Annotated in this window: 112 protein-coding genes and 2 pseudogenes (1 of these 114 running past the window's edge); 40 read left to right on the top strand and 74 right to left on the bottom strand. The window is 41.2% G+C overall.

Annotation, left to right across the window (positions count from 1 at the left end):
- Positions 1-730 carry the 3' portion of a DUF3086 domain-containing protein gene (locus V7K46_RS14455; protein WP_335114173.1) on the top strand. The gene continues 545 nt to the left of window position 1, outside the view, so 730 of the gene's 1,275 nt are visible here — the last part of the coding sequence; the start codon falls outside the window, past its left edge; the stop codon is at positions 728-730.
- 77 nt (positions 731-807) lie between these two features.
- The gene (gene plsY, locus V7K46_RS14450) at positions 808-1,485 is read left to right on the top strand and encodes a glycerol-3-phosphate 1-O-acyltransferase PlsY (protein ID WP_335114171.1); all 678 of its coding nucleotides are present in this window, start codon (positions 808-810) and stop codon (positions 1,483-1,485) included.
- 54 nt (positions 1,486-1,539) lie between these two features.
- Here the strand turns inward: plsY and V7K46_RS14445 are convergent, their stop codons facing one another.
- The 12 genes from V7K46_RS14445 to V7K46_RS14390 form a co-directional block, all read right to left on the bottom strand.
- Positions 1,540-1,797, bottom strand: coding sequence for a hypothetical protein (locus V7K46_RS14445; RefSeq protein ID WP_335114168.1), 258 nt, complete (start codon positions 1,795-1,797; stop codon positions 1,540-1,542).
- 63 nt (positions 1,798-1,860) lie between these two features.
- Entirely contained in the window at positions 1,861-2,100 is a 240-nt protein-coding gene (locus V7K46_RS14440; protein ID WP_335114166.1) for a hypothetical protein, read from the bottom strand.
- A 351-nt stretch (positions 2,101-2,451) separates the two neighbouring features.
- Positions 2,452-3,024 (bottom strand): hypothetical protein, encoded by a 573-nt coding sequence (locus tag V7K46_RS14435; protein ID WP_335114164.1) that lies wholly within the window; start codon positions 3,022-3,024, stop codon positions 2,452-2,454.
- Between the two features lie 119 nt (positions 3,025-3,143).
- Entirely contained in the window at positions 3,144-4,769 is a 1,626-nt protein-coding gene (locus V7K46_RS14430; protein ID WP_335114162.1) for a hypothetical protein, read from the bottom strand.
- A complete protein-coding gene (locus V7K46_RS14425; protein ID WP_335114160.1) occupies positions 4,766-5,470 on the bottom strand; it encodes a hypothetical protein in 705 nt (234 codons plus the stop codon). The genes V7K46_RS14430 and V7K46_RS14425 overlap by 4 nt, the downstream gene beginning before the upstream one ends.
- Before the next feature lie 134 nt (positions 5,471-5,604).
- Complete coding sequence (locus V7K46_RS14420) at positions 5,605-6,429, bottom strand: hypothetical protein (RefSeq protein ID WP_335114158.1); 825 nt, start codon at positions 6,427-6,429, stop codon at positions 5,605-5,607.
- 113 nt (positions 6,430-6,542) lie between these two features.
- Positions 6,543-7,592 carry a hypothetical protein gene (locus tag V7K46_RS14415; RefSeq protein ID WP_335114156.1) on the bottom strand — a complete coding sequence of 350 codons (1,050 nt, stop codon included), beginning with the start codon at positions 7,590-7,592 and terminating at the stop codon, positions 6,543-6,545.
- Between the two features lie 195 nt (positions 7,593-7,787).
- Positions 7,788-8,612, bottom strand: coding sequence for a hypothetical protein (locus V7K46_RS14410; RefSeq protein ID WP_335114154.1), 825 nt, complete (start codon positions 8,610-8,612; stop codon positions 7,788-7,790).
- A 109-nt stretch (positions 8,613-8,721) separates the two neighbouring features.
- The gene (locus V7K46_RS14405; RefSeq protein WP_335114152.1) at positions 8,722-11,469 is read right to left on the bottom strand and encodes a hypothetical protein; all 2,748 of its coding nucleotides are present in this window, start codon (positions 11,467-11,469) and stop codon (positions 8,722-8,724) included.
- Entirely contained in the window at positions 11,423-11,794 is a 372-nt protein-coding gene (locus tag V7K46_RS14400; protein ID WP_335039203.1) for a hypothetical protein, read from the bottom strand. The genes V7K46_RS14405 and V7K46_RS14400 overlap by 47 nt, the downstream gene beginning before the upstream one ends.
- A 21-nt stretch (positions 11,795-11,815) precedes the next feature.
- A complete protein-coding gene (locus tag V7K46_RS14395; protein WP_335114150.1) occupies positions 11,816-12,433 on the bottom strand; it encodes a hypothetical protein in 618 nt (205 codons plus the stop codon).
- A gap of 916 nt (positions 12,434-13,349) precedes the next feature.
- Positions 13,350-14,579, bottom strand: coding sequence for a choice-of-anchor tandem repeat GloVer-containing protein (locus V7K46_RS14390; protein ID WP_335114148.1), 1,230 nt, complete (start codon positions 14,577-14,579; stop codon positions 13,350-13,352).
- Positions 14,580-15,794: 1,215 nt separating this feature from the next.
- On the opposite strand from V7K46_RS14390, the gene V7K46_RS14385 reads away from it, so the two are divergent.
- The 5 genes from V7K46_RS14385 to V7K46_RS14365 all read left to right on the top strand — a co-directional run bounded on the left by V7K46_RS14385 (position 15,795) and on the right by V7K46_RS14365 (position 21,570).
- Positions 15,795-16,844 (top strand): substrate-binding domain-containing protein, encoded by a 1,050-nt coding sequence (locus V7K46_RS14385; protein ID WP_335114146.1) that lies wholly within the window; start codon positions 15,795-15,797, stop codon positions 16,842-16,844.
- Between the two features lie 1,279 nt (positions 16,845-18,123).
- Positions 18,124-19,446, top strand: coding sequence for a substrate-binding domain-containing protein (locus V7K46_RS14380; RefSeq protein ID WP_335114144.1), 1,323 nt, complete (start codon positions 18,124-18,126; stop codon positions 19,444-19,446).
- Positions 19,447-19,661: 215 nt separating this feature from the next.
- On the top strand, positions 19,662-20,009 hold the full coding sequence (locus tag V7K46_RS14375) for a DUF4114 domain-containing protein (RefSeq protein ID WP_442939840.1): 348 nt from the start codon (positions 19,662-19,664) through the stop codon (positions 20,007-20,009).
- A gap of 697 nt (positions 20,010-20,706) precedes the next feature.
- Positions 20,707-21,135 carry a hypothetical protein gene (locus V7K46_RS14370; RefSeq protein WP_273766245.1) on the top strand — a complete coding sequence of 143 codons (429 nt, stop codon included), beginning with the start codon at positions 20,707-20,709 and terminating at the stop codon, positions 21,133-21,135.
- Between the two features lie 201 nt (positions 21,136-21,336).
- Complete coding sequence (locus V7K46_RS14365; RefSeq protein ID WP_179074150.1) at positions 21,337-21,570, top strand: DUF3134 domain-containing protein; 234 nt, start codon at positions 21,337-21,339, stop codon at positions 21,568-21,570.
- Positions 21,571-21,711: 141 nt separating this feature from the next.
- On the opposite strand, the gene mltA is transcribed toward V7K46_RS14365, so the two are convergent.
- Positions 21,712-23,025, bottom strand: a complete 1,314-nt coding sequence (gene mltA / locus V7K46_RS14360; protein WP_335114142.1) for a murein transglycosylase A — start codon at positions 23,023-23,025, stop codon at positions 21,712-21,714.
- A 381-nt stretch (positions 23,026-23,406) separates the two neighbouring features.
- Positions 23,407-24,750, bottom strand: a complete 1,344-nt coding sequence (locus tag V7K46_RS14355) for a proton extrusion protein PcxA (protein WP_442939839.1) — start codon at positions 24,748-24,750, stop codon at positions 23,407-23,409.
- 87 nt (positions 24,751-24,837) lie between these two features.
- On the opposite strand from V7K46_RS14355, the gene V7K46_RS14350 reads away from it, so the two are divergent.
- Positions 24,838-27,087, top strand: a complete 2,250-nt coding sequence (locus V7K46_RS14350; RefSeq protein WP_335114138.1) for a recombinase family protein — start codon at positions 24,838-24,840, stop codon at positions 27,085-27,087.
- A gap of 668 nt (positions 27,088-27,755) precedes the next feature.
- Here the strand turns inward: V7K46_RS14350 and V7K46_RS14345 are convergent.
- Positions 27,756-28,655: a beta-1,6-N-acetylglucosaminyltransferase gene (locus tag V7K46_RS14345; protein ID WP_335114136.1), complete on the bottom strand. Its 900-nt coding sequence runs from the start codon at positions 28,653-28,655 to the stop codon at positions 27,756-27,758.
- Between the two features lie 454 nt (positions 28,656-29,109).
- Positions 29,110-29,544, bottom strand: a pseudogene (locus V7K46_RS14340) (YidH family protein); the annotation flags it as partial.
- A 168-nt stretch (positions 29,545-29,712) separates the two neighbouring features.
- On the opposite strand from V7K46_RS14340, the gene msrA reads away from it, so the two are divergent.
- Entirely contained in the window at positions 29,713-30,378 is a 666-nt protein-coding gene (gene msrA / locus V7K46_RS14335; protein ID WP_335114134.1) for a peptide-methionine (S)-S-oxide reductase MsrA, read from the top strand.
- Between the two features lie 203 nt (positions 30,379-30,581).
- Here msrA and V7K46_RS14330 read toward each other — a convergent pair whose 3' ends face one another.
- On the bottom strand, positions 30,582-31,775 hold the full coding sequence (locus V7K46_RS14330) for a serine/threonine protein kinase (protein WP_335114132.1): 1,194 nt from the start codon (positions 31,773-31,775) through the stop codon (positions 30,582-30,584).
- Between the two features lie 351 nt (positions 31,776-32,126).
- Between V7K46_RS14330 and V7K46_RS14325 the strand changes: the two genes are divergently transcribed.
- Complete coding sequence (locus V7K46_RS14325; RefSeq protein WP_335114130.1) at positions 32,127-32,393, top strand: HigA family addiction module antitoxin; 267 nt, start codon at positions 32,127-32,129, stop codon at positions 32,391-32,393.
- Between the two features lie 98 nt (positions 32,394-32,491).
- Positions 32,492-33,133 (top strand): hypothetical protein, encoded by a 642-nt coding sequence (locus V7K46_RS14320; protein ID WP_335114128.1) that lies wholly within the window; start codon positions 32,492-32,494, stop codon positions 33,131-33,133.
- Positions 33,134-33,474: 341 nt separating this feature from the next.
- On the opposite strand, the gene rfbB is transcribed toward V7K46_RS14320, so the two are convergent.
- From rfbB to V7K46_RS14300, 4 genes are all read right to left on the bottom strand, one after another.
- Positions 33,475-34,536, bottom strand: a complete 1,062-nt coding sequence (gene rfbB, locus V7K46_RS14315; protein WP_335114126.1) for a dTDP-glucose 4,6-dehydratase — start codon at positions 34,534-34,536, stop codon at positions 33,475-33,477.
- 164 nt (positions 34,537-34,700) lie between these two features.
- Positions 34,701-35,699, bottom strand: coding sequence for a glycosyltransferase (locus tag V7K46_RS14310; protein WP_335114124.1), 999 nt, complete (start codon positions 35,697-35,699; stop codon positions 34,701-34,703).
- A gap of 203 nt (positions 35,700-35,902) precedes the next feature.
- Positions 35,903-36,604 (bottom strand): DUF6391 domain-containing protein, encoded by a 702-nt coding sequence (locus V7K46_RS14305; protein ID WP_335114122.1) that lies wholly within the window; start codon positions 36,602-36,604, stop codon positions 35,903-35,905.
- Positions 36,605-37,063: 459 nt separating this feature from the next.
- A complete protein-coding gene (locus tag V7K46_RS14300; protein WP_335114120.1) occupies positions 37,064-37,327 on the bottom strand; it encodes a helix-turn-helix domain-containing protein in 264 nt (87 codons plus the stop codon).
- A 363-nt stretch (positions 37,328-37,690) separates the two neighbouring features.
- Here V7K46_RS14300 and V7K46_RS14295 point away from each other — a divergent pair, with 363 nt between their 5' ends.
- Positions 37,691-38,662 carry a carbohydrate kinase family protein gene (locus V7K46_RS14295; RefSeq protein WP_335114118.1) on the top strand — a complete coding sequence of 324 codons (972 nt, stop codon included), beginning with the start codon at positions 37,691-37,693 and terminating at the stop codon, positions 38,660-38,662.
- Here the strand turns inward: V7K46_RS14295 and V7K46_RS14290 are convergent.
- The 4 genes from V7K46_RS14290 to V7K46_RS14275 form a co-directional block, all read right to left on the bottom strand.
- Positions 38,659-39,429: an HIRAN domain-containing protein gene (locus V7K46_RS14290; protein ID WP_335114116.1), complete on the bottom strand. Its 771-nt coding sequence runs from the start codon at positions 39,427-39,429 to the stop codon at positions 38,659-38,661. The genes V7K46_RS14295 and V7K46_RS14290 overlap by 4 nt on opposite strands.
- Complete coding sequence (locus tag V7K46_RS14285; protein WP_335114114.1) at positions 39,426-40,337, bottom strand: HipA domain-containing protein; 912 nt, start codon at positions 40,335-40,337, stop codon at positions 39,426-39,428. The genes V7K46_RS14290 and V7K46_RS14285 overlap by 4 nt, the downstream gene beginning before the upstream one ends.
- A 65-nt stretch (positions 40,338-40,402) precedes the next feature.
- On the bottom strand, positions 40,403-41,083 hold the full coding sequence (locus tag V7K46_RS14280; protein ID WP_335114195.1) for a polysaccharide deacetylase family protein: 681 nt from the start codon (positions 41,081-41,083) through the stop codon (positions 40,403-40,405).
- Positions 41,084-41,206: 123 nt separating this feature from the next.
- Complete coding sequence (locus V7K46_RS14275) at positions 41,207-41,668, bottom strand: hypothetical protein (protein ID WP_335114112.1); 462 nt, start codon at positions 41,666-41,668, stop codon at positions 41,207-41,209.
- Between the two features lie 161 nt (positions 41,669-41,829).
- Between V7K46_RS14275 and V7K46_RS14270 the strand changes: the two genes are divergently transcribed.
- The 8 genes from V7K46_RS14270 (at position 41,830) to V7K46_RS14235 (ending at position 52,757) form a co-directional block, all read left to right on the top strand.
- Positions 41,830-42,672: an RnfABCDGE type electron transport complex subunit D gene (locus tag V7K46_RS14270; RefSeq protein WP_335114110.1), complete on the top strand. Its 843-nt coding sequence runs from the start codon at positions 41,830-41,832 to the stop codon at positions 42,670-42,672.
- 153 nt (positions 42,673-42,825) lie between these two features.
- A complete protein-coding gene (locus tag V7K46_RS14265) occupies positions 42,826-44,205 on the top strand; it encodes a DUF2330 domain-containing protein (RefSeq protein ID WP_335114108.1) in 1,380 nt (459 codons plus the stop codon).
- A gap of 101 nt (positions 44,206-44,306) precedes the next feature.
- A complete protein-coding gene (locus tag V7K46_RS14260) occupies positions 44,307-44,957 on the top strand; it encodes a sigma-70 family RNA polymerase sigma factor (protein WP_335114106.1) in 651 nt (216 codons plus the stop codon).
- A 658-nt stretch (positions 44,958-45,615) separates the two neighbouring features.
- Positions 45,616-46,233 carry a cytochrome C gene (locus V7K46_RS14255; RefSeq protein ID WP_335114104.1) on the top strand — a complete coding sequence of 206 codons (618 nt, stop codon included), beginning with the start codon at positions 45,616-45,618 and terminating at the stop codon, positions 46,231-46,233.
- Positions 46,234-46,940: 707 nt separating this feature from the next.
- Positions 46,941-49,733: a preprotein translocase subunit SecA gene (secA, locus tag V7K46_RS14250; RefSeq protein ID WP_335114102.1), complete on the top strand. Its 2,793-nt coding sequence runs from the start codon at positions 46,941-46,943 to the stop codon at positions 49,731-49,733.
- A 250-nt stretch (positions 49,734-49,983) separates the two neighbouring features.
- The gene (locus tag V7K46_RS14245; RefSeq protein ID WP_335114100.1) at positions 49,984-51,129 is read left to right on the top strand and encodes an AAA family ATPase; all 1,146 of its coding nucleotides are present in this window, start codon (positions 49,984-49,986) and stop codon (positions 51,127-51,129) included.
- Positions 51,130-51,134: 5 nt separating this feature from the next.
- Positions 51,135-51,767 (top strand): DUF3226 domain-containing protein, encoded by a 633-nt coding sequence (locus V7K46_RS14240; protein WP_335114098.1) that lies wholly within the window; start codon positions 51,135-51,137, stop codon positions 51,765-51,767.
- Between the two features lie 306 nt (positions 51,768-52,073).
- A complete protein-coding gene (locus tag V7K46_RS14235) occupies positions 52,074-52,757 on the top strand; it encodes a class I SAM-dependent methyltransferase (RefSeq protein WP_335114096.1) in 684 nt (227 codons plus the stop codon).
- Positions 52,758-53,011: 254 nt separating this feature from the next.
- Here V7K46_RS14235 and V7K46_RS14230 read toward each other — a convergent pair whose 3' ends face one another.
- The 3 genes from V7K46_RS14230 to glpK form a co-directional block, all read right to left on the bottom strand.
- Positions 53,012-53,548 (bottom strand): anthrone oxygenase family protein, encoded by a 537-nt coding sequence (locus V7K46_RS14230; protein ID WP_335114094.1) that lies wholly within the window; start codon positions 53,546-53,548, stop codon positions 53,012-53,014.
- Positions 53,549-53,788: 240 nt separating this feature from the next.
- Positions 53,789-54,778: an N-acetyl-gamma-glutamyl-phosphate reductase gene (gene argC / locus V7K46_RS14225; RefSeq protein WP_335114193.1), complete on the bottom strand. Its 990-nt coding sequence runs from the start codon at positions 54,776-54,778 to the stop codon at positions 53,789-53,791.
- 468 nt (positions 54,779-55,246) lie between these two features.
- Positions 55,247-56,761: a glycerol kinase GlpK gene (gene glpK, locus V7K46_RS14220; protein ID WP_335114092.1), complete on the bottom strand. Its 1,515-nt coding sequence runs from the start codon at positions 56,759-56,761 to the stop codon at positions 55,247-55,249.
- Positions 56,762-57,747: 986 nt separating this feature from the next.
- Between glpK and V7K46_RS14215 the strand changes: the two genes are divergently transcribed.
- Positions 57,748-58,062, top strand: coding sequence for a hypothetical protein (locus tag V7K46_RS14215; RefSeq protein ID WP_335114090.1), 315 nt, complete (start codon positions 57,748-57,750; stop codon positions 58,060-58,062).
- A 266-nt stretch (positions 58,063-58,328) separates the two neighbouring features.
- Here the strand turns inward: V7K46_RS14215 and egtD are convergent, their stop codons facing one another.
- The 7 genes from egtD to bchM form a co-directional block, all read right to left on the bottom strand.
- Positions 58,329-59,363, bottom strand: coding sequence for an L-histidine N(alpha)-methyltransferase (gene egtD, locus V7K46_RS14210; protein WP_335114088.1), 1,035 nt, complete (start codon positions 59,361-59,363; stop codon positions 58,329-58,331).
- A gap of 666 nt (positions 59,364-60,029) precedes the next feature.
- Positions 60,030-60,350 carry a hypothetical protein gene (locus V7K46_RS14205; protein WP_335114086.1) on the bottom strand — a complete coding sequence of 107 codons (321 nt, stop codon included), beginning with the start codon at positions 60,348-60,350 and terminating at the stop codon, positions 60,030-60,032.
- Positions 60,351-60,432: 82 nt separating this feature from the next.
- Positions 60,433-60,642, bottom strand: a complete 210-nt coding sequence (locus V7K46_RS14200) for a hypothetical protein (RefSeq protein WP_335114084.1) — start codon at positions 60,640-60,642, stop codon at positions 60,433-60,435.
- Positions 60,643-60,872: 230 nt separating this feature from the next.
- Complete coding sequence (egtC, locus tag V7K46_RS14195) at positions 60,873-61,661, bottom strand: ergothioneine biosynthesis protein EgtC (protein ID WP_335114082.1); 789 nt, start codon at positions 61,659-61,661, stop codon at positions 60,873-60,875.
- A gap of 663 nt (positions 61,662-62,324) precedes the next feature.
- Positions 62,325-62,705, bottom strand: a complete 381-nt coding sequence (locus V7K46_RS14190; protein WP_335114080.1) for a DUF423 domain-containing protein — start codon at positions 62,703-62,705, stop codon at positions 62,325-62,327.
- Positions 62,706-62,755: 50 nt separating this feature from the next.
- Entirely contained in the window at positions 62,756-63,235 is a 480-nt protein-coding gene (locus V7K46_RS14185; RefSeq protein ID WP_335114078.1) for a hypothetical protein, read from the bottom strand.
- A gap of 455 nt (positions 63,236-63,690) precedes the next feature.
- Complete coding sequence (gene bchM, locus V7K46_RS14180; RefSeq protein ID WP_335114076.1) at positions 63,691-64,377, bottom strand: magnesium protoporphyrin IX methyltransferase; 687 nt, start codon at positions 64,375-64,377, stop codon at positions 63,691-63,693.
- A 66-nt stretch (positions 64,378-64,443) separates the two neighbouring features.
- On the opposite strand from bchM, the gene V7K46_RS14175 reads away from it, so the two are divergent.
- Complete coding sequence (locus tag V7K46_RS14175) at positions 64,444-64,617, top strand: hypothetical protein (protein ID WP_335114074.1); 174 nt, start codon at positions 64,444-64,446, stop codon at positions 64,615-64,617.
- Positions 64,618-64,623: 6 nt separating this feature from the next.
- Here V7K46_RS14175 and V7K46_RS14170 read toward each other — a convergent pair whose 3' ends face one another.
- The 9 genes from V7K46_RS14170 to V7K46_RS14130 form a co-directional block, all read right to left on the bottom strand.
- Complete coding sequence (locus V7K46_RS14170) at positions 64,624-64,989, bottom strand: DUF4288 domain-containing protein (protein WP_335114072.1); 366 nt, start codon at positions 64,987-64,989, stop codon at positions 64,624-64,626.
- Between the two features lie 150 nt (positions 64,990-65,139).
- Positions 65,140-65,346, bottom strand: a complete 207-nt coding sequence (locus V7K46_RS14165; protein WP_335114070.1) for a DUF5615 family PIN-like protein — start codon at positions 65,344-65,346, stop codon at positions 65,140-65,142.
- Positions 65,347-65,349: 3 nt separating this feature from the next.
- Positions 65,350-65,670 (bottom strand): DUF433 domain-containing protein, encoded by a 321-nt coding sequence (locus V7K46_RS14160; RefSeq protein WP_335114068.1) that lies wholly within the window; start codon positions 65,668-65,670, stop codon positions 65,350-65,352.
- Positions 65,671-65,703: 33 nt separating this feature from the next.
- Positions 65,704-65,862 carry a hypothetical protein gene (locus V7K46_RS14155; RefSeq protein ID WP_335114066.1) on the bottom strand — a complete coding sequence of 53 codons (159 nt, stop codon included), beginning with the start codon at positions 65,860-65,862 and terminating at the stop codon, positions 65,704-65,706.
- Between the two features lie 48 nt (positions 65,863-65,910).
- Positions 65,911-66,327 carry a putative toxin-antitoxin system toxin component, PIN family gene (locus V7K46_RS14150; protein ID WP_335114064.1) on the bottom strand — a complete coding sequence of 139 codons (417 nt, stop codon included), beginning with the start codon at positions 66,325-66,327 and terminating at the stop codon, positions 65,911-65,913.
- A complete protein-coding gene (gene vap15, locus V7K46_RS14145; RefSeq protein ID WP_335114062.1) occupies positions 66,293-66,541 on the bottom strand; it encodes a type II toxin-antitoxin system VapB15 family antitoxin in 249 nt (82 codons plus the stop codon). Before vap15 ends, V7K46_RS14150 begins: the two co-directional genes overlap by 35 nt.
- A 57-nt stretch (positions 66,542-66,598) precedes the next feature.
- A complete protein-coding gene (locus tag V7K46_RS14140; protein ID WP_335114060.1) occupies positions 66,599-69,601 on the bottom strand; it encodes a tetratricopeptide repeat protein in 3,003 nt (1,000 codons plus the stop codon).
- Positions 69,576-69,731, bottom strand: coding sequence for a hypothetical protein (locus V7K46_RS14135; RefSeq protein WP_335114058.1), 156 nt, complete (start codon positions 69,729-69,731; stop codon positions 69,576-69,578). Before V7K46_RS14135 ends, V7K46_RS14140 begins: the two co-directional genes overlap by 26 nt.
- Before the next feature lie 178 nt (positions 69,732-69,909).
- Positions 69,910-70,317: a hypothetical protein gene (locus V7K46_RS14130; RefSeq protein WP_335114056.1), complete on the bottom strand. Its 408-nt coding sequence runs from the start codon at positions 70,315-70,317 to the stop codon at positions 69,910-69,912.
- A gap of 723 nt (positions 70,318-71,040) precedes the next feature.
- Between V7K46_RS14130 and V7K46_RS14125 the strand changes: the two genes are divergently transcribed.
- Positions 71,041-74,067, top strand: coding sequence for an SMC family ATPase (locus V7K46_RS14125; RefSeq protein WP_335114054.1), 3,027 nt, complete (start codon positions 71,041-71,043; stop codon positions 74,065-74,067).
- Here the strand turns inward: V7K46_RS14125 and V7K46_RS14120 are convergent.
- Positions 74,064-75,488 carry a peptidoglycan-binding protein gene (locus tag V7K46_RS14120; protein WP_335114052.1) on the bottom strand — a complete coding sequence of 475 codons (1,425 nt, stop codon included), beginning with the start codon at positions 75,486-75,488 and terminating at the stop codon, positions 74,064-74,066. The genes V7K46_RS14125 and V7K46_RS14120 overlap by 4 nt on opposite strands.
- Before the next feature lie 268 nt (positions 75,489-75,756).
- Here V7K46_RS14120 and V7K46_RS14115 point away from each other — a divergent pair, with 268 nt between their 5' ends.
- Positions 75,757-77,523 carry an MHYT domain-containing protein gene (locus tag V7K46_RS14115; protein WP_335114050.1) on the top strand — a complete coding sequence of 589 codons (1,767 nt, stop codon included), beginning with the start codon at positions 75,757-75,759 and terminating at the stop codon, positions 77,521-77,523.
- Between the two features lie 18 nt (positions 77,524-77,541).
- On the opposite strand, the gene V7K46_RS14110 is transcribed toward V7K46_RS14115, so the two are convergent.
- Genes V7K46_RS14110 through V7K46_RS14100 form a run of 3 tightly spaced genes read right to left on the bottom strand, consistent with a single transcriptional unit; the run spans position 77,542 to position 79,818 of the window.
- Positions 77,542-78,045 (bottom strand): SH3 domain-containing protein, encoded by a 504-nt coding sequence (locus V7K46_RS14110; protein WP_335114048.1) that lies wholly within the window; start codon positions 78,043-78,045, stop codon positions 77,542-77,544.
- A gap of 24 nt (positions 78,046-78,069) precedes the next feature.
- On the bottom strand, positions 78,070-78,249 hold the full coding sequence (locus tag V7K46_RS14105; protein ID WP_335114046.1) for a hypothetical protein: 180 nt from the start codon (positions 78,247-78,249) through the stop codon (positions 78,070-78,072).
- A 57-nt stretch (positions 78,250-78,306) separates the two neighbouring features.
- A complete protein-coding gene (locus tag V7K46_RS14100) occupies positions 78,307-79,818 on the bottom strand; it encodes an AAA family ATPase (RefSeq protein ID WP_335114044.1) in 1,512 nt (503 codons plus the stop codon).
- On the opposite strand from V7K46_RS14100, the gene V7K46_RS14095 reads away from it, so the two are divergent.
- On the top strand, positions 79,819-79,983 hold the full coding sequence (locus tag V7K46_RS14095) for a hypothetical protein (RefSeq protein WP_335114042.1): 165 nt from the start codon (positions 79,819-79,821) through the stop codon (positions 79,981-79,983). It abuts the gene before it with no gap.
- 528 nt (positions 79,984-80,511) lie between these two features.
- Here V7K46_RS14095 and V7K46_RS14090 read toward each other — a convergent pair.
- The 7 genes from V7K46_RS14090 to V7K46_RS14060 all read right to left on the bottom strand — a co-directional run bounded on the left by V7K46_RS14090 (position 80,512) and on the right by V7K46_RS14060 (position 84,745).
- Complete coding sequence (locus V7K46_RS14090; RefSeq protein WP_335114040.1) at positions 80,512-81,027, bottom strand: YceD family protein; 516 nt, start codon at positions 81,025-81,027, stop codon at positions 80,512-80,514.
- A 172-nt stretch (positions 81,028-81,199) separates the two neighbouring features.
- Positions 81,200-81,727 (bottom strand): Jag family protein, encoded by a 528-nt coding sequence (locus tag V7K46_RS14085; RefSeq protein ID WP_335114038.1) that lies wholly within the window; start codon positions 81,725-81,727, stop codon positions 81,200-81,202.
- Positions 81,724-82,875 carry a membrane protein insertase YidC gene (gene yidC / locus V7K46_RS14080; RefSeq protein ID WP_335114037.1) on the bottom strand — a complete coding sequence of 384 codons (1,152 nt, stop codon included), beginning with the start codon at positions 82,873-82,875 and terminating at the stop codon, positions 81,724-81,726. Before yidC ends, V7K46_RS14085 begins: the two co-directional genes overlap by 4 nt.
- A 175-nt stretch (positions 82,876-83,050) precedes the next feature.
- Positions 83,051-83,443 (bottom strand): PH domain-containing protein, encoded by a 393-nt coding sequence (locus tag V7K46_RS14075; protein ID WP_273766163.1) that lies wholly within the window; start codon positions 83,441-83,443, stop codon positions 83,051-83,053.
- Positions 83,430-83,852: a ribonuclease P protein component gene (rnpA, locus tag V7K46_RS14070; protein WP_334976143.1), complete on the bottom strand. Its 423-nt coding sequence runs from the start codon at positions 83,850-83,852 to the stop codon at positions 83,430-83,432. The genes V7K46_RS14075 and rnpA overlap by 14 nt, the downstream gene beginning before the upstream one ends.
- A gap of 25 nt (positions 83,853-83,877) precedes the next feature.
- A complete protein-coding gene (gene rpmH / locus V7K46_RS14065) occupies positions 83,878-84,012 on the bottom strand; it encodes a 50S ribosomal protein L34 (protein WP_094327629.1) in 135 nt (44 codons plus the stop codon).
- A 220-nt stretch (positions 84,013-84,232) separates the two neighbouring features.
- Entirely contained in the window at positions 84,233-84,745 is a 513-nt protein-coding gene (locus V7K46_RS14060) for a DUF2808 domain-containing protein (protein WP_335114034.1), read from the bottom strand.
- A gap of 761 nt (positions 84,746-85,506) precedes the next feature.
- Between V7K46_RS14060 and V7K46_RS14055 the strand changes: the two genes are divergently transcribed.
- Genes V7K46_RS14055 through V7K46_RS14045 form a run of 3 tightly spaced genes read left to right on the top strand, consistent with a single transcriptional unit; the run spans position 85,507 to position 88,402 of the window.
- A complete protein-coding gene (locus tag V7K46_RS14055; protein ID WP_335114032.1) occupies positions 85,507-86,673 on the top strand; it encodes a Re/Si-specific NAD(P)(+) transhydrogenase subunit alpha in 1,167 nt (388 codons plus the stop codon).
- A 32-nt stretch (positions 86,674-86,705) separates the two neighbouring features.
- The gene (locus tag V7K46_RS14050) at positions 86,706-86,999 is read left to right on the top strand and encodes an NAD(P) transhydrogenase subunit alpha (RefSeq protein WP_273766159.1); all 294 of its coding nucleotides are present in this window, start codon (positions 86,706-86,708) and stop codon (positions 86,997-86,999) included.
- A complete protein-coding gene (locus tag V7K46_RS14045) occupies positions 86,996-88,402 on the top strand; it encodes an NAD(P)(+) transhydrogenase (Re/Si-specific) subunit beta (RefSeq protein ID WP_335114030.1) in 1,407 nt (468 codons plus the stop codon). The genes V7K46_RS14050 and V7K46_RS14045 overlap by 4 nt, the downstream gene beginning before the upstream one ends.
- Before the next feature lie 203 nt (positions 88,403-88,605).
- Here the strand turns inward: V7K46_RS14045 and V7K46_RS14040 are convergent, their stop codons facing one another.
- Positions 88,606-89,631 (bottom strand): HNH endonuclease, encoded by a 1,026-nt coding sequence (locus V7K46_RS14040; RefSeq protein ID WP_335114028.1) that lies wholly within the window; start codon positions 89,629-89,631, stop codon positions 88,606-88,608.
- A 107-nt stretch (positions 89,632-89,738) separates the two neighbouring features.
- Here V7K46_RS14040 and V7K46_RS14035 point away from each other — a divergent pair, with 107 nt between their 5' ends.
- Positions 89,739-89,969 carry a hypothetical protein gene (locus V7K46_RS14035; RefSeq protein WP_335114026.1) on the top strand — a complete coding sequence of 77 codons (231 nt, stop codon included), beginning with the start codon at positions 89,739-89,741 and terminating at the stop codon, positions 89,967-89,969.
- 2 nt (positions 89,970-89,971) lie between these two features.
- Here the strand turns inward: V7K46_RS14035 and V7K46_RS14030 are convergent, their stop codons facing one another.
- Both V7K46_RS14030 and V7K46_RS14025 read right to left on the bottom strand, forming a co-directional pair.
- Positions 89,972-90,415 (bottom strand): type II toxin-antitoxin system VapC family toxin, encoded by a 444-nt coding sequence (locus tag V7K46_RS14030; protein WP_335114024.1) that lies wholly within the window; start codon positions 90,413-90,415, stop codon positions 89,972-89,974.
- Entirely contained in the window at positions 90,412-90,690 is a 279-nt protein-coding gene (locus V7K46_RS14025) for a hypothetical protein (protein ID WP_334918045.1), read from the bottom strand. The genes V7K46_RS14030 and V7K46_RS14025 overlap by 4 nt, the downstream gene beginning before the upstream one ends.
- 140 nt (positions 90,691-90,830) lie before the next feature.
- On the opposite strand from V7K46_RS14025, the gene V7K46_RS14020 reads away from it, so the two are divergent.
- Positions 90,831-90,956 carry a hypothetical protein gene (locus V7K46_RS14020; RefSeq protein ID WP_335114022.1) on the top strand — a complete coding sequence of 42 codons (126 nt, stop codon included), beginning with the start codon at positions 90,831-90,833 and terminating at the stop codon, positions 90,954-90,956.
- Between the two features lie 301 nt (positions 90,957-91,257).
- On the opposite strand, the gene V7K46_RS14015 is transcribed toward V7K46_RS14020, so the two are convergent.
- The 5 genes from V7K46_RS14015 to petN all read right to left on the bottom strand — a co-directional run bounded on the left by V7K46_RS14015 (position 91,258) and on the right by petN (position 97,039).
- A complete protein-coding gene (locus V7K46_RS14015) occupies positions 91,258-92,067 on the bottom strand; it encodes a DUF3800 domain-containing protein (protein WP_335114020.1) in 810 nt (269 codons plus the stop codon).
- A gap of 323 nt (positions 92,068-92,390) precedes the next feature.
- Complete coding sequence (locus V7K46_RS14010; protein WP_335114018.1) at positions 92,391-93,146, bottom strand: hypothetical protein; 756 nt, start codon at positions 93,144-93,146, stop codon at positions 92,391-92,393.
- A gap of 339 nt (positions 93,147-93,485) precedes the next feature.
- The gene (locus V7K46_RS14005; protein WP_335114016.1) at positions 93,486-96,626 is read right to left on the bottom strand and encodes a GAF domain-containing protein; all 3,141 of its coding nucleotides are present in this window, start codon (positions 96,624-96,626) and stop codon (positions 93,486-93,488) included.
- A 154-nt stretch (positions 96,627-96,780) separates the two neighbouring features.
- Positions 96,781-96,945: a hypothetical protein gene (locus V7K46_RS14000; protein WP_298909391.1), complete on the bottom strand. Its 165-nt coding sequence runs from the start codon at positions 96,943-96,945 to the stop codon at positions 96,781-96,783.
- 4 nt (positions 96,946-96,949) lie between these two features.
- Positions 96,950-97,039 carry a cytochrome b6-f complex subunit PetN gene (petN, locus tag V7K46_RS13995; RefSeq protein ID WP_012408302.1) on the bottom strand — a complete coding sequence of 30 codons (90 nt, stop codon included), beginning with the start codon at positions 97,037-97,039 and terminating at the stop codon, positions 96,950-96,952.
- Between the two features lie 278 nt (positions 97,040-97,317).
- On the opposite strand from petN, the gene V7K46_RS13990 reads away from it, so the two are divergent.
- From V7K46_RS13990 to V7K46_RS13970, 5 genes are all read left to right on the top strand, one after another.
- Positions 97,318-99,204 carry an ATP-binding protein gene (locus V7K46_RS13990; protein WP_335114014.1) on the top strand — a complete coding sequence of 629 codons (1,887 nt, stop codon included), beginning with the start codon at positions 97,318-97,320 and terminating at the stop codon, positions 99,202-99,204.
- A 30-nt stretch (positions 99,205-99,234) separates the two neighbouring features.
- Complete coding sequence (locus tag V7K46_RS13985) at positions 99,235-100,497, top strand: sensor histidine kinase (protein ID WP_335114012.1); 1,263 nt, start codon at positions 99,235-99,237, stop codon at positions 100,495-100,497.
- A 97-nt stretch (positions 100,498-100,594) separates the two neighbouring features.
- Complete coding sequence (locus V7K46_RS13980) at positions 100,595-101,056, top strand: hypothetical protein (RefSeq protein ID WP_335114010.1); 462 nt, start codon at positions 100,595-100,597, stop codon at positions 101,054-101,056.
- A 251-nt stretch (positions 101,057-101,307) separates the two neighbouring features.
- On the top strand, positions 101,308-101,871 hold the full coding sequence (locus V7K46_RS13975; protein WP_335114008.1) for a 3'-5' exonuclease: 564 nt from the start codon (positions 101,308-101,310) through the stop codon (positions 101,869-101,871).
- 412 nt (positions 101,872-102,283) lie between these two features.
- Complete coding sequence (locus V7K46_RS13970) at positions 102,284-103,084, top strand: superoxide dismutase (RefSeq protein WP_335114006.1); 801 nt, start codon at positions 102,284-102,286, stop codon at positions 103,082-103,084.
- 142 nt (positions 103,085-103,226) lie between these two features.
- Here the strand turns inward: V7K46_RS13970 and V7K46_RS13965 are convergent, their stop codons facing one another.
- Together V7K46_RS13965 and V7K46_RS13960 are read right to left on the bottom strand one after the other, a co-directional pair.
- Positions 103,227-104,543: a hypothetical protein gene (locus tag V7K46_RS13965; protein ID WP_335114004.1), complete on the bottom strand. Its 1,317-nt coding sequence runs from the start codon at positions 104,541-104,543 to the stop codon at positions 103,227-103,229.
- A 236-nt stretch (positions 104,544-104,779) separates the two neighbouring features.
- On the bottom strand, positions 104,780-105,421 hold the full coding sequence (locus V7K46_RS13960; protein WP_335114002.1) for a hypothetical protein: 642 nt from the start codon (positions 105,419-105,421) through the stop codon (positions 104,780-104,782).
- An 805-nt stretch (positions 105,422-106,226) separates the two neighbouring features.
- On the opposite strand from V7K46_RS13960, the pseudogene V7K46_RS13955 reads away from it, so the two are divergent.
- From V7K46_RS13955 to V7K46_RS13945, 3 genes and pseudogenes are all read left to right on the top strand, one after another.
- Positions 106,227-106,847, top strand: a pseudogene (locus V7K46_RS13955) (glycoside hydrolase 100 family protein); the annotation flags it as partial.
- 338 nt (positions 106,848-107,185) lie between these two features.
- Positions 107,186-107,488, top strand: a complete 303-nt coding sequence (locus V7K46_RS13950; RefSeq protein ID WP_298909207.1) for a hypothetical protein — start codon at positions 107,186-107,188, stop codon at positions 107,486-107,488.
- Between the two features lie 104 nt (positions 107,489-107,592).
- Positions 107,593-108,066, top strand: a complete 474-nt coding sequence (locus V7K46_RS13945) for a hypothetical protein (protein ID WP_335114000.1) — start codon at positions 107,593-107,595, stop codon at positions 108,064-108,066.
- 57 nt (positions 108,067-108,123) lie between these two features.
- On the opposite strand, the gene V7K46_RS13940 is transcribed toward V7K46_RS13945, so the two are convergent.
- Positions 108,124-108,303: a hypothetical protein gene (locus V7K46_RS13940; protein WP_335114191.1), complete on the bottom strand. Its 180-nt coding sequence runs from the start codon at positions 108,301-108,303 to the stop codon at positions 108,124-108,126.
- Between the two features lie 142 nt (positions 108,304-108,445).
- Positions 108,446-108,586, bottom strand: a complete 141-nt coding sequence (locus V7K46_RS13935) for a DUF4351 domain-containing protein (protein WP_335113998.1) — start codon at positions 108,584-108,586, stop codon at positions 108,446-108,448.
- A gap of 42 nt (positions 108,587-108,628) precedes the next feature.
- Between V7K46_RS13935 and V7K46_RS13930 the strand changes: the two genes are divergently transcribed.
- A complete protein-coding gene (locus V7K46_RS13930) occupies positions 108,629-108,934 on the top strand; it encodes a DUF2887 domain-containing protein (RefSeq protein ID WP_335113996.1) in 306 nt (101 codons plus the stop codon).
- Positions 108,935-108,937: 3 nt separating this feature from the next.
- Positions 108,938-109,039: a DUF4351 domain-containing protein gene (locus V7K46_RS13925; RefSeq protein ID WP_335114189.1), complete on the top strand. Its 102-nt coding sequence runs from the start codon at positions 108,938-108,940 to the stop codon at positions 109,037-109,039.
- A 352-nt stretch (positions 109,040-109,391) separates the two neighbouring features.
- Here V7K46_RS13925 and V7K46_RS13920 read toward each other — a convergent pair whose 3' ends face one another.
- The 7 genes from V7K46_RS13920 to V7K46_RS13890 form a co-directional block, all read right to left on the bottom strand.
- Complete coding sequence (locus tag V7K46_RS13920; RefSeq protein WP_335113994.1) at positions 109,392-109,772, bottom strand: hypothetical protein; 381 nt, start codon at positions 109,770-109,772, stop codon at positions 109,392-109,394.
- 130 nt (positions 109,773-109,902) lie between these two features.
- Positions 109,903-110,289, bottom strand: a complete 387-nt coding sequence (locus V7K46_RS13915) for a hypothetical protein (RefSeq protein WP_335113992.1) — start codon at positions 110,287-110,289, stop codon at positions 109,903-109,905.
- Between the two features lie 202 nt (positions 110,290-110,491).
- The gene (locus tag V7K46_RS13910; protein WP_335113990.1) at positions 110,492-113,506 is read right to left on the bottom strand and encodes a UPF0182 family protein; all 3,015 of its coding nucleotides are present in this window, start codon (positions 113,504-113,506) and stop codon (positions 110,492-110,494) included.
- Between the two features lie 199 nt (positions 113,507-113,705).
- The gene (locus tag V7K46_RS13905) at positions 113,706-113,945 is read right to left on the bottom strand and encodes a hypothetical protein (RefSeq protein WP_335113988.1); all 240 of its coding nucleotides are present in this window, start codon (positions 113,943-113,945) and stop codon (positions 113,706-113,708) included.
- A 104-nt stretch (positions 113,946-114,049) separates the two neighbouring features.
- Positions 114,050-114,304, bottom strand: a complete 255-nt coding sequence (locus V7K46_RS13900; RefSeq protein WP_335113986.1) for a type II toxin-antitoxin system RelE family toxin — start codon at positions 114,302-114,304, stop codon at positions 114,050-114,052.
- An 11-nt stretch (positions 114,305-114,315) separates the two neighbouring features.
- Entirely contained in the window at positions 114,316-114,519 is a 204-nt protein-coding gene (locus V7K46_RS13895; RefSeq protein ID WP_335113984.1) for a hypothetical protein, read from the bottom strand.
- 228 nt (positions 114,520-114,747) lie between these two features.
- The coding region (locus V7K46_RS13890; RefSeq protein ID WP_335113982.1) for a WD40 repeat domain-containing protein at positions 114,748-115,343 on the bottom strand (596 nt) is incomplete at its 5' end.

Below are 115,343 nucleotides of genomic sequence, written 5' to 3'. Positions count from 1 at the left end.
CGGAGCATCCCAAGACTTAGCAATTCGAGTGCAGGGTTTTAAAGACTATCTCACAGGTAGCTTACAGGATTTGGCCGCAGCCGCTGAACAGTTGCAACTGACACCAAGTGTGGTGGAACGAGAAAAACCATCTGTAAAAGAGGCAAAACCAGTTGAACCCCAATCTGGAATACCCCAATTTGCCCAACAGCAATTTCAAGATACTACAAAGCAAATTCGCCGCCTAATTGACCAATACCGCAACAAACCAGATTACTACGGACCAGCGTGGCAACTACGCCGTACCTTTGAACCAATCCATGCAGAACGAGTCTCCAACTGGTTTTTTACCCAAGGGGGACGGGGTGGTTTGCGGACAATGGGTAGCCGCTTACAGAATATCCTAATTGCCTCAGCCGCAATTTCGATATTACACAAGTTGTATGGCGATCGCGTCCGTACTTTAGTTTTAGCTAATACGCCGGAGCGATTAGGTGAATGGCGGCGCGGCTTGCAAGACTGTCTGGGAATTGGTCGTCCAGATTTTGGCCCAGACCGAGGTGTGGTATTATTTGAGGCATCTGATGCTCTGGCTCAGAAAGCAGACCGATTGACGAAGGCCAATCAACTGCCCTTAATTATAATTGACGATTCAGAGGAGCAAATCAGTTTGTCATTACTGCAATTTCCTCTGTGGTTAGCCTTTGCCCCTGACCCCAAAACCGTGAGAAACTATGATGATGACTTTTAATTAGTCAATAGTCCAGAGTTAAAAGCTATTTCTCTGGACTTTTTTGAATTTTGAATGAGTGAATTTTAAATTTTATTATGGCTATTTGGTTAACCGGATGTGGGGCAATTGTGGTCATAGCCTACCTGCTGGGTTCTTTTCCCACTGGGTACATTGCTGTGAAGCAGTTAAAAGGTATTGATATTCGGGAAGTTGGTTCAGGTTCCACTGGTGCAACTAATGTACTAAGAACTTTGGGGAAAGGGCCAGGAGCATTGGTTTTAGTACTTGATTCCTTAAAGGGAGTATTAGCGATCGCTCTGGTTTATTGGTTGTTCAATTTTGCATCCAGTCAAAATTTTATCCCCTCAACGGTAGATGCACAAGTGTGGCAACCCTGGTTGATAACTTTAGTTGGGTTAGCTGCCATCCTGGGACATAGTAAATCGATTTTTTTGGGCTTTACGGGTGGTAAATCTGTTGCTATCAGCTTGGGAATTTTGTTGGCAATGAGTTGGCAAGTAGGTTTAGCAACAGCGGGTGTGTTTGCCGTCGTTGTGGCGATATCGCGGCTTGTCTCTTTGAGTTCAATTGCAGGTGCGATCGCTGTTTCCATTTTCATGATATTTTTGCATCAACCGTTACCCTATGTTCTATTCGGGATTGCCGGTGGATTGTATGTGATTTTACGCCATCGCACTAATATTGAACGACTGCTTGCGGGAACGGAGCCAAAAATTGGGCAAAATGTAGCGACACCAGAACAAACTGGATAATTAACCAACCGCAAATAGATATATTTTTTGCCCCATGCTTCAGCCGGGTTAGGCTTATGAATGAACGTTCCCTTTAATTAAACGATGGAAAAGACGGCAAGGCCACATAAAAGCTCCACAGATACTTACTGAGGCGATGGCGGCCACAACTCGCCAACTCGAACTTGGCCCAGTGGCAGAATCTGAAGGATGAGCTTGTGTACTTTTAGCTAGTTCTGGCACTGAATGAGATAACTGACTGGCTGTACTCACCCCTTCAATCGCTGCTCCAATTAGATAAGCTACTAGGGCAATTATTAGCCAGTGATTCATAATATTCCACTGTTTTAACTATGAGCGTATGCTTGGCAGTGAGCAATCATTTGATTTTCCGTGCTAATCATTACCGCCTTGCCCGAAGGATAATCGACCTTCGGCTGTATCGCGAATCAGGGGCAATTTAGATTGTATATAAGTATTGAGGGTGCTATCTGCCTGGGCATCAATTTCCTGCTTAACTTTTAACTGCTGGAGGAGCAATTGTACTAAAGCAGCATCGTCAAACTGGAGCAGGGTGCTGACCTGGGTAGATTCGATTACAGCCCAGAGCTGTTGCATCATTTTAGCAGTCACCATGAGTCTGTATCCTCTTAAGCTTTTCTTTATATTTGCACGGATTTAGAATTTGTAGTTAGTTTTTATCTAAAGATTTATAAAGATGTAGGCTGAAAACGCCTAAGTCAGTTAAGAGGGTTAAGTTATGGCATTTTTTAATTGATTAAACTACACCACTCTCTATTGTCTATCTTAAACCGTACTCTATAAAGAAAAAAACTGCTAAAAGACTTAGATTCTCCCTAATCCTCCCTTCTAAGGAGGGAATTAGAGCAAGGCTTTTGAAAAGCCACAATGCAGATATACGTAAGCATCAGCGCTTTTTGTGCAGGTAAACTTCAGTCGTTGTCGTCTGGTACTTTTGCTAGAAGTTTATTGTGAAACTCTCGCACAAGCTCCTTCCTGACCAGAAGGATCGGAAAAAATTGCTAAAGTGTGATATTCAGGGTTATCTGTTCCATATAACACTCGAAAAGTATACAACTTATTTTTACCTTGCGCTTCGGTAACAACTGTTAAAAGTGTATTGCTAGTAGGAGGAAGTCCAGGAATGTCCAGTTTTTTAATTCGTCTGAGTTGAATGACATTCGCTGCTGAGTTTTTACAATCTCCTCCACTAGTATTAGGATCTTGACCAAACTGCATACATACCGGGCCATCAAAATCCATAGTTACCTGTGATGGATCGTTTAACCAAACTTTTTTAATTACTTCTCCAGCCGGAATAAAGCTTAAGTTTGTTCCTTGTTGATACCAAACCTTGATAGTAGGTATTAGTCCCCCTAAACCCTGTGCTTGGCAAGAAAATACGGAACGTAAAACAGCATTATTAGCTACTGCACGACCTACTAACAATAACATAGCAACCGAGAAAATTAAGGAAGCTATAGGTAGGAAATAATAATTATTTGAGGTATTTCCTGACAAGTTAGTATTATTTTTCATGATTGCAAATGGGGTAGATTGCTAGATAGAATAAGGGGAGATGGGAAAGATGGAAGGAAAACTAATTACCAATTACCATTACCCAATCCAAAATCTAAAATTAGTATAAATCCTACCTCCTAAAACTGGGTTGCTTGATTAACGTATATTTCAATATTTGTACCGGCTGGCAAATACCAAACATTAGTTTGTTGTGACATTTGGGCGATCGCCTGTTGATTACGTTGGGCAATTTGGGGAACTACAGAGTTCATACCACCTTCCAGAACCGCAGCGGCAAGATTGCGTCTGTTCTCAGTAACAGTAGCATAACCATTGATGACACCGGGGTTGCTGCTGTTAGCACCGTTGCTGTTTTCGTTTGGAGTACCGTCACTATTGAGGACGCTGTTGCTATACAAAGGCAGAAGTTTGGTATCAGGGCGATTTACTAACTCTGCCGCTTTACCAATACCTCCCAAAACGAATAGTCCTGCATCCATTGATGCTATGGATGAACTTGAACTGGGAAATTTATTTGCAATTAAAGGTTTACCTTGGGTACCGCGAAGAATAATTGTATTGTTGGGTAAGCTTCGTTCTGTAAGGTTGCCATCATTATGCGAGATAATTTTGACTACATTCATGGACAAAAGACCTTGTTCGGAAAGGGAACCAATTTCAGCGAGGAATTCGGTGTTTGCAGGTAGAGCGATCGAACCATCGGTAGATTTTAGTGGTTCTTTCAATCGGATCACAAATACGTTTTTCTGTTCACCTGTTTCATCACCACCGCCTGATTTAGTATTAGTTTCCCCAAATATCGCTGTTGCTAACACAGCTTTAGCACTACTTCCTACTGCTACGGATTTCTCTCCCTTCTCTTGCGCTTGGCTCACCACTGGAGCAGGAGTTTCCGGTTGTGGTGTCTGTTCCTGCGGCTGCGTATTGTTTGCAGGTTCAGGAGCAGCTGCGATGTTATTAGGTTGATCAGTGACACTTACTTGACCGTAGCTACCTAACTTTGCTAACCTTGCCCACTCTTGTAATGGGGTTGGTGGAGATGGTGGAGTTATACTGACTACGGGTTGAGTGTTTGGCTTCACAACTGGTATCTGAGGTGATGGCAAAGGTTGAGAAGCAGGTACTTTAACGATGCGCTCAACTGTCACTGTCCGAGGTGGGTAAACTGTTGGTGGAGGTGTTGGGATCAGTCTCTCTCTACCTCTGGAAGAAACTGACGGTTCTGCTTTTAAGGCTACTGTCGGCGTTGATTTGGCAATTCTGAGCTGTTGTTGGGCAGCTTTCACCATTTGTGCTTGTTCAGTCAGGGCTAATTTCGTTTTGAGAGTATCTACTTCGCCTTCTAGCTGTTGAGAGCTAGATTCATTATTTGGCTGCGATGATACTTGTGGGGAAACAATATTTTTTGGCTTTGAATTGCTGCTACTCATCAACTGGGACAAAAACACACCACCCACCAAAACTATCGCTAAGGTAGCAGCGCCTACCAAGCCTAACTTTGCAAAAGGATTAGATGAGAGGGCTTGCTTAGTCTGAACTTCTTGTGGTTGAGAAAGCGACTCTTGCGGCGTTGCAGAGTCTTCTGAACCTTGGGTATCGGTAGAAGATTCTTCTTCAAAGCCGACCAACCTTGACATCCGCGATTCCCAATCAAAAGATTCTACATCTTGTTGGTGAGCATCGGTGGTTAAAGTAAATTTATTTTGAGGAGGTGTTTCCGCAGGAATTGAGTATTTAGTCATGGTAAAGCTTGGTTGGGATTTCCAGAACAATTTTTATCTTTGATATTACATACATTATAAATTTCTAGTCTGGCTTCACCAAGACGGTAAGCTGCGAACTGCAAGGGTAGTGCTGCATTTGGTAGAGAAGTTGCGGGTTCATCTATTGCTCTAACTAAAATTTGTTTATTAAATGAAGTTGATTTTCCCAACCTATCATAACCGCTAAAAACTAGTTGATTAGCAAACATCTCCACTTTCCACTGTCCTTCACCTATTTTTGTAGGTTGAGATATTTTTTGAATTACTAATACATTTTCTGATCCTCTATTAACATTTTCAAATTGGCTATCTGGATTTAAATTAGTAATTTCTGACTTAAGTTTTTGTTTAAAATTATCAGCTACCAGTTGGGAGGTAATTTCCCAGACTTGCGTTGGCAGCTGTTGATCTGACCAAGTAAGCATTAAGCTCATAGTTTCACCCGCAAACCGCCGAATCGCCTCTGGCTGCCGCTCTAAATTTGGTTCGGGGTCTACGGTTATAGTGCGACCATCAACAAGCTGCACTAAACTTTGAGGTGTGAGTTGACGACCTAGTTGCTGTAACATAGACCCGTTAAATAGTAGTAAAAGCAGGGTGAATACATTTAACCCAAATGTTCCTACTGCTAACAGTGGCAATGGGTTATTTTTCCTATTTTCTGGTTTGAGTATTTGCATTTATATTTATATAAAATTAGTGAATTAGAAATCTATAAGTCTTATTTGATTTTTTAAAAACTCTGTACAACTCGAAAAGACTGATTCCCTACTTCCCAGTACAGACGCGATTAATCGCGTCTCTCCCTACCTACTCATCTGATAAAGCTATCAGATGTTTGTCCAGCGCCACATTGTGTAAATTTATCATTGTTAAGGCCGTTGTTGCCATCTAGCAAACATAAGTTCCGAATTTCATAAATTTCTAATCTATCAGCGCGGACACTATAAATTGCTTTTTGCAAGTCTGTGCCATTGTCGCCTTGGGGATTACCAAAATAATCTGCTGCACGTACAAGTAAATCTTTGTTAAAAGGAGTTATGAGTCTTGCACCACCAACTCGGTTTTTTTGAATTAAGTCGGCTACCATACCCACTCGCCACTTTCCTGGTGCAATTTGTTTTGGCGGATAAACCCGCTTAATAACTAATTGTGATGTCATAGTTAGGCTGGGATTTTCAGAGAAAACTTCTGGCGGTGTCATTTCTGCAACTGTGCTTAAGAAACCTTTGCGAAAGTCTTCGGACAAGGCAAAACTAGCTATCCAACTGCTGGTACTAACTTTTTGGCTACTCGCTTGAGCTGTTTGAATAAGAACTCCTAAATCTGGTTTGGGGCTTGCAACTTCTTCGATATTTTGTGGTGGCAAGGTTCCAGACCAGCTAAACATTGATATCATCGTTTTGCTGATGAATTGGCGAATTGCTTCTGGATCTCTTGCTAAATCATCAATATTAGCTACTGGTTTACCGTCTATTAATTGTACAAAGTTGGGAGGTTTTCTCAGACTGAGTTGGCGAATATTTAGCCCTTGTAATAAGAATAAAAATAAAACTAATATATGTAAACTGAAGGTTGCGATCGCAAAAAGTGTCAAAACACTTGCTATTGATTGTCTTTTTTCCAGTAAACGCACCATTTACTCACCTCTTCTGCAAAAAACTTCAGCTATTCTATATAAATTATCATTTGCATATAATTCAGCAATTACGACACTTGCCAAAATTTTATTCATTTATAATTTGGAATTTCCTATATCCTCTCCTTTACTAAAGAAGCCGTATTACTGATAGCACTGAAGACTGCAAAACCGCCAGCAGCAGCCACAAGTAATGATAAAATTGGTGCTAAAATTCCCAGAAAAATTATGAACCACATTAAGTCTGGATCAGCATTAGCATTTTGGCCTGGGCCATTTACAATAACTGCGGCAGTCAGCACAGCAATAATATTGAATGAAATTTTGGCGATTCCAATAGATAAAAATCCCGTCACCCATGCGAAAATTGGTTTACCAGCTACAGGCAGTAAAGACCCACCTACGGCTATTGGCCCTAAAACCGCTATCAGCAACATAGTAGCTTCTATCAAATTCTGGAAGGCATATTGTAAGGAAACTAAAAAGTTTTTAATGCTTGTTTGGACTGTAGAACCTAACAAAGAATTAAATGAGGTTTCTGATACAAACCCAGGGCCAGAACTAATATTATTTACCTTATTTTGTAGTCTAAATATCCAGTTTTTATCTCCGTATGTAGATCTATACCTCTTTAAGAGAATATTAATTTTATCAGCAGCTTGCTTAAAGCATTCACTTTGTTGCTGGCCAGTTAGCGATTGGCAAGGACGCAGAAAAGAACCAGTTACTTCTTCAGCAACACTCATATTCAGTGCTTGTTGGTACATTTCACCCGCATCTGCTGATACCACTACTTGCTGATTCACAGTGTTTAAAAAATTCCGCACTCCCAGTGTTAGATTAGAAAGTATACTTCCATTGCCTGAATTACTTAAAAGGATCACCACAATAAAAGGCCAAATTAAAGCTGATATGGGACGGGTATATTCGTAGGATATTAAGTCTTTGAGGAATTGTATCATAAAAAATAACAGGGTTCCTACTGCAAAAAAAATACCCAGATTGGTCAGCGCTCCATACAAGTTATTAGTGGTGTTATTCTGTAATAAATCCAGCCATTGTTTGTCCCAACCTTCGGCAATACTTTGGGAAGTTGCGGCACCATTATCGAGAATCTCATCAATGCCTACTTGGGCAAAAATTAGTTGAATAGCAAGTTGCATTTTGAGTTAATGGGCTGTTTTTTTAGATTTCGTAGGGTGTGTTACGTTCCTAACGCACCATCCCGGATGCTTTCGGTGCGTTCCGCTGCCGCTAACGCACCTTACAAAACTGTTTTTTAGATTTATTGTTGGTTTGTAATAAGTTTAAGTATTTTAAAAGTTGGATGAAAAATTAGAGTTTTTTATCCTAAAATCTTACTTCTTAACTTGTCTGCCAAACAAATCTAATTGAGAAGTAGCTCGTAAAAGTCGCGCCGCTTCTGTAGATGTTTCTACTCTCCGAGCGCGATTCGCCTCTTCTGCCTGTTGAGAAATATTTGCCAAATTTAAGTTGGAATATTGCAAAGACTGATTATTTTGTAATGACTGAGCAAATGTTTCAGCTACAATTTTTACTTGCTCCTGTTGAATTTTTAGAATTTGCACTTGACTAGCACCTAGCAATTCCGCCAAGCCAGAAATAGCATTTGCTGTTGGATCAGGTGTCTTAACTGCACTAATACTGGTCTTAATCTGATTGAGGAATGTATTATTGCTACCCTCTGTTTCCTGTGCCAATCCTGCAATATCATCTAGACTTTTCTCTGTATTTTCTAACTTTGCTTTTGTCCTAATTTGTCCATTTTCACCGAGAACACCTACCGCTACTCCACGGGTAATTACACGGTTGAGTTCATTACTAACTAAATTTCCCTGCACTGCTGAATTATTCTCAAAGCGGTTTGCTCTAGAGTCGGAATTATAAGAGTGAAGAATCAAATTCTCACGAACCTTTTGTCCAGCAAGAATAGGGTTAGGTATATTCAATTTTCCTTTGGCACCACTAAGAGCATCTTGACTCTGTACTTCTACAGGTTTTAAATTTTCGCTTAGATTATATTGAAGGTAATTTTGCAAATCTGTGGAATATGATTGAAAATCAGTCCAAACCTGGCCTAATGCGTCCGTCTGAACTTGTGCCATTACTGGTAATATTGCCAGGGATAGCAACGTAATAGTAAAAATGGTAGTTTTTCGCATACATTTGTGCCTGAAAAAGTAGATGAAATTAAGTAGTAAGTCAGAAATTTAGCTTTTTAACTATAATTTATAACTTTTTTAAACACTGTTAACTGCTTACAGAACCCAATTAACTACTACGTAGAGTAGCCACTAACTGACGTGCAAATGCAGAAATTGCTTCATATTTATTGCTGTGAAGTTGCATCATTTTACTGCGTGCAGTTTGTTCAGAGGGGTTATTAGCAACTGCTGCCAATTGTTCGTAACCTGGATAGTAACGACAGAATGTATAAATACCGTTATCATCTAGCAGCCATTGGCTATAAACGCCTTCTTTGCGGGGAAAAAAGCTTTCCGACGCATTACGAGAAATAATTTGGCGGGGATACTTTAAGATGTCTGCAAAACTATCCACTGCAACCGGCTGAATGCGTCCAATCAATCGTGTTGTCAGGTTTTGCAAAATTTTAGATGCAGCTTTAGATTTGGCAATTGTATCAGGATCTTGTCCTGATAAGATGACTCTGATACCGGCTTTAGCACCGTTCGCACAAATTCTGCCAACTAAGTCAGAAATTTGCTCGAATTCAAATAAAATTGGTGCTTCATCAATGAAGAATATAGAAGCTGGACTACCTAATGCGCGTCGTAATGCTGCTGAATAGGCACTCAAAGATAGTACGGCTGCATCTTCACTATCTGATAGATTTCTGAGAGCAAAAACTAAAAGTTGTGCATCGGTAGGAAAGCTGGATGGTGCAGAAATAGCTTGTCCCACGCGGCTAGAAAGCCAAAACCGCAAGCGCAGCTGAATTTGACTGAGGGCGTCTTCTACTCTGCCAGTTAAAGAACTTAGCTGCAAGTGTTCTGATGAACAGAAAAACAGAAAATCTTTTAAGGTAGGAGTTTTCAGCCAAGCCTGAGTGCCAAACCCCCCTGCCATCGCCTGTATATATCGCTCTTTTATGCCCTGATCAGCAAAGAAGGCTTCTAATGCTAAGTTGAGCAGCGATCGCACGGTTTGCGATAAAATTTGACTTTCAGTCGATGATCCTAAAACCATTGTCATTAAAGCTGATTCTAGGAAGGCAGTATAATCGTTAAAGCGATCGCGCTGTTGTTCTGGTTCTAGCGATCGTAAGTCTGGCTGTTCAAATAAGTTATTCGATTGTTTGGAGATATCAAAATAGGCTCCATTTCCCTCCATAAACTCTGTATAGTCAGTGAAAGTAGATGTACCATCGGGTTTAGGGAAATCTAACGCCACAACCGGAATACCATGCGCCAAAGCCTGAGTTAAAATCCCTGATACCAACACTGATTTACCAGCACGAGTTGTAGCAAACAAAGCTAAATTTTTGTGTTGGTTAAATAAATCTAAATGTACCGGTGTTCCGCCTTCTTCAGCAATCAACTCAAAGCCTTGTCTATCACCTTTTTTAGTTAAAACTAAAGGCATTAATCCGGGAACTTCACTTGTTAAATATAGCTGGCGACGATTGAAAGGTGTAGCTAACAAACCTTCCCAAACTATTGGTAGAGTTTGCAGCCAAATTTTCCAGGCATATTCATTTTCCCTAATTACTCTGGCTGGACGTTGAAAACAGTTTTCAATATATCTTGTTGCCTCATCTAATTTCTCGACAGTTGGACGATGTACCAAAATAACGATACTCGTATAAATCGGGACTGCACCTTCAAATAATTGTTCTTGTGCTGCTACCGATTTCTTCAACTTTAATTGCGCGTTGACATCAATAGTTTTACTTTTTTCTTGAGCCATAATTGTCGTCATGTTTGACTGCTTCAAGACTCGTTGCAAAGTAGTTTTCACCAATGCCGGATTTGCCGCAGTCAACTCACAAAAAATCTCTGTATCTACTACTGTTTCTCTGGCCAATAGTTCCCATAAATATCGCAGTTGAGTAGATTTATTTGCCCAACCTCCGGGTTTTTCCAGAAATGACAGGACGCCAATATAACGATTGTTAACATTAACCCATCGGCGATCGGCGCAAGGTACGCTAGACTCCATCAGCAAAGTTGTGCCGTGGATATTGTCTAGCAGCAATTTAGTACTAGCTAAATCTGAATTAACTTGTTCGTGCAGTCCTTGTTCATCTAAAGTCATCAACTGGGGAATCACTATTGGCTGGGTATCATTAAACCTTTTCCAGATGCCCTCCCAGAGTTCATCAGCTTTCAAAGGTTTGACATCCAATCCCATTTGGTTAGATAAAATTTGTTCCCAGCGGAGAAAACCCTGTTTATAAGCATTTGTGATCAAGGTTTCAATGCGTTGGTTTTCTACTTCTGAAAGATCCCCTTTGAATTTCAACCACCATGATTCAGCTTTTACTAAAAGTTTCTCTATCCAATCGTCTGCATGTTGCGAGTTAGATTCAATCGTGTAAGTGACGTAAATTCGTAAAAACTTCGGCTTCCGAACACCAGAAATAGTAAGTTCTTTGACTCTAGCTCTTTCCGCCATCAACAAATATTTTATATCTCGTGATGGCGCATTCTTAATTAATGTTGCTAATTCTTTTTGGCGCTCTTTATCGGAACTAAAAGATCCCAAATGCAGTGTCATTCTTTCACCGCTAGGGATATCTTTCAATCCTGCTTCAATATTATTAAAAAGTGTATCTATTTGTTCAGGTCTTAAAGTGGTATGAATTCCCTTACAGTCAAAACCAAAAACAAAGCAAAACCGATCTCTTTGAGTGCCTTTTGTCAAAAGATAAGCGCCAATATCACGTCCATTCATTGCTACACGTAGCATTGTCGCCAAGTGTAAGGCATCTTCAAATGGTGTTAATCTACTTTCATTTCCGGCGATGCCGACGCTTTGTTTTCCGATTTTTTGCTTCATGGTTAACTTCCAATAAGCTTTGATAACGAGCAAAGCCTCTTGTCCAAGCGGGAACGCCAATAAATTTACTTAAAAAACTCCAACTCCTACCACCAGTTAAAATCCACCAAGTTCCTATTCCCCAACCAGTCATTAGTATTGTCCACAACCACTTTTGAAACTCTTCTTGGAAAATACCACCAAAAATTCCATTGATAATAAAGTAGGAGGCTAGGGCAATTACCGTCCAAGGAAGAATTTGATCGGCAGGGATTGGCCCTAACGAAGGTTGACTTCCTAGAACCTGATTGACTGGACGAAAATCTTGTTCCCGCTCTTGAGACATTTGAAATATTTGAATTATTTACTATCCTTGTGGGCCAATTACAAAGCGTGTGAGTACATCAGCAACGGTAACAGCAACAACGACTAATAGGGGAGTTCTGGCAATACTTTGCCAATCCTCATCTTTACGCACTGCGTTAATCACACCAACCAAAGAAATTGCAATATAGAGTAAGTATATCGCCCGCAACACACTAAATATCAGAGTTATTGGGACGTTAGCATCACTATTTCCTGTTGAACTACTTACACTTAACCTATTTTTGAAAAACTTTTCAGCTTCTCCAAAAAACTGTGCTTGTGCGGGGGCTGCAAACCAGTCTAACCAATACAAACTCAGAATGATTGCTGCTGCTAAAATTTGTAATAATATTAGCGATCGCCTTGGTAAATTCACCTGCTGCCCAATTTGCTGGGTAATGACTGCAATTAAACTACCAACTAGTAAACAAAAAAGCAGGATAGGACTTTTTAGGCTGATAACGCTTATAAATACAGCACAAGCAATCAAAAAAGGTATAGATTCAACCAGAATAATCAAGCTGGATTCCAGTCCCAGGCTTAACTTCTGAGATCCTTTGACAGCGCTACCAGTTAAAGCTTTGAAAAAGTTTCTCTTGTGAGAACTTTGTCTAGACATTTGCTAATTTTCCTATAATGTACTTGAGTGTTGGTTGTCTAAAATTTTACAATTGTTTCCAATTTTACATGATTGAATACTCATTTTTCCTCAACTTATAAAGTTTAGCAAAGTTCTATACTATACATAAATTCATATGAAGTTAAGTTAAGAAAGCATTAATATTTATTTAATAAGTATGAATATACGAGCGTCATCCGTAAAGCTTGCCGCCAGGCATCGCTAATTCCCTGACAAATCTGACTTCATCGTTTAAGCTCGTTTAAACTCGTTATTATCTCACCAGAGTCTACAATAGCGATAGTTATAGGTTTTATAGAAAAACCTTCTATTCCTCCAAGCAACCGTTTTGTAAGATATTATCCTCATAGGATGTACTACTAACCCAGGTTGCCAGTTATTGATTCAGGCGATCGCAACGAGATCATTTAAGGAATAAAATCCCCTCCAGAGAAAAATTAGAAGAGATTTATGTTGAATTAAATTATTACCATCTATGCTATCACTGATCACCTCTTAAAGCCGATTGGGCATTATTAGGCATTTCATATGATGTCTGGCAAATTACTTGTGATTCGTGCGTGACCTCTCAAGAACAGCCCTTCCCCTAGTAGGTAAACTCGGTGTCCCTACGAAGTGGGGATTAGAGGCAGGGAGCCTGTAGCTTTAGCTATAGGCGGGATGAGGTTCTCTTAATTAAGGGCAATTAAACGGAGATGATCTCAGATAAATTATGTATAAATTATTATAACGGCATTGATTGCAGCAATTTTCTTTCCATTTTAGGAAATTTAGTTTCTCCGACTGTCTATAATTACTTTCAGATAGCCACGCTTCCTGACTATCTGAAAGTTATAAATCAACATTTTTCAAATCTACGTTTTACTATTTATTTTACACGCAGATTATCTTCAGGCTATGGTGTAAATTTAAATACAGTTCCTTTACCAGAAGTGCCACCAGCAGAGGCAGTACCGTAATAATCAGTACCGACCGGAATTAGCGTGGACTCTGGCGTTGCCCCATTAGTGGTATTAAAACTAATCAACTGGGTGATAGTTGAAGTAGTTCCAACATTCAATCGATAGACAACTCCTTTGTTATTTGCCCCGCCAGTAGAAGCTGTGCCATAGAAGATACCACTGCTTGCTCCTGGTGTAAGCGCAGCCTTTGGGTTGGCCCCATTAGCGCCACTAAAACTGGCAACTAAAACGGGTGCACCAATAGGATTGGTGGCTGTTCCAATTGGAACTTTGAATATAGCACCTACATTGCTGGCTCCACCTAACCTAGTAGTGCCGTAGAGGAATCCGCTAGATACAATTAATCCAGCCTCTGGACTTGCCCCATTAGCGCCAGTAAAGCTAGAAAAACTATATCTAGTAGCAATAGGATTAGCAGGAGTGTACTTGAATACAACTCCCTTATTACTTGCTCCACCTAAAGAGGCAGTGCCATAGTAACTTCCATTGGTAGTCACCAGTTGCAATCTTGCTAATGGGGTTGCTCCATTAGTACCGGTGAAGCTGATTAAAGTGGTGACTGGACTGCCACTGAGCGGAACATTAAATATAGTTCCTTTATTACTGGCCCCACCTGCCGAGGTTGTCCCCCACAAAACCTTGCCAGTGCTATCCGCAATCAGTCGGCCTGCTGGGTTAGCTCCATTACTGATGCCAGTAAAATTCACAAGAGTTGTCAGACCTGTAAAAGCTGGTGATCCCAAGCTAAACAATGTACCGAGGTTACTTGCGCCACCCGTAAAGGTCGCCCCATATAAATTGCCATTGCTTGCCTGGAATAATCTAGCTATTGGATTAGTCCCTCTGTTGGGTAAGGCTGTTCCCGTAAAGTTGATCAGTGTGGTCAGAGTACTGAAACCGACACCACTCAACTTGAATGCACTTCCGTTGTTAGATGAGCCACCAGCAGAAGTGGTTCCATAAAGATTGAGATCCTTACCCTGAAATACACCAGCTCTTGGCGCAGATCCATTAGCACCGTTGAAATTTGCAACAGTAGTCAATGATGCAGCAACAGCTTGATGCAAAGGCAATACCAATGGAGAAGCCAAAACAGCCAGGGAAGTTAAAATTGATACCCTGCTTTTATTTTGACGTTGTTTGTACAGATTAGTCTTGTTCATTTAAAACCTAGAAAAAATTTGATGAGACTGGATATAGCGCTTAAGTCAATAAGGTAAAATTGACCTCGTTGATGACTTCGTTTAGTAGCATAGATAACTATTTTTTTTTTAGATGTCGTGATAAACACAAAAAATGGGAAAAAACCCTAAATTTCGACAAAATAAAGCTTTTTTATGACTTTGGTGAGAGGATAATCTCAAATGCTTTTAAAACAATACTTTTACGAAAGATATTTAATGATTACTCCAATTGGTATAATAGCCAAGCGATCGCTTGGCTATTAAATTAACCCCTCGTCAAATTAAAGGTGTCCAAGACAGACATCCAACCCATCCAGCCCCAATACGCTTGGGTTGGGCTACGCCTATGCAACTAATAAAAGGATGATTGATAAAATGCTAAAACAACGTATTTTTGTTAATACACGCGCTGATTAATTTGTCAACTGCGTAAACTCTATTAAATACTTATTAACACCTTTAAAAAAAGCTTAATTAAGAAAAACCATATATAAGCGAAAGTTTCATATTTTACTCTGCTCAGAGAATAAAAAACTGCGACAAAAACCACTTTTCAAACACCTCTAAATTCCAGAAATATATTTAAGTTTTTTAATCATTCCATAATGCAATCATTACTTGAACTTTACCTTGAGATTATACTGTTGATTTCGTTGGCAAATTTTAACAGCTATTAGCTACCTAAAAGATTTGTGAAATACTGACTTTCTTTACTTAGTACCTTAGCGGTAGCTTGTGTCAAACTGCTGGGCATGTACATTTAAAGACAGTGATTTTCATAATTTTAAGATGAAATTGCCATCCCAAATAAGTAAGTAGGTAGAATTAAACATGGCTTTTTAAAAGGGAATAAGAGACTGAGAATGGGAATTAAGATATGACTCATAGTACTTAGTAACCACACTCCCTGATAATAAAGCCCCTCAAGATTTATTTCTAGAAACTTACTTATAACTGGAGAGTTTTTAAGTAGCAAAGAATAATGTGATAGGGTCAATTAGCAATAGCTAAATGCCCTATACATCTTTGAAAACTTTACCTTGAGTTTACTCTACATTCTTTAGAGCTTTGTGAAAACTTTTGATTTACTGATAACCTTTTTCATGCCTATTGATTGTGCTTATAGAAGGTTATTTATAATCGCCAGTTTGACACTTGATTTTGATTTGAGATGGTGTTGAACCGGAAATTAATTTGAAGGAGCAAGACATGGCTTTTTATCGCGATCGTCCATTGACCTACTTGGCAAGTTCAATTTCTGTACTTGCTATAGCAACTGGTTTAGTAGTAGCTCAATCTGCTACTCTGATATCTCTAGCTGCGCCCAATATAGGTAATGGTGTAGGTGCAAGTACTGTAAGTGCTTTATTTACAGCTCTAAAATCGAAGTTCGCATTCACATATACTGCAAATGGTAGTGGCGCAGGGTTAAAAGCTTTTTTCAGTCAAACCCCACCAGATGGTACTCCTCGCCCACTCACTTTTGCAGCTAGTGACGACCCTGTAGCAGGAACAGAAAAAGTTACTGGCGGTCGTGCTTACGTCCAAGTGCCTCTGGTAGGTGTCGGAATCACATTAGCTTTTAACACTAATGGTCTTACTATACCACCAAGTGGACTTAAGCTTTCACGAGCTAGTTACTGTGGTATTTTGAACGGTAGCATCAAAAATTGGAGCGATAAGAGCATCAGTGCAGATAACGGTAGCCAAATAGCACTCAATGTACCCATCAAAGTTGTACATCGTGCTGACTCAAGTGGTAGCACTTTTATTTTAAGCAGTCATCTCAATACTGTATGTAAAACTCCAGGTGTTCCAGCAGCTGATGTATGGAATAGAGGAGTAGGTACAACTATTAGTTGGCCAGGCGCTTTCATTGGTGCTACTGGTGGCGGAGGTGTAGCCAGTGCGATCACAAGTAATAAAGGTGCAATTGGTTATGTGGATAATGCTACCCGTTTAACTAAAAAGCTACCTGCGGCACTCTTACTTAACAAGGCAGGTAAGTATATTGCTGTCTCACCAGCTTCAATTACAGCGGCTATTAAAGATGGGACTGTTGTAACATACGGTACTAATAAGAAGCTGACTAGAATTGATAATTTGACCGATCCCAAAAGTGCAGGTGCTTATCCCATTTCCGGAACAACTTATTTCTTGTATTACTCAGACTTAGACTTTAAAGGGTTCATTACATCTGCAAAAGATTTAGCTCCATCTCTCGGATATGGTTCTGTTCCCTAGGTTTATAAATTAACCTAGCAGACTACCAGAAAATAGCTGTTAATTCTGTTGAGAGACTTTAACAGCTATTAGCTATAGCAGTCCTAAAAGATTCGTGAAATTCTGACTTTTCACGGTAAGTCCTCAAGCTCCAAAAAGCGTGGCTTTTTCCACAATCTAATTATCAATAGTTTTGAGTTAATGAAAATAGCTAACGCAAAAATAAAGGCTTGGGAAACCTTAAAAATGACCTTTTCCATATCTCGTGAAAAGTCAGGATGATGCCCCGGGATTATATTTACAATCCTGGGGATTTATTTAGGTAATTATTTATGTCAATAACTCGTAAAGATGCTCTTAATTTTTAGAAAATATAAGGTAAAAAATAAACTAGTACAAATTAAATACCAGATGGTTTGTGATTGCGATCGCTTTTAGGCGTTTTAATATTTTTGTTTACTCCTTTTTTGCGTTCTTGCGAATATGAGTTGATGCACATGGGTACTACATAGCGATCGCTCTAATTCATACTTCAATTATGCGAAACCACTATTTTGTTATTCTGTCAATGCGTAAGTCCTATATTTAAATGAAAGGTGTTTATTTTTCTCTATAAAAAGAATAAGATTTGCCATAAAAACCACCTTTCAAACACCTCTAAATTACCAAAATATATATTTAAGCTTGTTAATCATTCTATAATCTAATTATAATTTAAACTTAATCTTTTCTTAATTTTATCATTATACTGTTGATTTCATTGGCAAAATTTAACTAGCTATTAACCATAGCAGTCCTAAAAGATTTGTGAAATTCTGACTTTCTTTACTTCGCACTTAGCGGTAGTTTGTGGCAAACTGCTGCATATCTACATTAAAGAAAGTAATTTTCAGAATTCCAATTAAATTGCCATGCCAAATAAGTAAGTAGGTAAAATTAAACATGGCTTTTTAAAAAGGAATGAGAGACGAAAAATGGTAATTTAGGCATGATTAATAGTAGCTATTAACCATTTCTTTCTACTAAAGCCGCTGAATGTTTATTTATACAAACTTACATTGAATGTAGAGTTTTGAACTAGCAAATAATTATGTTAGAGGGTAAATTAGCAATAGTTTAATACCCTCTACATCTTTAAAGATTTGCTTTGAATTTGCTCTACATTCTGAAGAGTTTTGTGCAAACCTTTGTTTAATAAATACCTTTTTTATGCAAGTTTACCGTGCTTATAAAAGGTTATTTTTGAGCGCCAGTTTGACACTTGATTTGGATTTGATATGGTGTTGAACCGGAAATTAATTTGAAGGAGCAAGACATGGCTTTTTATCGCGATCGTCAATTGACCCATTTGGCAAGTTCAATTTCTGTATTTGCCATCACAATTGGTTTAGTAGTAGGTCAATCCGCTACTCATAAATCTCTAGCTCAGACTTCCACCACTCCTGCCCCAGCTGGAGTAACCTCCATAAATGGTTCAGGTGGAGGCTCTGTGAATACTTTGTTGGTGGGTACAGGAACTACCTCTCCTTATGCCCCACAAGGCTCATGGTTTAACACTTACGGTGTTGGAAATCCTAAAACCCTTAATCCTCCAGGAGCAGTCAATCCGCTCGTAACATTCAGATATGCTGCGATTAATAGTAGTGTAGGCGTAACAGCTTTTTTCACTCAAACCCCACCACCACTAACAGCTACTAATACTGCTACCATCTTACGTCCAGTCTCTTTTGCAGATACTGATGACCCCATAACAGGAACAGAAAAACTTAGTGCAGGTCCCAATACTGGTATCCCCATCCAAGTGCCTGTGATCACCTACGGAGTTTCGTTAGCTTACAACCCCACTGGTCTAAATGTACCAGCAGGTGGAATTAAACTTTCACGAGCTACTTTCCTTGGTATTTTTAACGGCACCATCACAAATTGGAATGATGCCAAAATTAAAGCAGATAATGGCGGCAGAGTAATTTCAGCAGTAAGTAAACCCATCGTTGTAGTACGTCGTAGTGACAATAGTGCTAACACTTTTACTTTAAGCAGTAATCTCAAGGCGGCATTTGGTGCTACATGGAACAGAGGAGTTGGTGAAAAAAGTATTGCTCAAGCTGGTGGTATACCCAATCCACTACCAGCCAATACAGTTGTTTGGCCAGCCAATTTCCAATTTGCCTCAGGAAGTAAAGGTGTAGCCACTAAGATCAAAACTACTGCTGGTGCAATTGGTTATGTGGATAATTCTACGCGGTTAGCTAATGGTTTGCAAGCTGCTGTCTTACAGAACAAGGCAGGTACTTACAACCCCATCTCACCAACTTCAATTGGAAATGCTTTTGTCGGTGCGACTGACCAAGATGCAAGTCCTCGGCGGATTAAAATCGTAGTTACTGATCCAACACCTGCAAATGCTTACCCCCTTGTTAGCGCATCTTACCTGCTATTTTATGACAAATACGCAGACGTGAAGGTAGCAAATGGGATTAAAGGATTCATCGGCTGGGCTTTAGGAACTACCGCTGCGGACAATATAGCTACAGCTCGTGGCTATGCTCCTCTTCCAGCTGCGATTAAAACTCTGTCTAAAGGTGTTGTCAATACTTACGTGAATGATGCCTTGAATCCATAATTTCGTGAATACCGTTTTTGGTTTTAACCGCCCTTGCCTCCTTTAGATTTATAAATATCTTAAACAGGATATGAAGATGATGCCCCAGGATTATATTTACAATCCCGGGGATTTATTTAGGCAATTATTTATGTCAATAACTCGTAAAGATGCTCTTAATTTTTAGAAAATATAAGGCAATAAATAAATGGGTATAAATAAATATTAGAGAGTTTGTGATTACGATCTCATATCGTAAAAACACAGCTGGTTATGCCCAAGCCGCAGTGCGTCAGTGCGTTGCAGAAATTGACCTATCGGTGAACAACCAAGATACGGCAACTTCTACTGGCACTTTCGAGCCTGGTTCCATCTTCGCACCATTTATTATCATTAATGGCATCTGGTCTGCTATTAATGATAGCAATCTTAATAATGATCCAGCAGTTTACTCCTCATTCTTGGGTGCTAATGCTGATCAGGTAGATCATATTTGTCTATTAGGGAATAGCACCTTTGGCTTTGAGGATTTAGCAAGTGGTGGTGACAAAGATTTTAACGATAAATATTATTGTGCAAGCTAATTTGAGTGCTGTCTAGTAATTTTAGGAGTTTATAACCACCAAAAAAGGTGAACAAGGCAGTCTTGGGATAACAGAATGGATGAATCTCCCAACTGGCGTGGGTTTGCACTCCTTTGAAGAACCCGCATGGTAATCTGGGCTTGGACACTGACTACAATCTAAAAATAAGGATTTGAGCAAACCGAAAACAGTGCCTAGTTTACTTTATGAGATAAGGCAATTGTACTAAGTATTTATTCTTAATCTTAAGATAATTTAGTATTAATTAGAACTAATAATACACGTATTTTGTTATCTAAAAGTCGGAATTGAATACAACCTTACTGTTGTTGGTGGCCTAATATCTATGGGTCAGAGTAGTTGAAAAAAGTTCAACCACCAACTATGTTATAATGTCATAATTAGATGGTTGAGAAATATTTTTGGTCATGTAACTGACTATAATAGACGCCTCTGCGAATCTAAATCTCTACACCCTTAGATTGTGGAGGTGTTTTATGTCAGTTGATATTGGCAATCTATCCTTTTAGAGATGAGAGTCTTCAGCATTGTAAAAATTAAAATTTTTAGTTAGCCAAACTGTATTGGAATACCTCGTGTAAAACTGGTATATCTCACTGTCCAAAAATGTGCTAAGAAAAACGGACAAGTTTAATGTGTCACAAGCCCAAATAATATACGGTTAGTACTTGAACTTATGGCAACGGATATAATTACCCGTCCTGAATCCCTGACAGAAGATTGTTTCTTTACTTACGCCCTTGGCACTGATTTACACGATGCTAATTCGACAGCCCAATATTTACGTAGAATCAGGAAAGAAGATAAACCGTATATTGACATAGCTGTTTCTCCCAGACCTGGCTATCGGTTTGAGGTTTGCCTTATCCCTGTTGAAGGGTTCGCTAAAGAAACAATATTGACAAAAGATGGGTTCGCCAAAGCTTTAGCGATTATTTGTGCTGTATCTAACAAAGCTAGGAAGCGATTCCCCTCAGGAAATGGACAAGAGATTGTCCGGTGTCAATTTAGCAACTTAGCTGATGCAGTCGCTGTCGCGAACAGATTGTCTGCATTACCCTCTAATATGTATGAAACTCTCGCCAAGCTGCCAAATGCCTTGTGATATCGCGTCCGCTTGAATATTTATTATTTAGGACTGACACAAAGAGATTTTAATGGTAGATAACTAGACGGACTAGAGATAAAAAACTCAAAAGTTCATATTTCATCTATTCGGAAAAGTCTTGTATAACAAGCCTTTTAACCCTAATGTACAATTTTCCTGTTTTTGTACAGTCACCCATAATTCAAAGTGAGTTTTTTTATGCCTATAAGTCCTTTACGTGAAGAACCTCGTAATCAGCGAGCGCCTGTAATTCGTACAAGTAATGAGTTTATTCTCTTGGAATGGCTAAAGTCAACTGGTCGTCTCATCGAGCGCGAACATCAAGAGTCTGAGTATCTAAATGAAGTAGAAGAAATTTCAGAAATGATCGACCTTGACGATATCCCTTACGATCATGACGATGATGATGCTGATATGGATATTGAAGCCTAGCCCTGGCGAATGAAATTCGTGGCTATACAAACGAGAGCTACACCGACCTGGGCTAATGGAAAATTAAGAGTTTGAAACCCGCGCAGGCGGGTTTTGACTGTGTAGATGCGGTTAGAAATCGCCGATTTCAGGTTAAGTTAACTACTTGAGTAATAGATAAAATAATTGTCCATTGCTAACTGTGACACCAGCGCGATCGCCTGCTAATTTCCCAGTACCTAAAAAATAATCTACCCTACCTGCGCCTTTAATTGCACCTCCGGTATCTTGGTCAAGAACATACCGACTAACGATGCGCTCCTCCATTTTTCCAGTAGGATTAACAAAGGGAATAGAAGTGTGAATCAACGCTAAAGCACCAGGAGGCATAAGGGATTTATCTGTAGCGATAGAACGCTCTGCTGTTAGTGGTACGTTGATAAAACCTTGGGCTGGCTCACCGTGGTTTTCTTGAAAAAAAACAAAACTGCGATCGCGCGGAATATAAATATTTAATTCTTGGGGATGCTTTTGAAAATAGTTGAGAATAATTGGCATAGTTATACCTTCTAGTGGTAATTTGCCGTCATTCACTAATTCTCGCCCAATGCTTTTGTAGTTATAAGCGTTATTACCAGCATAGCCGATTGTTGTTTGAGTCCCATCAGGAAGCTGAAGTCTGGCTGAACCTTCAATTTGAGCTAGATATGGTTCGAGGCGATCGCGAAACCAAAATAACTCTAATCCTCGCAATTTCCCTTTTGCACCTTGTAAACCATCTATTCCTTCTAATTCCTTGCGTGTAGGATGAGGCTTATACCAGGAGTTTAAATCAGGAGGTAATCGATAAACAGGATAACGATATTCTGCTGTAGGGACGCGACTGGCTGCGTAAAGCGGTTCATAATAGGCGGTGAATAAAACGGAACCTTTAGTGTCTTTACCGACTGACTGGTAAAGAACAAATTCCCGCTCGATGGCTTGCTGTAATTCTGTTGCAGAATTAGTTTTTAATAGGAGTTCGCGGAATCTTTTCAAGCTTTTGATGACGCGAGTCCGAAGGGGCAAGCCGCCGAAGGCGGCATCGCGTTTAATCTCAGCCACCTGATAGTTTTGATAAGCAGCCACAGCATTAACTGTTTGCAGATATTGGAGACTGCGAGCGATCGCACTCACTAGCGCTTTTTTGTCTGGTATTTCTCCATATAGAACTTCATCTAAACAAGAGGTATCACCCTGACAACAAGTAACTGGTAATCTCTGAATTAATACTGCTTTTTGCTTTTGTATAAATACATTTTGATTTTCAGCAGTCAAGGAAACTGGTATATCCCACTTTTTCACACGACATTCTGGCGGACTGAGTTCTCGATGCGCCAAAGATTGCATCCGCACCAGCAAAATCGACAAAACCACAGGTAAGCTGATGCAGATAACTTTGTTAAACTTTCTTAACCTAGCAAGTGTATTTTTCATCAAAATTCAAAATTTTTGCCTTCCCATACTCCACCAAATTGTGGTTTATGTCATTAGTGTTGATGGGTTGTGAAAGTTCGCACTCAGCAGATATAGCCTTTGAAATTGAGCGATTTATCACTCATTATGAACCTGTGAAAATTAATCACACAGATTAGTAGTATAGCTGGCGCTTAAATCCAGCTCTTATCTCAATTAACCAGACTTAACAAGGGGTTTTCCCCTTGTTAAAGGTAGGCAAACTATTGCCACAGTCTACTTGGTAGACGGCAATCAAGCAAAACATAATCAAAGTTGTTTGTTGCTTGTTTTTGACGCCAGTTGCTACAAGCAAGAGAAACTCTTAAGCCACTAGCTCAACAATTTTCAATTCCCAATACCTTATTCATTCATATTACGGTAAGTAGCAACTGCTGAAGGCGATATCCGGTTCAAATATCGGAATATCCAGTATTTGAAAATGGTATCTAAAATCACTGGAAATGTAGCAATAAATAAGAAGATAAAATCTCGATTTGCTGGTAATCCCCAATGACGCGATACACCTTCTAGAAGTACTTCCCACCCATGAGGAGAGTGGAATCCTACAAATATATCAGTAAACAAAATGATGATAAATGCCTTGGCACTATCACTAAGTCCATAGACAATATTATCAAAGAAATCTTTGAGTACAGCAATAGAAGACTTGCTGACAACCAAAAGCCAGATAAAAGCGCCCACTGAGAAAATATCTGCAAAAACATTTTTGATAGCATTAGAGCTTTCGTGACGAAATTCTTCAGCAAGCTCTACAGCCTTATGTGTCATTTCAATTTCCATCTGTTCAGACGACAGTGGAGGGGCATTTCTAATGAAATTTTCAAACTTGAGCTTTTCTTCAAATCTTTGTAATTCTGCAAGTGCTTCCTCTTCCATTTCGGAATTTAGAAATATCTGCATTTGCTCACTGCTTCTAAACCGCTCAACAGATGGGCCGACTACGAAAGTTTTTGCTATTTGATGCGTCAAAAGTGGTACGATAATTAATAGTAAAATAAATCTAATAGATATTATTGTTCTTCTTTGACCCTGACGAAAACTCTGAATTACTTCTTTTTCAGAATTAGGATCTAATTCAACTTGCAGACGAGTGATAGTACTTAAAATAGAGCGCGGTAAAACGCCTGTTGTATCGACTTTACGCAGTTGTGGTTTTTTAGGCGAATCTTGAGTTGGTATTTTGGGTGGTAACGTTGGAGTATTAACGAGCAACGACTTGTTGTCCGATATTACAGAGTTAACTGGTAGATTTGCAGGTTTGACTAATAAAGCTTTAGAAGTTATTTGATCAGAATTTGTTGTGTATTTGGATACAACTTGATCGATAAAGTTTAGCTTTTCCAAAATCAAAGAAGGACTTGGATGCTCTATACCTGCTTTCTGAGCAGCTTTTTGATTTTCTTCATTTAGAAACCAACGGCTTGCTCTAAACTCCGTCAGCCGCATTCTGACAATTTTTAATAGCTTCTTGAGGTCTGACTCAAAATAATCCATCACACTGTTACTGTACATGGCTGAGTCAGTGTCTATTTTATTACCAGTGAAATGCTTATTTTCTATTTCCTGAATCTTTAATGCTGCATCGTAAGCTTCATGTAAAGAACGTTCAGGAGTTTGTAAGTACCGTCGATAAGCAGCAAGTAAGAAGGAATAGATTTTTTGGCTAAAAACAGAGTTTTTCATTGCAGACAATCATCCAGCATTATTTGGTGATTCTTAACCTTAAGTTAACGCACGAGGTATACTAGCAAATCTACAAGGAGAAAGTTTGTGGTTTCTCATTCGGTTTGGATTGTTGGCACTAGCCGCAGTGGTAAGACGGCTCGCTTGGTAGAGCAATTTTGTAGTTGGGTACAACCTGAAAAACAGTTTACTGAATCATTTTATACTAAAAAGCCAGAACGAAAAAAAGGCGATGGCTTCTCTACGAGAGGCTTCTCTACGAGAGGCTTCTCTACGAGAGGCTTCGCCAACGCCAACGCCAACGCCAAGGGCGAACGCATACCGGAATTTTTATATCTTAAACAAACAGAGCCAGGAGTTTTAGTCTTAGCTGCCAATGATGATAATCGTCGAGAATTGGGAGATATAATTGTTACATCTACCTTGGGAAAATATCCGGTTCGTGCCAAGACACCGCTAGGTTTTTTCCAGGATGAAGTTATTTTATTTTGGCCGTTGCTAATTAACTCCTTGAGCCTAAAGGCACAGTTTCCGGTAAGATTGCGACCAGAAACGGAACAAGAGTTAGCAACCAAACTCTGGCGTCCCCAATTAGACGAAGAAATTTTACGGATTGCGGGAGTGAATGAGTCTCGATTGGTGCGTCGCATTCTAGACTTATTGCAATTAGCAGCTTACAGTGGTGTACGTTGCGAAGATATTGCCCAGATTTTGGCAAGGGGTCTGGGGGATAATACTACAACTTTAGAGCCGGAATTTCTAGCCTCTTTGCTCCTAGATTGGCGTAACTGGTGTTTAGAGAGGGGATTACTAAGTTATGGGATTATTACCGAACTTTATAGTCAATATTTGTTAAGCGATCGCAATTACCAGCAGCACCTAACTAAACGCTATCAGGCGGTACTGGCGGATGATGTAGATGATTATCCTAGCGTAGCGCGTCTTTTGTTTGAGTTGTTGTTGGATCAAGGTGCAGTCGGGGCGTTTAGCTACAATCCCGATGGCGCAGTGCGATTGGGATTGGGAGCAGATCCCAACTATCTAGAAGGGTTAGCAGAGCGTTGTCGAGTAGAAATCTTAACCGGGCCGCCTTCAGAGTCCCTTGGTGAGGAACTTACTAAACAGATGGTGGAATTAGTCACAGAACCGATGGTACTGTTGAGTTTACCAAAAATGGTGCATTCAATTCAAACCACCTCCCGCGCCCAATTATTGCGGCAAACAGCAGAGGTAATTGCTAATACCATCCAATCACAGCAAGTGCAAGCAGAACAAGTGGCGATTATTGCACCAGGTTTAGATGCGATCGCTCGTTATACTCTAGTAGAAATCCTGATCAAGCAAAACATCCAAGTAGAGTCGCTGAATGACCAACGTCCCTTAGTTAGTTCACCCGTCATTCGCGCCTTACTCACCATGCTGGCACTAGTTTATCCCGGCTTGGGACGCCTGGTAGATCGGGATGCTGTGGCAGAAATGCTGGTTGTATTGAGCAGGAAACAACAAGCACCAGAAAACTCTACAGACGCGATTAATCGCGTTTCTACTGATATTGACCCGGTACGGGCTGGTTTAATTGCAGATTACTGCTTTGTACCACATCCTGATCGCCCCAACTTGCTGCCAGTGTCAACCTTCGAGCGCTGGGATAGAATCGGCTATGCGGCTACTACAGCTTATAATGAGATATTACAGTGGTTAGAACAGCAGCGATCGCAACAAGAACTGCGTTTAATTCCCAGTCCCATTTCCCTCTTAGACAGGGCAATTCAGCGCTTTTTGTGGAATGGTAGCAATCTCCCCTACGAACAACTAGCAGCATTACGGGAATTATTAGAAACCGCCCAACACTACTGGGAAATTGACACCAGGTTACGACAAATTGCCCCAGATGAAACAACGCCTCACACAACTATTATCGAATTTATTCAATTACTGCGACGTGGTACAATTACCGCCAACCCTTACCCTGTACGCCCCATCGGTGGAGCCAGAAGGGCTGTCACCTTAGCAACTATATTTCAATATCGATCTAGTAGGCGATCGCACCGCTGGCATTTTTGGCTTGATGCTGGTTCACCGCTGTGGGCCAAAGGTGGGGCGGCGACTTTGTTTGGTGCGCCGTTTTTCCTGCGAGACAGATTAGGCGAACCTTGGACAGCAGAAGACGAGAAATTGGCAGAAGAACAACGACTGCGAAAGATTTTGACCGATTTACTATCTCGTGTATCCGAGAGAGTTTATTTGTGTCACAGCGATTTAGCAGTGAATGGACAAGAGCAACTAGGGCCGCTGTTACCTTTAGTGAATGCTTGTGTAACGCATTCCGTTATCTAAAGCTTATCCAAAGTTCTCTAAATTCGCATAATAATTCATCCGCTATTTTAGCAGTTTCGTCTCAATTATTATAAGTAATATCACTATTATTTGAGGTTGTCCAATTCTTGAATAATAATGATAATAAAAAATGAGGAGAGAGGGCGAACGACTCTCGCCCTCTCTCCTCCAAAGTAGCGATTATCATTTTTACTATCAATTTTTTTAGTATTTCAAATGATTGATAAAACCCACTTTATCTTCCAATACGCTTGGGTTAAGGCTAAAACTCTTTGTCAAAGTCAGTTTTTTTAACGTAGACGCGGAGCGGCTTCCCGCAGGGTACCGCAGAGGCGCAGAGAAGCCAGTGCGTTGGGCGGGTTCCCCGACTTGTTCGCGCAGCGTCTCCCAAGGGGAGAAGCAACTGGCGCGACACAGAGAGAAGAAAAAAATGCTTAACTGAACTGTATTGCTTTATCTTCACCTTTCACGGATGCTGGTGGACTGTCCGTTCGCCGAGGAATGGCGGCTGGCTCAACGTCAACCTTGAGCAATCATCTGAGTGTTCTTTAGATAACGTTTAGTTCGCGGATATTTTACGCGACCCACTCTTTTTTGTCCAAAGTTCAATAGTCGAGAACATTTATTATTTCTTCTCTACGACCAAAATTCAAAATTTATTTGCTTTTTTAAGATTGACTCAATATCATTTTATCAATCATATCTAATATATCCGGGTCTATAGTCATATCAAACTTCCTGGCAAATAATTTTTCTGAGTCTCTAATTTTATCAAAATCATTTTTTTCTAAAATTTTGGGATGAAAGGTATTAATCTTAGGCCACTCTAGATATGTCAAGCGAGTGTTAATAATGTTTTCCTTAAAAGGTGAATTTGCAATTAGGATTTTATAAAACAATTCATCTGGACAATAAGTGTAATTAAAACGATTAACAAACTTAGGGTTTTGCTTAACAAAATCATTTATCCATTTTATGGATTCTCCTGTTAAGCACCAAAAAGCTGAACCTCCATAAAGAGCAAAGCCTTTAGGAAATTTACGTCTTTTCGGTATTAGCAAAATCAACAATGAATATAAGAAAGAGTTAATACGAGATTTAAACTTATATTCTCCAAAAATACGAAAACCTCTATTTTTCCCAGGAAAATACCAACATTCTAATCTTGTTAAGCTATAGCCAGGATTAGGTATTAGGGAACACTGTATAAATTCTTTACCTTTATTCTCTTGAAAAAACTTCTTAATCTGTTCATTTGACTTGATTGAATAGTGTTGACCCGATAAGTGTATAACATAATCGAAGTAAGTACCTGTTTCAACTATTGATTTTATTCCTTCAAGACTAGCTTTGACAATATTAAAACTTCCCCATGCTGAACTGTGTCTCTTTATGAAAGAGACATTCGGAAAATCCTTGAGTTGAATCAGTACCTGATGATAAAATTTATCATCAGCTTTTTTATCTATATGTATAAAAAATGAAACATGTTCTGTATTTAGTTGCTCAATAAGACGTACTAATTGTTCCAGATATTTATGGACTAAAATTACATCCGCTATTCTCATAAAAATTGCTTTTTTAGATAAATCAACTTTATGGATATAGCAATCCTAAATGAGTTTTTAAAATGAAAGAATCGCCTTCGCGTTGGCGCAGCCTCCCGTAGAGAAGAGCGCCAAAAAAAGAAAAAGAAGTTTTCACATATGATTTAGGACTGCTATATATCATCTTACCTAATAGTTTTATTATTTTTATCAATACTAAAACTTACGCTAATCTTCCCAGGAACGCTCCTATAATGATCCCAATCCAGAAGTTAGAGCAGCAGCTTAGGTGAATCCTAAACTTGATTTGATGCTTAGAGAACAATTAGCAAGCTTGGAAAATCCAAATTTATTTTCACTAGATTTACTATAATTTGCTAATAGGGAGCATAATGACCTATTTAAAAAACAAAAATATTTGTTTGTATATAGTAGTAATTGTCCCCTTTTTAACATTGAGGTTTGGGGTTGATCTTTGCAACTTTCGGGACTGTGGTTGAATTGGAACAGGAGAATGAGAAGGGACTTGATCACGCCTTAAGAGCAAAGGAATACTGAGAAACCCCAAAATAATTACTACTCCAGTCATTATCCAAACCATTAACCTATTTGGTCTATAATCTGCTCGCTCAATTTGCCAGAAAACTTGATTATATCGCCACGCAGCTAACGCAATAATCAAAATTCCAAAAATTACCAAAGCCAGACCCAAATTTTCCGAGTTGGATAATGGATTTACCGGAGGTTCTTGTTGAGTAAGAGCAATATTCAACTGGCGCAAAAATATGCCAAATCGCGCAATAGCAAAACCAAAGCCAATCAATGCAATAGAAGTGCGTAGCCAAGCCAGAAAAGTCCGTTCGTTCGCTTGATGCTCCCTTTGACGGTCAATTTTCGGTATTTTATCCATCTTGTGACGCCAAATTCCCTTTGATATAGCATTAACTAGTGAAACAAACACCCAGACGCATCTCTAAGGGTCAACACAATCCAGTGAGGACTTTCAGAAAACCCCAAGCGATCGCTAGAATCTTTACAATAGTAAATAAGGTAAAGATGTATATCAGAGTCAAAATCAATGGCGTTATTTGGATTTGGCAAAAAGCAAGTTATGCCCACGTCTGAGGAAGCTTTGTCAGGAAGGGCACAGTCTATGTCAGTACCCGCTGCTCATTATGTCAACAAGAATCCCCTGAAACCTCCTTATCCTGATGGATTAGAGAAAGCAATCTTTGGCTTGGGTTGTTTTTGGGGTGCAGAACGTAAATTCTGGCAACTTAAAGGAGTTTACACCACCGCCGTGGGTTACGCTGCTGGGTTAACACCCAACCCCACCTATGAAGAGGTATGTAGTGGGCGAACTGGTCACAATGAAGTGGTGTTGGTTGTGTTTGATCCCAAAGTGATTAGTTATTCTGAACTGCTCAAAGTATTCTGGGAAAGCCACAATCCTACCCAAGGGATGCGCCAAGGTAATGATGCTGGCACTCAGTATCGCTCAGGAATTTATGTATATTCTGAAAGTCAAAAGCAGCTAGCAGAAGCATCGCGGGAAGCTTATCAACAAGCTCTCAACGGTGCAGGTTACGGCAAGATTACTACAGAAATCCTGGATGCACCTGAATTCTACTACGCAGAAGCTTACCATCAGCAATACCTTGCTAAAAATCCCAACGGGTATTGTGGTTTAGGAGGGACAAATGTATCTTGTCCCGTGGGCGTAGTTGAATCGCAAGTGAGTTGATAGGAGCGCACAGCTATCATTGGGATCAACTTAAGCGAAAATCCCTTTGAAACCTCGTTTCCAGGTTCGACCTGGAAATGTTCTTTCATTGCAGTGCCGCGAGTCAGGCAGGCAAAGCCTGGACTCAGGCATTCCCAGTCAGAGACTGGGAACGAGGCAAAAGGCGGCAGGGGGAGAATAAGTACTTTCTCCTGACTCCTGAATTACAGTGCAGCTTTGAGCAAAGCGATCGCTGTGACCCACAATACAATACTAATAGGCGCTCCAATTAAAATACCAGCGATCGCCCAGCCTCTTTGATGGGCTTTGAATTGTTCAATACTGTGCCAGCGTCTACTTTTCCAAGCCCATTCATTGCCTTTAGCACCGAGGGCGATCGCCATGAACCCCGAAATCTGGGGTATAAAACAGAATAGCCCATACCATACTTGATTCGGCCACATCCACAACCAAGGCATGAGAAACGCGCCCCAGTTCCAACCAAGAATTTCCTCTGGGACTGTTTCATTGTGATTATTTATCCCGCACCCAGAATTGTTGATTATTTCTTTTAGCGGTAAAAGCTGATTCTTATTTGCAGATTTGACAGCTAAACCAGATTTGAGAGTACTTAGGGCTTGGCTGGCACTAGTAAATCGTTGTTCTGGAGCGGGTTCTATCAACTTTTGCAGCCAACTAACAAAACTAGGACTGAGGTTAACTCGGTCTGTAAATTGCAGTCGTAAATCCTGCTGAGGTAAATCAGAGGGGGAAGTCCCAGTTAACAAATGAATTAAAGTTGCACCCAGTGCATAGAGGTCTGAAGCTGGAACCGCCCGACCACCAAATTGTTCCATTGGGGCATAACCATAAGTACCTACAACGGTAAAAGTAACGCCCTCTCTTGCCGCTTTATCCTGAACTGCGCCAAAATCAACTAAATAAATCCGATTATCTTCACCCCAGATTAAATTACTCGGTTTAATATCTCTATGTAACACCCCTGGATTCAACTCATGTAGATACATGAGAATATTTAAAATCTCATCGGCGATTTTTCTAGCTCGCTTTTCAGTAAACCTTTTGCCAAGAGCAAGTTTTTCCTTAAGCGACTCACCAGGAATATATTCTTGGATTAAGCCAAACCAGAGTGTGCGATCGTCGATACAAAAATAATCTATATATCGAGGAATGCGGGGATGATTTAGCTGTTTAAGAATTTGTGCTTCCCTCTCAAAAAGTTTCAGGTCATCCCACTGTACAGTACCGCCAAAGGCCAAAAGTTTGACCACAACTGTCGAATTTTCGCCATCAGAGGCTTGTAAATCCAATGCTAGCCAAGTTTGACGAATTCCATTGTTGCCGAGTTGGCGCTGGATTTGATAACGATCTTGTAATATCTGTTCTGGTTGCAGCATCTGACACCTGCTGGCAATTTACGCTGATCTGATTTCCTTATTATTTAAGGATAGTCATTATCTAAGAAAACTGTGTGAGCCAGATAATTTATTGAAAAAGGAGTACCTAAGCCGTGAGAAAATTTAGAACACTCAATGAATTTAAAGAAGAGTATTTCCGCAAGCACCTGGAATAAATCGACGATTATTTGACCGAAATTTTTCAGGAATATTCAGAAAACAACGATTCTGTCCATTGTTGGCATCTTTGCGCGTTCTTGTCCGTGTATAGCAGATTGATTAGGTAGCATAGCAAACAGGTATGGCGACACAAAGGGGATTGTAAAAAGTATCAGCAGAGGAGACAGCAATATGAGCCAGAAGCTAGTACCAGCAAGAATACCAACACCAGGAAAAATTTTAAGTCGAGAAATAGAAGCCCGTGGCTGGACACAGAAAGATTTAGCAGAAATTATGGGGCATCCAGTTCAAACCATCAATGAAATTATTCGGGGAAGCAAGCAAATTACACCTGAAACAGCTATCGAACTCTCCCAAGCCTTGAGTACTTCTTTTGAGTTTTGGACAAACCTTGAAGCAAAGTATCAAGTTCATCTAGTGGTTTCCCAAAAAACTTGATTTGATAGGCATTACAGTCTTTTACTTTTAATCTCTTGCTTTACTAAAACTAGTATGATACTATACATCTGTTTTATATCAAGCTAAGGAGATACTTTATGCTTAGTAATTGGTCTTGGGGTAAAGTCTTAAAAACTTTTGGTGGTTTGGCTGTTGGCATTGCAAGTATTAGTGCAGTTAACTACTTAAACAGTGACCATTTAGCTTTAGCGACATCAAATTCTTCTCAACTCCAGAATAGCAAAGGCAAAAGTAGCTCAGAAAATCTACTAATTGCTCAGGTTCCTTCTATTACTCGAACAATTAATGGTGCAGTAGTTACGGCATACCCACTTTACCGTTACTATAATTCATCAATTGTTGACCATTTTTATACGGTTGATTTTGGTGAACTAGGAAATGGTAAGAGTGGATATATCTCAGAAGGAATTGCCGCCTACATTTCTAAATCAAAATACGCTGGAACTGTTCCTCTATATCGATATTACAGCTCCGCAGCTACAGACCACTTCTACACTACTAATTTTAGTGAGCTGGGTAATGGTAAGAATGGGTATGTGTCTGAAGGTATTGTAGGTTATGTTTATCCTAGACCTATTACAGATACTCTTCCTGTATATCGATATTACAGCTCCGCAGCTACAGACCACTTCTACACTACTAATTTTAGTGAGCTGGGTGGTGGTAAGAATGGGTATGTGTTTGAAGGTATTGCAGGTTACGTTATCCCCCCTAAATAAGAGGTCATCATGCCTAATATCGAATACGACTGTGTAAGGCACTGGCTTTGAAAAAAGCAAGTAGCACTGTCTCAAATGTTGAATTAAAATTTTGGCATAAAAATTTTAATTCAACATTTTTAGTAGACCAAAAAGTTCTGCGATCGCACAAACTCCATCCATAATGCCTGTTAATCAATCAGTAGTAAAAAAGCCTTTTCTCAGAAAGCGATTCAATAATTTGCTCAAAATTAAAATAGACATCCAAGCATAATTCTTGGTCACTTAACATTATGATGAATTAGTTCACTATGAAAATTTGAGGACGTTACTCGTTAGAGTTAGCCCAATTTTAGATTATTCTATAGATAATTTTTGCGATAGTAGGCTTGATATTCCGCAGATAGCAGAGGTTCCCACCAATTACGATGATTGAGATACCATTCAACAGTTAAACGTAAACCCTCAACAATCGTTACTGAAGGTGTCCAACCAAGCTGAGTTTGAATTTTGTTGGCATTAATTGCATATCTTCTGTCATGTCCCTGTCTATCTTTGACAAAAGTAATCAATTGCTCTGCTGGACGTACTGGTAAATCAGGTGCTAATTCATCCATCATCTGACACAAAAGTTGCACGAGGTTAATATTTTCTACCTCATTATTGCCACCAATATTATATGTTTCCCCTGGTTTACCATGATTAATTACCGCATCCAGAGCCAGACAATGATCGCCCACATAAAGCCAATCCCGCACATTTTTACCATCACCATAAACAGGTAATTGTTTCCCGATCAAAGTATTGATGCACATCAGGGGAATTAGTTTTTCGGGAAACTGATAAGGACCGTAATTATTAGAGCAATTTGTGATAATGGTTGGAAATTTATAAGTATGATAATAAGCACGCACTAAATGGTCACTACCAGCTTTCGAGGCTGAATAGGGACTATTGGGAGCGTAGGGTGTAGTTTCACAAAAAGCCGCATCATCTGCGCCCAGACTACCGTAGACTTCATCTGTAGAAACGTGCAGGAAACGATAATCAGATGGCTGTGCTTTTGCCTCCCAATGTTGCCGAAAAGCTTCCAGTAGCGTGAAAGTTCCCACCACATTAGTTTGCACAAAAGCTGCTGGCCCAAGAATTGAACGATCAACATGAGATTCAGCGGCAAAATGGGCGATGGTATCTATATTTTCAGATACTAGTAACTGATCTACAATGGTGCGATCGCAAATATCCCCCTGCACAAATCGAAAATTCTCTCTTCCCTCAACCAGCGTCAAATTCAAACGATTCCCCGCATAGGTAAGAGCATCCAACACCACCACCCGGTCATCTGGATAAACTCGACGCCAGTGATGCACAAAATTTGCCCCAATAAACCCCGCACCCCCCGTAACTAATAACCGCCGACTCATCCAATTTCCTCTTTTCTCTCTGTGTTCTCAGCGCGGCAGTTGCTTCTCCTAAGGGAGACGCTGCGCGTAGCAAGATCCCCGTAGGGGTACAAGTCGGGGAACCGCAAGGGCGCACTGCCTTGCCTCTGCGGTAGACTGCGGCTTGCCGCTACGAGTTTACGTTTTTATTGCTTAAAGTATTTCTTCTCCAGCTTTCCATATATCCTCTGAGCGAGTAATTTTGCCACACGTATTCCGGTCAAACTCTTAATATTAGATGGCTGCTGCATAGTGTGATCAAAGAATTCATTTAACTCATTTAGAATAACTCGAAAACGATTAATAATATTTTCAGTTCGATGCTCAACCAAAAACTCTTCAGACAAACTAAAACCTACTGAAGTATCAATCACCTTTAGAATCCGCTGGACATCATATTCTTGTGAATATCCAGCAATTTTATAGCAATTAAATCCAGGATCTAAGTAATCTGCCAGTCCACCATTGACACTAGAAAATACTTGACAACCACAGGCAAGAGCTTCCATTGGTTGCAGACCAAATCCTTCACTAACACGCTGTTGTGCCCAGTACTCAGCCGAATCATAGAGGTAAACCTTAGCTCGGTTGAATAGTCCAGGTAAATCCTCTACATAAGAGTCAACAACCAATACTTTACAACGTTTTTGCAAAGCTGGAATTAATTCTTTAATTAAATACTCAGAAGATTTCCGAGCCTGAACTAAAACATCAATATCCCGTTCAAGACCTAAATTTTGAAACTCATCAGAAATTTGATTGGGCAAATAATAAATAAGAGAATTGGGTGATTTTTCTCCCCAATATCCCATTGTATAGCGGCTAACAGTAATGACCGGAATACTCGCAGGCAGTCTAAATGGATAACCTGCACTATGTGCATGGTAAACGACATTGTATTGCTTAAGTTTAGCCACGAGTTGAGCTATATCAAATCCCCAACTGATGACAAAAATTACATCATTTAAATTTTTCTCTTTTAGCAAATCATCAATAAAAAGCTTACCTTTTTCCCGTTGACGGTAAGTTACAACATCAGCACTACAGAATTGCTGAACTAGATTAAGTGCTTTTAACTCAGCCCAAAGGCCACCACAAGCAAATTTGCCATCTGTACCGGGGAGTAAGAAGTAAAGTTTTCTCATAATTTTATTAGGGGAGTGGGTACTTGTACTGAGCAGTTCAACAGGCTCACTGTGAGACGTTGCCGTAAAGCCTACGGCATAGCTACGCCCTAAGCGCCAGCCTCTGGTAGAGTTGTATTGGGCATTGGGCAAGGGGAAAAAGATAAAATTACTTCTTTCCCCTCTGCTCCCAGCAAGAACTGCCCCTCTGCCTCTTGCTCTCTTCAGTCTTGCCAGCCCACTTTAACAAAATGTGCCTCACGCCCCCAAACGTCGCGTGTACGGGTAATATTTTCAATTGCTAGATTAAAAGGAATGGCAGTTGTTAGGTAACGCTGTGCCATAGAACCTAAATCAGGTGCGAGTTCAGCGGCTGTCGTCGCTGCTAACCCCAAACCTATAATTTGCTCGATTGGTCGAAATGGTAGTAACAGATGTACACCGACAGCTAGTCCAGCTGTTAAGAGCATTGCTACTGATAAATTTGTGCCGCAACGGGGATGTACAGCCAAATCCCATTCTCCACTGGTGAGGCGATGTCGAGCAATTGTAACCGCACGGCGCAAATCACTAATATTTACTTCACCATATAAATAGAATCCCTGCTCAGTAGACAAACCGCCTAATAGTTCATTATCTAGTTGAACGTTACTAGGTTCTCTTTTGGCAGAATAGGCACTTTTTGATTCGCTAAGAACCCAAACAGTAGCGTGTTCTAAGGCGTGAACCTGCCGGATAATCAAAATTTCTTTCAACCCTGGAATAAACGATAGCTGCCTAAGTAAATCGGCATCTTGTGTGGGTTGTGGAAAGTCTAAGGGTCGGTATTCTGGGGTCGAAACTTTCTCAGATACAGGTGTCGTAAGATCAAACTTAAAAAATTTAAAGGGAGACGAGCCACTCTGAAAATAAGCAGAAGTATTCATTGGAACACTGCTCTCCAAGCCGATGGAGCAACATAGATTTCTTTCAAATGTAACGCTTGCACTACTGAATTGTTGCTAATTTTTGTGGATGATTGTTGAGTTTGGGCATTGATACGCATGAGCAATACTGTGCCCCTACGACAGATGTAATTTTCAAATCATTCATATTTGGTCTTTCCTGTCAATGCCTAAGTCCTATAATTATTCTCCTGTGCCCCTCTGCGTAAGTTCTAAATCTGTTCTGCTGAATTTGGAAAGGAATTCTGATCTTTATAGTTTCCGAGTCCGAGGGTCAGCTGGCTCCACTAACATAAACTCCGGCTGAGTGAAGGACTCGGAACTTTTGGTAGAGTGTTCACACTGAAAATTTAGGCGTGAGGAGGGGAAAATCAGTAAACCTGAAAATTGGCTTGTCAGTATACCAGACCAGAGCAATTACGTTGCTACTAAAGAAATTGTTTATTCAATCTGGCTAGGTAGAAGACAGCAATTAACATCATTCAAACAGACTTTTCCCCACTGTAAAGCCCAGCGGACAAGAGCTACTCGATTTTCTGTCTGGGTCTTAGTGAGAATATTACTGATATGGTTATCAACTGTACGCTTGCTAATCTCCAGTTTTCCTGCAATCTCTTGGTTAGTTAAGCCAGTGGCCACTAAGTCGATAATTTGCAGTTCTCTGTCTGACAGACTAACGGGGGTCTCAGACTTGCCACCAGCCATGACTATTTCTATCCTCGCTTGGTATATGTACTTAATCGCTCTTTCTAATTCTAGAAGATTCTTTTGTTGGTAGGGGTTTCAAGTGTTAGCAGTAATACCATTGTCAATATTTTCTTTGGATTTCAAGTTGGCAAGAATATAAATCATGACAACAAATAAGTATTATATAACACTTATTTATTTTTAAAAATTAGTGAAAATATTTAGATAATTTAGTCGATGTTCAGAAGCATATAGATGTTATGTAGTAGTAAAAATTGCTATTTAATTCTATGAAGGACTGGCGACAGATTAGCAAAAATTATTGTAGATTTTATACTGTAAATTCCTAATCCCAAATCGAAATCTAAAATTAAAAATGAGATGAGCAATCCCCGTGTTTTGTGCCTTGGTGAAATTTTGTTTGATTGTTTAGCCGATCAATTGGGGCTAAAGCTGGAAGAAGTGAAATCTTGGACTCCCTACCCAGGAGGGGCACCAGCTAACGTAGCCTGTGCTTTAGTCAAGCTGGGGACATCAGCCGGCTTTATCGGAGCCGTTGGTGAAGATGAACCAGGGAATGCACTAGTCAAGCTATTACAAGATGTAGGTGTAGAGACGACGGGGGTACAACGCCATCCTACAGCACCAACGCGGCAAGTTTATGTTACACGGGATCTGGCTGGCGATCGCACCTTCGCCGGATTTGGTCAGTATGATACCGCAGAATTTGCTGATACTTGTCTGCAAGCTAAACAATTACCCAATTCGTTGTTTCAAGAGGCAGATTTTCTGGTTTTGGGTACTTTGGAATTAGCCTATCCTGAAAGTGAACAGGCAATTTACCGCGCCCTAGAGTTAGCAGAACATTACGACCTGAAGATTGTGCTAGATGTCAACTGGCGTCCTGTATTTTGGGACGAGCCAAACATCGCTCATCAAAAAATTCCAGAATTATTTAAGCGAGTCGATTTCCTCAAACTCTCCAAAGAAGAAGCTGAATGGCTATTTGAAAGCGCAGATCCCGGAGCCATCACTTACCGTCTGGGTTCAATTGAAGGAGTATTAGTGACAGATGGTGAAAACGGTTGCACCTACTGTTTGGGTGAAAACGAAGGCAAATTACCTGCGTTTTCCATCCCCGTAGTTGATACAACTGGTGCAGGTGATAGCTTTTTGGCAGGATTCATCCACCAACTGAGTCAGCACGGCATCCACAGCTTGCGAGATGCAGAAACAGCAAAACGCATTGTCACATATGCCAGTGCTGTTGGAGCGCTGACTACCATTAAAGCAGGTGCGATCGCTTCTCAACCGACTGCTGCTGAAGTCGAAGCTTTTCTAGCCCCACATTAACTTTCGGAACTAGCATAAGTTATCGGGATATCAGCTACCAAAGGCTGATACTCCCGACTAGAAAATGGACGAAAATCCTCATGCCATTCTGCGGTCATATTGCACAATAAACGTAGTTGGAGAGCTGTCGGTACTGGGTTAACGCGCTCAACATGTACTTTTACAAGTTCAGGATTTTTGTTCTTGAGTTTAAAAACATCATCGACAATATATCGGGGGCAATAACCTACGATGTAATGATCCTCAGTACATAAAAGCAATGCACGTGGGTCGTAGGGATTTTGAAATTCGTTAGCTAAATATAATACTTCACCCGTTTGTAATTGATTAATTCGTTCAGTTGCACAAGTAGGAAGGTGTCGTAATCCATGTGCAAAAAAATGGATATGGTATAAACCATTTTCATCTGGTTCTGGACAGGGGAAAACCTCAAAATAATCTGTTACCTTACGTCCACCACTCCGAGAAAGAATGCTAATTGAATTGTCTTCTCCTTCGGAAATATTTAGCGATTCAATATAATTTTTGTAGTCGGGGCGAGAGCGTCGCATTAATCGATTAGAAAACAAGGGAAATAGTTCAACTGATGCATATTCTTTGTTCAAGTCTGGGAAGGAATACAATAGCTGAAAATTATGTTCGGCTTGAGCTTTAACAGCACCTTGCGTATATACAAACTGATATTTTTTTCCGTCAAATGTTAAGCGACCAATGGGAAACCAAGCGCGACTTTTTGGATCTTGCCAAGCTAAAAAAAGTGTTTTCATCGTAGGGTGTTTAGCAGCTTACTTTGATTTAACTCCAATATCTTTTGTGCAAATTCAATTGCTGTTTGCGATATGCGATTAGATGGAATACGCTCAAAAAGCTCTAACGTATCATTGCTTGACACCCTTGCTAGATTTTTTAACCATACCCTGGCTGCATCTGGATACCGTTGTTGCGCTTCACAAAATGCATTAAAAGTCTTGAGGGTTCTTTTATCATCAACTCTATCATACAACGCAGAATTGCATCTTTCTACATACGCTTGGACAGAGAAGCCAGCGTCTTTTGTGGTTAGCCTGCTTTTCCTATTAGAATCAGACTCGTTCCTACCGAGACAGGAGGCATGGTCATAAGTTGGTGCTAGATAAATCTTCTCTTGTAAACTGATAAATGCCCAATTTTTATGGTGTCGATCACTATTCCCAATCCAAGTATCCAAGAGTAAATACCCAACAAAAGTTTCTGTCGGATGACTAATTCCCTCTGGTGGTGTCCAGTTGATGGGCAAATTTAGCGAAGCATCTCCGATAGCATTGAATACATTGTGTATTGTGTGTTGGGATAGGTCTTTAGAATCTTGTGGATAATTGGATACTATTCGAGCCAGAATTTCATTACCAAGGGTGAGAATTGCACCTTCTTGAGGCGGCAAAAATGAGGGTGAAACAATGCCATTCTCGCCATTGAACATTGCCAATTGATAATCAGCATGGGGTAAACCTAGCAACTCGGACAACTGGGCTGCAATCTTTTCTGCCCAATCTTCTCCTGTGTTTGGTCTAGCTTTCTTGAATAGGCAACGACCTAGATCCTGATGACGAAACCAGAACTTTGGTTTTGTTCCCAAATCTTCATCGGCCTCCGAGGCATCTAGGGGAACCTCAATGATAGGAAACTGCTCTGGCATAATTAATGGGAAAGCCTGATTTAAAACAAATTATTAACTTCACCTATTTTTAAAATATGTAACAGTCAATGGTTAGCCTTAGCTTGCTGCCACAGAGTATCAACAGTCACAAACTCATAGCCTTGTTGTAGCAGTTGCGGAATGAGGATTTTAATTGTGGCAGCAACATCTTCTCCACCGCAAACACCATCATGCAAGACAATCAGCGAACCATTTTTCACCTGCTGCATAATTCGCTCTACCACGGTGGTGACACCTGGTCGCACCCAGTCTTCTGGTACAACACTCCACATAACTGGGCGGTAATTCCACTGAAAAAATGATTTTAAAGTAGCAGGTGTAAATAAACCATTTGGGGGGCGGACATCCCGCACTTGTTCAGGTTGCAGGTTGCAGGCATTGTAGATGGCAGCTTGGGTTTTTTCTAAACTGTCCTTCAGATCATTTGGGGAAAGCATGGCAAAAGAGCGATGATCGTAGCCATGCAATCCGATCCAGTGTCCGCGATCGCTCACGGCTTTAGCAATGGCTGGTGAACGGTTGACGCAAACACCCAACCAAAAAAAACTGGCAGTAATGTTGTAACGGTCTAATACTGCCAAGACTTCGGGTGTGTATTGAGGATGGGGCCCATCATCGAATGTGAGGGCGATCGCTTTAGAATGGGGATTTCCAGCCCAAAGGCAGTTGGGAAAACTCGGCTGGAGAATGCGGTAGAAAATGGGGAACAGGGGAGCTAGCTGCATTTTGCGTTTACCTGCTGCTGACAACTTTTTGTAGATGTTGCTTGCGAAACTGCGATGTCTGCGACGGGCTGTTCGGTGATGCTTCTGGCAATAAAGCATATTTAAAGCACCGCATACAATGCCTCAATATTCTACCCAAATTGGATGTCTTGGCAGACGTTTGCCACAGGAAGGGCAAGGAAACACAGGATATCTTTCAGCAGCTTTCATCAGAGTGAAATGATCTTGATTGATCCCATCTCCACAATATGGATCGATAAGCATAGGATTGGCTGTTTTTCCTCGCCAATTACAAGAATTACAGGTTAACGTTTCCAAGTGGACTCTTTGGAAGTTTGATTCTATTTCAAGAAAAATATATGGCATCCATTTATTCTCGCTTATCGATATTTTTCCAAGCCCCAAGTGAATTTCAGGGTACTTTTGAGTAAACTCAAGCGCTGACCAAAGCAAATCTAAAATAGCCAGTGGTAGATCATCAATGAAGGCGTTTAATCGCAAAGTTTCCCAGTCTTCTTGGCTGGTAAATAATATTTCTTGACCGTCAATACAAGTGTGTTTGATGCTGGGCTGATTTGAGTTCATGAGCTTGTGACATACTTCTACACCAAACCTCTCTCCGTTTTACCAAGAAGACGCAAAGAGTGGGGACGCTTTGTAACAAAATCTGTAACAGAAATACTATTTGAGTTAGCACTCGTCTAGATTGATGAAAAATCTACGGGGAATCCCTGAATGAAAGGGTAATGTTGCTCAAAGATATACGAGATTATCAAATTCTATTTCTGGGCTTGTTCCTAGTCGTGGGAATCGGTACACGAGATTGGACGCTGCGACCAGAGTTGATTGGAGTAGCGATCGCCACAAGTCTTGCAACCCAATGGATATTGTCATTAGTTACTGGCAAAGAACAAATGACGAATCTTCGGAGTGCTTTAATTACCTCACTGGGACTGTCCCTGCTGTTGCGGGCTGACCACTGGACAACAATGGCAATAGCCGCAGCAATTGCGATCGCCAGCAAATTTATCTTCCAAGTCGGTGATAAGCATTTCTTTAATCCCGCCAATTTTGGGATCATTTCTGCCTTGATTCTGACCCCCGATGCTTGGGTTTCGCCGGGACAATGGGGTGAAGAGTGGTGGTATGGGCTATTATTTACCGGAACTGGTGGCATGATTTTGCAGCGCGTTGGTCGCTGGGACACCACAGCAGCTTTTTTGGGTAGCTACTCCTTGCTGGAGGCGATTCGCAATCTCTGGCTGGGCTGGACTTGGGATGTTTACTGGCACCGATTGATGAGCGGGTCTTTGCTGCTGTTCGCCCTATTTATGATTACAGATCCGCGATCGATCCCCAATTCTCGAATTGGGCGTGTAGTTTGGGCAGTTTGCATCGCCGGATTAACTTTTATCCTGCGGAATTATTTCTTTGTTTCCACAGCAGTTTTCTGGGCGCTGTTTGCCCTTGCACCATTGACCATTCTGCTAGATGTTCTCTGGGTAGCTCCACGGTTTGCTTGGCAAGAAGGAGATGAGGGAGCAGGGGGGAGAACTTCTTACTCACCCCTGCTGTACAGACGCGATTAATCGCGTCTCTCCTCACTCCTGTACAGACGCGATTAATCGTGTCTCTCCTCACTCCTGTACAGACGCGATTAATCGTGTCTCTACTCCTAACTCCTGTACAGACGCGATTAATCGCGTCTCTCTAACTCAGCACTAAAAAAGTAGAGGTATAAAATGAAGTTTTTTCGATTCTTAACGCCATTATTGTTGACAATTGTAGCTTTTTTATGCTTTGCACCCGCAGCTTGGGCATTTTGTGGATTTTATGTAGCCAAGGCTGATACAAAACTGTATAACAAAGCTTCTCAGGTAGTGATAGCACGGGATGAGGATCGCACTGTCCTAACAATGGCAAACGACTTTCAAGGCGAAGTCAAAGATTTTGCAATAGTAGTACCTGTGCCAACGGTGCTGCAAAAAGAGCAAGTTCGCGTAACAGAACCGAAAATTATCGAGCGCTTGGATGCTTTTAGTGCGCCGCGATTGGTAGAATATTTTGACTCAGATCCTTGTGCTGTTACTGATTCGGTAAATCTACCTGCTGCGGCACCTAGATCACGCGCAAGCAATGAGTCAGACAGTGGGAGACGCGGTGATGCTAGTTTGGGTGTAACAGTCGAAGCACGTTTCAACGTCGGCGAATACGACATCGTGATCCTTAGTGCCAAAGAATCTGGGGGACTAGAAACTTGGCTCAAAGGCAATGGCTACAAAATTCCCAGAGGTGCGAAACAGTTACTAAAGCCCTACATCCGCTCCTCAATGAAATTCTTTGTTGCCAAAGTCAACTTGGATAAATTCGAGAAATCTGGCTACCAGTTCCTTCGTCCGCTACAAATTTCCTACCAGTCAGCCAAATTCATGCTGCCAATTCGTTTAGGCATGATCAATGCTACGACAGAACAGGATTTGATTGTCTACATCCTCTCGCCCCAAGGACAGGCAGAAATCACTAACTACCGGACGGTGAAAATCCCTTCCAACAGGAACATTCCTTTGTTTGTCAAAGATGAATTTGGTGAATTCTACAAATCCATGTTTCAAACTGTTTACACCAAAGAAGACAGGAAAGTTGGTTTTTTGGAATATGCTTGGGACATGAGTAGTTGCGATCCCTGTTCTGCTGATCCCCTAACCCAAGAGGAACTAAAGCAAGCAGGTGTATTTTGGCTAGATGATAATTCTGGAAGTAATCTGCCAGCATCCCCCAGCTTTCGTCGTCCCTCTCCTAAAAGTAACGTCTTCATCTCCCGGCTGCATGTCCGCTACACCCGCGACAAATTCCCTGAAGACCTGATATTCCAACAAACTGCTAACAGTGAATCTTTCCAAGGGCGTTATGTTTTGCAACATCCCTTCCAAGGGGAACTCAAATGTCAGGCAGGTAGAGAATATAAGCAGTCTTTGCCCAAGCGTTTTGAACAAGAGGCGCAAACTCTAGCTAAACTAACCAACTGGAATATCCAAGACATTCGCAACAAAATGAAGCTGAGTATTGGTAATCTGACATATTCCTGGTGGGAAAATTTATTGTCCTGGGTAAGATTATATTGAGAGGATTTGAAAAAAAATACCGCATCTTGACCAAAGGTAATTTTTTAGGGGGTTGTTATAGGCAATACTAAGATATTCTTGCTTTCTGCCCCAAGATTGTCATGGTTCAATTCGATGAACAGCTACGCTGCTTAGTTAGCGAAGCCTGTGGACACCCACCTGGAAGCCCTCAGCGTCAGAAGCTGCTCACGCAAATTATTCGCTTGACAGCAAGTAGACTCTGGAGGGAAAGTACTCCCTACTATCAAGATGCACTACAACAAACTTGGTTGTATTTCTGCCGCAATGTTTGTGAAGGTTTGACAGGTCAAATCTATGACTCCACCTATGGCACTGTCATCACTTGGCTGAATGCTTACCTAAAACGGAGACTACAAGACTTTTACACTAACCAGAACCGAGAACAAGCTATAACAGTCCCTCTTTGGGTTCGTCAGTCTACATCAGGTGGAATCAGGGAAACCATTGATCCTGTAGATAACCTCCCAGCTACCCCCCAAGCACCTCCCATTCTGGAAGACTTGGAGATATGGGCTAAGACAGATTCCGAAGGAGAACTGCGCCGTACTTACATTAAAGGGCGTCCAGATGTGAATTGTCAGGTGTTAATTCTCAAACGCCTACCCCCGGAAGTTAGCTGGAGAGAATTATCTGAGGAATTTGGGCTGTCAATTCCGACATTAAGCAGTTTTTATCAGCGCCAATGTCTACCACGTTTGCGTAAATTCGCACAATTGGAGGGATTGTTATAAACCTAACTTTTCACGGTAAGTCCTCAAGCCCCGAAAAAGCGTGGCTTTTTCCACAGTTTAATTCTCAATAGCTTTTAGTTAATGAAAATAGCTAACGGAAAAATCAGGGCTTGGGAAACCCTCAAAATAACCTTTTCTACATATCGTGAAAAGTCAGCCCGATTGCTCGGTTTCAACTGAACGTAATCGCACACAATGGCGGCGTTTAAATCCCTATCTATAACTACTACAGTTGTAAGTTATTGGTGAGGATTATATTATTTACAAGGTGAGAAACAGTGGCATCCAAAAAAGTAAAAGTGCTGGATACCGATTGATTTATTAAGTTGAGCCACCTACAAGTATTTTGTTACTAACGATTTATTCTAAGTCTGATCGAGAAAATATTGGTGTAAATGAAATCTGAGGTATTTTAGCTGATTTTTCTAGTGAGTCAGGTTAAAACTGTCAGAATATTTTTCCTTGTATAGTCAGTAGTGCGCTGAATAGACATTTATATTACTGTTATGCATGGAGAGAGGCGTAGACGCAGAGCGGCTTGCCAATAAGCATCGCCACATTACTAAAAGTACTTACGCAAAATGTGAAACACTGCCAAGACTGCGTAAGTCCTATGATTAGCACAAGCGCTACTTCTAAATATCTGGGAATGTGAGGAATGTCAATTTTTGTTAAGCGCAAAACCCACAATGGCGAAAAACGCCTGCCTAACAGCGATGGGCTACGTCCCGCCCGAAGCGATCGCCAAGTGCTACAGCAAAGCGCCGAACGCCAATTTAAGCGCCAATTTTTCGGTTTACTTTTGGTAATTGTAACGTGGAGCCTAGCTATGGGCTGGCTTCTAGCCTTGGCAACTAATGCCCACAGTGCTACTCCCCCTGCCGAAATTGGCACAGTTGACGTAGTTCCTGCACAGTACCAACTAGGGCAAGAACTCTATTTGGAAAACTGCTCCACATGCCACATCGCCTTACCACCAGCCGTTTTACCCACCCAAACTTGGAAAAATCTCCTGCAAGACTCGCAGCACTACGGCGCACAACTAAAGCCTTTAGTCGATCCGCCACGCATCTTGGTGTGGAAATATCTTTCGACTTTCTCCCGTGTGCAGCTAGACGATGAAGAAACACCCTATCGCCTAAACAACTCGCGTTATTTCAAAGCTCTACATCCAGGAGTTAAGTTACCACGTGCTGTCCAGCTTGGCAGTTGTGTCAGCTGTCATCCCAGTGCTGATGATTACAATTTCCGCCGCCTGACACCAGAGTGGAAGTGAAGAGTTAAGAATTATAGCATTTCACGCAAACCCTGATACATATAGATTTCTCGTAGGGGCACGGCATTGCCCATTGGTGTCATACTTAAGCGCAAACCCCTTTAAAACCTCGTTTCCAGCCTCTGGCTGGAAATGCTCTTCAATTGCGGCTCTGCCGCCGCTAGTTTTGACGCAAAGCCTCCCATTAGGCATTCCCAGTCAAAGACTCTTGACGAGACAATCTCTAAAAGGTTTTTCTAGTCAAGCTTTTACCTTAAGTTGACACCAATGGGCATTGCCGTGCCCCTAATAACGTACTTGTATCATTATTAGGACTTACGCAAAAATCGCCCAAAAGCTTAATTTATCGAATCGCCAACGCGCAACGTCTGGTAGAGAATAATTCGTGGAGTGTGCGTAAGTCCTAATTATTAAAGTGAAACGGTATTAGGAGTTGAAAAATTCATAACTCATATCTTATAACTCTATTCCCCCACTCCCTCTCTGGCCCTATCTGGGGGCAAAATGATACTATGAAGAAAGACTAAATATAAGATAAGAGTTAAAACCAATCAGTTTACTAAATGATTGGCTAGTTTTTCTCCTGTTTTTGAGTTAATTCTCGGTTACACCCATCCACGACCAAGACGGTTGGGTTGGGTTAAATGTTTATAATCAATACCGAACCTTTAATCCCCATCCCCCTTGATTCAGTTCTATAACCTGCCATGTTAAAACTTTTGTTGGGCGACCCCAACGCTCGTAAGCTTAAAAAATACCAACCTTCTGTTACTGAAATTAACCTTTTAGAGGAAGAAATTAAGGTTCTTTCCGATGAGGAGTTAAAAGGTAAAACCGCTGAATTTAAACAACGGCTTGCCAAAGGCGAAACTCTGGATGACATTTTGCCAGAAGCTTACGCTGTTGTCCGGGAAGCAGGACGGCGAGTCTTAGGCTTGCGGCACTTTGATGTCCAACTCCTTGGCGGGATCATTTTGCATATAGGGCAAATTGCCGAAATGAAAACCGGTGAGGGTAAAACATTGGTCGCCACCTTGCCGAGTTATTTGAATGCCCTGACTGGTAAAGGTGTACACGTGATCACGGTGAACGATTACCTGGCTCGTCGGGATGCGGAATGGATGGGACAGGTGCATCGATTCTTGGGGCTGAGTGTGGGGCTAATCCAGTCAAGCATGACTCCCAGCGAACGCCAGAAAAATTACGATTGCGATATTACCTATGTCACCAACAGCGAGATAGGATTTGACTACTTGCGGGATAACATGGCGACATCAATGGCAGATGTGGTGCAACGCCCGTTCAATTATTGCGTGATTGACGAGGTAGACTCGATTTTAGTTGATGAGGCGCGGACACCACTGATTATTTCTGGGCAGGTGGAAAGACCTACAGAAAAGTATCTGCAAGCTGCTGAAATTGCATTCACACTTAAGAAAGACGAGCATTACGATGTGGATGAAAAAGCTCGTAACGTGCTATTGACAGATGAAGGCTTTGCTGAAGCCGAAAATCTTTTGGGAGTTACAGATTTATTTGACCCAGAAGATCCTTGGGCGCACTTTGTTTTCAATGCGATTAAAGCCAAAGAACTTTTTCTCAAGGACGTAAATTACATCGTCCGCAATGGGGAAGTGGTAATTGTGGATGAATTTACCGGTCGGGTGTTACCCGGACGGCGTTGGAGTGATGGACTACACCAGGCTATTGAAGCCAAAGAACACGAAGAAATTCAGCCAGAAACTCAAACTCTAGCGACAATTACTTATCAAAATATGTTTTTGCTGTATCCAAAACTGGGTGGAATGACCGGAACGGCAAAAACGGAAGAACCAGAATTTGAAAAAATTTACAAACTGGAAGTCGCGGTAATTCCCACCAATCAAGCCAGAAGACGGGAAGACTTGTCTGATATGGTCTTTAAGACAGAAGCAGGCAAGTGGGGTGCGATCGCTAGAGAATGTGCCGAAATGCACGAACTCGGCAGACCTGTATTAGTAGGAACCACTAGTGTGGAAAAATCCGAACTTCTCAGCCGACTGCTGAAGCAACTGGAGATTCCCCACGAATTACTCAATGCCCGACCGGAAAACGTCGAGCGTGAGGCGGAAATCGTCGCCCAAGCCGGACGCAAAGGTGCTGTAACGATTGCTACTAATATGGCTGGTAGAGGTACAGACATCATCCTCGGTGGTAACTCTGAATATATGGCACGTTTGAAGCTGCGGGAATACTTCATGCCCCGGATCGTCATGCCAGAAGATGAAGACACCTTTGGCGTTCAAAGGCCAGCCGGATTGCCTACAGGGCACGGCGGTGGTCAAGGCTTTGTCCCTGGCAAAAAAGTCAAAACTTGGCGGGCTTCACCAGAAATTTTCCCCACCCAATTGACAAAAGAAACAGAAAAACTGCTTAAAGAAGCAGTAGAAATTGCAGTGCGTGAGTATGGTGATCGCAGTTTACCGGAATTGGAAGCTGAAGACAAGGTAGCAGTAGCCGCAGAAAAAGCTCCCATCGACGACCCCGTGATTCAGAAATTGCGGGAAGCATATAACCGCATTAAGCAGGAATACGAACAATTTACTACCCGCGAACATAATGAGGTAGTGGAAATCGGCGGTTTGCACGTAATTGGTACAGAACGCCATGAATCGCGGCGGATTGACAACCAGTTGCGCGGACGTGCAGGAAGACAGGGTGACCCAGGAACCACAAGATTCTTCCTCAGTTTAGAGGATAACCTACTGCGGATTTTTGGTGGCGATCGCGTTGCTGGGTTAATGAATGCCTTCCAAGTGGAAGAAGATATGCCCATCGAATCTGGGATGCTAACCCGCAGTTTAGAAGGCGCACAGAAAAAAGTTGAAACCTACTACTACGACATTCGGAAGCAGGTATTTGAGTATGACGAGGTGATGAACAATCAACGTCGTGCTATTTACGCTGAACGCCGTCGGGTGTTAGAAGGTCAAGATTTGAAAGAACAGGTAATCAAGTACGCTGAAAAAACGATGGATGACATCGTTGACTACTATATCAACGTAGACTTACCCTCGGAAGAGTGGGAGTTAGAAAAGTTGGTTGAGAAAGTCAAAGAATTCGTCTATCTGTTAGCGGATTTGCAGCCAAGTCAATTAGAGGATATGTCAGTCAGCGAGATTAAAGCCTTCCTCCATGAACAGGTGCGAATTGCTTACGATCTCAAAGAAGCGCAGATTGACCAAGTTCAGCCCGGACTGATGCGCCAAGCTGAACGCTTCTTTATCTTGCAACGCATTGATACCTTGTGGCGGGAACACCTGCAACAAATGGATGCCTTACGCGAATCAGTGGGATTACGTGGTTATGGTCAAAAAGACCCACTGATTGAATATAAGAGCGAGGGTTACGAACTCTTCTTGGATATGATGGTTAACATTCGCCGAGATGTGGTGTACTCGTTGTTCATGTTCCAGCCGCAGCCTCAGCAGATGATGCAGGCAGAATCAGAGATGGTGTAAGTAGGGAATATCTTATGCAGAGACGCAAAGGCGCAGAGGCGTTTTTGCGTCTTTGTTTTATGCTAGTAGTGCATTCATTTGGCAGGAGAATCAGTTGAGTATTGTTGCTGAAAGAGCAAATCCCTTATTTTTGATCAAGGAAAAAGCATTTCTTTTCCAGTTTGTTCACCAGTAATCAGCGTTCTTGATTGAGGATGCTGTATAGTCCAGTATCTTATAAGCTAATGAAAAAGGATGAGGTCGAGCCTATATGCTAGAGTCCTTCCAAATACATAATTTCAGACTTTTTCATCATCTTGAGGTTAAAAGATTAGGTAATGTTAACCTTATTGTGGGCAGGAATAATGCTGGTAAAAGTACATTTCTCGAAGCAATAGAACTTTATGCCAGCAATGCCTCACCTATGAGTCTCCTTGAGCTTGTAGATTCAAGACAAGAATCTTGGTTTAGTGAAGCACAACTACATACTCAAACTTTTCTTGGTAATCCCATACGCCATCTATTTTTTGATCATAAATTACCCGATATAGGAGAAGAAGGCATCATTCTGGGAGAAGTTTCCTCAAGCGCAAAGATTCATATTGGTGTTGCTGCATATCAGATTAAATCCGATGACGAAGGCAGCAAGAAAAGAATCCGCATCACTGATAAGCAGTTGTATGAGGATTTATTAGATATTGAAGTTGTTCTCGTAGCAGAAGAAAGTGAAAGAGTTCGGAGACTCTTCAGATTAAATCGTGATTTTAGAGATATGAGGCTTACAGCTAGAGTTGCTTACGAACGGCTAGATGCTGAATTTAAATACACATGGCAATTTGTTTCAACAGAAAATATGCCTAATCGTAAATTAGCCGCTCTTTGGGATTTGACAAGTTTAACTAATTTGGAATTAGAGGTTATTTCAGCCCTTAAACTTATTGAACCTAAAGTATCTGGAGTTGCTTTTGTAGAGGATATTAGCAAAGGACGTGGAGGCAATAATCGGGGACAGGAAGGTGATAATCGTATTCCATTAGTAAAAATTGAAGGTATAGATGAGCCATTACCTCTAAAAAGTATGGGTGATGGAATGACTCGTTTATTACATATAATTGTAGCTCTCGTAAACGCTCGAAATGGCATCCTTTTAATTGATGAATTTGAAAATGGATTGCATTGGACAGTACAGCCTAAAATTTGGGATATAGTTTTTAATTTATCAGAAAGGTTGAATGTTCAAGTATTTGCAACAACACATAGTCGAGATTGTGTAAAAGGTTTTGACAGCGCATGGAATAAGTATCCTTCACTTGGTGCTTTCTTCAGACTTGAAGCTAAAGATAATCTTATTAAGGTAACAGAATACACTTCCGAGACGCTTACTGATTCTCTTGAAACGGACGTAGAAATACGCTGAATAATATGAGTGATATCTGTAAGCAAAATACCGATAAAATATTACTTGTTGAAGGGATAGATGATTGCCATGTCGTAATGGCTTTGTGTGCTGCCTATCAAGTTCCTGAAACTTTTGGAATATATGAGTGTAGTGGAGATATAAAAGTTTTAAAACGTCTGAATGCTTTGATTGTACGTCCTGAGCATCCTCAAGTCATAGGAATAATGCTTGATGCTGATACTTCTGTCGAAGGCAGATGGGCAAGCATCAAAGGCAAATTAAGTCATTATAGCTATAAATTACCAGATATTTCTGATATTGATGGAACAATAGTTGAGAGTGTTCCAGATAAACCTAAACTTGGATTTTGGCTGATGCCAAATAATCAAAATTCTGGTAAGTTGGAAGATTTCTGTGCCGAACTAGCAGAACCAACAGCTTTAGTATTTGCAAGAGAATGTATTGCAGAAGCACAAGTAAAGAACTTAACAACTTTCAAACCATTAGATATTAGTAAAGCAGTCATTCACACATATCTTGCTTGGCAAGATGAACCTGGTCGTCCTATGGGGCAAGCGATTACTAAGCAGGCTCTGCGCCCCAATACAGAGATTGCTGTAAGGTTTACTAATTGGTTAATACGTCTTTTTACGTAAAACTATTTTTTTATTTTCTAGCCGATGAATTCTGAGCAAACTTATCTGAGTGTATTGTAGGCGATCGCTTTTGCCGTAGTTTTGGAGTTGTCTGTGAGGCGATCGCAATCGTTGAATAATTTGAATACTTGTCTATAAAGCAATCTCATCTCACAGACATAAAAACAAGCTATCAAAAAATTTTCAGCCATTTATTAAAGATAAAAAATTATTTGTTTAGATATACCAGATGAATATGAGTATATGGGAACCAGCTTTAATTGAGTTGTTAAAACAGAAAGTTCTACCGCTATTAAAAATGAAAAAATGAATATTAAAGAAGCTTTTGATTCTGCCGCAGTAGATTATGATAACTTACGTCGTATTCTAATTCCCTGTTTTGATGACTTTTACAAAACAGCCGTTGAAATCATACCAGGCGATCGCACTGCGCCGTTGAAGATTCTAGATTTGGGTGCTGGTACTGGACTTTACTCAGGTATGGTTCAGTCCGTCTTCCCCAATGCAGAGTTCACCTTGCTGGACTTAGCCCCTGAGATGTTAGAGAAAGCTAAGTTTAGATTTAGCAAAATGGGTAAATCTCCCAAAATCTTAGTTGGTGATTACATTGAGACTGATTTAGGTGGTTCATATAACCTGATAATTTCTGCCTTATCAATTCATCATCTGTCGGATGTTGACAAAGAACTTCTTTATCAACGGATTTATGATGTCCTCAATCCTGGAGGGATATTTGTCAACGCCGATCAAGTTCTCGGCAAAACCCCTGATTTAGAAAAACTTTACCGTCAACACTGGCTAGATTCTGTCTGCGCTAAGAATATCTCAGAGGAGGATCTCAAACCTGCACAAAAACGCATGGAATACGATCGCATGGCAACTCTTGATATTCAACTTCACTGGCTAGAAGCGGCTGGGTTTCAAAATGTGGATTGCTGGTACAAAAATTTTAGCTTTGCTGTTTTTGGTGGTTATCGACCGACTATTTAACTAAGTAAGTAGGCACAAATAATTATAAGATGTTTTCGTAACGCACCGAAAATTAAAGTACTTAGTCTTCAGTAATCAATATAGCGCTCTCAAATGAGTCAGAAGCCAGAGGTCAGTATATTCTTATTTCTAGCTTCTAACTTTCCAAGCCAGAGCCTATTGCATACAATCAAAAACCTATTGCTCAAGGTAAGGTGAGATGAGCGATCGCACCATTCAACGTCAGAAATCAGCCGCATCAAGTCTTACTTTCTTTAACTAACCGTATTATCAAGTCCCCCTACGATTCTTGAACCCAAACAAAGCGCAATGGTGAGCGATGTTGCTGCTGCTAGCGCCGCTGCCGCCCGAACGTGATTCCAGATTGTCCAGTTGGCAAGGTAGCTAGACCATAGGCTCGCAGCGTCAGTGCTATCCGACTCGACTCTCGCCAGGGCTTCGTTAAGCGGCACATTGAACACGATTGTCACGCCTAATGTACCAACAAGGTAGAGCAAGCTGCCGAGGAGCAAGTAGGCGGCACCAGGTTGATGCCACCTTAATAGCGAGGAGATTAAAAGAAAGATACAAGCCGCAGCCGTTCCCAAAAACGCTGCCATAAACAAGGGATTTATCACCGTGATATTAATGGATTGCATGGCAGCAATACCCTGCGTCGGCTTCAGCCGAGCAAGGGCGTTCATCACAAAGGTCGAGAAGGCAAAGAAGACTCCAGCTATCAGCCCGCAGCCCAGTGCCGAGAAAAGCTTCAATGCGAAATAATGTTGTTGAGTTATCAGATGTTGCAGCATCGCCTTACCTTCCCACTAGTACGCCACGGCGTAAATAGAGCAACCATTTAAAATCCCTAAAAAGCCCATTCCATAATACTTTTGACTTTTACTTTTTTACGAGAGGCTGCGCCAACGGCTACGCTCAGTACAAATGACTTTTGACCCCTCAACTTCTCGTAGAGAAGTCGAACCGTTGACTTTTGACTTCCGCCTTGCGGTACTAGTATCTTCCAAGAAGTCGGGAATCTGAGCCTTTGACTACAATCCCAACTCTTCTGGAAAGCCCAGCATGATGTTTAAGTTTTGGATTGCGGCTCCCGATGCGCCTTTGCCCAAGTTGTCGAGACGAGCAACTAGCAACACTTCTTTGCTAGCGTCATTGGCGAATACAAAAACCTGAACAATATTGGTGCCGTTGATTGCGTAGGCGTAGCCCGTCGTAGACATCACATCCAGGAATATTCCGTCTCGCAGCAAAGTAGAATCTTGGAATGCAGCAACCTGCACAAATTTTTCACTTTGGTAGTAGTGAGCAATTGCTTGATGAATAACTTCACCTGATGGTGGATTATCCAAAGTCCCCAGCGGCAAAGGCACCTGCACGAGCATTCCTTGCTCAAAATCCCCTACTGCCGGTACGAACAGCGGCGGCGATGCTAACCCTGAGTAATGATGCATTTCCTTAACGTGCTTATGCCCAAACTGCAAACCGTAGATGCCATAAGGGTAGAGTGACTCTGCCTCGGCTTGCTGTTCATGGAAGGTATGGTATTGTTTGATCAGATTCTTTCCGCCACCAGAGTAACCTGACACTGCATTAACGGTGATGGGAAAGCTATTCTTCAAAAGTCCCTTAGCAATCAACGGACGGATACAGGCTAAAAATCCTGTGGGATAACAGCCTGGATTGCTAACAAACTGGGCGCTGGCGATTTTCTCTCGCTGTCCTGGATTTAGTTCAGGGAAGCCATATACCCAGCCTTTAGCTGTGCGATGGGCACTACTAGCATCCAGGATCTTAACCGTAGTACTACTAACCAAGCTAACAGCTTCGCGGGCTGCATCATCCGGTAGGCAGAGAATAACAACATCGACGCCATTGATTAGTTTGGCTCGCTCAGTTGCATCCTTACGTTTAGATGCCTCAATGCTAACTAACTCGATATCATCCCGTTGATTGAGGCGTGAGTAAATTTGTAAGCCTGTGGTTCCCGATTCCCCATCAATAAAAATCTTAGGTTTAGTAATCATGCGTCCAGCATCCTTATATATGAGTGGTATTTTGACCGATTAATCGAGTTATCATATCAAGTCTGATAAATCAACCTCTCCCCGCTTATGGCTTACGCCAAAGCTCCCCTCTCCTATTAGGAGCTACTGTGTACACACAAGTCGAGTTGGTAATCAAATCGACGGAAAAGAACGGAAAATTATTTTTAAAATCCTTGATTTTCTGTTATATCTATCAATAAGCTGACACTATTGATAATCACTTGGATCAACTCAAAACCTTGCTAATATACGGCTTGTATCTTACCAGATAAGGATTTTAAAACTTGTGTGTACGCCGTCGCCTACTAGGGGAGAGGTCTTGCAAGAATTAACACTAATTTACCGGACATAATATCAATTTTTTATTGCACTGTTATGAAAAGTCGGTAATCCTATTATTTAATAATAATTGAGCAATTTTTAATTAAATTTTTGACCCCTTAACTACTCCACCCAAGCCAGAGTGCGTTTCACTGCCTTTTGCCAAGTAGCAAAATTGGACAATGGGCCATTGCTTCCCGGCTCAAACACGCACTCAATCTGCCGTTGCTGCACCAGTGCTTCATAGCTCTCCCAAAATCCTACAGCTAAACCTGCTGCAAATGCTGCACCCTGAACGGTTGTATCGCGCATTATCGGACGTTCAACTGGAATACCTAATATATCAGCCTGGAACTGCATCAGGAAATTATTTTCGCAAGCACCACCATCTACGCTTAATCGCCCAACTGGAGTACTGCTAGATGCATTTATCGCCTGCACTACCTCCAGAACTTGGTAAGCGATCGCTTCCAACACAGCGCGGACCAGATGCTCTGGTTGTACACTGGCGGTAATGCCGAAAAAGGCTCCCCTAGCGCTCATATCCCAATAGGGTGCGCCCAGTCCACTAAATGCAGGCACAAAGTAGACTCCACCATTATCTTTTACCTGATTTGCCATCGCTTCAGTTTCAGCAGCAGTTTTAATCAGCTTCAGGCGATCGCGTAACCACTGAATACAAGCTCCACTAGTAAACATACTGCCTTCAAGAGCATAGCCTACATTTAAAGTCTCCCTTGGATTTGCTTGTGTCCATGCCACTGTCGAAATGATTTGATGATGCGATCGCACAATTTCAGAGCCAGTGTGAGCCACTAAAAAGCTACCAGTCCCGTAAGTGCATTTCATTAAGCCGGGGCGATCGCAGCCATGACCAAATAGAGCAGCGTGTTGATCTCCCAAAATGGCAGTAATGGGAATTTCAGTGCCCAACAAAGTAGTATCAGTAACTCCAAATATTCCTAAACTAGGCTGAATTTTGGGCAAAATATGAGCCGGAATTTGAAACAGATCCAGTAAATTCTCATCCCATTCACAGGTTTTGAGATTCATCAACATTGTCCGGCTGGCATTGCTGTGGTCAGTAGCATGGACTTTTCCACCTGTCAGGTTCCACAGCAGCCAGGTATCAATAGTGCCTGCTAAGACATTGTTCAAGTCAACATCTTTAAACTTGTCTAATAGCCACCTGAGTTTAGTAGCAGAAAAATAGGCATCAATAATTAATCCAGTGCGATCATAAATGTCTTGAGCATAGCCTTGCTCTTGTAACTGGTGACAAAGGGGAGCAGTGCGGCGATCTTGCCAGACGATCGCTCTTTGGAGTGGTTTACCAGTAATTTTATCCCAAATCAAACAGGTTTCACGCTGTACAGTCAGTCCTAGCGCTGCGATCGCTGATGGAACAATCTGGGCATTCCCAATTGCGGTTTGCATCACCCAACAGGTATCATGCCAGATTTGTTGAGGGTCATGTTCTAACCATCCGGGCTGAGGATAATACTGAGTTAGTTCTTTGTATGCCTGTCCAACAATCTTGCCGTCTGCGTTAAACACAAAGGCGCGGTTGCCTGTTGTACCTAAGTCCAATGCTAATATGTAGCCCAATGATGGAGTTGTGTTGCCAAGTATGTGCATAGCCGCTTTAACATCCTGGGTAGGTGTAGCCCGCCATAGGCATCGCGATTGTAGCAATTCACGTCAAATCAGATATAGATTATTTATTGTACATTTAAGTCACATTTTCTCACCGGATACCCATAAGTAATAAATGGAAATCTCTCAAGCTCGACTTTATCCATTTTTCCCTGAGGGTGATCACAAAGGTACGCGATCACTAAAAAATGCGGATTTTGCTGCATACATAACATTTAAATATAGTCTTGGTGAATACTACTATTTGAAATCGTCAAGAAGCTTGGGTTAGCGCCAAAAACCTTTCAGGACTTACGCAAAAACTCTCTGAAACTCTTATTCCTTTGTGACGGCAGTCGCTACAACGGCGTGATCCATCAAGGGCGCACTGCTTCTTTTTTTGCGCCCTTTGCAGTTCATTTTTTATTAAATTTGCGTAAGTTCTCTCCAAAACCTAAGCATATTGCTTCATAAAACTCACGTTTTATAAAAACTTCATATATTTTATATTTTGCTTTATTAAATATCCAATTTAATAGCTTATTTACTGAAAAATAGCTTGCTCAATAAGTTCAGTATTATTCCTCTTTTAATAATAACTTAAGTCAAACTAAATTATTAATAGTTGTGCAGGGTTAGTTGATGACAAAACGTCAATTATTCCAGGTGTATCTATTTGCATACTCTCTATAAGACTGATTCAATATTCCTAAAATCACCGTTCTCCTTTTATTAGAGAGGAGTTTAGCTTCCCCTTACCTCATATCAAAGGTTATTGGAGGGTTAGGTTTTTGTTAATGAATCGATGTACTAAGCTGCGTTCAAAGATGAAGCAGAGGTTAGTAGTATATTCATTTGGAAATTGCTGTAATCAAATTTTCTTTAACAGCGAAATAATTTATTTTGGCAATTACGGTCTTATTTACAACTGAGAAAAAACACAAGTTATTCAAGCTTTAAACATTTTTTAACCAATTTAAAAAATCCCCATGCGACAATATACTTCTTATTTGCTCATACTGGTATTAGGAACAAGCTCGACTTTCATCGTTACTCCATCTCAAGCTCAAACTCCGGTAAAACCCAACAGTCAAAATACTAATAATATTAGTTCCCTATCTTCAAATTCACCTTTCGCTATCCAATTGAGTGATTTTGCCAGTTCTACTAACAGCAAACCACCTATCCTCTCTGAGGCAGCTAAGAACTCTTCTGTTTCTGATGCCAATATAACTGCAACTAAGCCGAAGCCACGGGTTCCTATCTTCAGCAGAATTTTTCCCACACCTTCGATGCAGCAATAATTAGCGGCTAAATGTTGGGGAAATGTATAAATCCATTATATACATGATGTACAACTGTACTTAGTGAAAATACCACTCCAGCAAAAGAGCTTCTAATTGTTCTCTCTCACTGGGGTGGGAGGAATATCAACTATAGCCCTTCTCGTTTGTATGCAATATATGACCTTTTTTTAAACCAATGCTATAAGAATTAAGGCTGTTTTTATTAGGTCTATATTGGACTCAACTGAGAACCGCTATATATGTGAAGTATACTCTGATTTGCTTTATGCTTGCAGCTGAGTGAGCAGTAAACCAAACCATTGATTTGGATCTGTCCACACATGAATAGGTAATAAACCCTGTGCAGTCAGTTGCTGCTTGATATTATTGAGGTCAAATTTACGCGAAATTTCGGTGAGGATAGTCTCACCTAGTGCAAAATTAACCTTGAGGTTAAGAGCGCGTAATTCTACAATTTGCGATCGCAGGCTGCGTAAATGCATTTCTATTTGATACTCACTTTCATTGTAAAAGGCCCAGTGTTCAAACTGCGTAGTGTCGAAATTCCCCTCAAACCGCTGATTTAAATGTTCCAGCATATTCAGGTTAAATGCTGCTGTCACTCCTTGGTTGTCGTTATAAGCTGGTTCTAAAATCTGTTTTGCCTTTCGTAAATCTATCCCCAACAAGAAATACTCACCTACTTGTAGGGCTTCTGTAATTTGAGAGAAGAACACATCACACTCACTAGGTGTAAGATTACCTAAACTGCTACCAATAAAACAAATCATCCTGCTGGGTAATTGCGTCGGTAAGAGTTGTGCAAGGGCTAATTCATAAGTTCCCGCTAGTGCATGAACTTGCAGTAAAGGATAATCACTTAATAACTGCTTGGCGCTACTTTCCAAAATACCTGTAGATACATCAATTGGTAGATAGTGCAGGGGATAGCCTAGCTGCTGGTAGGCATCTAGTAAAATGCGGGTTTTGCTAGAACTGCCACTGCCAAGTTCTACCAATTCACAAGCGCCAGTTATCTTGGCAATTTCGCCAGCATACTGTTGTAAAATCGTTGTTTCTGTGCGTGTAAGATAATATTCTGGTAAATCACAGATTTGTTCAAATAGCTCAGAACCACGGTCATCATAAAAGTAACAGGGAGGTAAAGATTTAGGTGTTTGAGTTAATCCCTTCACTACATCACTCCCAGCACTAGGTGCAACTATTTTAGTTGCGCCTAGCAAACGCTGTATCTGCAAGCGTTCTTCGATATTTTCTAGAGAAGTAATCTTGCTGGTAACAGCTTTAGATATTGACATTGATCCTCGTGTTAAAGTATGTGGGGTTCTATGTAGAAAGTCTACTTTCCAAAGAGCATTATGAGCGCATTTTATGGCGTTTATTGGAAAATTCATTATCCAAAACGCCCTCAATCAAATGGGATACCAGGTGATTGAGCTATTCTATTTATAAAAAAATATTGTAAGTATTGCAATCATTGCCCAATTCAAGGATAACCATCGCCATTTAGCAAAATTCCTTCTGGCAAGTCTTTTTTGAAGTTGAACAGACCAAACAACGCTACGACCCTTTAGGCGAATTTGCCATTCTTTCTTCAGTACCCCACAGTTAAAACATTTAGTCAGACAGCCAATACAAGAAAGATATATCCGTTGTGGGGCGATCGCATTTCGTGAAGGAGCGATCGCCTCTCAAATTCTGGAAGTGAGGAACCAATACGGTTCGGATAACAAGAGTGAAGGTGAAGATAAGGGGGATGAGGAGAGAAGTCTGAGCGCTGGCTTCTGGCGACACCGATAGCGACGCAAAAAGCGAGTCTTATCTACAGCAGGCTGGCGCGAATGAGCGTCACAGCCCGCCGCAGGCATCAGAACTTCAGAAAGATAAGGAGGATTTTGCTCCCTTATCTTCCCCTACTCTCCCCTATACCCAATCTCGCCTCAACAAATAACTTTCCTTCGCTGCTACACAGGCTTGAAATATATGGCTTTTAACATTGCTCGACCGTCTGTCGTTATTTCTGCATTTTTACAGGTCGCCAGAAGGATTGATGAGCCTGATTCTGGATTGGCTTTGTTGCTTTCAATCTCACCAATGAAGTATCCAGACTCCTTAAGACGATTTAGTAACTCGAGCAATTCTTCTCGCTTAACCTGTTTCCCCTCGAAGTCCTCAGCAAAAAAGCTAACATCTCGCTGTCCTTGTTCATCGTGTTTAATCTTATTCAGCAGGACATAGACGATTTCATCCGGCAGGTTATCTGTCGGTGTCAGATCAAGTGACATAAAATACTCCTAAAAATCGTTAAATATTATTGTAGACTATTAAGAATAAATATCAATAACCAATTTTTTATTAGCTGAGAATCTAGGCAGCATCTACCTCAGAAACTAATTTGTGATTGAAGAATATTCTCAACAAACACTGAAACGTTGAATTGAGCCTGCCAACCGGAAGCAGCCAATACCAACTTTGTCCCTTTGCAAGTAGGGATTGAGCGATGGCTGAGATGAAAAAAGCGATCGCCTTACTGGAAGAGGGCGATCGCTTTTGAAATTCCGTCCTGTGAACTAGCACATAGGATATATTTCTCCATTTATTGGTGATTTTTTGCAACAAACAATACTAGCGATTAGCACCTGTGACCACCAGCGATAATTTTGGTGGCCTCCCGCCTCTATGAATGCACGATACTATCCACAAGTCACAGGGTAATAGTCAATCCAGTAGGTATCTAAATACACTGAAATATTGCAAAAGTTTTTGGGCAACATTCATCGAAGGCTTGAGAAATAGTCTCTTTCACACTAGATTTGCTCAATTTGGATCTCACAGTCTGCTCCCACACTAATGATGCTATTTTCTGGGCAAGCAATCCAATTACCTATAAATAGAGGTTCGGACGCAATAATTACAGATTTGGGAAAAGTCGGATCATCTCGTATCCAGTAAAGAGATGGAGGCGGTGAAGTGGTAGCAACACGAGAAGCTATCAGGCGATGTCCGTCACTAAAGATTACATTGAGAGAGGCTTCTACTTGATAGCGCTTTGCCATCTCTAAAAGGGTTAATAATGTACTACGTAAAGCAGATTCTGGAGGTCGATGTTTGTTAATTTGACTTTGTGAAAGTAACAATGCAAAAATGTGTTCGGAGTCAGTACTGCCATTAATTTTTTCGTAAAAATCTTGGGTTAAAGTGCTGCGGATTTTTCTGTGTAATGTTTTCCGAAAATTTTCAATTCGTCCATTGTGAATAAATAGCTGTTCTTGATGGTTAAAGGGCTGACAATTAGCAAAATCTACGGCTTGGGCTGGTGTAGCACTACGGACATAAGCAAGTACACACTTGGATTCAACATAACGGCTGAGACTGGGTAGGTTGATATCATTCCAAATAGGTAGGGTATTTTTGTAAATAAAAGGGTCAGTATCTTTTTGAATATCATACCAACCCACACCAAAGCCATCTGCATTTACTACCCCAGAGGTCATTTCGCGGGGTTGATAACTCTGGACTATCAGCGAGTGTTCTGGTTTATACAGAAGATGATCTAAAGAAATAGGCGAACCGAGATAAGCAAGTAAACGGCACATTATGAATTTTCCACCTTCTATTAGCACAATTATTGGGCAACAGCCTTACCCGCTTTTATTCACCATCATCACTGGTTCGTAATATTGCTAACACAATTTAAGAAAAGATTGATGGTGTCCAAGCAAATAGATTTGTGGTTAATTTAAATGTACTCAAGTCACAACAGAAATGTTACAACAGCAAATCGCTGATTCCCCAATATCTGGGTTAGCAGAAATCATTACAATAGAGAACCGTAGCATAAATTTCCTTTCATAATATGTCTATTAATTATTAGTTATAAATTTTGGCTTCCTCTGATCCAAAACAAATAATGGATTTAATTTATTACAAATTAAATATTCAGAAGTTTGATGAAAAAACATTTTATATCTTGGCTTAATTGGGCATAGATTAAAGTAAAAAAAGAATTAAAAAGATATTACTGAAGAAGCATTTGACTTCCGTCCAACTGCTTATATTTCATTTTTTCCTATTTATTATAGTGATGAATATGTCTAAGAAATAAACTTAATCATTAAAGTGTCTATGGTGTTATTAAGTTATGAATCTGTGGATGCAGTTCTGACTAGATAAAATTGTAAAAAGCAGGGAATTGAGCCTCCAATAAATGGAGTTAGAGTTAAAAGTTAAGACCTTTTAACTCCCCATTTATAACTTTTTTACAACTTCAAAGTCCACGCAGCAAAAGCTAAAGCACCCCAACCAGCAAGAAAGGCTGTGCCGCCTAGTGGTGCGATCGCTCCTAAAGATTTAACACCGGTTAAACTAAGGGCGTACAAGCTACCTGAGAAAATAGCAATGCCAATCATAAACAGCCATCCACTGGCGATGAGAGTGGGTTGAGGAGACTCGGTACGACTAATTAGTATTGCTACTAAAAAAAGTGCTAGAGCATGATACATTTGGTAACGAGCGGCAGTCTCAAAAATTTCTAGCGATCGCTCACTAATTTTTTCCCGTAAAGCATGGGAAGCAAAGGCACCAGCAGCAACTGACAAACCGCCTAAAATGGCAGCTATACTCAAAAAAATCTGCGTCATTAGACCTAGCCGTAAGTTGGTGTGGAATTTAACGAACCATTAGATATCAATTAGACATCAAAATGATATGATATAGCCCCTTCTTCGTTCACCTTAAAGTTTGCATTGAATTCTTTAGCTTTTTCATCTAAATATTGTCTGGCATTGGCTGCGGGTAGTTGTGACTGCATTGCAAAGCCTAAAAGAGTTACGCGTCCATGATTTTCTTGTAGCATCTCATAAAAAATAGATTGTAAGCGATCGCTAACTTGTTGATTAAGCGCTTTTTTATCCTGTCGGCTTTGACGGTACAATCCCAATGCTAACCATCCCCCCAATGTTAAGCTAGGGACACCAAAAATTAGACCACCTACAGCAGTATTATTATCTTCATAAGTAGCATTTGGTGCGGTAAAAGTATCCCCATCTTGCACTGGTATGTACACCTCACGTGCAGCAAATTTTTCCAATGTCGCTGTTGCTGATAGCGTTAAAAACATGAATCCGAGTGTCAATAGCCAGCCAGCAGCCAATTTTTCAGCAGTTTTCATAGTTCCACTTCAGATTTACACTTTGCTAGCGATTTTAACCTGACTTTTGCAAAGGTTCTAGTATATCAATCTACTCCTGACAATAGTTTTGTAAACGCTTCTTCTATGTTATTCGGCGTTTTCTCGATACCATCCAGGCGCTTACGGTTCGGTTCTCCTACTTTTTACTCTACACTCCGTACCTTCAACTGTCACAGTCGTAGTAAGCAAAGGTTTACGCAAGCATTAAATGTCAAAAATATAGTATAACTTTTTCTACCATTACAGAAATAAGGCTGTGCGATCGCGATGATAGTTATTCATCCTCCCAATTAGAGCGATGTCTAAGGGCGGGCTACGCCTACGCCAAGATAAAAAGCATAACTGGATGTCAAGTGCAATACTTACCAGTGTTAAACTTTGAGATTGTCAAATCGCAGCAAAGGTATAGGATTCATCTTGCTGCGATTTTAACTTCATTTACGTGTAGCTTCAAGTAGGCGAGAAAAATAGAAGCGAGTCTTCGTCATCGCCTTTCGTTGCAAAGAAAAGCCATTACTTTCCAAAATTCTTACCACATCAGCCTCACGATGCAAATATGCACGAGTCGCTTTACTTGGCCCAGGAAAGAAACTGCCAATTTTCTTGAGTATAGTCAGGGCGCAGGTCTTCGGCGCAAAACTGAGAATTATCCGCGACTGTGCCAAAGAACAGAGGTGAGATATCATCTCATCCGCTTTTTCTTGGGGGTAGTGGATAAGAACATCCAAGCAAATAACAGTATGGTAACTACCACTCAACGATTCCAAATCCTGCACGGCAAAAGTGGGATTTTCGGTATTTTGCAAAGTTTGCTTGGCTCTATGCTTGCCTTCTTCCACCATTTTTTCCGAAATATCGGCGGCATAGACTTTCGCACCATCTACCGCCAGAGGGATGCTGAGACTACCGACACCACAGCCTGCATCGCAGATTGATAAATCTGGTAAATTGTTATCAGCCTTTAGCCAGCCGAGAACTGTATCCACGGTTTGCTGATGTCCATTGCGGATATCTAATTGGATTTTGTTGACTTCGCCATCGCCGTAGATTCGCCTCCAACGGTCAAACCCTGTGGAATTGAAATAGTCGCGAACAATGATTTTCTCGTCGGCTGCGTTCATAAACTTTGATTTTTAAGGGTTCCCAATGCTTAAAATTATCATTGATGGGAACCCATAAGAGCGGTCTTGCAGATTTTTCCAGATATAGTTTGCGGCTATGGGCTTGGAGCAAGTTTTTTCTTTAGCATCAAACACTCTATTTTCAGTTTCTCGCCGCATTGGTCAATTGCGATCGCTGTTGGGTCAGGTGATGAGTGTATTATTAGATGGGAATCGACAAGAGCGATCGCATGGTTTTAATAACTATCATTCAAATTGCTCTTTAGATAATAATGGCTCAAATGATTGGTAAGCCTCATAATTACGAAAATGTCGAGTATATAAATCAACAATATCCTCAGATGAATCAAAGTCATCATCCAAAACTGAATTTATGTCTACTACTTGCTGTAAAGACCAAGTAATAGTTTCTTCATTCTCATTTGTATAGCTGACGCTTTCATTTTTACTATGATTCAAAGCCTTTGCTTTTGCTGATTCTAAAGAAGCGGCTTTAATCAAAACAAAGCTTTCTTGGTACAAAGGTTGATAACTAGGTACATCTGAAGCTGATTTGTAGAGAATTATAGCAATATAGAAGGATTCTGCTTTATTTGCACTTTTAGTTTCCATCTTATATTCTCCACAAGTCTTACAAAGGTAAGTATTGAACACGATTACTTAATTCTTCAAGATAGGCTGTTTTAGCAATAATTTCTAAATCACGAACACAATCGCCAACAGTAACTCTGAGTTTATGAGCATAAATAACACCAGCAAAATTTATTTGTCTTGACGATGGTTGGCTTCAGCTAGAAAATCGTCATGTTGGGAAAACAAAACACGCTCAAGTTCTGTCGCACGGTCAAGTATGAGAGGATCAGGAAAGCTAGTCCGCCCATCTTCTTGTACTGTTAATACATCTACACCCCGAATCCGTAATCCATCTGTAATTCCTCGATGGACATTCTCATCAATATTAAAGAGCAACGCTCATTTAATTAATCCTTTTGCACGGAGTCTTTTTGCTAATGGAGATTCTCCTGTTTCTAAACGTAATCTTTCCGCATACTCAAAACGTTGCTGCATATCAGCATCAATTTCTTCTTGATGTTCCCAATAATAAGCTAAAGCCGAATAAATCTGGCTCATGCTCAAATGTGGATATTGAAAATGTAATTCTTCTGGACTCCAACCATAAGCGTGAATGGAAGTAATTAATTCTATAACTTTCATAGATGTTCCTTTAATAAAAGGAATATTGTCTTCATTAACTAAAATATGTTTATACTCAGTAGTTGTTGCTTGAATCATAATTTTTGTTTATTTATCTAAGTTACATGATTTTTATAAAATTATAGCAATGTATAATGATTCTGCTTTATCTGCACTTTCAGTTTTCATCCTATGTTCTCTACAGCTACTTTTTCTATCTACATCAAAACCCACGAAAAGAGAATTAGCAATGTAGAATGATTTTACTTGTTCTGCACTTTCAGTTTTCATACCATGTTTTCCACAGCTACTTTTGGAATCTACTATCATCCAATAACTTTATAATTTTAGTAAGAATTCTTGGTAGGTAACAATTTCAGTCTTTTCAAATTTTGCAATATATAATAAATCTTTATCTCCTGTGAGTAAAAAATTAGCATCACTATCTTTTGCTAGTGCTAAAAGATAATTATCTTTTGCATCCCGACAAAGAGAAACTTCAGATATTATTTTTATAAATAAACTAATAGTTCGCAAAATTTGAATTAATTCATTGACTTTGTTATGCGGAAAATATTTTTGTAACTTAGGACGTTGAGTAACCAAGATAATTTCTTCTAATATCTCTTCAGAAACTACTATTTGAATTGTTTCTTCAAGTAAAAGGTTTTGTAGTTGTTTTAATTCCTTGCCAATCAGAAAGCTAATCCAAAGATTAGTATCAATGATTATCTTGATTGTTTTGTTTTCTGGCATAAATTTGAGAACGGACGATTTCTACTTCCTCTGTAATTTCCTCTATAGATAATTCATCAGTTTGAAAAACTTCTAGTAACTGGGTTAACTTTTTATTCAAGGTTTCTTTTTCTAGCTCTTTGCTAAGTAACAACTTTTCTGATTCAGAAAGTTGTTTAACTAGGGTAAGAATTTGTTCAAATGTCAAGGGGAGTTGATAGGTATTTTGTAACATAGTGTCAAATATTATCCTGTCTTAAATTTATGTTCATCACTATTCCTACACCTTATTTTACCGCCGAAACCAACTGCGTACCCAACGCCACAACCGACGCAACCACACCCAAAACCCACGATGATAAACTACAGGCGTTTTTGGTTGAGAAAGACGCTCAATTGCATTGTTGCAAATTTGCACGTTATCATCAATTACCATCGCCTGAAATAGTTCACGGGCATTACGATAAGCACCCAGTGCGTCTGATTCTCGATTAACGTTTTCTAATGCCTCACCTAAGTTAAACCAGGCATTTGCTTCCCCTCGAATATCGCCTATCTCCCTAGATATTTCCAAAGACTGCTGGAAGAACTCAATCGCCCGTTGGTACTGTCCCAGGGAGTTGTAAGCATTGCCCAAATTGTTTAAGGAAGCACCTTCGCCATTGCGATCGCCTATCTCCTTAGATATTTCCAAAGACTGCTGGTAGAACTCAATCGCCTGTTGGTACTGTCCCAGGGAGTTGTAAGCATTGCCCAAATTGCCCAAGGAATTACCTTCTCCATTGCGATCGCCTATCTCCCTAGATATTTCCAAAGACTGCTGGTAGAAGTCTATCGCCCGTTGGTACTGTTCCAGGGAGTTGTAAGCATTGCCTAAACCGATTAAGGAAATACCTTCGCCATTGCGATCGCCTATCTCCCTAGCTATTTCCAAAGACTGCTGCAAGAACTCAATCGCCTGTTGGTACTGTCCCAGGGAGTCGTAAGCATTGCCCAAATTGATTAAGGATTTACCTTCGCCATTGCGATCGCCTATCTCCCTAAATATTTCCAAAGACTGCTGCAAGAACTCAATCGCCCGTTGGTACTGTCCCAGCAAGTTGTAAGCACTGCCCAAATTGTTTAAGGAATTACCTTCGCCATTGCGATAGCCTATCTCCCTAGAGATATCCAAAGACTGCTGATAGAACTCAATCGCCCGTTGGTACTGTCCCAGGGACTTGTAAGCATTGCCCAAATTGTTGAAGGATGTACCTTCGCCATTGCGATCGCCTATCTCCCTAGCTATTTCCAAAGACTGCTGCAAGAACTCAATCGCCTGTTGGTACTGTCCCAGGGAGTCGTAAGCATTGCCCAAATTGATTAAGGATTTACCTTCGCCATTGCGATCGCCTATCTCCTTAGATATTTCCAAAGACTGCTGGTAGAACTCAATCGCCTGTTGGTACTGTCCCAGGGAGTTGTAAGCATTGCCCAAATTGTTTAAGGAAGCACCTTCGCCATTGCGATCGCCTATCTCCCTTTTGATTTCCAAAGACTGCTGCAAGAACTCAATCGCCCGTTGGTACTGTCCCAGGAAGTTGTAAGCATTGCCCAAATTGCCCAAGGAATTACCTTCACCATTGTGATCGCCTATCTCCCTAGATATTTCCAAAGACTGCTGGTGGAACTCAATCGCCTGTTGGTACTGTCCCAGGAAGTTGTAAGCATTGCCCAAATTGTTTAAGGAAATACCTTCGCCATTGCGATCGCCTATCTCCTTAGATATTTCTAAAGACTGCTGGTAGAACTCAATCGCCCGTTGGTACTGTCCCAGAGAATCGTAAGCATTGCCTAATAAAATGAGAGCAGCCTGATAATTCCAGTTTTCTCTAGTGCCAATTTCTTCCCATTTACTTACCAATTGCCCATATAATTCTACTTGGTCTGCATAATAACCCCGCAAGGTTAAAAAATCATTGCAAATCCAAATACTATCAAAGGCAGAGTTGTAATCTTGCAACTGATAAAAGTGATCAAAGATTTCCAAGTATTCTTTAACATCATTTTTTGTTTTCCAAGGCGGTTGTTTAGCAATTGAGCGATAATAATCTATAGCTTTTTGATGCGCCTCACTCTGATCGCCAGCCTGATACCGCACATACTCCAAAATCAGGGGCTGAAAATCAAATCGCCGCTTACCATTGAGTTTGTCTACCAACAAAGAACGCTTAACCAGATTCCTCAGTTCTTCCTCAATCTCTGGTGCTGAACTTCCCGGCAACATAGCCACTGCTGCTGCACTGTCAACCGCACCACGATAAACACTAATATTCAGTAATAACGCCTTTTGTAACTCATTCAACCGATTAAAACTGGCATCTAACACCAACACCATCCCCACATTTTTCCGGTGATGGATACCTACCACTTGGGAATCTGTCAAGAATTGCCGTAAATTCCCTAAGCCTAAATCTGCTAACCTACTTAAGTCCGGGTCTTGTGAATATTCTGCCTTTAATAAGTCTGCTACCAATCTCAACAGTAGAGGATGCCCATCTACTAATTCCACAAACTGCGTTAAATCTCCCCGAATGGCTAATGCAGTTAACAGTGCTACCCCTTCATCTACTTGCAAACCTTTCAGGGGTAGCCACTCAAAGCCTTTTAATTCTGGTCTTTCCCTGGTAGTGACTATTACCTTACTATTACCGCCATGTTCCACCCATGCTTGGAAAAAGTCGCCGTAAAATAGACTTACCCACTGTCTATCAGGTTGTAATAAACTCTCCAGGTTGTCAATGATGAGTAAAAATTGCCCAGAACGTAAACACCTAACTAGCGCCTCTACTAACTGCGCTTCTTCTTCTGGAACGGGAAAGCCAAATTCACTGAGGAATTGGCGAGCTAAATCGCTAAAACCTGCCCCATTACTGACATCAGCCCAAAATCGCTTGGGGAAACCGGCAATTTCATCATAAATTTTAGCTGCTAGCATCGATTTACCTGTGCCACCGATGCCATCTATGCCAATTAGGAAAGTATTTTTATCAGTTAACCATTGCTGTATCTGAGCAATTTCTGTTTTACGTCCCTGCCAGTAAGCCAAACTTTTGTTAGGGTTGCCTGCTTTGAGAACCCCTGGCAATTCTGGTTTATTAATGCTTTCTAGCTGAACAATAATTTGCAACTGTTGAGTGGTTAAATTAAAATTCTTTGCTTCAATAGAACCAACTTGAGTTAGTTTGCTCTCATCTTTAGCAGTTCCCTCCATCTTGATGATTTTTTGACTACTGGGGTTTGGTTCTTCCGCCATAGTTAATCAGCACAGGTAAAATTTTTGCTGCGTGTTGTCGTTGTGAACTCGGCAGTTGGTGTTCGGAACTCGGAAGTTTGTGTTCGGAACTCGGAACATCAAAATTTTTAGAATGGGCAGTATTCTGCATAGGTGTCAATTTAAACTAAAACTCTGTCAAAACCTCGTTTACAGCCTCTGGCTGGAAATGCTGATCATTGCGGCTCTGCCGCAAGTCAGAAGGCGGAGCCTTCCATAGGCATTCCCAGTCAGAGACTGGGAACGAGACAACCAGACGAACCACCTTTTTAAATGTCTACTCTATTTAATTAAAAACTTACTTGGTTTGCGTCAATCTTCCCAACTTGCTTGACCGTACTTTGGTCATAAGCATTAGCACTCACCTGAATATTGTCTCCGGGTTTGTCAGTCGATGTTTCCCAAATCTTAGCTATCTCCTCTGCAAGTGCTGTATCCGCTTCCAAAATCTTCTTGAGTTGTACCCGCAAACTTGCTTGTAAATCATCATCCTCTGGCTTTTGTGCCACATCCGTTGCTGCTTCTTTCGCTGCTTCTTTCGCCTCTACCTTGGGATGTAACTTAGCCCAAATCGCTTTGGCTTTATTCCAAACATCCTCACCTACTTTTTTAGATGCCTCTTCTACAGCTTTATTACCCACATTTAACAAAAATGGCAGACAGGGAGCGAGAAATTTAACGAGTAGAGCTATATCCATTGGTTTATGATGTCTATCTCAGAAATATACATACATTTTTACTAAGTATATTAACGCTTTTTCCTTTATCACCTTGATTCTTTTACCTTGAGGCGAAATTTAGCCCAATCATCTCAATACTGCGTAAGTTTTGAAGATTTGTAGCGACTGTTTTAAAAGTCAAGCGTAGGCGTAGCCCGCACCTGTGTACTTGATTGCGGTGCGATAAAGTTTGAAGTACCTCAAAACGACTTTGGAGTACCTCAAAACGACTTTGGAGTACCTCAAAACGACTTTGGAGTACCTCAAAACGACTTTGGAGTACCTCAAAACGACTTTCAAGTACCTCAAAACGACTTTGGAGTACCTCAAAACGACTTTCAAGTACCTCAAAACGACTTTGAAGTACCTCAAAACGACTTTGAAGTACCTCAACACGACTTTGGAGTACCTCAAAACGACTTTAGAGTACCTCAACACGATTTTCAAAGTATTGCCACTCTTCTATGAATGTTTTTCTCTCAGATAAGAGGCAGAAATAACAAGAAACCTCCACATAAGTTTTATTTTTCTCCAAAGACAGCAAAACTTTTTCATGCAACAAGAAAAATTTACTGATTTTATTGTTAAATTTTGTAAAATTGATGTCTTCAAGACTAGAAACCTGATATCCAGATAGCTAAACTAACAAACAGTGCATCTGTACTGTTATTTATTAAAAGTAGATGTGGCGCTATAGCGTGAATGATCCCAGTACAACTTATCCTCAAAAACTTTCTTAGTTACCGTGATGCAACTTTAGATTTTGGCGGTTTGCATACGGCTTGTATTTCGGGTTCCAATGGTGCGGGTAAATCTTCACTTTTGGAAGCAATCACTTGGGCAATTTGGGGTGAAAGCCGTGCCACTGTTGAAGATGATGTCATCTATTCTGGCGCGAAAGAAGTTCGGGTTGATTTTACTTTCCAAAGTAACCAGCAAAAATATCGGGTGATTCGTACCCGAATTCGGGGAGGTACTAGCGTTCTTGAATTTCAAATAGAAATACCATCTGGGTTTCGCTCACTCACCGGCAAAGGGGTAAGAGCAACACAGGATTTGATTTTAGAACACATCAAGCTGGATTACGATACATTTATTAATTCTGCCTACTTACGTCAAGGTCGTGCAGATGAATTCATGCTCAAGCGCCCCACAGAACGCAAAGAAATTTTAGCAGAGTTGTTGAAACTCAATCAGTACGATGATTTGGAAGAACGGGCAAAGGAATCTTCTCGTCAGTTCAAAGCACAGGCATTAGAACTAGAGCGTTCTTTGGACTCGATAAAAATTCAGCTGCAACAACGCGAGACAACCCAAGCCCAAAGAGTCGAGTTAGAAGCCGAACTTAACCAGCTGCAACAGGTGCAAGCCTTTGATAATATTCAATTACAAAGTTTGCAAGTTGTCCAGCACCAGCGCCAAAATTGGGAACAACAACTCAGCTTTGTGAAGCAGCAATACCAAAATCTTACCCAAGACTGCGATCGCCTGCAACAAGAACAATCATCTATTGGCTCTCAGCTATCAGATTTAGAAAAAATATTACACCAAGAAGCTGAAATTAAAGCTGGATACGCTCAATATCAAAGTCTACAATCTCAAGAAGAAGCCTTTGCTACCAAATTTGAAGAGTACACCCGCGCTGGGCAGACTCGCCAACAAAAGCAACAACAGCTTACCAAACAAATTCACGAAATCGAACGGCAACTACAACAAGCCCAAGCCCAAATCGAAGCTTTACAGCAACAAGAGCGAGAAATTCAGCAAACTCTGACTAAATCAGGTGAAGTAGAAGCTGCTTTGTCACAACTAGCCGCAGCTCGTCACCATGTTGCTCGTCTAGATCAGCTGCAAATGCAAGTTACTCCCCTGTTACAACAACGAGCAACTTTACAAAGCCAACTCGATCGCACTCATGCAGGTTTAGTAGCGCGACTCGAACAACTCCAAAGTACTGAGAACCAATTACAACGCCAGCACCGCCGCCAACCGCAACTGCAACAAGCGGTGATGGATGTGGCAATCCAAATTGAGGAACTGGAGAAAAAGCGGGTTTATTTGCAACGAGTGCAGGAAAAAGGGCAAGAGAGGCGTCACTTTATCGAACGTCTGCAAGCTCACCAACGAGACTATGAAAAACTGGTGGGAGAATTAGAGCAGAAATTGCAAATGCTCCAAAATCCTGAAGCTCTTTGTCCATTGTGCGAACGTCCTTTAGATGAACATCATTGGAGTCGGGTGGTGGAAAAAACCCAAAGTGAGTTAGAGGATACTCAAGGGCAGTTTTGGGTAGTCCGGGAACAAATGGCTGTGTCTGACAGAGAAATTCAGGTACTTAGGCAGGAATATCGGGAAATTTTCCAACAATTGGCGATTTACGATGGGTTACGTGAACAACGGGGACAGTTGGCAGCACAGTTAGAAGCTACAACTGATGTCCAACAACAGTTACAACAAATTACTGGCGAAAAACAGCATTTAGAGCGATCGCTCCAAGCAGGTGATTACGCTCCTGATAAACAAGCCGAACTCCGGCAGCTAAACCAATATCTGCAACAAGTTAATTATAATGAACAAGACCACGCCCTCGCCCGGAGCGAAGTTGAGCGGTGGCGATGGGCAGAAATTAAACAAGGACAAATTAAAGACGCTACTAAGCGACAAGCGCAACTATTAGCCCGAAAACCAGAACTTCAGTCCCAAATCGCTCAATTACAAACCAGAATCCAACAGGATCAGACTGATTCTGAATGTGCTAAACAAATCGCGGCTCTTGAACGTCACATTACCGAAATTGGCTACAGTTCCGAGCAGCACAACAATCTGCGTCTAGCTGTACGCCAAGCTCAATCTTGGCATTTGCGCTATCAACAACTGCTATCAGCCCAGCAGCAGTATCCCCAACTCCAAACGAGATTGCAAGAGTTAGAGGAATCCAGAAGCGCCAGAGTAACGGAGCGGCAAAAACTCGGCGGACAAATCGAAAGCATTATCCAGCAACTACAAGCAACAGCTAACCCATCTGCCCAAATTCCAGTTCTAGAACAACAGTTAGCAATCCGCAGACGGCAACTTGATGAGCAAATAGCCAAGTTGGGGCGTTTGGAACAGTTGGCGCATCAATTAGAAACACTGCAAATTCAGTATGAACAACAGCAGCAGCAACTACAATCTTGCAAGCAAGAATATCGTGTTTATCAGGAATTAGCGCAAGCTTTTGGTAAAAATGGCATCCAAACACTGATGATTGAAAATGTGTTACCGCAACTGGAAGCCGAAACAAATCAACTACTTTCGCGGCTGAGTGGTAATCAGTTTCATGTACAATTTATTACTCAAAAAGCTGGACGTAGTGCTAAATCAACAAAGAAAAATGCCAAGCTGATAGACACCTTAGATATCTTAATCGCCGATTCTAGAGGAACGCGAGCTTATGAAACTTACTCTGGTGGAGAAGCCTTTAGAATTAACTTTGCCATCCGTTTAGCCTTGGCGAAATTATTAGCGCAACGGGCGGGGGCGGCGTTGCAATTGTTGATTATAGATGAAGGCTTTGGTACACAGGATGCTGAAGGATGCGATCGCTTGATTGCAGCGATTAATGCGATCGCCTCTGATTTTGCTTGCATCCTCACTGTTACCCATATGCCCCACCTCAAAGAAGCTTTCCAAGCCAGGATTGAAGTGAATAAAACTCAGGAAGGTTCGCAGTTGAGTTTGTCAATTTAATTAAATTTTACCCGTGCATCCAGACCATAGGAGCGGAGCTTTTTTGATAGCGTTTCTGCTTGGGCGCGATCGCTAAATGCCCCAGCATTTACATAATCTCCTAGATTGGATTGCTCCGCGACAGCATTGGGTATATATTGTTGTACTTTACTCAGAGTATCATTATTGGAAATTGGCACTATTACTCTGTAAGGATTATTAGCAACTAATGTGTTGCCATTAGTCTCAGGTACTACATAGCCATTAGTAGGAGGTAATGCATAGCGATTAGTATCAGCTAACACATAACCATTAGTCTCAGCAGAATTGCCCACATTTGAGCTATTCAACCCTAATGCTTGCCAAGTTTGCCAATCTACATTTCCAGTAGAATTAAGTCGAGAAGATTGCTGGAATGCAATCACAGATTCTCTGGTGTAATCGTTGAAAATGCCATCAGGATTGGTATTAGAGAAACCCCGCTGCAACAAACGCTCTTGAACTAATCTGACATTATCTCCCTGATCGCCTACAGTCAGATAATTTCTGGCTGGTTGTTGAGTAGTATATCCACCTGTGGAGGTTCTACGCACTGACTCCAAAACTTGGGCATTGGCAATGCCATTAACAGGTAGGCGATAATTTCGCTGGTATTGAATAACAGCTTTTCTAGTAATTGGGCCAATATTCCCAGTGGGATTAGTCTTAAAATAACCTAGCTGCCGCAAACGCACTTGCAGTTCTCTCACTTGTTGAGTAGAAAGACTTGATCTGCCTGGAGTCGGAGAGGAACCCAGTAGTGTGTTCCAAGTTTGTCGATTTACAATCCCGTTAGCAGCTATGCGATAATTTCGCTGGAATCTAATTACAGCATTTCTGGTCATTGGGCCAAAATTCCCATTGGGATTAGCATTCAAATAGCCTAACTGTCGCAAACGCTGTTGCAACCTTGTCACGGCTGCACCTGTTTTACCTTGAGACAGAACAGGATATTGACCACTTGGCCGCAATGCGCGACTAGTATTCCTACTAGAAGTTCTACTTTGACAGGCTCGTTGCAAGGCTCGTTGAGTATTACCACCCACAACTCCATCAGCAGATATTCTATTGGCTTGCTGGAATTTGATCACAGCATTCTGAGTCAAGCTAGCAAACTTGCCACTCACCGGGCCGTTAAAGTAGCCTAACTTTTTTAAACACCTCTGGCTACTGCTAACTTCAGCGCCATTACTTCCTATTTTCTGAAGTGCTAAAGCTTGCCCAGCTATACTCAGAAGCCCCATAGTCAGTGCCACAGACAAAAGACGCATCCCCGCACCGCTAGATAAATTTTTCCAATTCAAAAATTTGAAATTAGCTACGGTAGGAACAACCTTGATGCTTTCGGATGCCTCGTAGACTGAGGCAAGCTTGGTTAAATAGCTATCTACCCCTGTTTTCACTTGCTTATTTCAAGTTACGGCTATGCAGGATTGTACCACTTTGTCTGTATTGTATTTTTTTTAGTATGATTCTTTACAAACAATTTCCCACGCTAATATGATAAACAAGCTTCTGTAGGGGGAATAATAAGCAATGTAAAGCTTTGGAGGCTTGTTTTCTATTTGCTTGACAAAATTTTTGCTATACCCATTTAGGTTTCATAGCATGAGCAACGCAGACAAATAGTGGGTTTAGTCTTCCATTGAATCGCGGATAATATTCAACATAATGCTCCACGGTATCTACGATATTCGTTTAACTTTATTCTCCGTTGCCATTGCCATACTTACGGCTTACACCACACTTGATCTAGCTATAAGAGTCACAGACGCTAAATCGCAGTCAAGGTGGCGGTGGCTGCTAGGGGGAGCGATCGCTATGGGAATCGGCATTTGGGCAATGCATTTTATTGCTATGCTGGCGTTCAGTCTGCCCATTCCGATTAACTATGACTGGTTAATAGTTTTGATTTCGGTGCTACCTGCAATTTTCGCCTCTGGATTAGCCCTGTACTTAGTTAGCCAGCCAGAATTTGGTATTTTGCGGTTGTTGAGTGGTAGCATCCTGATGGGCACAGGCATCAGTGCAATGCACTACATCGGTATGGCTGCTATTCGTTTACCAGCCAAAATGTCTTATGACTTGAGTGTGGTTGCACTCTCGATTGCGATCGCTATTCTCATCTCACTAGTTGCCCTCTGGCTGGGGTTTAACCTCAGAGCTAATAGTACAGTAACAGGACGCATTTTGAGGATTTGCAGTGCAATTCTCATGGGTGCTGCCATTCCCTCAATGCACTACACAGGGATGATGGCTACCCATTTTTCAGTCGTCGAATTGGTCGATTTTTCAGCAGTTGATAGCGCTGCAACCTATCGGATGGCTGCGATTATTGGCTTATTCACATTACTGCTTCTAGGATGGACGCTGATCACATCTTTTTTCAACCAACAATTGAGTGTTCAACTAGTCAAAACAGCTGATCTTAAAGAAAATGAAGAACGTCTCAAACAAGCCTTACAAAACCAAGAAGCGCTAGCTGCTCTAGCTGAGTCTCGGTCTGAAGAATTAGAGACAGCTATGTTGGCACTTCAGAAAGCTCAATTGCAATTTCTTCAAGCAGAAAAAATGTCATCTTTGGGACAAATAGTAGCCGGAGTTGCTCATGAGATTAACAATCCTGCTAACTTCATTTATGGAAACCTGTTTCATACGCAAATTTATCTGCGACAACTTTTAGAATTAATCAATACCTATCAGCAATATTATCCGAAACCAGAGCTTGTGGTTAAAGCGAAATTAGAGTCTATTGATTTACCATTCTTGCTAGAAGATTTACCTAAACTGCTCAACTCAATGCAAGCCGGAGCAGAACGTATTAAGCATATTGTGGAATCCCTGCGTAGCTTCTCTCGTCTAGACGAGGCACAATTGAAAGCTGTGGACATCCACGAAGGGCTTAATTCGACACTGCTCATTCTTCAGAACCGTATTACTTATGCGCCGAACAATCGCCCAGAAATTATTGTAATTAAAGAATATGGTAATTTACCCTTAGTAAATTGCTATCCAGGACAGTTGAATCAAGTATTTTTCAATATACTAACAAATGCCATTGATGGGTTACAAGAAAAGCTTACTAATATAAAATTGCAGTCCACTTTTACACCTTTAATTCGGATTAAAACAACCGTTCATAAAGTTGGTTGGGTCAACATTCATATTTTCGACAATGGTTCTGGCATTAGTGAAGACGTACAAAATAAAATCTATGATCCCTTTTTCACAACTAAACCAGTTGGACAAGGAACTGGATTAGGATTATCAATTAGCTATCAGATTGTCGTTGAAACACATGGTGGTAGGCTCAACTGCATTTCTGCCAAGGGGCAAGGAACTACTTTTCAAATTGAACTTCCAATTGATACATTGATACGTACTTCCTGTTTTCTGGGAAAGCAATCTCAATTAGATCCAGATGAAGTTATTAAGTAGACACATCTGATTTTTAAGCTATTGTTCATTAACTTTTTCAGTATTACCTGCTTTTACCCAACCTTCTTGTTCGCTACCTTCCAAACGGATCTTTTGCCAGGATTTGTCCTCGCTTTCTGACAAAACAATAATTTTTTGATTAAAAGTAACACCACCAATTTTTTCAGCTTCTTGATTTGGTTGCGATCGCAAACTCAAGCCTTCAGCCCAACTAACACGCCCTCGGTAAGCTCCCGATGGCAATGGTTTTGGTGATGGGGTAGCCTTTGGTGATTCTGTGGAAGTGGAGGTTGGAGACGATTGAGCTTGATTCCCAGGTTTAAGGCTGGGTTTACCTCTTCCAGGCTCAGTTGCTTTTGGAGCTTGGGCTTTCACGGAGGGGCTATCATTAGAAAAAACGGGTTTGGCAGGGGGTATGCCGGTGCGATTGACGAAATATAATGCAATTGCAACACCGCCACCTACTAGCACAGCGATCGCTAAGAAAAACCCAAGTAGAAATTTTGTTACGCTAGACAACATAGTTAAAACCCTGATTATTAAGAGTCAAGTGGCGTTCAAGGGAAGCCAGCCATGTGCGTATTTCCCCCGTTGAGGAGCCACCCCTGTGGGCAGGAGGTTTGCTCCATTCAGGGGAGTGGCGTTGAACTGGCTTTCAAGGGTTACGAGTAGAGAAGCAATGTAACCTATCCATACAAGAATCAATAGTCCATAATAATTGATCATTAACTATTGACTATGATCTTTTGACTAACTCATTATTGTAGCTACTGCTGAATGCGTTCACGTAGTGCGCCGGAGGCGTTCGCTCAAAGGACTGTGTTTAGATGCTAAACGCGCTCTCCCAGCAGCAGCCCATTCTTGGAGTTGCTGAATTTGCTCTACGGCAGTTCGCGCCAAGGGTATGATCTGACTAGCTGCTTCTAAAATGTCATCAGTAGCAAAGTCGCGATTTTGGCTAAATCCAATATGCATCGCTTCAATTAAAGTTTGCTCAATCTCTGCCCCAGAAAAATCGGGCGTTTCGTATGCTAACCTGTCGATGTCATAACTTTTTAAGTTATGGGGGCGCAATCGGGATAAATGAACATCATAAATTGCTTTTCTCTCTTCTTGGGTGGGCAATCCCACAAAGAAAATTTCATCAAATCGCCCCTTACGGAGCATTTCCGGCGGTAAAGCTTGGATGTCGTTGGCGGTGGCGACAACAAAAACGGGTGAGGTTTTTTCGGCTAGCCAGGTGATAAAAGTCCCAAACACACGGCTGGCAGTTCCTGCATCACCTTTGCTACCAAGTCCGGCAAAGGCTTTATCTATTTCATCAATCCACAAAATACAGGGAGCTAGGGCTTCAGCTACTTGGATCATTTGCCGAGTCCGAGATTCTGATTCACCTACCAAACCACCAAATAACCTTCCCACATCCAGACGTAACAAGGGTAAATGCCAGTGATGAGCGATCGCTTTTGCCGTTAACGATTTACCAGTTCCTTGAATACCCACCAACATTAAACCACGGGGGTGCGGTAATCCGTACTGTCGCGCTCGATCAGTAAATGAACCTCCCCGGCGAATCAGCCAGTCTTTCAAGTTATCCAGTCCGCCAATATCAGAAATTTGCTCAGTGGCGGGGTAGAAGTCCAGGATTTGGGTTTGACGGATAGTTTGGCGCTTTTCTTCCAAAACTAAATCCACGTCTTCTGTTTGCAACTCACCGTGGGTAGCGATCGCTTTTGCCAAAACGCGGCGAATCCGTTCCATTGAAAGTCCTTGACAAGAGCGCACCAAGTCATCTAGAACTTTGCTAGAAAGGGAGTTCCTAGTAGCTTGCAGTAAGCGTTCCACCTCAATTTTAATTTCTGGAGCGGCGGGTAAGGGAAACTCGACGACTGTCAGCACTTCGGTTAAATCGTCAGGAATGGCGACGCGCGGCGACAGTAGGACAATGTTTTTTGGTTGCGACTTCAGGAGTCTGGACAGATTGCGGAGTTTACGGGCGATCGCTACATCATCTAAAAAACGATGATAGTCTCGTAGGATCAATACCGCTGGCGCAGAAGCTGGTAATTTTTCGATGAATTCTAAAGCTTGCAACGGGTTACGTCGTCCAAACCCAACATCATTGGGGTTTCCCTGGTAGCCATCGACAAAATCCCAAGTATACACTGGGCGATTACCCTGGTTGCTTGCTTCTTCCCGGATAGCTGCTTCTACCCGCTCCTCTTCATAGGTGGGAATATAAATTAAGGGGTAGCGGGCGCGTAGCAGCAGTTTAAACTCTTCACGGAAGTTCATATGTGGCTGTGGTTATTAGTTCTTCTCTCATTGTTCTGGTTTGTATCGCTTCTAACAACTAAAAAACTAACATCTAACCAGTTCATAGCGGTTGCCAGTGCGATCGCTCTATGTAAAATATTCCTCAATGGTGAGCGATCGCTCTTTTGTGCTGCTCATGATTAGATAATCAGTATAAAAATAATTACTGACTTTTATGTAAGGTATTTCTTAATTCTTCAGCCAGTTCAGACAAGAAATCAGGTTTATTTTCAACTAGCCATTTTGTAATCTTATAAGAGTGTGTAGTCTTTCTAAATTCCAATTTATTGTCACATAATTCTTGAAACTATGTTTCAAGTATCTTTGCACCGTGAATCTTAGATAACCAATTATTATCTGAGACTTATTCTCTTTTTACACCTTCAATCAGATAGGATTTTTCCTGTTTAATTTTGTCAAGATATTCCTGAATCTGAGTAATGCTGATAGGTGTTTCTAGCCATGTAGATTCTTGATAAACATTTTGTATAATTTATTGATTTATTCAATTCTATTATTGGCAATTTAACTTATTTTGCCAAGTAAAACCGAAGAAACCCGGTCTCTTAGAGAAGCCGGGTTTCTATGAAAATGTCATAGATTAGCTTAGTAAACTACTGGATAATTTGTAAAACTTAAAGTGAACAAGTTGATGCGCCGTAATGCGTCTTACTATCCGGGGAGTTGCTTTTTCAAAGCTTCCAGCGAAGCCCAACGGTGATCAACTGGAGTTTCAGGACAATCAGAACTATCAACAGTAATTGCAGGAATACCTGGACAATTGCGATCGCATAACTGGCGCTGGGGTATTGCCAAGCACATTTGCTCATACAGCCATTCGTTGGGATAAAAATAACCATCGGGTGGTAGGGTTTCAAGCAAATCTTCCATAATCACTTCCCTTTCTAAGGGCAAGTCATTTGGCTGATTTGCAGTTTCGTCTAACCAGATGATTTCTTTCGTATCAAGCCCTAAACGTCGATTGTATTGCTGCAAACAGCGGTTGCAGGTACAAGTAATAATTGTTTCTGCCTGACCGGACACTTCCAGGTAATTGCCATGATGCTGCACGCGCACATGACCGCGAACTGGTGTCAACGTTTCCAGACCAGGCAGAAATTCCTGAACCTGAATTTCCTCTGTCCGCTCCGATGCTCTAGTTAGCTGCGGAATATAAATTGCGTCCATAGGATTTGTGAGACATCCTCACGAAAATTAATGGTGATTATCAGCAATAATACTGATATTACATCTTCATTTTAGCTTTTAGGAACAAGATAAATCTTGAAATTATATAGTTATGAGCTTCATTAACTCCTAACTCCTGTACAGACGCGATTAATCGCGTCTCTCCTGACTCCTAACCCCTAACTTCTTCCAACGAAGCTGGACGGACAACCAGATGACGATGCGGCTCTTTACCGCGACTGAAGGTTTCCAAATCTCCAAATTCCTTCAAGAAGGTATGGATTTGACGCCTTTCAGCAGAACTAAGGGATTTAATTTCCACTTCTCTACCAGAAAAGCGCACTTCATCGGCTGCTGCTTCTGCTAATGCGCGAATTTCCGCTTCTCTTTTGACCCGGTAGCCATTCAACTCAATGGTGTAAGAGGCTTGTTCCTCTTGGGGTTGGCTTAAGTTAAGAACCGAATTTGCTAGATACTGAATCGCATCTAGTACAGAACCATCGGCACCAATTAATACCTGGATTTGTTCTGTCGTCAAATTAGTTTGATCAATTGTCAACCAGTAGTTATCTGGTTCTGGGGAATCACCGTCAAGAGATTGGGTAGTTTCTAAATGACCCTGAATCTGTGCAGGTATTCCAGTGAGTTCCAGCAGGGTTTTTAACCACTGCTGACCTCGCTGCATCAGAATGTTGCTCATGATCCGCCTGTCGCCTTTTTCTTAGAACTTTTCGGTTCAAATGGCAATGCCTTTTGTTCGGTGACTGCTGCTTCCTTCTCCTGAGTTTCTACGATTTTTTGCAGTTCTTCTGATAGAGGTTCGCGGGAAAGAAGATAAGTTTGTGCGGTTTGGAAAATATTACCAATCACCATATACATCAGCACCCCAGCTGGTAGGGGAAAGAACAAAAACATCCCAGAAAAGATGACTGGGGTGATTTTGTTAACTGTATCCTGCTGCGGATTGCCACCGCTGGAATTTTGCCCAGAAAGCATTTGGCTAACATAAAGGCTGATTCCAAAGAAGACGATCATGGCGACAATATCCCAGTGGATTGTGCCATCTGGATCACTTGCACCAACCCTGCCTAAAGCATCAATGAATAAAAAGCCTTTTTCTGCTGCTAGTCCAGGAATTGTTCCTTGAATGGTGACCTCTCCGGGCTGCAAGGCTTCTACATTGCCCTGGGTATCAATTTTTATCCGATCTTCACCTTTGGTGACTTTCCAATCAGGAATCAGCTTATTTTCTGGGTGTTCTGCTAAGAGTACCTGAAATGGTTTGCCCTGAATAGTCTGATATTGGATCTTAGTTTGTTCTCCTACCGTTAGTTTGTTACCACTGGGAAGAATTGCAGCTACTTTAACGTGTTCCCCATCTGCAACGTAAATATTTTGAGCAGCAGTGGCAAAAGCTTGCGGTTGAATTTGTTCGATTTGTTCTGCGGGAAAGATTTGCAGGTTAACGCTGTAGTTCGCACTTGCAAAAGGCGAACCCCGTAAAGTGGCAAACAGCGCTAATAAGACCGGCATTTGCACTAGTAATGGAAAACAGCCTGCTAAGGGGTTGCCAAATTCTTTTTGGACATTGACCATTTCCTCCTGCTGCTTTTGCGGTTCATCCTTATAGCGCTCTTTGATTGCTGCCATCCGCTTCTGCATCAGAGGTTGTACAATCCGCATCTTCCGCATGTTGCGAATTGAGCCAGCACTCAGGGGATAGAGCGCGAAGCGGACTATCAATGTCAAAGCAACGATCGCTAATCCGTAGCTAGGCACAATACCATAGAAAAAATCTATGATTGGCAGCATCACGTTGTTCGAGAGAAAGCCGATACCAAAATCCATTATTCTGAATTCAACCTGAGGTACTGTAAACTGACTGAATCTAATTTATCTAAATCATCATTTGTCGGCGACTATCCTTGACTACGGATAGCCGCACATTTAAATGGGGCATGGGGCATTGTGTATTGGTTCTTATCTTTTATTTTTTTCTGCCTCCCCTGCTTCCCCTAATCCATCACTTATTGGCAGTGCTGCTATATTCAGGATTTTTCGCAGCTATTCTTTCATTGATATAGTCATAGACTTCCCGAAATTTGGGAATTGCACGCAATTCGAGACGACTCCCATTTCTTAGGGTTAGCACCATATCTCCCCATAAGCCAATGCCACGGGGGATTGTGACAACTTTGACAATTTCTGAGTAAATTATGTCAGTGCGATCGCGCCCCTGCCAACCTCCCGTCACGGTAATTCGGCGATCGGTGATGCGGAAACGCAGCCACAATGCCCTGACAATTGCCCCAACTGTTAATGGTATGCCAACGACAGTTAACCCTATCAGCAGGTTGATAATCAAATCCCCAATATGGGGGCCACCTTCATAATAAACATCTTCACGAATTCCCATCGAACACCTCAGCTTGTGCCAACAACTGCTCTAATTCTTGCAGAAATTGTGGGCTTACGCACTTAGATTCTGCTGCTGTGGGTTTGACAATGACCACTAGCCGCCATCCTGGTGATAATTTGGGCAGCAAGTTGTGCAAAGCAGCAGTAATTTGCCGTTTGATTCGGTTGCGAACCACTGCCCTTTTGCTGACTTTTGTGCTAATTGAAATGCCAATTCGCGTGCTGGCAAGATGTGCTGAGTCAGTTGCTTGTGTAGTCTGGGTGGCAGTGGCCAAAGAAGGTTTTGTTAAACATAACGGCTTCAAAGCTCTCAATGTTAAATAAGAGCCATGACGCCGAATTCCTTCCCGGAAAACTGCCTGGAAATCCTTGCGAGATTTTAGCCGATTTGCTTTGGGCAAAGCCACAGATGCTCTTTTAGCTGAATATGGCCTAAACGCTCAGACGGTGACGTCCCTTTCTTCTCCTGGCGCTAATCACGTTTCTGCCGTCTGGTGTCCGCATTCTGGCGCGAAAACCAGAGGTTCTTTTTCTCTTACGGCTAGTACCGCCCAGTGTTCTTTTCATACTGTTCTCCTATTAGGTGATTTTTATAAAAAACTCACAATCTCTAATTATATCACTTTATTAGGTAGTTGGGGATTAGGCAATTCAATTTTGGATTGACGATAGCGAGTGAGAAGCTCTTGGACTCGCTCTCCTCTTCGCTATCGAGCGTCTTTTAGATTAGATTTCAATCTAAAATCCAAAATCTAAAATCTAAAATTCTTACTCCCCGCTCCCAAGCTTAATTGATGCTCAAAATCCATGTTCCCATATAGCGCAGTAGTGGCACATCGCCAGGAGAGAGAACTTGACAGTTAAAATAGTAAACTCCGCCGAAGGATGGGTTTTTCACATTAGATAACACTACCTCGACTGCGCTACCTGCTGGCACTGGCTCTTGAGGAAAAATATTAATCAGTTTACCTTCTTTGTCCCACTTCACCTCAGAAAGCGGAACAGCTTTGCCTTTGACTCGGACTTCAATTTTTTTCTGGTCAAAAGTTCCTTTGTAATAATCAGGGTAGGTAATTGCAAATTGACCAACTGCCAATTTCATTCTTTTAGCTGGAATCCTCAATATGTATCGATCCCAACCATTAGCTTGTCCACCAAAATCTAACCTAAAGGGCAGTTGATTTTCGGCTTTGACGCCGCTAAAGAGCGTAAATCCAGGTAAACTTTGCGCCCAAGTCAGGGCTGGGAATCCAGTCACTAAACAGCTAGTCACGGCTAAAGCGGAAAGTAAACGTCGCATAATTGAGCTTCCTCCACCAAAATATAAATATGTTATCTAAATAACCGTGTGTTAGTATTCGTTACTAAAGTTTACTACTCACTTCCTGACAATTGACGTTCAGTAACAACAAAAAGTGCCATCCTCCCTGATGTTTGGATGGCAGATAAATTACTTAGTAATAAATTCAACATATAATTAATTTACTTGATTACCCTTACAGAGTGCTGATTTGATGACTAGGTTGGTCAAATTTTGAACTAAATAGAAACACAGTTGGGATTGGATTGTGTTTCCAAATATGTATAAGTGTATCTAAATTTGATAATTTTGTGATAAAAATTGAGGCGTGCCATCAGCGATCGCCAGTTAACTTGGGCTAAATTGATTAAAATGAGTTTGAATCAAAGTCGTAATTATTAAAATTTGATTTGGAAATTATAAAGCTTTTAAAATTGGGTCAATATTACTCTATAAGAAAGGAATACCAAAATTTCTCAATCCCGTAAATAAGCTGAAGATAAAGATGCAAAATTTGGGAATCAATCTAGGATGTGCAATACGTAACCCTGTTTGCAACTATCTGAAAATATGACATCTGCGAGCGGCAAAGTCAGGCTTTGCCTGGAAAGCTAAGAGTGGGAGAGGAAAGATTCAAGGTTCAATCTACTAGTAAAAGTCATGGCTGATGTTCCTGCCTAAGTACTATAGAGTGCGGGACACGCCTCATCTGAACAATCGCTTACTTAGCACAGATTAGGTATTTATCTTCAGGAGATTTCATGAGAATAGCAGTTGCTAAAGAAATTGAAGTTTGTGAACGTCGTGTGGCATTAATTCCTGACACCGTTGCTCGATTGGTAAAACAAGGTTTGGAAGTCTGGGTAGAAACAGGTGCAGGAGAGCGATCATTTTTCAATGATTCTGACTATGAAGCAGCAGGAGCCACAATAATCAGCGATACTGCCAAACTATGGGGCGAAACAGATATTCTGCTGAAAGTCAGCCCACCACAAGAACGAGAAGATGGACGCTCAGAAATTGACTTGTTAAAGGAAGGGGCTGTATTACTCAGTTTCCTGAATCCTTTGGGAAATCCTGTTGTGGCACAGCAACTGGCAAATCGGAAAGTTACAGCCTTGAGTATGGAAATGATTCCCCGTACCACCAGGGCGCAAAGTATGGATGCTTTATCCTCGCAAGCTTCACTAGCTGGTTACAAGGCAGTATTAATTGCGGCAGCTGCATTACCGAAATATTTTCCGATGTTAACCACAGCCGCAGGTACGATCGCTCCAGCGAAAGTATTTATTATGGGCGCTGGTGTAGCCGGATTGCAAGCGATCGCCACCGCTAGACGTTTGGGGGCAGTGGTAGAAGCCTTTGATATTCGTCCCGCCGTCAAAGAAGAAGTGCAAAGCTTAGGGGCAAAATTCGTTGAAGTCAAATTAGACGAAGAAACCGTCGCCGCAGGTGGTTACGCCAAGGAAATTTCTGAGGCTAGCAAACAACGTACCCAAGAAGTTGTCGCCGAACACGTCAAAAATTCTGATGTGGTAATTACCACCGCCCAAGTTCCTGGGAGACAAGCACCACGGCTAGTTACAGAAGAAATGGTGGCACAAATGAAACCCGGTTCAGTGATTGTAGATTTGGCTGCTGATCAGGGTGGTAACTGCGCCTGCACCGAACCCGGCAAAGATATTGTGTGGAATGGCGTGACAATTATCGGCCCCATCAATCTCCCATCATCGATGCCAATTCATGCCAGCCAATTGTATGCCAAAAACGTAACTTCGTTGATGCAACTGCTAATTAAAGACAAAGCTTTGCAGGTTGATTTTAGCGACGACATCGTTGATGCAGCTTGCGTTACCCACGCTGGTGAAATTCGCAATCAACGCGTGCGGGATGCACTACAAGCTTTGAGTGGCGTTGGAGCAGGTTAGTAGCCAAATATACCATAAGGAGTTTTGATTTCATGACAGAGGCATTACTTGCTGCTTTGTTTGTATTTGTTTTGGCATCTTTTATCGGCTTTGAAGTCATCAACAAAATACCACCGACTTTACACACGCCCTTAATGTCAGGCTCAAACGCGATTTCTGGCATTTCGGTACTTGGGGCAATAGTAGCTTCAGGTGCTAGAGAAACAAGTGTGTCAGTGATTCTCGGTTTGATTGCTGTGGTATTGGCAACTGTTAACGTTATAGGTGGCTTCCTTGTCACAGACAGAATGCTGCAAATGTTCAAGAAGAAGGAGATTAAGGCGTGAGCGACTTTTTACCAACTGGCATTCAGCTGACGTACTTAGTCGCTGCATCGTTATTCATTCTAGGCTTGAAAAAGCTGGGATCACCTGCTACAGCGAGAAACGGTAATCTCGTTGCGTCTGTGGGGATGCTGCTGGCGATCGCAGCGACAATGCTGGATCAGCATGTGTTGAACTACGAGATGATATTGTTGGGCTTGGCGATTGGATCGGGAATTGGTGCGATCGTTGCCTACAAAGTCCAAATGACCGAAATGCCCCAAATGGTGGGTTTACTCAACGGCTTGGGCGGTGCAGCTTCTGCACTAGTAGCCGTTGCCGAATTCTGGCGGTTGTTAGATAGTTCTCAGCCGATACCCCTAGATGTTAACATTTCCATACTTTTGGATGTGTTAATCGGTGGTATTACCTTCACAGGTAGTTTTCTAGCCTTTGCCAAATTGCAAGGTTTAATCAGCGGTTCCCCGATTACATTTCCTTTCCAGCAACCATTTAATCTCTTGCTTCTGGCTGCTTATGTAGTGGGCAGTGTCTATTTAATCATTACACCAGATAGTTTACCCATATTCTTGGGAGTGGTTGGCGTTTCCTTGGTGCTGGGCGTGATGTTCGTCATCCCCATTGGTGGCGGCGATATGCCAGTGGTAATCTCGCTGTTGAACTCGTTGTCAGGTGTGGCGGCGGCGGCAGCGGGGTTCGTGGTGATGAACAATATGTTAATCATCGCTGGTGCTTTGGTAGGAGCATCTGGTTTAATCCTCACCGAGATTATGTGTAAAGCGATGAACCGCTCCTTATTTAGTGTGCTGTTCAGCGCTTTTGGGACAGGATCTACTTCTGGTGGTGCTGCTGCTAGTGGTGGTGCAACTGATCAAAGCGTCCGTAGTATCGATCCCGAAGAAGGGGCGATGATGTTAGGTTATGCCCGTTCTGTGGTAATTGTGCCTGGTTATGGTATGGCAGTTGCCCAAGCGCAACATAGCGTCCGGGAATTGTCAGATCAGCTAGAGCGGATGGGCGTTGATGTCAAGTACGCCATTCACCCCGTTGCTGGCAGAATGCCGGGACACATGAATGTGTTGCTGGCAGAGGCAAATGTGCCTTATACGCAGTTGTACGACATGGATGATATTAATCCCCAGTTTGAACAAGCAGATGTGGCTTTAATAATTGGGGCAAATGATGTGGTAAATCCGGCGGCGCGGAGTGATAAAAATAGCCCGATTTATGGTATGCCGATTTTGGAAGTAGATCGGGCGAAGCAGACGATTGTGATTAAGCGCGGGATGAGTACAGGTTTTGCCGGTGTAGAAAATGAGTTGTTCTACAAGGATAAAACGACGATGCTTTTTGGTAGCGCTAAGGATATGGTGGCGAAGTTGGTTTCAGAAGTGAAGCAACTTTAACGAACCGCAAAGGGCGCAAAGTAAAGAAAGAATGTAGAGAGTTGACTTGCTTTGGGAGTGTAATGCTTCTGAGGCAAGTTTTTTTAAGATTATCTCACGCAAAGGTGCAAAGAAGAGAAAGAATTTAAGAGAGTTGACTTATTTTGGAATTTAAAAATTTTAAGTAAGCTTTTTAATTAAACTTTTTAATTAAACTTTCAATTTTAATCATCTTTGTTAAGACAGTTTAAAAATTGCTTCCATCTAGACTCAAGTGCTGACTGGCTTGGTTTATATTTAGAGCATCTAAGTTTTCTACCCTCCAATTTTTGATAATCAGTTTCCATAACTTTTGGATGAAACTTTACTTCTAGAGATTCTGGGTTAATCCCCAACAAGTTAAGATCAAATAAAGTATGAAAATCTGCACGTAACAAAAGTCCATTATCTGGATGATTATCATCAATACCACGATAGGGTGAGATATGAGCAGCTTCTAAAACATCAAGTAGTTCAAGCCCACTAATCATACATTGGTCGCCATAGCGTTGACGCAACAAGTTTCTAAATGTGGACTGTCCACGACGTTCTTTGATTTGACGAAATACAGTTTTGCGGCTATCTTTTTCTATAAGAACATACTCATTTCTATTTTCATTATCATCAGCATCATCAGCTTTTATATACTTAAAATTATTTTTATTAATCAGTTTAGTAACTGTATGTGAATTTTTAAATAACATTGGTTCTATTTGCTGTAAATTAATTAACTGCATTGAAAGCTGTCCGTTATATTTTGGGCAAGCTTGTCTTAACTCCTTAATTTTAATAGTTCCCTCTGCTTTGACAAATGTATTGCCAAAATCAGCAATGAATTTTTCGCAAGGCTTATACTCAATAATAGGTGTATCGAATTCCTGATGACAAAGGGTGCAACGGAAAACAGGCTTCTTTTTTAATCGTTCTTTGATTTTTGTAGTATTGCATGAAGCACAACGCGATAAAAGTTTTGGTTCTTGATAGCTGCTAATTACTTCTATCCTGGCAACACCAATAAGTTGATCTTTATCCTGCAATAAAACTAAATCACCTTCAGCTAATTGACGACAATTCGGTACAAAGCTGTCATAGTAATATACCTTAGAAATTTCGTCAGCATAACCAACATTACCAGCATGTTGTCGGTTCTCACCATAATTTAGTAGTAACCATGCTCTAGGTGTTATATGCTCAGAAATTAATTTCACCACTAGAAAACTGTTTATTATTAGTAGTCATTATTATTAGAGTTCCCAAAATAACACTAAATTTAACATTAGCTGCATACTAATCGGATACTAAAATATTACCTACTAAATTGTTGCAAAATCTCCCAGAATGCGATCGCTATTTTCTTCCTCTGTGTTCTCTGTGCCTCTGTGGTTCGTTAAAAAGAGCGATCGCCTGCAAAATCCCCAGCGTGCGATCGCTCTCTTCTGACTCTGTGTCCTTTGCGCCTCTGTGGTTCGTTAAAAAAAGCGTAGGCGAAGCCCGCCGAAGGCATCGCCTGAAAAATTTCCACCGTGCGATCGCTCTGCAATATAATTAAGACTACGGTGTAACACTGCGCGGATCAACAACTACAATCGCAGAAAAACGTTTAAAGTCATCAATATTAAATGTAAGTAGATGTGTAATCTGGTGTGTTATCATCGCCGCAACCAAACGTGCATCATGCACCTGTTTTCCCATGACTTGGTATTTAACAATTAGAGATTCCCACTCACCAAAAATAGCAGGTGTATCAAGGTGTAGTATAAATATTTTTTTGAGTTTATCAGTTTCTTCTACTGCTTGAGCCGTGGATAAACCTAAACCATTACTATTAATTGGTCTTGTCGCAACAGCCCAAAACTCAATGAGATTCTGTGGAATTATATATAATAATTCCCCTTGTCTCTTGAGTATTAATATCGCTCTTTGAGTATCAAAGTGCATTAGGCTATTCTTCTGCACCAAACGCAGCAAAATATTAGTATCCACCAAATAGCTCATAACATTTCATCTTCTCTGGTGTAAATACTCTCTCGACTAATCGCTTCATCTGAAAGTGCTGGCGCTAAAGAAAAAGCAGGACTATTTATTAAATCTGTTAATATAGCTTCCCATTCTTCCTGAGTTGATACTTGATAAAAAAAACTTTCTTCATGGCTGGTTAAACTGTTTTCAATCAGAGATGCAAGATAAGCTTCTACCGATAAACCTTGTGCAGCAGCTTCAGCAATGAGACGAGCCTCTATTTCTGGTTTCAATTGTAGCTGTATAGTCATTATGTTGTCTCCTAATTCCCTGAGTTGTAAAAGTTTTCATCTGGATAATCGCAAAAGTCTTCTCCCTCTAACTCGGAGAATATATTTAATTCACTACCAGGTGCATAATCTGCAATAGCTGTGATTGCGGCTAATGTTAATTGGCATTTTTGCTCGTCTCTGGTAACGTGAATGTTTTTCTTGAAGAACCAATTGCAGGGCTAATTCAGCTATCTTTAGGCGATCGCTTATGCTTAGGTTTGGGAGTGCTTGGAGAATTTCTTTAGTTTCCATATTAATTCAGAGAGCAACTTATATTACTAATGGTAGTGAAATTATGATAAGCGATCGCCTGCAAAACTCCATCGTGCGTAGGCGAAGCCCGCCAAAGGCATCGCTCTTTTCTTCCTCTGTGTTCTCTGTGCCTCTGTGGTTCGTTAAAAAAAACGATCGCACCTTCAAATTTCCATTAAGTGATTCTGAGTTGACAATCAACAAATTAGAAGATATTATAGTAATTAGGCACAGCCTAGGGGTAGTCGTATGACTGCCGCATCACAAACCGCTAACAAGGCGGTTTTGTTGTTTTTAGGGGTTGTCAAAGCAATAGTACTTAATTCCTAATGTATTAATCTGATTCTGTGTCAAGCGACAATCCACAAGTAGATTAGCATTCTTGAGGGACAAAAATGCTTGGTTATCGGGATTGTCTTTGCTATGAACGATGGGATACAAACATAAATCAGCAATCTGCATAATTGCGTTTGCCTTCATCTTACTGTCTATTCCACGTAATGTGTTTGATAAATCTTTAGCAGATAAAGGTGAATATTTATCCGATCTATTAGCATCAAAAGGATGTCCTTTTGCTCTTAAATCATGAAAGTATTGCTTAAGTAAAGTATCCTCGTTTCTTCCTGCGGCTTCAAAATAAACCATTAGACTACCATTATTCATCCCAGCATACTTGGCACTACGTTCAACTACAATAGAGAATGCACTTCTCATCATCTCCCAGGTTTCCTCACCATACGTTTCAAGATAACGATTGAGATATCCTTGACGAGACACTATGCAGGCATGAACAATTATTGGACAACTAATAATAGTAAGTGTCAAGTCTTCCAAAAATCTATCTTGCTCTGGTTTTTGAAGCTTACCTAACCAAGCAAAGCCTTTTTTGCGAGATCGTATTTCATTACCGTGCAAGGGTTGTTCTTGAGGAATAAACCAGCGACTTTTAAACTCTGATACTAATTGTTTAATTATTTGCTCATCGTTTCTTTTGATTAAAACGCCACCCATAGCAAAGAAGGGATATTGGTCTTTAGGATCAGGCTTTGGACTTCCAGAATCATCAATGTATATAGCAAATTCACCTTCATCTATTTTATCCATTGGCAGAATATCTTATTTAAATAAATTAAATTTTCTCTTCGCATTACATATTGATGTTACTAAATTATAAAAAAGCGATCGCCTCTTCTCTTCTGACTCTGTGTTCTCCGCGCCTAGAAAGGTTCGTTAAAAAAGCAATTGCCTCTTTTTCCTTTGTGTCTTAGTGTCTTTATAATTCGTTAATAAACAATCTGGTAACTGAGATAAAACAGTTGTAAGACGCGAAAACGTATTGATGTTATACAAAACACCCCACTCCACATTAGCTTCAGCCAAAGTGAAATGAGGTGCTTTTATTATCGGTAATTAAACAGACTTTAAAATTAATCCAATGACTTGCCAGCTTTACTTAAAAGCTTACCCAATCTTTGAATTGGCCCCTTAAAACCCCTTGGGGCTTCAGTTGCAGCTTGTTGAGTTTGTTCACCCAGTTTCGTCAGCACCTCGGCAAAGTCAGCACCTTTGGCGGTTTTGCGCTTCAAGAGTTGCTTAAGTTCTTTAAGTCCATTAGCAACTTCTTGGAGATTCTCGTTTTCAGACTTATGCAATAAGGTGTACCACGTATCAATCGCACCTTGCGCCGCCTCCGATTCAATTTTAGTCAAGTCTCCTTCAAGCGTTTCTATTACTGATTCTATGTGTTCAATCTGTTCGCGGTCTTCCGCCTTACCTAGTGAAACACCTATATTGCGAAGTTGCTTACCCAACTTCTGTAACGGAGTTTTTAGTTCCTTATCAGTATCAGAAGCAACATCACCTGTTTGCTCACCAATTTCAGTTAGCACTTCACCAATTTCATGACCTGTGGCCTTACCACTTTTCACTAGTTGCTTGAGTTGCTTGAGGTTATCGGCAATTTCTTTGATTTCTGGCTCTTTAGCTTTGTGTAAATAAGTATACCACTCATCGATTAAGCCAATAGCAGTTTCGCTATCAAGAGCGGTCAAGTCTCCTTCTAGTGCAGAAACAAGTGAATCTAAATCCAAGTTATCAGCTTTATCAGCTTTTTTAGCTGCTGTGCTTTCTTTCTTGGCAGCAGTCTCCCCTTGTTTACTATTGGATTTTTGTTGAGAACTCATGGTGTAATTTCCGTAACAAAATTAAATAAGTGTACAGGTATCACTTTATAAAGACTCTACGGAATTGCCCTCATTCTTAAGTAAGACTTACGCACTATATAAATCTATAATTATGTATATTAATAGGAATCAAACCTTTCAGACCTTTAGTGAAAGCCCGACAACAAGTAGTATTCACTTTTTCTGTAAGCTTTCCTATAGAGTAGCTGTTCTCGAAGCTGGGGCTGATTGTAGCATAGGTGTAAAAGTGCTAATAAATATTTCTACCTTTAAGCGAAATATAAAAAAATTATCGTCGTCTGACAGTGCTGTGTTGGGCTTGGAGTTCTTCTAGCTAACTCACCGTTTCATCGGAAGTTCTATCCATAACTCACAGCCGTTACCAGCTTCAGAAACACACTTGATATTACCTCCGTGTTTTTCTACAATAATTTGGTAGCTAATAGATAACCCTAAACCAGTACCTTGTCCAGGTTGTTTGGTGGTAAAGAAAGGTTCAAAAATGCGCGATCGCATAATCTCTGGAATCCCACAACCATTGTCGGCAATCCAAATAAGAATAGTATTCCCTTCTATCACTTCTGTACGAATCCAAATTTTAGGATTGTCAATTATTTTTTCAGCTTTGTCTAAGTTTTCCAGTGCATCGATCGCATTGTTGAGAATATTCATAAACACCTGATTAATCTGGGCTGCATAGCAGACTACTGGGGGCAATTCACCATATTGTTTAACTACTTCAATAGCAAAAGAATTAGTCTGTGATTGCAGTCGATGTTGCAGAATTAGCAAGGTACTGTCAATGCCTTCATGAAGGTCAACGGACTTCATTCCTACTTCGTCAAGTCGAGAAAAACTTCGTAAAGACAAGACTAATTGAGAGATCCGATCTGCTCCCATCTTCATTGAAGTAAGAATTTTGGGCAAGTCATCACTAATGAAATCTAAATCCAATGCTGCTGCTTGGTTTTGAATTTCTCCTGTTGTCTTAGGATACTGTTTCTGATAAAGGCGCAGTAATTTAAATAAATTTTCTGCATGTTCAGTAACATAAGTGATATTGCCGTAAATGAAACTAATCGGGTTGTTAATTTCATGTGATACACCAGCAACTAACTGCCCTAAGCCTGCCATTTTTTCACTTTGAATTAACTGGCTCTGAGTGTGCTGTAATTCTTTAATAGTCTGGGTGAGTTCTTCTTTTTGACGTTGAGTCTGTTCGAGTAATTCCGCTTGCTGAAGTCCTACCCCTAACTGAGTACCAATCTGCATCAGCAAATCTACCTCATCTTCTTGCCAATCACGGGGTTTGATATTTTGATAAGCTGCTAGTAATCCCCAAAGTTTCTCACCCTGAAAAATTGGCACAATCATATATGCCCTAGCCTCCATTAGCTCGATCAGGGCAATATAAGGAATAGAATCATCGCTGCTGTAAATATCCTTAATAACAAGAGTTTTACTATTAGGAAAATCTCCGCTTTGGGTTTCTTGCAGGTAATTACTTGAGGCAGCTACGCCCGTCGTAGACATCGCAGGTACAATTTCCCTTACTGGTGTCCAACCTGGGGCTAAAGACTCAGCAACAAATTCGCCACTCCAATCAGCGCGGAATTGATAGATTGTCACTCGATCAACTTCCAATAACCGCCGGACTTCTTCTGTACTGGTGGCAAAGATGGTATCAATATCAAGAGACTGGCGAATTTTCTCCACGGTTGCGGCTAAAGCCTTCTCTCTTTCGGCTGCTTTCCGTTCTCGTGCAGCAGCTTGAGCCAGTTTTTGGGTCTGCACCTGCATCTGTTTCAAGGACTCAGCTTGCTGTAATGCTACCCCTAATTGGACACCAACTTGTGCTAGCAAGTTGATTTCCTCATCTTGCCAATAACGGGGCTGGGAGTTTTGATAAGCTACTAGCAATCCCCACAGCTTTTCACCCTGAGAAATTGGGACAAAAACTTCATTACGTGCATACTTACCCGCTTGCTTTCCTTGCACAAGAACGCCTTGTGTCAGAGGCTGCGGCTTAACCATTGGTGTGCAGCCATCAACAATCGAATCAGCCACAAATTCGCCACTCCAATCAGGGTAGAAGCGATAAATTGCGACTCGTTCCACTTCTAATAGGCGACGGACTTCTTGAGTAGTGGTTTTAAAAATGGCTTCAATTTCAAGTGACTGACGAATTTTTTCTACGGTGTTCGCCAACGCCCTTTGCCTTTGGGCAGCTTTGCTGATCTCTGCTGCTTGGATCTGCATTTGTTGGATAAATTCCGCTTGCTGCAAAGCCACACCTAGTTGGGTGCCCACTTGGGTAAGCAAGTAAACCTCATCTTTTTGCCAATCACGGGTTTGGGCGTTCTGGTATACTGCTAGCAAACCCCAGAGCTTCTGACCGTGGTAAATGGCAATAATCACATAAGCTCTTGCTTGATATATTTCTAAGATTTTAATGTAGCAATCGCTAAAGCCTGCACTGTAAATATCATTACAAATCCGGTAAACTTCACAACTGCTGAAGCTACCACCTTCGGTATCTTGTAAGTAGGTATCAGCGACTGGGGGTTTAGCTAAATCTTTAGTGCTACATTCGCTAATGTTTTCTCTCAATTCCGGCCGCTGCAATTGCTCATGCATCAGGGAGATCCAACCCTCTGCCACTGATTCAAACACAAATTCACCACTCCAATCGGGATTGAAGCGATAAATACCTACGCGGTCAGCATTTAGCAACCGCCTAAGTTCTGCGGTGGTTGTGTGGAAAATGCTTTCCAAATCTAGGAATTGACGAATTTTCTCAATGGTTATGGCTATGGTTTTTTGCCATTCGGCTGCTTTTTCTCTAGCTTTTGCTTGTGCTAGTTGTGCCGATTGTAGTTTTACTTGTTCTAGGTAATCTGCTTGCTGCAAAGCAACTCCTAGATGTTCAGCAATAAGTTGCACAAACTCAATTTCTGATACTTCCCATTCGCGAGGACTACTACACTGATGAATACACAGCAATCCCCATAAATCTTTACCTTTGCTCAAGGGGGCGGCTATATTGGCACGTACTTGGAATCTTTCTAGCATCTGGACGTGACAATCACTGATACTAGCTTGATATATATCAGCCATTGCTTTAATCCGACCTTGCTGATATAGTCCAGCAAACTCCGCAGCAAAGCAGTGGTCGCGCAGTTTGGCTGCTAGTGCCGAACCCCATTCTCCTCCCACATCTTCATAGATAAATTCCCCTTCCCATGCCAAATCAGGATAAAAACGAAATACACTAACCCGGTCAGTTTTCAGAAGTTGGCGGACTTCAGTGACTGTAATTTTGAAGATCACGTCTATATCTAGAGACTCGCGAATGCGGGCAATAACTCCAGACAAGGCTTTTTGTTGCTCATTCTGACGCAAGGAGAATGTCACATTTGAATGAGATTCTTGCTGTTCTGAATTTGGTTCTATGGGTTGAGTAGTAGAGGAGTTTTCCATTCCCAGTAGGACTTTAAATATTGAAAGTCTTCTATCTCATGATTCCCCTAGCGATCGCAAACGTAACAGTTATTTCCTTTGAATGCCAGATAAAACAGTGTAGGGACACGATATTATCGTGTCCCTACAAAAACATTTTTTAACCACGAGAAAATTATCGCCGCTTGGGAGTGGCGCTGCGGCTAGTGCGTTTTTCTTCATCTCGGCGACGGCGATCGCGCCAATCTGCCAGGGTCAAATAACCAATACCACCAGTGACTACTACCAGCAGTACTACAGCAAATAAAGCCAAAATACTCAAGAATGGACTTTCCACCATGCCTCTACAGTCCGTTACGTCCCCAGACTACCATTGCAATTGACCAAGTGAACACAACTAACAGTGATACCCAACCTAGTGTCAAAATCTCCATAATCCCAGTTTTCAAATAATTACAAAAGGTTTCTAATATTTATCATACAGGGATTGGGCAGGCTGAGATTTTTTTATCAATGACATTGTAAGTTTTGCAGGCGATGTCTACGACGGGCGTAGCTGCCTCAAACCAGACACCATCTTTTCTTGATACCCTACTACTTTACGTAATAATAAAAACTAATATAAAAAAGTAGCGATCGCGCTTTTCCACTTGATGGTTTGGGAATACTAGGGTTATGGGTCTATATTTCAAATCCAGCAACCCCTAGTATTATGCCGACATTTTTTAACTATCCTTTCCACTCTAACGGTTTTATTCCCCACGGACATTGCTATCTCTGGCAAACTGGATTAGTTTGGCTCCACATTATTTCTGATGCCACGATCGCTCTTGCCTATTATTCTATTCCCTTCCTACTGATTTACTTTATTTCCAAGCGCAAAGACGTTCCTTTTAATGGAGTCTTTTTGTTATTTGGTGCTTTTATCATTGCCTGCGGTACTGGACACTTGATAGACATTTGGACGCTTTGGCATCCAGACTATTGGATTGCAGGTAGTTTAAAAGCTTTAACTGCCATTATTTCGATATATACGGCATTTGCGCTATTTTATCTCATACCTCAAGCTCTGACACTACCCAGCCCAGCCCAGTTAGAAGCTATCAATCGAGTACTTTCAACTGAAATTGTAGAGCGCAAGCGCATCGAGAAACAACTACGCTTTGCAGAAGAAGTCGCTCAAAACTCCAGTCAAGCCAAGAGTGAATTTCTTGCCAATATGAGTCATGAACTACGCACACCCCTCAACGGCATCCTGGGCTTTACACAAATCCTCCAACGCACAGAATCTTTGACCGACAAAGGACGCAAAGGAGTTGGCGTTATTTATCAATGTGGTTCCCATTTACTAACTCTAATTAATGATGTCCTAGATCTCTCCAAAATAGAAGCCCGGAAATTGGAATTGCATCCTGTTGATTTTTACTTGCCTGCCTTCATAGATAGTGTGACTGAAATTTGCCGCATCAAGGCAGAACAAAAGGTGATCGCATTTCACATCGAACTCGATCCTGATTTGCCAACGGGCATTCATGCTGATGAAAAACGCTTGCGGCAAGTATTGATTAACTTGCTTGGTAATGCCATTAAATTTACTCATCAAGGCAGTGTCACCTTCAAAGTTCAGGTCGTTGGCCAAGAATCAAATGCCAATGGACAGACTAACTACAAAATTCGCTTTCAAATAATAGATACCGGCACGGGTATAACCCCCGAACAAGCCGAGAAAATCTTCCAGCCCTTTGAGCAAGTGGGAAATCAAAAACAACAATCTGAAGGTACAGGCTTGGGATTAGCAATCAGCCAAAAAATTGTTTTGTTGCTCGGTGGTCAAATACAGGTAGAAAGTGAATTTGGTAAAGGTAGCACTTTCTGGTTTGAGGCAAAATTACCAGAATCTAAAGACTGGGCAAAGGTTTCTAGAGTAGTTGAGCAGGGAACCATTGTTGATTATCAAGGACAAAGGCGCACTATTTTGATTGCGGATGACAGATGGGAAAACCGATCAGTAATTGTAAATTTACTAGAGCCAGTTGGGTTTACTGTTGTAGAAGCTAGTCAGGGTGAAGAAGCATGGGAACAGGCTCTAGCCCACAAACCAGACTTGATTATCACTGACCTAGTGATGCCTATATTGGATGGATTTGAGTTGATAAATCGTTTGCGTGAGTCTGGGCAATTTAAAGAGATTGCGATCATCGCTTCGTCAGCAAGTGTGTTTGCAATCGACCAGCATAAGAGTATTGATGTCGGTGCAGATGTATTTCTACCAAAGCCTGTAGAAGCGGAAACACTTCTAGAAATGCTACGACAATTTTTGCAACTAGAATGGATTTTTGACGGTAAGGTAGACGCAATTAAAAAAACCTATACAGGTGGTTTGGATCAACCCAATGAGATAGTTTATCCTACCAAAGAGGTTTTAGAACAGTTACTCGAACTAGTACAAGACGGGGATATTCAAAGTATTTTAGAAATAACTCAGCAACTTTCTGTAGCTGATGAGCAGTTAAGCATTTTTGCCGAGCAAATCATCCAGCTTGCTAGTAATTTCCAACTAAAACGTTTGGAAACTTTTATTCAACAATATCTCAATTAATTGGAGTTCAATTTTAATTTTAAATTCATCATGAAAAAAAACCAAAATAACGGATTTATTTTGATTGTGGATGATAATCCGACAAATTTATCTGTCCTGTGTGAAGCGCTCAATAGTGAGGGTTTTCGTTTCCGTGTTGCAGTCGATGGAGAAAGTGCGATCGCCCAAGCTGAACGCAATCAACCAGAGTTGATTTTGCTGGATGTACAAATGCCGGGTATTGACGGATTTGAAACTTGTTGTCGCCTCAAAGCCAATCCTGTTACCCAAAATATCCCAATTATTTTCACCACTGCCTTAGCGGATACGGAGAGTAAAACGAAGGGATTTTCCCTTGGTGCAGTAGACTATATCCCTAAGCCGTTTGCACAAGAGGAAGTCATTTCTAGAGTGCGTGTGCATTTACAACTTAGACAATTGACTGAATCTTTGGAACAACAAGTCAGCGATCGCACCAAAGCTTTACAAAAAGCCCAAGTCAAGCTGGTGCAGCAAGAGAAGCTATCAACACTTGGAGAGTTAATCGCTGGTATTGGACATGAAATCAACAACCCCATCAACTTTATTTCCAGCAATATATCCCCCTTGCAAGGACACATTGCAGCAGTAACTGAGTTGCTCCTACTGTATGAACAAGAGTATCCAAACCCAACAGCCAAAATTACCACTTCTATTGAGGACTTGGATCTAAACTTCGTTCTCGAAGACATGGCAAAAATATTGAACTCACTCCAGCTAGGAAGTGAACGAATTCGGAACATTTCTAATTCACTTCGCAACTTCTGTCGCTCGGATAGAGATACCAAAATATCTGCTGATTTGCACCAAGGACTAGATAGTACGCTAATGATTTTGCAACACCGCTTCAAGGCTAATGGCGCTCGTCCCCGCATTGAAGTTATTAAAAATTATGGAGTATTACCACAGGTAAAGTGCTATATTGGGCTGATGAATCAAGTATTTATGAACATTCTGGCAAATGCAGTTGATGCTGTTGATGAAGCCATAACACAAGGCAAAATGAGCAATTTAATTCCTCAGATTCAAATTGCAACAGAAATAGATTCTGAAGAATTGGTTGTAATTCGGATTACTGACAATGGGATTGGTATTCCTGAACGACTTAAAAAACGCTTGTTTGAACCGTTGTTTACTACAAAACCCGTTGGTAAAGGTACCGGACTTGGCTTGGCGATCGCCTATGAAATAGTTGTAGAGAAACACGAAGGTGTATTAGATGTGAATTCTCAACCAGGTATGGGAACCGAGTTTATCATCAAAATTCCCACATGAGAGCAGCATTTAATTAATTACAAAACTGCTTTAGCATTTATTATACGAACACTGGGAAAGAATTTTCCCAATAGCCAATCCCTAATTTCTATATAGAGTGAACGCAATTTTAGATCCTCAATTAATCGCAGAACGCATAGAATCCCTCAAAGCTGGAATAATTGGGGGATTATCTGTGTGTTTCGCTTTTGCAATCGCTAGTCTGTTGAATACTTTAGTACTGGCAAAGTATTTTCAGACACTCGCATGTCTGCAAAGTGATCTTAACTGGCACTTGTGGGTGAGTGGTACAGTTGCAACTTTTACTGGTTTCCTATTTGGTGTCACCTACCGCTATATCATTCGCTCTGATAAAAATCCCCAACTCAAAGCCGGTGGTGTGCTGGCCTTTGGCTTGGTGCGGGGATTAACTCAGATAGAACTTGGGTGGAATTCTGATAGCACAATTTGGCCTTTTTTGGTGTTGGCTTTTGAAAGTGTATTATGGTTTGGAATAGCTGCAATCACTCTTAATATCGCTATTCAACTCCGTTGGGTTAAACCTTTTTCATCAATCTAAATTCCTTTTCCCTAAGTTATTGTTTAGTGAAGTAGAAAAAATGACTATAAAATTTGTCTTTTCAGCATAGTAGGAGCGCACAAATGTGCGTCCCTACAGGAGATTGTGGTTCAAATAGATGAAAAAAGCTATAAGCATTGAATTTTTGTAGTATATATACTACAATTAAGTTGCAAATACTAATTGTGTAAGGTTTCAAAAAATACGTATAAATAATTATTGATACTAATTGCCAATCTTTATTACTTAATATGAAAACGAAAAGATCCCACTATTATCTGATAGTCGATTTGGAGGCTACGTGCTGTGACAATAGGACTATTCCTCGTCACGAAATGGAAATCATCGAAATTGGTGCGGTGATGCTTAATCGAGCAACGTGGGAAATTGATTCCGAGTTTCAGCAATTCATTCAACCCGTGAGACATCCACAACTGACAGGTTTTTGCACCGAATTGACTAGTATTCGACAGCAAGATGTTGACGAAGCACCAAAATTTATAGAGGCAATTTCTCGCTTCAAAGAATGGATTTATTCATTTACCAATCATATTTTTTGTTCTTGGGGTAATTACGACAAAAAACAATTTATTCAAGATTGCGCGTTTCATAATTTCCCTTATCCTTTTATTTCAGAACACATAAATATCAAAGAGGAATTTTCAGAATATCTTGGCGTGTCTAAAAAATTCGGCATGGCACAAGCTCTCAATGAGTTGGGAATAGAATTGAAAGGCACACACCATCGTGGCATTGATGATGCCCACAACATTGCAGCAATCTACAGACAGATTAAAACTAAAAAACTAAGCTGAATAATGGAAAATTTACCCGAAATTGTTTGTAGAGAAGCGAAATTGCACTTAAAGACGCTTTAGCAAAGCGTCTCTACATCTTTTCGGGAGATGTCTAATATTTTTTAATTGAGAGATATTCTTAAAAGTTTCCAGACATAAAAGCTATGTCACTTTTAATTTATATTTATTACAAAAGTTTTAAATGCAATTATTTTTTGCATCTAGTAGAGGTTTTTCGCTGAAGATGGGGCTTTTGGAGTGCGTTAAGTAGCCCCATGCATTGGCAGTGATTAATTTTATTCTTTTGAGTATTTTCGTTCTAATTACTTGACAACTAAGGTAAAATATATATTTGGCTTGATTGGGCTGTAAAACAACAGTACATGATCGGATTACAAGCCAAATAATATTGATTTTGAGGCTACAAGTTATGATCAGGTTTTGGCGAGAAACCATAGTTTTTTTCTTCACAACAGTTGTGCTGACAATTTTGGTAATTTCTTATAAACCAGTACTAATAGCTGAGGCACAATCTTCTACACCAACACCAACGGTTGCTAGGTCATTTTCCTCTGTAGCTTATCCCAATAGGGCACTAAGTGCTTTCCCCGCACAGCTACCACCATTGCCTTATGCTTATGGGGCACTAGGAAAAGCTATTGATGCTGAAACAATGAAATTGCATCATGACGCGCACCATGCTAGCTACGTTAAGAACTTAAATGATGCATTGAAGCAGTATCCAAATTTGCAAAAAAGAAGTGTTGAAGCTTTACTACTAGATTTGAACAGTGTACCTGAAGATATTCGGAGAAAGGTACGTAATAACGGTGGTGGTCACCTCAACCACACGATTTTTTGGCAACTTATGAGTCCCGAAGGTGGTGGACAACCATCGGGAGCGATCGCTCAAGAAATTAATAAAACTTTTGGCAGTTTTGATGCTTTTAAAAAACAGTTTAACGCAGCGGGTACCGCTCGCTTTGGTAGTGGTTGGGTTTGGCTAGTACGCAATCCTCAAAATCAACTCCAGATCGTGACCACAGCAAATCAGGATAACCCGATTACAGACGGTTTATATCCGATTATGGGTAATGATCTATGGGAACACGCTTATTACCTGAAATATCGCAACCGTCGGGCTGAGTATTTGACTAATTGGTGGAATGTGGTGAATTGGCCGCAGATTAACAGGCGATACCTTCTCTACGAGACGCTACACGAACGGTAAGCTTTGCTAACGCAACTTTTATCACAACAGCCTCGTTAGCAATACTATCAAGAACATCAAACCGCTCATAGAAATCTGTACAAAGCTACCTGTAGAGGTAGCTTTGTTTGAGGTGGGGTCTAAATCCCCTTATGTAACATGATTACGAATTACGGATTTTTAAAGATCGGTGTTTGTAACGGACTATGCATAGTAGAACAATTAGCAATACAAGCGCTTTGATCATTGATGGCTCTACTACCTTCTTCACTTCCGTAGGGGTTTTAGGAGTAACATTACATGGAATCTCAATGATCTGTGTGTGATCAGAACCATTACCACTGGGAGTCAGATCGCATTCGCCTTTGCTCGTTAGAGACAAAGGTGTAGGTGTATTTCCTGAAGAAACAGATGCTTGAGCTGAAGAACTATCCCCATTTAGTAGAAGCAGAATTAAAGCAAGACCCCCAATTCCGATTATTGGCCAGAGTGGAAAGGAATCAGAACTGTCTTGTACCAAAACATCTCCTATAGCGTCAGGGAAAGTATCGAGTCCCATAGCTTCTCCCTCCAACGCTAGTGGATTGTCACTCAGTAAAATATCTCCTGGGACATCTTCTCCTAAGAGCTGATTCAATTCCTGTGGAATCGCGTTATTGGGGCGTCCGAGTTCCCCACCATCTTCGGAGTATGGAAAGGATAGTACTTCAAAAATCTTCTGTTGGAGTTGGTTTGAATTTCCAGAACTCAATGCATCCAAGCCTGTTGAGATTTTATTTAAATAGAAATTCGTCATCTCTGGCGACAGACCTAGAGACTGAATCTGTTCCTTAATGTTGGAAATTTTTGAGGCCTCCTCAAACAGCAGTCGTCCGTATGACAATTTCAAATCTACTAATCCATTACGGAGGCTGACCGAGTTATTGACTCCTGAGTCTGGTGACCAGTAGAACTGCTTGGTTACAAGTCCGAGTCCTTCTACTGGGTTGCGACCAACAGGTTGTCCAAGAAGGTATTGAGAGCTATCCATGATTGCGGGGGATTGGTTTCTCCAAAATGAGGCGTAAGGCACCGCAGAGAGATTAGGATTGTTACCGTAAAAGCTAGCGAAATTCTGAAAGTTTTTCTCCCCACCTGCTGCTCTGATCAGGAGGTTTTGATAGCTAGTCCCGTCGTTTAACTCCACTAATCGTTGGATTACCGATCCAGTTTTATTGCAGGTCAGACCAAATCCCACATCACATCCAGGAATGACTCGCATCTGGCTCAGATTCTGGTTATTGATTTGGTACTGAAGATACTCAGACTCCAGTCCTTGTTGGATACCATAGCGTCCAATATTGAGCTGTGCAAAGGCAGACTGAGACGTAGTGAGTACTACTGCAACAGATGAGAATGCGATGGTCGCAAAGCGAACTGCCTTCTCTACGAGACGCTTTGCGAACGGCATCGCAATTTTCTGAACAATTGATTTAGGCAAGATGCACCTCCACTAAATGACAGCAATTTCATTGGTTGTTCACGTCCCTCTTTCAGTCCGTGAGAAGTCGATATTAATAGCTCCGGAAATTCAACAGGTCGCAACAATACCGCAGACTCATCAAGTCTGTGAACAGCGTTCCTATCTTTGGTAACTAGGGCTTGGGGATTGGGAGAAAATTTTTTCCGAGTTGGGTGAGGTTTGAATCCTTATCTATACCCATTTCATTGCCCAGTTCAACTCTTAGGTAAAGAAATATTGATCGTGATTCCGGTACCTTTGAGATTTCCTGATGAGAGTGTGTGATATAAGACCAATGCCCGGTTTGGTTGATCGAAAAGAAACCCCCGACGTGTGGGTTTGATCTTCCCTTGCTTTACTAAGGAAACGAAGGCTTCTAAATACTTACGTATACCTTGACGGTTCTCTTGAGTAGTATTCATATGACGCTCAATCAGCATCATAAAGAAGTTCAAGCTACGATTTTCCTGCCCCTGAATCAGACTGCCCTCATCTAGGAAAGAACTTGCTATGAGCCTGCCATCAACTTGTTTAACCTTAAACAGAGTAAAGTAACGCCCTTCTTTTTTAGGATCGTTCGCATAACAGACCCAGGAACCCTCTTGATTCTGTGTAAAACCCTGTTCAGCAAGGTAAGAAAGCAAAGAATTACTTGCTTTGGTTTGTGGTGGAGGTAATAAATCCTCAATGGGATCTAAAGAGCAAATCCTCTGCGTTGTTTTCAGTTGAGAAACAGCAGGAGCCTCCTGGGTATAGATAGGCAGGGGCTTGTTATCAGACATTGCCATACTAGACATCGCAGCAAACGCAGATATTTGGAGAGCGATCGCTCCAAATAAACGAACAATGATATTCATATTTTTCCTGTTACTCTTTTACGTTGTTAATAATCAAGTTGTTACTAAATCAGAATTGCTCTAGCAGTCCTAAATCATTTGCTGAATTTAAGGTTTGCCTCATTTGGTCGAGGGTAGCTTAAGTTTTCACTAATCAAATAGGACTTTCATATATAGGTGACTAAGCACAAAGAGAATAAATATCTAAATAAAACACACAATATTAACGTCTTATTGACAAGAAAAATTGGGCTTTTTGATATTTTTACATATACAAAAAACAATTGACATTGTGTCAAAACTTTTCTATTTATTCTTATTAATTTTTTGCCATTGTAAGAGGCTTTTATGCCTTCTTAGCTGGCTATCATGATTCCTAAAAAAGGGCTTTGTTAGCTATTTAGTGCCTTATATAAGCAGATTTTCAAAAGCTCCGTGCTTTGTACTTTGGCGCTTTTGCTGGTTTCCTGGGTGGATTGAATAATTTTTTGTTTTCTAGAGGTAGCACACCTAACTAGCTGTTTCAGCATGGTTGTAACTTGATGTATAAAATAATATCTCCTGATAGTAAAATAATATTATCATGAGCTTGAGACATGCAACACTATTGTGGACAGTTGTCAAAGTTGTACACCGTGAATTGTAACCACCTCTTCATTAAATTTCATGGCAAATAGCTAAAAGTCAAAATCAATTTACTTATACATCTTTAGTGTTTAAAAAGTTAGTACTCTTGTTCTTAATCAAAGAATATACTGTATTAAATATGACACTTTTCTAATAATTTTACGGAGACTTAATATATTTTTATTACTGGATAAGCCTGAAAGAAATTGTTAATAAATTCAATATCCACTCAGAATCAATCCCCAGTTGGTTGACCAAGTGGTTACCTGAAACTGGAGGATATTTAGCCGGAAATTTGGGGCCTGGACAGATGGATTTTCGCTTTTTTGCTCTGGGAAATCTAATGGCAATCTTAGCTTTCTTAGCAAGTGAAACAGAATCTCAAAGCATCATGAATTTATTTGGCCAACGTTGGCAAGATTTGATTGGCTATGTGCCTGTTAAAATTTGCTTTCCAGCTTTGGAAGGTTTAGAGTGGAGGATTGTTACAGGATGTGACTCTAAAAACAGCGCTTGGTCTTATCACAACGGCGGTAACTGGCCCGTTTTACTCTGGTTCTTTGCTGCTGCGGCACAGAAAATAGATCGAACAGAACTTGCCCAAGCAGCGATCGCCATTGCCAAAAGGCGTTTATTTAAGGATAAATTCCCAGAATACTACGATGGCCACAATGGTCGTTTGATTGGCAAAGAAGCTGGAATTTATCAAACTTGGAGCATTGCTGGATTGCTGGCTGCTAAAAAGTTCCTAGAAAATCCAGAGTACTTGGAATTAATCAGCTTTGCAGAGGGTGTTGAAGGCCCAGGCTGTAGCCTGTAGGTACTGAATGCCCCGCAGGGCTTACATACCAAGCGACGCCTCACAGCAAGCCGCTTCTCTACGAGACGCTACGCGAATAAGTCTGTACCAAACTCTTGGTAAGTTATAGGTTAATAAATAGCAGAGTTGTGCTATGTAAAATTCTTATCAACAAATCGCGGCGATCGCACAGCCTCAACTTTACAAGAGACTACGCCAACGAGTTACCTGCGTCTGAATTCCCTTCTCAAATACCCGATAACTGATACACTATATTGTAAGAGGTATCTGAAGTGTCATACTTAGTAATATCACCAGATAGTTTTTGCATTATTAACACGTTTTAACGTGTATCAACCATGAAAATTACTTCAGATTTCATTCCAGAATTTGAAAAACTATTCCGAGAAAAATTACAACTAAATAATTGTAAACTCAGAAAGAAAAGACAAGAGAATAATTATGAAATTATTACTCCAGCTAAAGACATTTTTTTGATGTATTGGTCTGAATTCCCAGAAGTTAACTTAATATATCAAGCTGTGGGGGTACGCACTCAGCAGACTGGAGTTTATGAGCGAGCTATCCGTTCCCACATTAGTTTTTGTGTAAATAGTATCAAGGATAATCCTAGCTCTGAATTACCATTATTGGTGAAATAACTAATACTTAGATAACACAGAAAATATTTACTAAACTCTCGACAGTTTTTATTATATAACTGACGAGAGTTTCTCACCGAAAATCTGTTGATCAAGAGAGAAAAATGCAATCTGAAAAAAATCAAGATCAAGATCAGCTAGATTATAAAACCTTGTTAGCCAATGCAAAGCAAGCCTTAAAACTTGAATACCATAAATCAACTGCTTTAGCGTCCCAACTGCAAGCCATAAAAACTCAGTTAGAGCAAGTTCAGGCTGAAAACAAAACCCTGAAGGAGAGTGCTTATGAAGATGTAATTAAGCACTTTGAGGCGCGGACTCAAGCAGCAGAAGCACTAGCACTAAAAACAGAAGTGCGCCAAAGATTCCTTGAAGCCAATGGTTGCAAGGATGATCAGAGCTTCGATACTCTATGGGACAGCATTAAGAATAAGATTCAGATCAAAGACGGTGAAGTGAGAATCGTTGCTCAAAATGGTACTCCTAAGTTTACCTTAACGGGCAGCATGATGACTTTGATGGATTTTATTCAATCTCTCAAACAAGATCCAATCTCTAGAAAGTTTTTCTTGAACTAGAGAGCCAAATTAATGAAAACCTTTCCCTAGAAGCGGACTAAAGATTGTAGCAGCAAGCTATTCATCTTCGTCTCCTGCTGGCCGTTCGCTCTCGTTTTGTTGGGCGTTCCACTCCAAAACAATGCGTTCCAACATCTCAGGCTGTGTACAGTTATTAACATCGGCGTACATTTGAATCAACTGCCTCACTTTAGGACTAATGTGGCGAATCTCTAGTTGGTTACTTTCAGGACTTATGCCAGTTGCGTAAGTCCGGACTTTGTACCATGTCCATTAACTTTTAGTGTCTATCTACATATGTTGAACTATAGGACTCCTATTTTATTTTTGCTGAAAAATAAGTGCAAAACAGAATGGAGTGTTAGTGATGCTCTTTGTGTCACTCTGATGTACTGAACCAGACTTCTAAATCTGCGTTCGGCTTTGCCATTGTCCCTTGGGCAATCGCTTGAAAATCTAACAATGCTTCTTTGAGGGTTTCTAATTGTTCTAAGGAGAGAGTTTTAATACGCTTTAGCACCTTTTGAAGTAATTCTCCCACCCTACGGTTGCAGCAACGGTATTGACAATTATAGAAGAAGCACAAGCGCCAGAAGTGGCACGGTATTTGCTCTCTGGGACTGAGCAAGAGGAATTTACACCAATACAACGAGGGGACATTATCGATATTATCACCTCTATAATGGTTTATAAGTTTGCCAATTTAAGTCGGGCAAAGATTTGGGCAATGCTAGGACTGGATTTGACCCAAGAGCCACGCACCATTCGGGAAGCCAACGAAGAAGGATCAGAAGTGGAAGCGATCGCACTCATTACCCGACAGTTAACGCGCCGATTGGGACAAGAACTACCACAAGAGATGCGATAGCGTATCCACGCCCTTTCCCTGGAACAACTAGAAAATCTGGGTGAGGCATTGCTGGAGTTTGAGGCGATCGCAGACTTGGAAGCTTGGTTGAGAGTGCTGGAATAGTGCGATCGCTTCAATAATTGTATGATTCTAAAATTACAGGGTTGGTATTAACGCAAATTTTATCAACTTGATTCCAGTTTTGACAGAATACATTCATAATCGCGATCGCAAGTACACAGCTACCTGGTACATTTGACAAAGATCCAGTAGACACAATTATAGTCGCGATTATGCTTTGCACACACTACGTGAACACCAAACGCTACAGGATTTCCTTAGTTACCCGTAAAGCTAACATTTTGAATATTATACATCGAACAGCATCTTTATCAGGGACTTCCAATTTAAAAAATATCCCATCGTGAGGGCAGGGGGAGGGAAAGTCGTTTTGATGGGCGTGAAATTGGATAATTTATTTTATAGAGTTCCCTAAAGCAACAGCCTCTTTTTTCGGCTGACGCACTGGACGCTTGCGATCGCTTCGACGAACGCCTCCTGCCATTTTGTACTCATCGCTATTCTTGCCATACCTTGCAGCTACGCTGAGTAACATATGTTCTGTTAGTTCCATCAGCGACTTTTCCGCAAGTTCTAAGGCCCCCTGAGTCAGATCCACGGTGGAGAGGCTTGAGTTATAAGCTTCCAACTTGTCTTGGGTTGTTTTGATGACGGCTGCAAAGGAGTCAATAGTAACCCCATTACCTAAGTCTAAGGTGGTACTGATCGATTTCAAAGCCGCAATCCGACGCTGTGCTTTATCAAGTACTTTAGACCCGCGTTTTGGACGTGACATAAATTACTCTCCGGTTATTAATAATGCGCCAGGAGAAAAACTGACCTATACCCTGGACTGTACAGTACTAGGATAGATAGAATTAGGGTTAATTGACACCCGCATTATTCAGTATATTTTTAGTTATTTATTACAAAAATATTATTTTTATTATGTAAATTCTTGGTGGTTGTCCGAATTCAATCAACGACTGTCCGAATTCAATCAACGACTGTCCGAATTCAATCAACGACTGTCCGAATTCAATCAACGACTGTCCGAATTTGATCAACGACTGTCCGAATTCAATCAACGACTGCCCAAATTCAATCAACGACTGTCCAAATTCAATCAACGACTGTCCAAATTCAATCAACGACTGTCCAAATTCAATCAACGACTGCCCAAATTCAATCAACGACTGCCCAAATTCAATCAACGACTGCCCAAATTCAATATAGGAACTTAGCAAATTTGCTTTTATTAAACACGAAAGCGATGGCTTTGCCAACGCCTGCCGTAGGATGCCCGAACGCAAGAGCGTCTCCTGTCTTGAGAAGGGCTGTAGGGCGAACGCAAGAATTGAACTGATACAAAGCCTAGAGGCTTCCTCGGCGAGTCAAGAGATATAGTTATAAATAAGTGCATCTACACTCCGATGGCAAAACCCGCAGATGTCACCACCAAAAAGTTAATTAGTCTTACACCTGATAACTGGGTGAAATGGGTAATTATTTAGATCACTGACCTGACGGGGCTGCTTCCTCTACTGGACGGATAATCGCAGGGGCTGGTGTAACTTCTGGTTTAAAAATTCCCTGCAATGCTTGTTCTAATGTTTGTGCCATGACAATTCGGTTTTCGTAAGCCACAACTACCCGCACCAAAGTTGGCAGACTGTTCTGTCTGGCTTCAAGATAGATTGGCTCGACATACAGCAGCGATTGCTCAATGGGAATTACTAATAGATTGCCTTGAATGGCTCTCGACCCCTGGCGATTCCACAAAGAAATTTGCTGGGAAATTACAGGGTCTTGGTTAATCCGCGCCTCGATTTGCTCTGGCCCGTAAACCAGGCGTTCCTTAGGAAAGGCATATAGCACCAGCCTACCGTAGTTATTGCCATCCGATCGCGCCGCTAACCAAGCGATTAAATTAGTCCGTTGTTTGGGAGTATAGGGCAGAAGTAGGATAAATTCTTCTCTACGAGAGGCTGTACTAACAAAGGTTACGTTGGGTAGACTAGTAATCAAATAGTACGGCTCTACTGGACGGGGTTCACTGCCATAGATTTCGTTAGGAATTTGCCACTGGTCTTCCCGATTGTAAAATACCTGGGGGTCGGTCATGTGGTAGGTCATCAACCGCTCAGATTGAATTTTGAAAAAGTCCACCGGATACCGAGTATGACTGCGGAGATTGACTGGCATTGTACTGAGCGGTTTGAACATTTTGGGAAATATCGCTGACCAAGTAGCAATGATCGGATCGCTTGGATCGGCAATGTAAAACTTAACAGTGCCGTGATAAGCATCAATCACTACTTTGATAGAATTGCGAATGTAATTGATCCCATCGTTACCTGTGTCTGAGTAAGGATAGCGATCGCTCGTGGTGTAGGCATCAACAATCCAGTAAAGATAACTGGGATTACTTGGGAAATCTTGATTAGCAGTAGCAGCTACTAAATAGGGATCGCTGTCAAATTTCAAAAAGGGGGCGATCGCTTCAATTCTTTGCTTGACATTTCGTCGAAGTAGCACCTTTGTATCTGGCAAAAAGTCCTGCGTCAGCACCATCTGCCAATCTTTCAAATACATCGCAAATAGCCAGCGTCGCCATGCTGAACCGATTTCAACGCCACCCAGACCATCGTAATAGTTGTAAACATTGTCGCTACCACTAGGGTAGTCTAGCTCTCTAACTCTTGTGCCTGTCATCACATAAGTATTAGTAATCTCGCCGTAATAAATCCGGGGTTGACCAATGGGAATACTGTCACGAATGGCTTGATTGGAAGTTGTGAGGGCGCTACTATCACCGCTAATATCTTTGACAAAATATTCTGGAAGCCCACCTGGCCCAACTGTATTAACTGGGTTAATAGTAAACCCAAAACCGTGGGTATAAATTAAACGGCGGTTAACCCATGTTTGAGCTTCCTGTGGTACAGCACTGTAGTCTAATTCTCGTGCAGCAATCAGTACCTGCTGCCGTTCTGCTGGTTCAACTGGTTCTGGTAGCTTTTGGGACGCTGATGGTTGGCTGACATCGGTTTTGAGAATGTAGCGGTCAATATCGGCATCGGGGAACCGATAGTAGGGGCGAATTTGTTGCAGCTGACGGTTGGTTTCTAACAGTGGTCGCTCATCCCACAGGCGAATATTGCGAATTGTCAAGTCATTCTTTTGGATATCAGCTTCAGTCAATGTTCCCTGCGGGTTGAAGGTTCTAGCATCGATCGCTTCTAAATCGAACGCTTGGCGAGTTAAGGCGATAGTCCGTTGAATGTAGGGTTGCTCTCGTTGCAACTCATTAGGTTGGACAATTAAATATTGCACCACAGTCGGTAGAACAACCTCAGCTGCTACAACTAGAACTAGATAAACCCCTAACCCGTAAAACACCAAGGGACGATACTGAGATTTAGGTTTCCAGAAAAACGTTCGCCAAAGGAGGTTAAAGGCGATCGCTACTGCCAGGATGCACAAGATGGTGTAAGCTGGCAACTGGGCTGTCACATCTGTATAGCTGGCACCATAACTGACTCCACGGGTAGAATACACCAGTTCATAGCGACTTTGCCAATAACTTAAAGCTGCTACCAGCATTAATAAGCCACCCATACCGGATAAATGACGCTGCTGCTGGGGTGAAAAACCAGGAAAAATTCCCTGACTCAAACTGTCCCCTGACAGGAGATAAATGAGAGTAACGGCGACGAAGCCATACAAACATAATCCCATCAGCCAGAGTTCTAGCAGTTCCCAAAAGGGTAAGGAAAATATGTAAAAGCTGATATCTCGACCAAATAAAGGCTCAGTGCTGTTGAAAAGGGTGGGGTGGAAATATTGCAGCACCTTTGGCCAGTGTTGGAATAGGATGAAGGCAAAAATGGGACTGAACAAAACTGCGATCGCAGTGAGTAAAAATTGGGGATAAATTAAGATTGCGATCGCTACTCCCACAATTAAACCGAGATACCAGACTTGAGAGACAATTTGCCTCAAGAGTTGCCAGATTATCTCTGGTCGAAATAGGGCGGGAATGGGTAGACTAGCGTTATTAACTGGAGAATGCCAGTAGAAAAGAGCAATTTGACTATAGTGAGCCAGGATCAACCCGATCAACAAGCTCAATAACAGAGTTAGGGGTAATAACCAGCGCAATCTCAATGGTTGAAAGGGTTGTGGCGCAAGTGTCTGGGTTTGGTTGCGTCTTGGATAATCAGGACTGAGAAAATTTGTTAATGCACTGCCCAGTTGTGCTTGCTTACGCTTGACTTCCTCAATCTTCAAAGACTGGGGATATTTTAGCCGTTGTGCTAGAGCCAGATTTAGCAGTAGATAGGCAGCAGTTATCCCAGCCACCACTACCCACAAAATACCACGAGTCACCACCCTTAGCAGAAATACTTGGAGATAGCCGACTTCCTGAAACCAAAAAATCTCTGCTCCCAGGCGGGAACCCAGATCCAACAGTAGCCACAGCCCCAAGAATACAATTAATAGTCTAAAGCTCCATTTCCAATACATTGATATGTAATTTTATCCCCCTAAAAGGCTTTGGGAAGTCCAGCTTTCAAAACTCCGTTAGCGGTATGGCGTGATTTGATGGTTCCGTCTATAACAAACCGACGATCTCTGATTGGACTGTACCAAATTTCATGATCTCCTTTGCCTTGCCGTTCAAAGTAGGACCCAAATGTAAACCAGAACCGCTATAAATATCTTTTTAGTAAGTAAATCCAACATCAGAACTCGGACGTTCATGCTCAGAACTCGGACGTTCATGCTTAGAACTCGGAAGTTCCTGCTCAGAACTCGGAAGTTCGCGCTCGGAACTTGGAAGTTCGCGCTCGGAACTCGGAAGTTCCTGCTCAGAACTTGGAAATTCCTGCTCAGAACTTGGAATTTCCTGCTCAGAACTTGGAATTTCCTGCTCAGAACTTGGATCGCATCTTTTTTTTAACAAGCGATCGCCTTTCACTCTACATTTAAACTCAAGATTACAGCAGCAATGTCTACGATGAGCTACGCCTACGCATTTTCTCATGGCAGAGCTGAGCGCATTCTTAACTATGGAAAGTAGCGGTAAATGTCTTTACGGTGGAGAACCCGAACAAAGGTGATTATATCTCCTGCAACTGTGAAGCCTATGCGGTAATCTCCAACCCTCAGACGATACGCGCTATCAGCATCTTTGAGTTTTTTCAGATTGCTGATTTCATCCAAACTAGAATAGCTGGGAATCTCCTCAAAAACAAGGGATTTCACTGACTCAAACACCGGGGTACTTTTAAGCGCCTTGAGGTCTTTGATAAAAGTAGGCATATACTCACAGTTCATGGCTGTTCAAGTTCTGCAAGAGCCTCATTTCTTTTCAAAGGCGTTTCGCTTGTCACTGCTTGCATGGCTCGATAAAGTCCCTCGTCTTCAATAGCTTCTAACAAGCGCTGATATTCCTCAAACTCTAAAACAACCTTAAGAACTTGACCTGTTTTGTCTGTAATTAACTCTTGAACAAAGGGATATTCTTCAGCTTTCATAGGTTATTAGACTGAGTAATTACCTTTTACTATAGAGCGATCGCCTTTAGCTCTACATTTAAGCTTAGAATCACTACAAAAATTAGGTTCTCAACTGCGTAGGCGTAGCCCGTCGTAGACATCGCATCTCTTTTTGACCAAGCGATCGCTCTTTTTGAATATTAAAGGGCGATCGCTTCCTCATCCCCCGCTTGGTGAGCGAAGTCGAACCACATCCCCCTCATCCCCCTACTGCCTTGGACACACCTTAGCCGCATCAGGATGGCTAGCCAAATAACCCTTAAGCCAACTGCAACCCTGTGCTAATAAATCATCAAGATTCAGATTCCACAATTTGATTGTCTTGTCATAACTTGCGGAAGCTAAAGTTTTGCCATCGGGGCTGAAGACGACGCTGATGACCGAATCGCTATGCCCACTCAGGGTGGTAATTTCTTTGCCCGTCTCCCGATTCCACAATTTGATCGTCTTGTCATAACTTGCGGAAGCTAAAGTTTTGCCATCGGGGCTGAAGACGACGCTGAAGACCGACTTGCTATGCCCACTCAGGGTGGAAATTTCTTTGCCTGTGTCCCGATTCCACAATTTGATCGTCTTGTCATCACTGGCGGAAGCTAAAGTTTTGCCATCTGGGCTGAAGACGACGCTGAAGACCGACTTGCTATGCCCACTCAGGGTGGAAATTTCTTTGCCTGTGTCCCGATTCCACAATTTGATCGTCTTGTCACGACTGGCGGAAGCTAAAGTTTTACCATCCGGGCTGAAGACGACGCTGATGACCGAATCGCTATGCCCACTCAGGGTGGAAATTTCTTTGCCTGTGT

Origin of the sequence: Nostoc sp., assembly GCF_036917395.1 — a bacterium.
Classification (GTDB): Bacteria; Cyanobacteriota; Cyanobacteriia; order Cyanobacteriales; family Nostocaceae; genus Nostoc.
Note: the sequence above shows the minus strand (reverse complement) of the source record. Positions and strands in the feature narration are given on the sequence as shown.

What these genes read in the sequence shown, in the direction of transcription:
- plsY (WP_335114171.1), top strand. Translation starts at nt 808, where the DNA reads ATGGCTATTTGGTTAACCGGATGTGGGGCAATTGTGGTCATAGCCTAC.
- V7K46_RS14445 (WP_335114168.1), bottom strand. Translation starts at nt 1,797, where the DNA reads ATGAATCACTGGCTAATAATTGCCCTAGTAGCTTATCTAATTGGAGCA.
- V7K46_RS14440 (WP_335114166.1), bottom strand. Translation starts at nt 2,100, where the DNA reads ATGGTGACTGCTAAAATGATGCAACAGCTCTGGGCTGTAATCGAATCT.
- V7K46_RS14435 (WP_335114164.1), bottom strand. Translation starts at nt 3,024, where the DNA reads ATGAAAAATAATACTAACTTGTCAGGAAATACCTCAAATAATTATTAT.
- V7K46_RS14430 (WP_335114162.1), bottom strand. Translation starts at nt 4,769, where the DNA reads ATGACTAAATACTCAATTCCTGCGGAAACACCTCCTCAAAATAAATTT.
- V7K46_RS14425 (WP_335114160.1), bottom strand. Translation starts at nt 5,470, where the DNA reads ATGCAAATACTCAAACCAGAAAATAGGAAAAATAACCCATTGCCACTG.
- V7K46_RS14420 (WP_335114158.1), bottom strand. Translation starts at nt 6,429, where the DNA reads ATGGTGCGTTTACTGGAAAAAAGACAATCAATAGCAAGTGTTTTGACA.
- V7K46_RS14415 (WP_335114156.1), bottom strand. Translation starts at nt 7,592, where the DNA reads ATGCAACTTGCTATTCAACTAATTTTTGCCCAAGTAGGCATTGATGAG.
- V7K46_RS14410 (WP_335114154.1), bottom strand. Translation starts at nt 8,612, where the DNA reads ATGCGAAAAACTACCATTTTTACTATTACGTTGCTATCCCTGGCAATA.
- V7K46_RS14405 (WP_335114152.1), bottom strand. Translation starts at nt 11,469, where the DNA reads ATGAAGCAAAAAATCGGAAAACAAAGCGTCGGCATCGCCGGAAATGAA.
- V7K46_RS14400 (WP_335039203.1), bottom strand. Translation starts at nt 11,794, where the DNA reads ATGTCTCAAGAGCGGGAACAAGATTTTCGTCCAGTCAATCAGGTTCTA.
- V7K46_RS14395 (WP_335114150.1), bottom strand. Translation starts at nt 12,433, where the DNA reads ATGTCTAGACAAAGTTCTCACAAGAGAAACTTTTTCAAAGCTTTAACT.
- V7K46_RS14390 (WP_335114148.1), bottom strand. Translation starts at nt 14,579, where the DNA reads ATGAACAAGACTAATCTGTACAAACAACGTCAAAATAAAAGCAGGGTA.
- V7K46_RS14370 (WP_273766245.1), top strand. Translation starts at nt 20,707, where the DNA reads ATGGCAACGGATATAATTACCCGTCCTGAATCCCTGACAGAAGATTGT.
- V7K46_RS14365 (WP_179074150.1), top strand. Translation starts at nt 21,337, where the DNA reads ATGCCTATAAGTCCTTTACGTGAAGAACCTCGTAATCAGCGAGCGCCT.
- mltA (WP_335114142.1), bottom strand. Translation starts at nt 23,025, where the DNA reads ATGAAAAATACACTTGCTAGGTTAAGAAAGTTTAACAAAGTTATCTGC.
- V7K46_RS14355 (WP_442939839.1), bottom strand. Translation starts at nt 24,750, where the DNA reads ATGAAAAACTCTGTTTTTAGCCAAAAAATCTATTCCTTCTTACTTGCT.
- V7K46_RS14345 (WP_335114136.1), bottom strand. Translation starts at nt 28,655, where the DNA reads ATGAGAATAGCGGATGTAATTTTAGTCCATAAATATCTGGAACAATTA.
- msrA (WP_335114134.1), top strand. Translation starts at nt 29,713, where the DNA reads ATGGCGTTATTTGGATTTGGCAAAAAGCAAGTTATGCCCACGTCTGAG.
- V7K46_RS14330 (WP_335114132.1), bottom strand. Translation starts at nt 31,775, where the DNA reads ATGCTGCAACCAGAACAGATATTACAAGATCGTTATCAAATCCAGCGC.
- V7K46_RS14325 (WP_335114130.1), top strand. Translation starts at nt 32,127, where the DNA reads ATGAGCCAGAAGCTAGTACCAGCAAGAATACCAACACCAGGAAAAATT.
- V7K46_RS14320 (WP_335114128.1), top strand. Translation starts at nt 32,492, where the DNA reads ATGCTTAGTAATTGGTCTTGGGGTAAAGTCTTAAAAACTTTTGGTGGT.
- rfbB (WP_335114126.1), bottom strand. Translation starts at nt 34,536, where the DNA reads ATGAGTCGGCGGTTATTAGTTACGGGGGGTGCGGGGTTTATTGGGGCA.
- V7K46_RS14310 (WP_335114124.1), bottom strand. Translation starts at nt 35,699, where the DNA reads ATGAGAAAACTTTACTTCTTACTCCCCGGTACAGATGGCAAATTTGCT.
- V7K46_RS14305 (WP_335114122.1), bottom strand. Translation starts at nt 36,604, where the DNA reads ATGAATACTTCTGCTTATTTTCAGAGTGGCTCGTCTCCCTTTAAATTT.
- V7K46_RS14300 (WP_335114120.1), bottom strand. Translation starts at nt 37,327, where the DNA reads ATGGCTGGTGGCAAGTCTGAGACCCCCGTTAGTCTGTCAGACAGAGAA.
- V7K46_RS14295 (WP_335114118.1), top strand. Translation starts at nt 37,691, where the DNA reads ATGAGCAATCCCCGTGTTTTGTGCCTTGGTGAAATTTTGTTTGATTGT.
- V7K46_RS14290 (WP_335114116.1), bottom strand. Translation starts at nt 39,429, where the DNA reads ATGAAAACACTTTTTTTAGCTTGGCAAGATCCAAAAAGTCGCGCTTGG.
- V7K46_RS14285 (WP_335114114.1), bottom strand. Translation starts at nt 40,337, where the DNA reads ATGCCAGAGCAGTTTCCTATCATTGAGGTTCCCCTAGATGCCTCGGAG.
- V7K46_RS14280 (WP_335114195.1), bottom strand. Translation starts at nt 41,083, where the DNA reads ATGCAGCTAGCTCCCCTGTTCCCCATTTTCTACCGCATTCTCCAGCCG.
- V7K46_RS14275 (WP_335114112.1), bottom strand. Translation starts at nt 41,668, where the DNA reads ATGAACTCAAATCAGCCCAGCATCAAACACACTTGTATTGACGGTCAA.
- V7K46_RS14270 (WP_335114110.1), top strand. Translation starts at nt 41,830, where the DNA reads ATGTTGCTCAAAGATATACGAGATTATCAAATTCTATTTCTGGGCTTG.
- V7K46_RS14265 (WP_335114108.1), top strand. Translation starts at nt 42,826, where the DNA reads ATGAAGTTTTTTCGATTCTTAACGCCATTATTGTTGACAATTGTAGCT.
- V7K46_RS14260 (WP_335114106.1), top strand. Translation starts at nt 44,307, where the DNA reads ATGGTTCAATTCGATGAACAGCTACGCTGCTTAGTTAGCGAAGCCTGT.
- V7K46_RS14255 (WP_335114104.1), top strand. Translation starts at nt 45,616, where the DNA reads ATGTCAATTTTTGTTAAGCGCAAAACCCACAATGGCGAAAAACGCCTG.
- secA (WP_335114102.1), top strand. Translation starts at nt 46,941, where the DNA reads ATGTTAAAACTTTTGTTGGGCGACCCCAACGCTCGTAAGCTTAAAAAA.
- V7K46_RS14245 (WP_335114100.1), top strand. Translation starts at nt 49,984, where the DNA reads ATGCTAGAGTCCTTCCAAATACATAATTTCAGACTTTTTCATCATCTT.
- V7K46_RS14240 (WP_335114098.1), top strand. Translation starts at nt 51,135, where the DNA reads ATGAGTGATATCTGTAAGCAAAATACCGATAAAATATTACTTGTTGAA.
- V7K46_RS14235 (WP_335114096.1), top strand. Translation starts at nt 52,074, where the DNA reads ATGAATATTAAAGAAGCTTTTGATTCTGCCGCAGTAGATTATGATAAC.
- V7K46_RS14230 (WP_335114094.1), bottom strand. Translation starts at nt 53,548, where the DNA reads ATGCTGCAACATCTGATAACTCAACAACATTATTTCGCATTGAAGCTT.
- glpK (WP_335114092.1), bottom strand. Translation starts at nt 56,761, where the DNA reads ATGCACATACTTGGCAACACAACTCCATCATTGGGCTACATATTAGCA.
- V7K46_RS14215 (WP_335114090.1), top strand. Translation starts at nt 57,748, where the DNA reads ATGCGACAATATACTTCTTATTTGCTCATACTGGTATTAGGAACAAGC.
- egtD (WP_335114088.1), bottom strand. Translation starts at nt 59,363, where the DNA reads ATGTCAATATCTAAAGCTGTTACCAGCAAGATTACTTCTCTAGAAAAT.
- V7K46_RS14205 (WP_335114086.1), bottom strand. Translation starts at nt 60,350, where the DNA reads ATGTCACTTGATCTGACACCGACAGATAACCTGCCGGATGAAATCGTC.
- egtC (WP_335114082.1), bottom strand. Translation starts at nt 61,661, where the DNA reads ATGTGCCGTTTACTTGCTTATCTCGGTTCGCCTATTTCTTTAGATCAT.
- V7K46_RS14190 (WP_335114080.1), bottom strand. Translation starts at nt 62,705, where the DNA reads ATGACGCAGATTTTTTTGAGTATAGCTGCCATTTTAGGCGGTTTGTCA.
- V7K46_RS14185 (WP_335114078.1), bottom strand. Translation starts at nt 63,235, where the DNA reads ATGAAAACTGCTGAAAAATTGGCTGCTGGCTGGCTATTGACACTCGGA.
- bchM (WP_335114076.1), bottom strand. Translation starts at nt 64,377, where the DNA reads ATGAACGCAGCCGACGAGAAAATCATTGTTCGCGACTATTTCAATTCC.
- V7K46_RS14170 (WP_335114072.1), bottom strand. Translation starts at nt 64,989, where the DNA reads ATGGAAACTAAAAGTGCAAATAAAGCAGAATCCTTCTATATTGCTATA.
- V7K46_RS14160 (WP_335114068.1), bottom strand. Translation starts at nt 65,670, where the DNA reads ATGATTCAAGCAACAACTACTGAGTATAAACATATTTTAGTTAATGAA.
- V7K46_RS14155 (WP_335114066.1), bottom strand. Translation starts at nt 65,862, where the DNA reads ATGAAAACTGAAAGTGCAGAACAAGTAAAATCATTCTACATTGCTAAT.
- V7K46_RS14150 (WP_335114064.1), bottom strand. Translation starts at nt 66,327, where the DNA reads ATGCCAGAAAACAAAACAATCAAGATAATCATTGATACTAATCTTTGG.
- vap15 (WP_335114062.1), bottom strand. Translation starts at nt 66,541, where the DNA reads ATGTTACAAAATACCTATCAACTCCCCTTGACATTTGAACAAATTCTT.
- V7K46_RS14140 (WP_335114060.1), bottom strand. Translation starts at nt 69,601, where the DNA reads ATGGCGGAAGAACCAAACCCCAGTAGTCAAAAAATCATCAAGATGGAG.
- V7K46_RS14135 (WP_335114058.1), bottom strand. Translation starts at nt 69,731, where the DNA reads ATGCAGAATACTGCCCATTCTAAAAATTTTGATGTTCCGAGTTCCGAA.
- V7K46_RS14130 (WP_335114056.1), bottom strand. Translation starts at nt 70,317, where the DNA reads ATGGATATAGCTCTACTCGTTAAATTTCTCGCTCCCTGTCTGCCATTT.
- V7K46_RS14125 (WP_335114054.1), top strand. Translation starts at nt 71,041, where the DNA reads ATGATCCCAGTACAACTTATCCTCAAAAACTTTCTTAGTTACCGTGAT.
- V7K46_RS14115 (WP_335114050.1), top strand. Translation starts at nt 75,757, where the DNA reads ATGCTCCACGGTATCTACGATATTCGTTTAACTTTATTCTCCGTTGCC.
- V7K46_RS14110 (WP_335114048.1), bottom strand. Translation starts at nt 78,045, where the DNA reads ATGTTGTCTAGCGTAACAAAATTTCTACTTGGGTTTTTCTTAGCGATC.
- V7K46_RS14105 (WP_335114046.1), bottom strand. Translation starts at nt 78,249, where the DNA reads ATGATCAATTATTATGGACTATTGATTCTTGTATGGATAGGTTACATT.
- V7K46_RS14100 (WP_335114044.1), bottom strand. Translation starts at nt 79,818, where the DNA reads ATGAACTTCCGTGAAGAGTTTAAACTGCTGCTACGCGCCCGCTACCCC.
- V7K46_RS14095 (WP_335114042.1), top strand. Translation starts at nt 79,819, where the DNA reads ATGTGGCTGTGGTTATTAGTTCTTCTCTCATTGTTCTGGTTTGTATCG.
- V7K46_RS14090 (WP_335114040.1), bottom strand. Translation starts at nt 81,027, where the DNA reads ATGGACGCAATTTATATTCCGCAGCTAACTAGAGCATCGGAGCGGACA.
- V7K46_RS14085 (WP_335114038.1), bottom strand. Translation starts at nt 81,727, where the DNA reads ATGAGCAACATTCTGATGCAGCGAGGTCAGCAGTGGTTAAAAACCCTG.
- yidC (WP_335114037.1), bottom strand. Translation starts at nt 82,875, where the DNA reads ATGGATTTTGGTATCGGCTTTCTCTCGAACAACGTGATGCTGCCAATC.
- V7K46_RS14075 (WP_273766163.1), bottom strand. Translation starts at nt 83,443, where the DNA reads ATGGGAATTCGTGAAGATGTTTATTATGAAGGTGGCCCCCATATTGGG.
- rpmH (WP_094327629.1), bottom strand. Translation starts at nt 84,012, where the DNA reads ATGAAAAGAACACTGGGCGGTACTAGCCGTAAGAGAAAAAGAACCTCT.
- V7K46_RS14060 (WP_335114034.1), bottom strand. Translation starts at nt 84,745, where the DNA reads ATGCGACGTTTACTTTCCGCTTTAGCCGTGACTAGCTGTTTAGTGACT.
- V7K46_RS14055 (WP_335114032.1), top strand. Translation starts at nt 85,507, where the DNA reads ATGAGAATAGCAGTTGCTAAAGAAATTGAAGTTTGTGAACGTCGTGTG.
- V7K46_RS14050 (WP_273766159.1), top strand. Translation starts at nt 86,706, where the DNA reads ATGACAGAGGCATTACTTGCTGCTTTGTTTGTATTTGTTTTGGCATCT.
- V7K46_RS14030 (WP_335114024.1), bottom strand. Translation starts at nt 90,415, where the DNA reads ATGAGCTATTTGGTGGATACTAATATTTTGCTGCGTTTGGTGCAGAAG.
- V7K46_RS14025 (WP_334918045.1), bottom strand. Translation starts at nt 90,690, where the DNA reads ATGACTATACAGCTACAATTGAAACCAGAAATAGAGGCTCGTCTCATT.
- V7K46_RS14015 (WP_335114020.1), bottom strand. Translation starts at nt 92,067, where the DNA reads ATGGATAAAATAGATGAAGGTGAATTTGCTATATACATTGATGATTCT.
- V7K46_RS14010 (WP_335114018.1), bottom strand. Translation starts at nt 93,146, where the DNA reads ATGAGTTCTCAACAAAAATCCAATAGTAAACAAGGGGAGACTGCTGCC.
- V7K46_RS14005 (WP_335114016.1), bottom strand. Translation starts at nt 96,626, where the DNA reads ATGGAAAACTCCTCTACTACTCAACCCATAGAACCAAATTCAGAACAG.
- V7K46_RS14000 (WP_298909391.1), bottom strand. Translation starts at nt 96,945, where the DNA reads ATGGTGGAAAGTCCATTCTTGAGTATTTTGGCTTTATTTGCTGTAGTA.
- petN (WP_012408302.1), bottom strand. Translation starts at nt 97,039, where the DNA reads ATGGAGATTTTGACACTAGGTTGGGTATCACTGTTAGTTGTGTTCACT.
- V7K46_RS13990 (WP_335114014.1), top strand. Translation starts at nt 97,318, where the DNA reads ATGCCGACATTTTTTAACTATCCTTTCCACTCTAACGGTTTTATTCCC.
- V7K46_RS13985 (WP_335114012.1), top strand. Translation starts at nt 99,235, where the DNA reads ATGAAAAAAAACCAAAATAACGGATTTATTTTGATTGTGGATGATAAT.
- V7K46_RS13975 (WP_335114008.1), top strand. Translation starts at nt 101,308, where the DNA reads ATGAAAACGAAAAGATCCCACTATTATCTGATAGTCGATTTGGAGGCT.
- V7K46_RS13970 (WP_335114006.1), top strand. Translation starts at nt 102,284, where the DNA reads ATGATCAGGTTTTGGCGAGAAACCATAGTTTTTTTCTTCACAACAGTT.
- V7K46_RS13960 (WP_335114002.1), bottom strand. Translation starts at nt 105,421, where the DNA reads ATGAATATCATTGTTCGTTTATTTGGAGCGATCGCTCTCCAAATATCT.
- V7K46_RS13950 (WP_298909207.1), top strand. Translation starts at nt 107,186, where the DNA reads ATGAAAATTACTTCAGATTTCATTCCAGAATTTGAAAAACTATTCCGA.
- V7K46_RS13945 (WP_335114000.1), top strand. Translation starts at nt 107,593, where the DNA reads ATGCAATCTGAAAAAAATCAAGATCAAGATCAGCTAGATTATAAAACC.
- V7K46_RS13920 (WP_335113994.1), bottom strand. Translation starts at nt 109,772, where the DNA reads ATGTCACGTCCAAAACGCGGGTCTAAAGTACTTGATAAAGCACAGCGT.
- V7K46_RS13910 (WP_335113990.1), bottom strand. Translation starts at nt 113,506, where the DNA reads ATGTATTGGAAATGGAGCTTTAGACTATTAATTGTATTCTTGGGGCTG.
- V7K46_RS13900 (WP_335113986.1), bottom strand. Translation starts at nt 114,304, where the DNA reads ATGCCTACTTTTATCAAAGACCTCAAGGCGCTTAAAAGTACCCCGGTG.
- V7K46_RS13895 (WP_335113984.1), bottom strand. Translation starts at nt 114,519, where the DNA reads ATGAAAGCTGAAGAATATCCCTTTGTTCAAGAGTTAATTACAGACAAA.